This is a genomic window from Paenibacillus sp. VTT E-133291, from assembly GCF_002264395.1.
Classification (GTDB): domain Bacteria; phylum Bacillota; class Bacilli; order Paenibacillales; family Paenibacillaceae; genus Paenibacillus_AQ; species Paenibacillus_AQ nitricinens.
In genome coordinates this window covers 115,344-202,654 of the sequence record NZ_NFVA01000002.1, presented here as the reverse complement: position 1 = coordinate 202,654, position 87,311 = coordinate 115,344, and the positions used below count along the sequence as shown (strand labels likewise).

General features: G+C 42.9%; 83 protein-coding genes and 1 pseudogene. 19 read left to right on the top strand and 65 right to left on the bottom strand.

Features of this window, described 5'->3' with window-relative positions; translation table 11 throughout:
* Both CA598_RS02070 and CA598_RS02065 read right to left on the bottom strand, forming a co-directional pair.
* On the bottom strand, positions 1 to 2,378 hold a 2,378-nt coding region (locus tag CA598_RS02070), incomplete at its 3' end, for a WD40/YVTN/BNR-like repeat-containing protein (protein ID WP_373455805.1).
* Positions 2,379 to 2,729: 351 nt separating this feature from the next.
* Positions 2,730 to 3,971 (bottom strand): purple acid phosphatase family protein, encoded by a 1,242-nt coding sequence (locus CA598_RS02065; protein ID WP_094875152.1) that lies wholly within the window; start codon positions 3,969 to 3,971, stop codon positions 2,730 to 2,732.
* A gap of 219 nt (positions 3,972 to 4,190) precedes the next feature.
* On the opposite strand from CA598_RS02065, the gene CA598_RS02060 reads away from it, so the two are divergent.
* Genes CA598_RS02060 through CA598_RS02050 form a run of 3 tightly spaced genes read left to right on the top strand, consistent with a single transcriptional unit; the run spans position 4,191 to position 7,536 of the window.
* Positions 4,191 to 4,904 carry a polyphosphate polymerase domain-containing protein gene (locus tag CA598_RS02060; protein ID WP_094874549.1) on the top strand — a complete coding sequence of 238 codons (714 nt, stop codon included), beginning with the start codon at positions 4,191 to 4,193 and terminating at the stop codon, positions 4,902 to 4,904.
* Positions 4,905 to 4,906: 2 nt separating this feature from the next.
* Positions 4,907 to 5,635 carry a DUF4956 domain-containing protein gene (locus CA598_RS02055; protein WP_094874550.1) on the top strand — a complete coding sequence of 243 codons (729 nt, stop codon included), beginning with the start codon at positions 4,907 to 4,909 and terminating at the stop codon, positions 5,633 to 5,635.
* Between the two features lie 32 nt (positions 5,636 to 5,667).
* Positions 5,668 to 7,536 carry a CotH kinase family protein gene (locus CA598_RS02050; RefSeq protein WP_094875151.1) on the top strand — a complete coding sequence of 623 codons (1,869 nt, stop codon included), beginning with the start codon at positions 5,668 to 5,670 and terminating at the stop codon, positions 7,534 to 7,536.
* A 209-nt stretch (positions 7,537 to 7,745) separates the two neighbouring features.
* On the opposite strand, the gene CA598_RS02045 is transcribed toward CA598_RS02050, so the two are convergent.
* The 10 genes from CA598_RS02045 to CA598_RS02000 all read right to left on the bottom strand — a co-directional run bounded on the left by CA598_RS02045 (position 7,746) and on the right by CA598_RS02000 (position 21,169).
* Positions 7,746 to 8,387: a DUF1775 domain-containing protein gene (locus CA598_RS02045; RefSeq protein ID WP_094875150.1), complete on the bottom strand. Its 642-nt coding sequence runs from the start codon at positions 8,385 to 8,387 to the stop codon at positions 7,746 to 7,748.
* A 50-nt stretch (positions 8,388 to 8,437) separates the two neighbouring features.
* Positions 8,438 to 9,103: a response regulator gene (locus CA598_RS02040; RefSeq protein WP_094874553.1), complete on the bottom strand. Its 666-nt coding sequence runs from the start codon at positions 9,101 to 9,103 to the stop codon at positions 8,438 to 8,440.
* A complete protein-coding gene (locus CA598_RS02035; RefSeq protein WP_094875149.1) occupies positions 9,100 to 9,918 on the bottom strand; it encodes a sensor histidine kinase in 819 nt (272 codons plus the stop codon). The genes CA598_RS02040 and CA598_RS02035 overlap by 4 nt, the downstream gene beginning before the upstream one ends.
* Before the next feature lie 245 nt (positions 9,919 to 10,163).
* Positions 10,164 to 11,117, bottom strand: coding sequence for a hypothetical protein (locus CA598_RS02030; RefSeq protein ID WP_094875148.1), 954 nt, complete (start codon positions 11,115 to 11,117; stop codon positions 10,164 to 10,166).
* Between the two features lie 20 nt (positions 11,118 to 11,137).
* Positions 11,138 to 12,058: a cysteine synthase A gene (gene cysK / locus CA598_RS02025; RefSeq protein WP_094875162.1), complete on the bottom strand. Its 921-nt coding sequence runs from the start codon at positions 12,056 to 12,058 to the stop codon at positions 11,138 to 11,140.
* A 153-nt stretch (positions 12,059 to 12,211) separates the two neighbouring features.
* Entirely contained in the window at positions 12,212 to 16,084 is a 3,873-nt protein-coding gene (locus CA598_RS02020) for a galactose-binding domain-containing protein (protein WP_094875147.1), read from the bottom strand.
* Positions 16,085 to 16,450: 366 nt separating this feature from the next.
* Positions 16,451 to 18,145 carry a methyl-accepting chemotaxis protein gene (locus tag CA598_RS02015; protein ID WP_094875146.1) on the bottom strand — a complete coding sequence of 565 codons (1,695 nt, stop codon included), beginning with the start codon at positions 18,143 to 18,145 and terminating at the stop codon, positions 16,451 to 16,453.
* 161 nt (positions 18,146 to 18,306) lie between these two features.
* Positions 18,307 to 19,005 (bottom strand): Crp/Fnr family transcriptional regulator, encoded by a 699-nt coding sequence (locus CA598_RS02010; protein WP_094874559.1) that lies wholly within the window; start codon positions 19,003 to 19,005, stop codon positions 18,307 to 18,309.
* A gap of 103 nt (positions 19,006 to 19,108) precedes the next feature.
* Positions 19,109 to 19,633, bottom strand: a complete 525-nt coding sequence (locus tag CA598_RS02005) for a hypothetical protein (protein WP_094875145.1) — start codon at positions 19,631 to 19,633, stop codon at positions 19,109 to 19,111.
* A gap of 24 nt (positions 19,634 to 19,657) precedes the next feature.
* A complete protein-coding gene (locus tag CA598_RS02000) occupies positions 19,658 to 21,169 on the bottom strand; it encodes a DUF4153 domain-containing protein (protein WP_094875144.1) in 1,512 nt (503 codons plus the stop codon).
* Between the two features lie 111 nt (positions 21,170 to 21,280).
* Here CA598_RS02000 and CA598_RS01995 point away from each other — a divergent pair, with 111 nt between their 5' ends.
* Complete coding sequence (locus tag CA598_RS01995; protein WP_094875143.1) at positions 21,281 to 22,975, top strand: ABC transporter substrate-binding protein; 1,695 nt, start codon at positions 21,281 to 21,283, stop codon at positions 22,973 to 22,975.
* A gap of 28 nt (positions 22,976 to 23,003) precedes the next feature.
* Here the strand turns inward: CA598_RS01995 and CA598_RS01990 are convergent, their stop codons facing one another.
* The 6 genes from CA598_RS01990 to CA598_RS01965 all read right to left on the bottom strand — a co-directional run bounded on the left by CA598_RS01990 (position 23,004) and on the right by CA598_RS01965 (position 27,910).
* On the bottom strand, positions 23,004 to 23,474 hold the full coding sequence (locus CA598_RS01990; protein WP_094875142.1) for a DinB family protein: 471 nt from the start codon (positions 23,472 to 23,474) through the stop codon (positions 23,004 to 23,006).
* A gap of 14 nt (positions 23,475 to 23,488) precedes the next feature.
* The gene (locus tag CA598_RS01985) at positions 23,489 to 23,932 is read right to left on the bottom strand and encodes a GNAT family N-acetyltransferase (protein WP_094874564.1); all 444 of its coding nucleotides are present in this window, start codon (positions 23,930 to 23,932) and stop codon (positions 23,489 to 23,491) included.
* A 51-nt stretch (positions 23,933 to 23,983) separates the two neighbouring features.
* Entirely contained in the window at positions 23,984 to 24,430 is a 447-nt protein-coding gene (locus CA598_RS01980) for a hypothetical protein (protein ID WP_094875141.1), read from the bottom strand.
* Positions 24,423 to 25,652, bottom strand: a complete 1,230-nt coding sequence (locus tag CA598_RS01975; RefSeq protein WP_094874566.1) for a sensor histidine kinase — start codon at positions 25,650 to 25,652, stop codon at positions 24,423 to 24,425. Before CA598_RS01975 ends, CA598_RS01980 begins: the two co-directional genes overlap by 8 nt.
* Positions 25,653 to 25,906: 254 nt before the next feature.
* Positions 25,907 to 27,325 carry an NAD-dependent malic enzyme gene (locus tag CA598_RS01970; RefSeq protein ID WP_076298432.1) on the bottom strand — a complete coding sequence of 473 codons (1,419 nt, stop codon included), beginning with the start codon at positions 27,323 to 27,325 and terminating at the stop codon, positions 25,907 to 25,909.
* A gap of 84 nt (positions 27,326 to 27,409) precedes the next feature.
* On the bottom strand, positions 27,410 to 27,910 hold the full coding sequence (locus tag CA598_RS01965) for a GNAT family N-acetyltransferase (RefSeq protein WP_094875140.1): 501 nt from the start codon (positions 27,908 to 27,910) through the stop codon (positions 27,410 to 27,412).
* Positions 27,911 to 28,134: 224 nt separating this feature from the next.
* Here CA598_RS01965 and CA598_RS01960 point away from each other — a divergent pair, with 224 nt between their 5' ends.
* Positions 28,135 to 29,130: an acrylyl-CoA reductase family protein gene (locus CA598_RS01960; RefSeq protein ID WP_094875139.1), complete on the top strand. Its 996-nt coding sequence runs from the start codon at positions 28,135 to 28,137 to the stop codon at positions 29,128 to 29,130.
* 318 nt (positions 29,131 to 29,448) lie between these two features.
* Here the strand turns inward: CA598_RS01960 and CA598_RS32835 are convergent.
* Positions 29,449 to 30,036: pseudogene (locus tag CA598_RS32835) on the bottom strand (cupin domain-containing protein); the annotation flags it as partial.
* 172 nt (positions 30,037 to 30,208) lie between these two features.
* Between CA598_RS32835 and CA598_RS01950 the strand changes: the two are divergent.
* Complete coding sequence (locus CA598_RS01950) at positions 30,209 to 31,066, top strand: alpha/beta hydrolase (RefSeq protein WP_094875137.1); 858 nt, start codon at positions 30,209 to 30,211, stop codon at positions 31,064 to 31,066.
* A 280-nt stretch (positions 31,067 to 31,346) separates the two neighbouring features.
* Here the strand turns inward: CA598_RS01950 and CA598_RS01945 are convergent, their stop codons facing one another.
* Positions 31,347 to 31,844 (bottom strand): hypothetical protein, encoded by a 498-nt coding sequence (locus CA598_RS01945; RefSeq protein WP_094875136.1) that lies wholly within the window; start codon positions 31,842 to 31,844, stop codon positions 31,347 to 31,349.
* Positions 31,845 to 32,024: 180 nt separating this feature from the next.
* Here CA598_RS01945 and CA598_RS01940 point away from each other — a divergent pair, with 180 nt between their 5' ends.
* A complete protein-coding gene (locus tag CA598_RS01940; RefSeq protein WP_094870118.1) occupies positions 32,025 to 32,294 on the top strand; it encodes an excalibur calcium-binding domain-containing protein in 270 nt (89 codons plus the stop codon).
* Between the two features lie 25 nt (positions 32,295 to 32,319).
* Here the strand turns inward: CA598_RS01940 and CA598_RS01935 are convergent, their stop codons facing one another.
* The 5 genes from CA598_RS01935 to CA598_RS01915 all read right to left on the bottom strand — a co-directional run bounded on the left by CA598_RS01935 (position 32,320) and on the right by CA598_RS01915 (position 37,236).
* Positions 32,320 to 33,066 (bottom strand): ABC transporter permease, encoded by a 747-nt coding sequence (locus CA598_RS01935; protein WP_094875135.1) that lies wholly within the window; start codon positions 33,064 to 33,066, stop codon positions 32,320 to 32,322.
* Positions 33,063 to 33,812 (bottom strand): ABC transporter ATP-binding protein, encoded by a 750-nt coding sequence (locus CA598_RS01930; protein ID WP_256990314.1) that lies wholly within the window; start codon positions 33,810 to 33,812, stop codon positions 33,063 to 33,065. Before CA598_RS01930 ends, CA598_RS01935 begins: the two co-directional genes overlap by 4 nt.
* 129 nt (positions 33,813 to 33,941) lie before the next feature.
* A complete protein-coding gene (locus CA598_RS01925; RefSeq protein ID WP_094875133.1) occupies positions 33,942 to 35,567 on the bottom strand; it encodes a glycoside hydrolase family 9 protein in 1,626 nt (541 codons plus the stop codon).
* Between the two features lie 155 nt (positions 35,568 to 35,722).
* Complete coding sequence (locus CA598_RS01920; RefSeq protein WP_094875132.1) at positions 35,723 to 36,472, bottom strand: GTP pyrophosphokinase; 750 nt, start codon at positions 36,470 to 36,472, stop codon at positions 35,723 to 35,725.
* A 185-nt stretch (positions 36,473 to 36,657) separates the two neighbouring features.
* A complete protein-coding gene (locus CA598_RS01915) occupies positions 36,658 to 37,236 on the bottom strand; it encodes an LOG family protein (RefSeq protein ID WP_094875131.1) in 579 nt (192 codons plus the stop codon).
* Between the two features lie 97 nt (positions 37,237 to 37,333).
* On the opposite strand from CA598_RS01915, the gene CA598_RS01910 reads away from it, so the two are divergent.
* Positions 37,334 to 37,651: a MazG nucleotide pyrophosphohydrolase domain-containing protein gene (locus CA598_RS01910; RefSeq protein ID WP_094870124.1), complete on the top strand. Its 318-nt coding sequence runs from the start codon at positions 37,334 to 37,336 to the stop codon at positions 37,649 to 37,651.
* 105 nt (positions 37,652 to 37,756) lie between these two features.
* Here the strand turns inward: CA598_RS01910 and CA598_RS01905 are convergent, their stop codons facing one another.
* Both CA598_RS01905 and lepB read right to left on the bottom strand, forming a co-directional pair.
* Positions 37,757 to 38,794, bottom strand: coding sequence for an HD-GYP domain-containing protein (locus tag CA598_RS01905; protein WP_094870125.1), 1,038 nt, complete (start codon positions 38,792 to 38,794; stop codon positions 37,757 to 37,759).
* Positions 38,795 to 38,920: 126 nt separating this feature from the next.
* On the bottom strand, positions 38,921 to 39,418 hold the full coding sequence (gene lepB / locus CA598_RS01900; RefSeq protein WP_094875130.1) for a signal peptidase I: 498 nt from the start codon (positions 39,416 to 39,418) through the stop codon (positions 38,921 to 38,923).
* Between the two features lie 169 nt (positions 39,419 to 39,587).
* On the opposite strand from lepB, the gene CA598_RS01895 reads away from it, so the two are divergent.
* Positions 39,588 to 40,565, top strand: a complete 978-nt coding sequence (locus tag CA598_RS01895) for an alpha/beta hydrolase (protein ID WP_094875129.1) — start codon at positions 39,588 to 39,590, stop codon at positions 40,563 to 40,565.
* 141 nt (positions 40,566 to 40,706) lie between these two features.
* Here CA598_RS01895 and CA598_RS01890 read toward each other — a convergent pair whose 3' ends face one another.
* Complete coding sequence (locus CA598_RS01890) at positions 40,707 to 41,102, bottom strand: DUF4265 domain-containing protein (protein ID WP_094870128.1); 396 nt, start codon at positions 41,100 to 41,102, stop codon at positions 40,707 to 40,709.
* Between the two features lie 368 nt (positions 41,103 to 41,470).
* A complete protein-coding gene (locus CA598_RS01880; protein WP_094875127.1) occupies positions 41,471 to 42,328 on the bottom strand; it encodes an SDR family oxidoreductase in 858 nt (285 codons plus the stop codon).
* Between the two features lie 195 nt (positions 42,329 to 42,523).
* Here CA598_RS01880 and CA598_RS01875 point away from each other — a divergent pair, with 195 nt between their 5' ends.
* Positions 42,524 to 43,300 (top strand): hypothetical protein, encoded by a 777-nt coding sequence (locus CA598_RS01875; protein ID WP_094875126.1) that lies wholly within the window; start codon positions 42,524 to 42,526, stop codon positions 43,298 to 43,300.
* Between the two features lie 18 nt (positions 43,301 to 43,318).
* On the opposite strand, the gene CA598_RS01870 is transcribed toward CA598_RS01875, so the two are convergent.
* The 12 genes from CA598_RS01870 to CA598_RS01815 form a co-directional block, all read right to left on the bottom strand.
* Positions 43,319 to 44,110 carry a lipid II flippase Amj family protein gene (locus CA598_RS01870; RefSeq protein ID WP_094870132.1) on the bottom strand — a complete coding sequence of 264 codons (792 nt, stop codon included), beginning with the start codon at positions 44,108 to 44,110 and terminating at the stop codon, positions 43,319 to 43,321.
* Between the two features lie 24 nt (positions 44,111 to 44,134).
* Entirely contained in the window at positions 44,135 to 44,545 is a 411-nt protein-coding gene (locus CA598_RS01865; protein ID WP_256990311.1) for a ribosomal maturation YjgA family protein, read from the bottom strand.
* Between the two features lie 9 nt (positions 44,546 to 44,554).
* The gene (locus CA598_RS01860) at positions 44,555 to 44,980 is read right to left on the bottom strand and encodes a hypothetical protein (RefSeq protein WP_094875124.1); all 426 of its coding nucleotides are present in this window, start codon (positions 44,978 to 44,980) and stop codon (positions 44,555 to 44,557) included.
* Positions 44,977 to 45,564: a histidine phosphatase family protein gene (locus CA598_RS01855; protein ID WP_094875123.1), complete on the bottom strand. Its 588-nt coding sequence runs from the start codon at positions 45,562 to 45,564 to the stop codon at positions 44,977 to 44,979. Before CA598_RS01855 ends, CA598_RS01860 begins: the two co-directional genes overlap by 4 nt.
* Before the next feature lie 18 nt (positions 45,565 to 45,582).
* Positions 45,583 to 46,056 (bottom strand): NUDIX domain-containing protein, encoded by a 474-nt coding sequence (locus CA598_RS01850; protein ID WP_094870182.1) that lies wholly within the window; start codon positions 46,054 to 46,056, stop codon positions 45,583 to 45,585.
* Positions 46,057 to 46,266: 210 nt separating this feature from the next.
* Positions 46,267 to 46,413, bottom strand: coding sequence for a hypothetical protein (locus tag CA598_RS32095; RefSeq protein WP_156113097.1), 147 nt, complete (start codon positions 46,411 to 46,413; stop codon positions 46,267 to 46,269).
* Between the two features lie 226 nt (positions 46,414 to 46,639).
* A complete protein-coding gene (locus CA598_RS01840) occupies positions 46,640 to 47,206 on the bottom strand; it encodes a putative ABC transporter permease (protein ID WP_256990310.1) in 567 nt (188 codons plus the stop codon).
* 163 nt (positions 47,207 to 47,369) lie between these two features.
* Entirely contained in the window at positions 47,370 to 47,558 is a 189-nt protein-coding gene (locus CA598_RS01835) for a hypothetical protein (RefSeq protein ID WP_094870136.1), read from the bottom strand.
* 177 nt (positions 47,559 to 47,735) lie between these two features.
* Positions 47,736 to 47,915, bottom strand: coding sequence for a hypothetical protein (locus CA598_RS01830; RefSeq protein ID WP_042126589.1), 180 nt, complete (start codon positions 47,913 to 47,915; stop codon positions 47,736 to 47,738).
* A 91-nt stretch (positions 47,916 to 48,006) separates the two neighbouring features.
* The gene (locus CA598_RS01825; RefSeq protein WP_094870137.1) at positions 48,007 to 48,693 is read right to left on the bottom strand and encodes an LrgB family protein; all 687 of its coding nucleotides are present in this window, start codon (positions 48,691 to 48,693) and stop codon (positions 48,007 to 48,009) included.
* Positions 48,693 to 49,103, bottom strand: a complete 411-nt coding sequence (locus CA598_RS01820; protein ID WP_094870138.1) for a CidA/LrgA family holin-like protein — start codon at positions 49,101 to 49,103, stop codon at positions 48,693 to 48,695. Before CA598_RS01820 ends, CA598_RS01825 begins: the two co-directional genes overlap by 1 nt.
* A gap of 209 nt (positions 49,104 to 49,312) precedes the next feature.
* A complete protein-coding gene (locus CA598_RS01815; RefSeq protein ID WP_094875121.1) occupies positions 49,313 to 49,987 on the bottom strand; it encodes an NAD(P)H-dependent oxidoreductase in 675 nt (224 codons plus the stop codon).
* Positions 49,988 to 50,138: 151 nt separating this feature from the next.
* On the opposite strand from CA598_RS01815, the gene CA598_RS01810 reads away from it, so the two are divergent.
* On the top strand, positions 50,139 to 50,531 hold the full coding sequence (locus CA598_RS01810) for a winged helix-turn-helix transcriptional regulator (protein ID WP_094870140.1): 393 nt from the start codon (positions 50,139 to 50,141) through the stop codon (positions 50,529 to 50,531).
* Between the two features lie 16 nt (positions 50,532 to 50,547).
* On the opposite strand, the gene CA598_RS01805 is transcribed toward CA598_RS01810, so the two are convergent.
* The 10 genes from CA598_RS01805 to CA598_RS01760 form a co-directional block, all read right to left on the bottom strand.
* Complete coding sequence (locus CA598_RS01805) at positions 50,548 to 50,919, bottom strand: YkvA family protein (RefSeq protein WP_094875120.1); 372 nt, start codon at positions 50,917 to 50,919, stop codon at positions 50,548 to 50,550.
* Positions 50,920 to 51,030: 111 nt separating this feature from the next.
* Positions 51,031 to 51,669 (bottom strand): Vat family streptogramin A O-acetyltransferase, encoded by a 639-nt coding sequence (locus CA598_RS01800; RefSeq protein WP_094875119.1) that lies wholly within the window; start codon positions 51,667 to 51,669, stop codon positions 51,031 to 51,033.
* A 119-nt stretch (positions 51,670 to 51,788) separates the two neighbouring features.
* Positions 51,789 to 53,063 (bottom strand): L-rhamnose isomerase, encoded by a 1,275-nt coding sequence (gene rhaA, locus CA598_RS01795; RefSeq protein WP_094875118.1) that lies wholly within the window; start codon positions 53,061 to 53,063, stop codon positions 51,789 to 51,791.
* 198 nt (positions 53,064 to 53,261) lie between these two features.
* Positions 53,262 to 54,749 carry a rhamnulokinase gene (rhaB, locus tag CA598_RS01790; RefSeq protein WP_094875117.1) on the bottom strand — a complete coding sequence of 496 codons (1,488 nt, stop codon included), beginning with the start codon at positions 54,747 to 54,749 and terminating at the stop codon, positions 53,262 to 53,264.
* Between the two features lie 27 nt (positions 54,750 to 54,776).
* Positions 54,777 to 55,505: a LutC/YkgG family protein gene (locus CA598_RS01785; protein WP_094875116.1), complete on the bottom strand. Its 729-nt coding sequence runs from the start codon at positions 55,503 to 55,505 to the stop codon at positions 54,777 to 54,779.
* Positions 55,498 to 57,051: a LutB/LldF family L-lactate oxidation iron-sulfur protein gene (locus CA598_RS01780; RefSeq protein ID WP_094875115.1), complete on the bottom strand. Its 1,554-nt coding sequence runs from the start codon at positions 57,049 to 57,051 to the stop codon at positions 55,498 to 55,500. Before CA598_RS01780 ends, CA598_RS01785 begins: the two co-directional genes overlap by 8 nt.
* Positions 57,048 to 57,776, bottom strand: coding sequence for a (Fe-S)-binding protein (locus CA598_RS01775; RefSeq protein ID WP_094870147.1), 729 nt, complete (start codon positions 57,774 to 57,776; stop codon positions 57,048 to 57,050). Before CA598_RS01775 ends, CA598_RS01780 begins: the two co-directional genes overlap by 4 nt.
* Before the next feature lie 26 nt (positions 57,777 to 57,802).
* On the bottom strand, positions 57,803 to 58,561 hold the full coding sequence (locus CA598_RS01770; RefSeq protein ID WP_094870148.1) for a DeoR/GlpR family DNA-binding transcription regulator: 759 nt from the start codon (positions 58,559 to 58,561) through the stop codon (positions 57,803 to 57,805).
* A gap of 40 nt (positions 58,562 to 58,601) precedes the next feature.
* Entirely contained in the window at positions 58,602 to 60,671 is a 2,070-nt protein-coding gene (locus CA598_RS01765) for a bifunctional aldolase/short-chain dehydrogenase (RefSeq protein WP_094875114.1), read from the bottom strand.
* A gap of 233 nt (positions 60,672 to 60,904) precedes the next feature.
* Positions 60,905 to 61,405 (bottom strand): GNAT family N-acetyltransferase, encoded by a 501-nt coding sequence (locus tag CA598_RS01760; RefSeq protein WP_094875113.1) that lies wholly within the window; start codon positions 61,403 to 61,405, stop codon positions 60,905 to 60,907.
* A 435-nt stretch (positions 61,406 to 61,840) separates the two neighbouring features.
* Between CA598_RS01760 and CA598_RS01755 the strand changes: the two genes are divergently transcribed.
* The 3 genes from CA598_RS01755 to CA598_RS01745 all read left to right on the top strand — a co-directional run bounded on the left by CA598_RS01755 (position 61,841) and on the right by CA598_RS01745 (position 64,810).
* Entirely contained in the window at positions 61,841 to 62,749 is a 909-nt protein-coding gene (locus CA598_RS01755; protein ID WP_094875112.1) for an alpha/beta fold hydrolase, read from the top strand.
* A gap of 50 nt (positions 62,750 to 62,799) precedes the next feature.
* Complete coding sequence (locus CA598_RS01750; RefSeq protein ID WP_094875111.1) at positions 62,800 to 63,645, top strand: sugar phosphate isomerase/epimerase family protein; 846 nt, start codon at positions 62,800 to 62,802, stop codon at positions 63,643 to 63,645.
* A gap of 118 nt (positions 63,646 to 63,763) precedes the next feature.
* Entirely contained in the window at positions 63,764 to 64,810 is a 1,047-nt protein-coding gene (locus tag CA598_RS01745) for a glycosyltransferase family 4 protein (protein WP_094875110.1), read from the top strand.
* A gap of 12 nt (positions 64,811 to 64,822) precedes the next feature.
* Here CA598_RS01745 and CA598_RS01740 read toward each other — a convergent pair whose 3' ends face one another.
* Entirely contained in the window at positions 64,823 to 65,617 is a 795-nt protein-coding gene (locus CA598_RS01740) for an AraC family transcriptional regulator (protein WP_094870154.1), read from the bottom strand.
* Between the two features lie 135 nt (positions 65,618 to 65,752).
* Here CA598_RS01740 and CA598_RS01735 point away from each other — a divergent pair, with 135 nt between their 5' ends.
* Positions 65,753 to 67,096 carry a glycoside hydrolase family 30 protein gene (locus CA598_RS01735; protein WP_094870155.1) on the top strand — a complete coding sequence of 448 codons (1,344 nt, stop codon included), beginning with the start codon at positions 65,753 to 65,755 and terminating at the stop codon, positions 67,094 to 67,096.
* A 90-nt stretch (positions 67,097 to 67,186) separates the two neighbouring features.
* Here CA598_RS01735 and CA598_RS01730 read toward each other — a convergent pair whose 3' ends face one another.
* The 4 genes from CA598_RS01730 to CA598_RS01715 all read right to left on the bottom strand — a co-directional run bounded on the left by CA598_RS01730 (position 67,187) and on the right by CA598_RS01715 (position 72,387).
* Positions 67,187 to 68,791 carry an extracellular solute-binding protein gene (locus CA598_RS01730; RefSeq protein ID WP_094875109.1) on the bottom strand — a complete coding sequence of 535 codons (1,605 nt, stop codon included), beginning with the start codon at positions 68,789 to 68,791 and terminating at the stop codon, positions 67,187 to 67,189.
* 45 nt (positions 68,792 to 68,836) lie between these two features.
* Positions 68,837 to 69,760: a carbohydrate ABC transporter permease gene (locus tag CA598_RS01725; protein WP_042187073.1), complete on the bottom strand. Its 924-nt coding sequence runs from the start codon at positions 69,758 to 69,760 to the stop codon at positions 68,837 to 68,839.
* Positions 69,761 to 69,777: 17 nt separating this feature from the next.
* Positions 69,778 to 70,701 (bottom strand): ABC transporter permease, encoded by a 924-nt coding sequence (locus CA598_RS01720; RefSeq protein ID WP_094870157.1) that lies wholly within the window; start codon positions 70,699 to 70,701, stop codon positions 69,778 to 69,780.
* 81 nt (positions 70,702 to 70,782) lie between these two features.
* Entirely contained in the window at positions 70,783 to 72,387 is a 1,605-nt protein-coding gene (locus CA598_RS01715) for an extracellular solute-binding protein (protein ID WP_094870158.1), read from the bottom strand.
* A 248-nt stretch (positions 72,388 to 72,635) separates the two neighbouring features.
* Between CA598_RS01715 and CA598_RS01710 the strand changes: the two genes are divergently transcribed.
* A complete protein-coding gene (locus CA598_RS01710; RefSeq protein ID WP_094875108.1) occupies positions 72,636 to 74,357 on the top strand; it encodes a sensor histidine kinase in 1,722 nt (573 codons plus the stop codon).
* Between the two features lie 14 nt (positions 74,358 to 74,371).
* On the top strand, positions 74,372 to 75,982 hold the full coding sequence (locus tag CA598_RS01705; RefSeq protein WP_094875107.1) for a response regulator transcription factor: 1,611 nt from the start codon (positions 74,372 to 74,374) through the stop codon (positions 75,980 to 75,982).
* A gap of 88 nt (positions 75,983 to 76,070) precedes the next feature.
* On the opposite strand, the gene CA598_RS01700 is transcribed toward CA598_RS01705, so the two are convergent.
* Complete coding sequence (locus CA598_RS01700; RefSeq protein ID WP_094875106.1) at positions 76,071 to 77,165, bottom strand: glycosyltransferase family 2 protein; 1,095 nt, start codon at positions 77,163 to 77,165, stop codon at positions 76,071 to 76,073.
* A gap of 220 nt (positions 77,166 to 77,385) precedes the next feature.
* Here CA598_RS01700 and CA598_RS01695 point away from each other — a divergent pair, with 220 nt between their 5' ends.
* Together CA598_RS01695 and thiD are read left to right on the top strand one after the other, a co-directional pair.
* Entirely contained in the window at positions 77,386 to 78,273 is an 888-nt protein-coding gene (locus CA598_RS01695; RefSeq protein ID WP_094875105.1) for a DUF4850 domain-containing protein, read from the top strand.
* A gap of 130 nt (positions 78,274 to 78,403) precedes the next feature.
* Complete coding sequence (gene thiD / locus CA598_RS01690) at positions 78,404 to 79,216, top strand: bifunctional hydroxymethylpyrimidine kinase/phosphomethylpyrimidine kinase (RefSeq protein WP_042126537.1); 813 nt, start codon at positions 78,404 to 78,406, stop codon at positions 79,214 to 79,216.
* A gap of 89 nt (positions 79,217 to 79,305) precedes the next feature.
* On the opposite strand, the gene CA598_RS01685 is transcribed toward thiD, so the two are convergent.
* The 8 genes from CA598_RS01685 to CA598_RS01650 form a co-directional block, all read right to left on the bottom strand.
* Entirely contained in the window at positions 79,306 to 79,680 is a 375-nt protein-coding gene (locus CA598_RS01685; protein ID WP_094875104.1) for a DoxX family protein, read from the bottom strand.
* A gap of 246 nt (positions 79,681 to 79,926) precedes the next feature.
* Positions 79,927 to 80,358: an RrF2 family transcriptional regulator gene (locus CA598_RS01680; RefSeq protein ID WP_094875103.1), complete on the bottom strand. Its 432-nt coding sequence runs from the start codon at positions 80,356 to 80,358 to the stop codon at positions 79,927 to 79,929.
* Positions 80,359 to 80,485: 127 nt separating this feature from the next.
* Positions 80,486 to 80,914, bottom strand: coding sequence for a hypothetical protein (locus CA598_RS01675; protein ID WP_094875102.1), 429 nt, complete (start codon positions 80,912 to 80,914; stop codon positions 80,486 to 80,488).
* Between the two features lie 122 nt (positions 80,915 to 81,036).
* Positions 81,037 to 82,380 (bottom strand): glycoside hydrolase family 30 protein, encoded by a 1,344-nt coding sequence (locus CA598_RS01670; protein ID WP_094875101.1) that lies wholly within the window; start codon positions 82,378 to 82,380, stop codon positions 81,037 to 81,039.
* Positions 82,381 to 82,466: 86 nt separating this feature from the next.
* On the bottom strand, positions 82,467 to 84,104 hold the full coding sequence (locus tag CA598_RS01665; RefSeq protein ID WP_094875100.1) for a type 2 periplasmic-binding domain-containing protein: 1,638 nt from the start codon (positions 84,102 to 84,104) through the stop codon (positions 82,467 to 82,469).
* 117 nt (positions 84,105 to 84,221) lie between these two features.
* Complete coding sequence (locus CA598_RS01660) at positions 84,222 to 85,109, bottom strand: carbohydrate ABC transporter permease (RefSeq protein WP_094870168.1); 888 nt, start codon at positions 85,107 to 85,109, stop codon at positions 84,222 to 84,224.
* Positions 85,110 to 85,123: 14 nt separating this feature from the next.
* Complete coding sequence (locus CA598_RS01655) at positions 85,124 to 86,065, bottom strand: ABC transporter permease (protein WP_094870184.1); 942 nt, start codon at positions 86,063 to 86,065, stop codon at positions 85,124 to 85,126.
* 178 nt (positions 86,066 to 86,243) lie between these two features.
* Positions 86,244 to 87,254, bottom strand: a complete 1,011-nt coding sequence (locus CA598_RS01650; RefSeq protein WP_094870169.1) for a LacI family DNA-binding transcriptional regulator — start codon at positions 87,252 to 87,254, stop codon at positions 86,244 to 86,246.
* Positions 87,255 to 87,311: the final 57 nt, after the last annotated feature.

Here is an 87,311-nt window from a genome sequence, read left to right as displayed (position 1 = left end):
GTCATGGTTAGTGCTACATCTGCTTGATTCACTGTTTTCTTATCAAAGCTTGCGGTTGTTGGAGTAATGGTTGAGCCTGTAGCTGGTGGATTGACAGGGTCAGCATACAAAGTGCCTCGGCCATTCGTTCCAAGATATACACGTCCGTAAATTCTTGGGTCACCAGTAATCGCCATATTAATCTTGGCGTATTGGTGGGCACCGTCATTAATACGAACCCAAGTTGCGCCAACATCATCAGAACGGAAGACACCCCGCACGCCATCAATCTTCGCTACCGTGTACAGTGCCATGTAAGTTTGACCCGGAGCAGCCATTCCATAACCAATGAGATCAGCTTCTTGTACGTTGCTTAACTTTGTGAAGCTCGCACCAGAGTTCGTGGAGTGCCACAAACCATACTTATTCTCAGTCGTATTTCCTCCAGCAAACCAGAGGTCACCTTCAATACCGGGAACGGCCTTCATACTGATCTGAGCTTCATTCGGCTGTAATCCAGCTACATTATTCGTTGGGAATCCTGAAGCTGAAGTGGCAGTAAATGTAACTCCGCCATCCACACTAACATAGAAGACCCCAGCAAAAAATCCATAAAATTTGCTAGCATTCACTCGGTCAGATGCTACTTTTGCTCCTGCAGGTAATCCTGTGCTAGCTGTCCAAGAATTCCCTGAAGTTTTGGAGTAGTACACACCAATATCCGAGGTGCTCCACAGTATGGAGTTCCCACTTGCAGACACTGCAACTTGTCCATGCCCTACTGTTGTTTTGGTCCCATTTGAAGGTTCGGAATTTGGCATATACCAGTTCACTCCACCATCGTTAGAGATACCAATGGATTTCATACTTGGTGTCTTCTCTTTATCTGCGCTGCCTACCCGTACCATAATAGACGGACTCAACTCAGCATAATCAATGCTCATTGTTGTTGCCCATGAAGGACTGGTCTGGAATTTAGTTGGAGCTACCGACAAATCCTCATGACGGAAACCAGAAACGTCACCAAGTGCAGTGATTAAATGGGAGGTTCCCGTTGGCGGGCTTATCAGTCCGAGCACAGCCGTTTCCTCCACACCCTTTGCCATAACAGAGATATTCACCTTGCCTCCGGTATCCCATGAGGTCAAATTGTTCGAGCCATAAATGGTAGCCCCCGTACCATACATCATCCGGTTAGAGTTGAATGGGTCAATCTCCAGATCGCCCATCATCCAGCCGAGCTTCGGTGAAGGATCAAGCGAGGTCGAAGTCGTTCCATGATCGAGCCAAGGTGCTGCTGTGATATCCATACTGAACTTATAAGTTCGTTCTGGATAATTGCCCCAGTCCCAAATCCGGCTCCATGTTGCACCACCGTTCGTACTGCGGAAAATCACTTCATCAGGCCACCAAGCGTTTAAACTGGATACCATAACTGTGTTAGGATTTTGAGCATCCAAAGCTAAACCACCGAAGCCATACCAATTATCCGTTCCGGTTGAAGGACTGATATTCGTCCAAGCACCGCTTGTTTTATTGTATTTCCAAACCTCACCTTTACTTCCGTCATAAGGACCTACACCATTGCTATAAGTAATATATAGATCGCCTGTAGATGAAAGCACGCCATGATGTGGCAAGTAGCCCGTAGGTTGTCCTGCCAGAGCTGTCCAAGTCACGCCTCCATCTGTACTGCGATAAACGCTGCTTGCTGTGTCGGCAACCCCTACATATATCGTTTGAGTCGCATTGCCAAGTGTTCCTGTGCTTTTATCAAACGTGATCCAGGATAAGCCAACGAGATCATTTCCATAATCCAGTGTCGGATTCTGAATATATGTTCCTACATTCGTAAAAGAGGTTACCTTCGCCCAAGTCACACCGGAGTCCGTACTTTTCCATAGTCCATTACCACTTCTGGCTCCGAAGAATAAAATATTATTCTTATTCGGGTCGATGACGAGGCGTTCACCCGCAGAGCGGCCCGGCATATTGCCACCTACCTTAAAAGGCAGTGGAGTGGTTTGCCAAGTGTTTCCCCGGTCACTAGAGCGCATGATCTGACCGTTATTATCCCAGGAGTTAGTATAAGTGCCTGTTGCCATATAGACTTTGTTTGGATCAATAGGATCTGTAGCAAGGGCATCCACGCCATTCTTATTCCAATCCACCCAGCCTACGGAGTCACTAATTGAAGTCCAACTAGAGGTAGCCTGATTCCAGCGATAGGCACCCCCGATATCTGTTCTGGCATAAATTAAATTGGGTTCAGACTGATTAAAAATAATACCGGGCACAAAGCCCCCGCCTGCTCCCGTTACAACACTTTTCCAGGTATACGGTTCACTTGAAGCTGCATGGGTAGTAGCTGGGAATGCAGAGAATAAAGAGCCTACCATCGCGCCAAGCAGGACTAATAGTCCTGTTTTTCGGATACGGTTACGAATCACGTTTTACGCCTCCTACAATTTTATTGGTTTGCTTTTTCTTTTCTCCTACTCTTAATCCCCCGCTTCACCCCTCCCCCTAAACATGAATTTCTAAAAATACTGATAACGCTTTCATTATAATGTCAATCTTTTTCATTATCGAGAGAAAATGGTTATCTCTTTATGAAGTTTGTCACTAAAAATCGTACCATTTTCACACCATAGCTTACATTTCACAAAAAAACAGACGCCACCTTATAAGATGACATCTGTTTCTCGATGGTTTACTTTATTGATTTGTTGCGCAAAAGCTATTACTACTTAATGCGTAAGCACAAATTCATCCAGCATTTTTCCATCCACATCATAAGCTTGATAAGTTAAACTATCCTTGGTAACACTAATCCCTGCGAACATTTGCTTGTAGTTTTGAAAATGTACCGCATGATAGAACTGATCCTCTTTTTTCTCGTTAAATTTCCTTCCGGAGGCATTGGTCACCACATATACAGTCCCTCGGTAAGCCCCTTTAGGAATCTCGCCTTCTGGAACGATTGTTCCGCCTCGCAACGGGTAGGATCTGGAGTACTCATGATTATGACCCTGCAGTACCAAATCAACCTCATATTTATCAAAAATACCTGTCCAATCTTCTACTTTCTTATACGAATTCCCCCCGTAAGCCGGGCGGTGCATAGTGACTATCTTCCACTTCTTATCTGTTTTCTTTAAATCTTCTTTGAGCCACTCTGTTTGTTTTTTAATATTACTCTCTGTATTCAATACTGTGATATGCACAGGTCCGTAATCGAACGAATACGAGGTGCCTGCAATGGAGCCTTTTGCCCCGTTATCTGGCAGGTTGAAATGTGAAATATAATACTTCGCGTCATCATCCACCTCATCATGATTGCCTGTGACTGGCATTAACGGGATCCCTGAAATCCAGCCCTGAATATTGCTAAAAAACTCATCCCAGCCCGCCGAATCCTCCGGGTTCTCCGTCAGATCCCCGTTATGTACAATAAACTTGGCTTCTGGAAATGTCTGAAAAGCCTTATTCATTGTCTTCCCCCACCGTTTAAAATCCTCCGCAGACTCTCCTTGGGAATCTGTAACGTTGATAAACGTAACACTATCGAGTCCTGTCTCTTCTGTGGTGAATTCTGCAACTGTACTCCATTCCCCCTCAATACCACTGCCCACCCTGTAAGAATATAACGTCCCAGGCTCAAGTCCGGTTACCTCAGCTTTATGAACACCTCTGGTACCCTTATCTGTTTTTATAGAACTGCTATCTGCTTCTACCCTTAATACATCCGAATTTGCAAAAGAGGCGACCTGTCCCTTTACGAACTCCAAAATTCCTGCGGCATTGGAATCATTAGTATACCAAGTAAACGCACGGCTCGTGCCCGCATCTCCCTTAAAGGTGGTGATCAGATCAAACGGGGTTGATGATTTCGCGGAACTCCCGGATTTGGACCACTCCATCCCAACAGCCACCAAGAGTAATACAATCACTAAGATCCCTAGGATGATGGCGAATTTATAGTCTTTCATCACGGTTCCTCCTTAAGTCCACTCTCTAGTCTTCTAACTAAGATAGCCTTCCAGAAAGTCAGAAGTCAAATTCATAGATCCATACTTTTGTTAACGCAGTGTAAAACATTCAGCTAACATTCAGTCTATTTTAAGTTAAACATAAGGTCTGTCTCCTAGAATTAGTTGTGCAAGAAGGTTAGCCAACAACAGAGATAGAGATAGAAACGAGGTGGGAAAATGAGTAACAAGCTGCAATTCCGGCATGAGCTAAAGTTCTTTATTAACTATCATCAATACCTTATATTGCGCCAGCGATTACAGAGCTTGATTGATACAGACCAACACGCCAATGAGAGTGGCGAATATCATATTCGCAGTTTGTATTTTGACGACATCAACAATACAGCGCTTGCCGACAAACTTGGTGGTCTCAGAGAACGCGCCAAATATCGGATTAGAATTTACAACATTCAGGACCATATCATTCACTTTGAGAAAAAAATAAAAATGGACGATTACATCGCCAAAATCAAAGAGCCGCTGACCCGTCAAATGTACGACGAGATCATGGCAGGCAACTATGAGGTCCTAAATGTCCCAGACAGTCCACTGTTCATGGAATTATACAATCAAATGCGCCATAACCTGCTTCGGCCGAAGGTTATCGTGGATTATGTTCGCGAGCCCTATGTTTGCCATAACGGCAATGTACGGATTACGTTCGATAAGGATTTACGTACCGGTCTGCATTCGACGGATATTTTTGATAAAGATCTGCATCCGATTCGGGCAATGGATGAGAACTTCATTATTTTCGAAGTGAAATTCGATGAGTACATTCCGGAATACATTAAAATCGCGCTGCAGTTAGAGGGGCTGAACAGACAGTCCGCTTCAAAATATGTGATCTGCCGCAAATTTCTAAAAACCAACACTTGGGAGGATTATTGATTATGAATGCATCACTTGCATCGCTAGCAGCAACTGCAACCTCAGATACAACCACAAATACTTTTTCAGATATTATTAAAAATTCGGTGATGGACAACTTTGTATCCGATATTAGCATCTCGAAAATGCTCATCACGCTGGGTGTAGCTTTTCTGATCGGCTACTTCATCTATCTGCTCTACAAACGTGTATTTAGCGGAGTATTGTACTCCAAAAGCTTCAATGTCTCCCTAATGGGCATGACCATGATTACAGCCACTGTTATCATTGCCATCAACTCTAACCTTGTGCTGTCCCTCGGTATGGTCGGTGCCTTGTCCATCGTTCGTTTCAGAACGCCGATCAAAGATCCGACAGATCTGATCTTCTTATTCTGGGCCGCTGTCGCAGGGATCGTAACTGGCGCAGGATTCTTCACTTTAGCTATTGTTGGTTCGATCATCATCGGTCTAATTCTATTTCTGTTCATCAAACATTCTGCTATCGAAACACCCTACTTACTGGTCATTAACTGTGATAGTGATGAAAGTGAACGTGAAGTTCACAGCCATATCACCAAATCTGTGAAGCGCTACAACGTGAAGCAAAAAACCGTATCCGCAAACAATATTGAATTGACACTGGAGCTTCGTTTGGATGATAAAGTAGGCGGCTTTGTCAACACTGTCTCCGATCTTAAAGGTGTCAAAAATGCACTCCTGATCAGCTATAGCGGCGACTATGTATCTTAATTATTACAACAAGATGAAGGACGGTGCCACAGATGAAAACCAGAGGTAAATCAATCCTGCTGAGTTTTTGCTGCCTGCTGCTGGTCATCGCCGTAGTTGGTTGCCAGAACACAAGTCCATCTGCAACAAATAACAATGCGTCAGATACGCAGGAGAAGGTGATTTCAAGCGATGAGAAAAGTTTAGACGATCAGATTTTTCCAAAAGACAAGGTCGTCGATGTCAAAATCACTCTGGACCTGGATGATTTTCAGGATATGCTGGATAATGCCAGCGCGGAAGAATATAAAGCCGCATCCGTGGAGTACAATGGCATTAAATTTGATAACGTGGCCGTACGGACCAAAGGAAATCTTAGTCTCAGAAGTGTAGTGCAAATGACAGACTCTGATCGCTACAGCTTCAAAATATCTTTTGATGAGTATGTGAACCAGAATCTGTTTGGCATTACAAAGATCAACCTGAATAATAATTACAGCGATGCTTCTTATATGCGTGAGTTTCTAACCTATGAGCTCGCTGAAAGTGTCGGACTCCCAACACCGAAATATTCCTTCGTCAATGTATATGTCAACGATGAACTAAAGGGCTTCTATCTCGCGGTGGAACAGATCGGTGATGCTTATCTGGAACGCAATTTTGGCAACGCTTATGGAGCACTTTATAAAGGCGTTATGACTGGCCAGGGCAGTGATTTGACTTGGCTTGGCGATGATCCATCGCTATATACCGGACTAGAAATGAAATCGGATAAATCCAACGATGATATTCTCATCGACATGCTGGATGAGCTTAATAACGGCAATGATTATGAAAAATACATCGACGTAGAGGAATCCTTGAAGTATATCGCTCTAAATGCGGTAACGGCTAATATGGACAGCTATTTAGGTGGTAATAAGCAAAATTATTACCTGTATGAAGATGATGGAGTCTTCTCCATACTGCCATGGGATTATAATATGGCCTTTGGGGGTATGGGTAGTGCAGATGTGCTGATTGACGAGCCCACTCAAGGCACATTGGCAGAACGTCCGCTGATTGCGAAGCTGCTTGCTAACGACGAATACAAAGCGAAATATCACGAGATTGTCAGCGAGATGATTAATGGCTATCTAGCAGGCGACACTTTCCAAACTCGGATGGATCAGCTGGACATGATGATTTCCAGCTATGTCAAAGCGGATCCATCTGCTTTCTATACCTTTGAGCAATATGAAGAAGGGATTAAGTCTGTTAAGACCTTCATGTCGAACATGGCAAAAAATATCCAACAGCAGCTCGACGGCACCATCCCTTCCTCCGGTGACGGATCGGGAAGCGGTATGGGTGGTGGTATGGGCGGCGGTGGCTTTGGTGGCGGTGCTAGGAATGGCGCAGCACCGGAAGCCGCTGGTACTAACGGGGACAGTGCTGCTGCTGGAACAGACGCTACTGCACAGAGTGCCGAAAGTGGGCTAGCACCTGCGGATGGGCAGGCTCCCCAAGGTGGCACAGGTGGCGAACCTGGTGCCATGGGCGGACCTGCTATCCCTGAAGGCGGCAATGGTCCTGGCAGTAATTCACAAGCAGCGGCTGGTGGGCAGACCAATCAAGCTGACCAAACCGCTACTAACGGGCAGGCTCCCCAAGGTGGACAAGACAACACCAATGGGCAAGCTGTCCAAGGTGGATTTAACGGAGGTGCAGGCGGTGAGCCAGGTGCCATGGGCGGACCTGGATTCCCTGAAGGCGGCGGCATGGGCGGTGGCGGCTTTGGTGGCGGCATACCTGGAGGTATGGGCGGTGGTGCTGTCCAACAAAAAGGCAGTACGAGTGAAGCCATCACAACTGGCGTCGCAATCCTTCTCTTGCTGCTGACCGCAGTTTTTGTAACCTTTTATAAGCGGAAACGTCTGTAGTTCAGTAAAGTTATCCTTATTATCCAATCATTCATACAAGAAGCCTCCGTCGTTTAATCGCGGAGGCTTCTTGTATGATCCCATATCATTTGTGAGCTCCACACAAAAAAACCGTGAACCGTTTCATACTTCACTACGAAACGGTTCACAGTTATAAGTTCAATCTTCTTTTTCATCCTACTCTGATCACGGAATACAACGATTCCACCTTACTCTTTCCGACCACGCAATATGCTTATGGCCGCTATCAAAAAGGCAAGTAAAGATATCCCGACTGCGATATAGACCATTGGATTGACACTGGTTGAGTTGTTCTCACTTTCCATGATGGCATTATGCTCTTCCATGCTCATACCGTTGTCACTGGAACCATGAGAATGCTCACTACCACCGGAGGCTTGTACAATCGTAGTAATAGAATGCGGATTCTCTGTTCCAGCCTCACCGGACCATTGCACCAAGCTTCCATCGGCATAGTGCTGATAAGCATTCCATGCGATGTCGCCAGCGGCATCAGGGTTCTTCGCCGTGAAGTAGAATCGTTGGAATTGTCCTGCTTTAATTCCTTCTCCGTTAGCGATCCAGCTAACTTTGTTCCCGTCAATAGTAACATCCCAGCCTGGTGTAGCTTCATATTGCTTAAACTCGGCACCTGCCGGAATTCGTAGATCCACTTGTACAGTTGCCACTTCTTTTTCTGAAGGGACTTTAAGTGTGTAAGTCTCCCAAGCTCCAGTACTGGATTGTGCTGGGGCCACGGTTACGTGTGCGCTAGCTACAGCTGCAAACAATAGTAGCGTTGCAGCCGCTGGTGCGAATAGTGTCATTATTTTACGAGATAATCTGTTCATGGTTAGCCTCTTCTCATCCATAATTATATAACTTCATCCTTAACTTCTTGCTATACATCTTTAGAAAAATCCCGTTTACGTGAAGCAAGCCCTTGCTCCAAGGCATAGCGCGTTAGCTGTGTACGGTTTTGTAGTTGAAGCTTTTGGAGAATGTTCTTCAGATGATTTTTTACGGTATGCTCCGAAATCCCCAAGCTTAAGGCAATCTCCTTGTTCTTCGATCCAGAAGACACACAGCTCAAAATTTCTTTCTCCCTTGCCGTCAATGACTCCCCTTCATCCGTTACAGCAGGTACGGTGAACTCTTTCAAGATTTGAAAAGCCAGCTCCCGACTTAGGGGCGCTTCTTCATTAACAATGGCCTGCAAATATTGAATCCAGGTGGAAGGTGCCAGATTCTTTAGCAAATACCCCTGTGCACCTTGCTTCAGCGCTTCGAGGAGATGGGAAATTTCGTCCGATACCGTAACGATAACGATTTTGACATAGGGATATTCCTGCTTGATCCGGCGAGTAGTCTCCAAACCGTCCATCACAGGCATCTGAATGTCGATTAGAATGAGATCAGGCATCCATTGTGCTGTAAAAGCGATTGCCTCAGCGCCACTCTCCACTACACCAATGACCTCAAAACTGTCATCCATGGACAAAATCTCACACATAGCCTCACGTGCATGCGCATGATCATCCACAACTAAAACCCGGTATCGGCTCATAGACTGACTTCCCCTTTCATAATTTCAACCTGGGTGCCTGTGTCACCAGAAATCAGCCTAAGCTTCCAGCCCATCCCCTCAACACGTTCCTTCATGATCTGAAGTCCATAGCTGCCACTCACTTCAAATGGATCATGCTCAAATCCCTCTCCATTGTCTGCAACAACTACTCTCCAGCGCTTCTCATCGCCAGCTCCAGTAATTGAAACCAGCCCCGCTCGTGTATGCTTGCGAACATTAATGATCGCTTCGCGGATACAGGATAACAATTCTGATTTTTCTGAAGGGAAGAGCGCATCATCTTGCAGGCTCCAATCGAGAGAGGCTTCGATCATAATCTCATTTGCCATCTGGGCTAACTGATCTTTTACCGACTGTTCCAATGAAAAAGAACTCTGTTCAGAGACCGGTATCTTCAGATTAGCGATGGCCTGCCGCACATAACGATTCACCTCATGGACCGTCTTTTTGATCTGATCCACACTTTCCTCACTGACTCCACCATTCTTGCGGCTTGCTTCTAGCCGGTCGATTTTGACAGATAAGAGGAATAAAGATTGCGCCATCCCATCATGCAGTTCCTTGGCTAGTCCTTCCCGAGCCTTCATTGCGTCTTTTAGCGCACGTTCCTGCTCCAGCTCCCGCTGATTTCGCTCCATAAGAGAAAACAAAGGAAGTAGCAATACAAGACTGACCAAAAACACAAGAACCGGCGTCAAATAGTTCCCCAAGTCCATTGAAATATAAGGCATTAGAAACTGATGGCGTACGACTTCCCAGATCCCTACCATTAGCGTTGGCAGTAACAGGATCATGTACTTTATTCGTGTATACGTTGCCGTCCCCTCCTGCACATCTTATGAATAACATTATCACCGTCTTATCTTAGCCACATGACTCGATCGGGCTATATTGACCTATTAATGTTACAAATTTAAGTATTTTAAAAGATGAATGCCGACATTTATACTATTATAAGCAAGCTTTCTTATATTGTAGCAAAAAAAAGATACATCTTACGATGCACCTAACCATTTCTACGTTTACAGTGAATTCCTATCTATATCGGCGAAGTATACCGTCCATATTGGATGTCCATTTCCTTAAATGAATCTCCTTCTTTGTGCAAGAAAAATGTATTGACTCCCTCTGCCCCCCACCAGTTCATACCGACTAGCGGACCCTCAGAGGTTTCAGCAGCAAAAAGAATGGAGAACATTTCAGGCCTGACCTCTCCGCCATCATCCACCCGCCAAACTGAATATTCATCGCCTTGAATCACCGACGGATAGTCCATGAAGGTAAATTCATCTTTTTCTTTCCAGACAAGACTAAATAACATCTCCTGATCCAACCTTACAAATTGAACGAGATACAGCTGCCGATTTGCAGATAGGTCTGCCAGCTTCCATATTTTCTGAATTTCACGTTTTTTCGTATCTACAATACGCTCTCGAACACTTACTTCCACAGTAGACAAAGCTTCTTGACCCTCTAAAGTTTCAACCGGCAAAAGCGCATCAACCTTAAAGTCTATTTGATCCGTCAAATAGTAGGTTTCATCCGGGGTCGCACTTTCCTCTTCCACCGTATAAAGATAACCCGCCAGATTCTCAAAATTATGCGCCATCTCCCGGCCATTACTGTTCTCTGTTCCATCCTGCCATTTATTAAATTTAACCTTTAATACATTCCCCTGATCACCAATAGCCTCATTTAATTGTGCCATCTCCTGGTCCAGCCCTTTTTCGTGCCCGGTGACTAGCATATTCCGCCCCTCTGCATCCGCAAAGCCAAAATTCCCTCTCAGCTTCTTGGTATCTAGATAAGCTTCTGTCTGCTGTATGCTTGGCGTTGGCTCTTCGCTAGGAGGAAGCGCTGGAGAAGGCGATACAGTTTCCGCACTTTGTTCCGGTGTAGAGTCTAAATGATCCTCATTACTCGTCAACGAGCTGTTTCCAGAACAACCCACCAACATAAGAACAATTAAGAAACTTATCATGACCTTATTCATTCTTATTCCTCCAAACGAAGTTAGAATATTCCCATGCTCAGGTAACGTTCCCCTGCATCAGGCGCAATACATAGCACTCGCTTGCCGGGTCCGAGGCACCGTGCTTCCTGCAATGCAGTCCATACTGCGGCACCACCTGATGGACCGAGCAGAATCCCTTCCAGTGCAGCCAGCGTTCTCAACGTTTGCAATGCATCTTCATCCGAAACTTGAACGATTTCATCGTAGATCTTCGTATTCAGAATGGCGGGTACAAAGCCCGGACTGGTTCCAACCAGTTTATGCGGTCCGGGCTTTCCCCCGGATAACACTGGCGAGCCTTGCGGCTCAACAACAAGAATGCGAATATCAGGAAGCTGCTCACGCAATACTTCTCCAGTTCCTGTAATCGTGCCTCCTGTCCCTGACGATGCAACGAACACGTCCAGCTTTCCTTCCATTTGCTCCATAATTTCAAGCGCTGTCGTTGTCCGGTGAATGTCAGGGTTCGCTTTATTCTCGAATTGCTGTGGAATAAAGCTATTCGCCACTTCTTTCCCCAGCTCGATTGCTTTCGCTATAGCCCCCGGCATCCGCTCCGCTGCAGGTGTCAGGACCACTTCAGCACCATAAGCCTTTAGAATATTGATTCGTTCCTTCGTCATATTATCAGGCATGACAAGAATCGCTTTATAACCTTTTGCAGCGGCATTCATAGCCAATCCAATGCCTGTATTTCCACTTGTCGGCTCTATAATAGTCCCTCCGGGTTTCAGTAGCCCAGCTAGTTCTGCTTGCAGAATCAGATTATAAGCGGCTCTGTCCTTTACACTGCCACTGGGATTGAAGCATTCCAGCTTTACATATAGTTCTGCATCTTGGGGTGTGGTCAACCGATTTAGTCGCACAACCGGTGTATTCCCAATCAGCTCAGTGATATTGTTAACAACAAGGGATGTCATTCCTAGAGCCTCCTTCAATTCTTTTCCTTCCATTATTGTAACTTGAGCGGCACCTCCTGTCGATTCAGACCTCCCGTTCCTCTAACCTGAAACAGCCGCCTCCGCATTATAAGCGGAGACGGCTGTTCATTACTGGCATGGTATCAATGATTGTTAAGGATTCACGTTAATCGTAAAAGTAGATGTATTATTCTTAATATTCGTTACCGTGTTCGTAATCTTCAGATTGTTGAAGGTTGCTGAGCCTCTGGCTGGACCTTGACCTGCCTCAGCTGCTTCATTCACCCAGATGCCCACCCCGGATTTACTATCAAAAGCATCGCCGCTCTTCTGCGCACCGGTAATTGTAACATTATTAAAGATGGTATCTGTTACTGGGAATTGTGGAGTGGAACCTACATAGTTGGTCTGGAACATGATGCCATGATAGGTTGGATCAATGATATCCACATCATTGACTCGGATACCTTGGAACACCTTGGATGCCGAGAATACCCAGATCGCCGGGAAAGTCTGCGCGCCCCAGAAATGCCCACCTGCACGAACAATAGAAATATTCTCAAAATTCGTAGTAGGTGAAGCTCCGAACCCGTTCATCGGATATCCAAAGTCTAACGAGCTGATCGTAATTCCAGAGTAGCAAAGTGTATCTGCAATATAAATGTTACGGAAGGTATTTGCGTATCCACCATAGACAGCTACACCAGCAGCACGCCAAGTCAAAATGGAAGTGAGGTTCTCATAGATATTGTCTTTCATATCTGCACCGCCGGAATCAATCGCCGAGAACAACGCAAAGCTATCATCACCTGTTGCCCGTGCTTCAATATTAGATACAAGGTTGTTCGTGCTTCCATTCGTCATATTAATGCCGTCCGCGAAGGTGTTACGGATACGCGAGTTTTTAATCACCATGTTATCCGTATTGGCACCCCAGTACATACATACCTGATGTTCAGTCCAGATGTTATCGATCGTAATGTTCGCCACATTGGAGAAATCAAATACTTTACCAGGACCGTCGATACGTGAAGTATAGTTCCCGAAATAAGCGAAATTTGCAAAGGTAGACCCATTTGCTGTATCACTGGCTCGGAATCCGACATCAGTATTCTCTTGGGTGGTTGGAGCTATAAATCTTGTATACCAAGGGCCAGCACCGATTACCTTCACTGCCTTGCCGTAGACCTGAAACTTGCTAGAGGTCTGATAGTTGCCGGCTGGCAAATACACCCCAACGAGATTTCCTGTGGTATCCATGCGTACTTTATCTAGCGCATTTTGGACATCCTGATGCGTAAAACCTGCAGGAACAGTATATTTAGCCGGATCTGGATTAGCAATCGGTGAAACCTGCTCTAGACTGATGAAGTCAATGGCGTATTGAGAAGTGTTCGCTGTATCTTTTTGTAACCGGATCGTACTTCCTGCCGGAATCGTGCTATCAAACATAATGTTTGCTTCATCATAAATATGCCGCGGTGAACCTGCGCTTGGCGAATTGCCAGGACTTGTCTCAGAACCGTACAACCATGCATATTTAGAGGTTAAGTTAATTGCCTTGTTAAAGACACCATTCACATAGATGTTAAGCGTAGCATTTGTGCCATCACCACTCGCTGAATCAGGAATCGAGAAACGAGTAACCAGCGTGTTCGTGCTGGCTTTTGTCGTGAATTCAACATAGCTACCTGTGGTGTTCAGAGTAACTGCTCTTCTGCCTGAAGCCTCACCTGCCAGATCACCAATGGTCCGATTAGCTGAAAGCTTCACGGCCCCACCACCAATAACACCATCCTCAGCCTCATACATGTCGTAAGGCATGTTCGCACCTCGACCGATGAATAGAGACTGCGTCTGAATATTATTAGCCCGTTTCACAGGCAGCTCATTAGCATCTACTGCAATTTCACTCTTCACAGTATATTTTCCATTTCCTGCTGTCCAATTGCCAAGAGCGACAGGCGCTGTGGTTACGCCACTTGCGATCACACCGCTATAGGTGCCTGTAAGAGTCTTAACTACCGCATTAGTTGTAGCATCTAAAACCGTCAGAGTTATGTTATGCGCCCCGCTCGCGGAAGCTGCTGTACCTTGATTCTTAATGGCAACTGAGAAGCTTACAACGTTGCCGGCTGCTGGATTTCCAGGTGTCCAGCTGACGGAGGAAGCCACCAGATCAGAACTGGATACAGGTGCAATAATAAGGGAAGTCGGGCTAGTGAAGCTATTATTTCCCTCATTTGATTCAATCACTGTATTATTCTCATCGACCTTTGCACTTAAGGAGTAGGTAGCTGCGTCTTTTGCGCCCATATTCAGAGACACATTCGTTGATGCGCCAGCAGCTAGAGTTCCCACGGGGCTAGTGCCTACAAGTGTTGTGCCCAAGTAAAAATTCACAATAGTTGCGGTAGAAGCAAGGGTGCCGATATTCTTAACTGTTGCGTTTAGAATAATGGCATCCGTCTCTACTGGAGCTGCTGGTGTCCATGTAAGAGCTGTGACCGTTAAATCTGGATTTGCAGATGGTGTACCCATCACTTGAAATTCAGCAATTTGTCCAGCACTTGAACCAGAGTTAGTGGTGATCTTCAGCTGCAATTCACTAACCGTAGCCGTTACCGGAATCGTCACTGTATTGCCGGTTGCTGGGTTAAAGGTATACACGGTCGCAGGTACAAGGCTAGTAAAAGCCGTTGTATTCTGATTATGCCCAAGCACTTGAATGGTCTGGGTACGTGTCGACCAGGCTGATGCAGGATTCAGCTTGAGTACAACCGATGTAATATCGGCATTGCTGCCCAAATTAACCGTTAAGGTATTCGGATAACTTCCCCCTGCCCCTTCCCAATAAGTGGTTACATCACCGTCATTCGCATTGGTCTGCACAAAGGTAAAGACCGAGGAGGACGCTGTTATTCCTTTGTTCAACGCCAGATTAGAACCCGTCCCAGGCGTTGGGGTTGCTGTTGGTGTTGCCGTCGGTGTTGCTGTCGGCGTTGGCGTTGCTGTCGGTGTCGGTGTCGGTGTTGGTGTTGCTGTCGGTGCTGTGGTTGGTGTTGGTGTTGGTGCTGTTGTTGGGGCTGCTGTCGGTGCTGAAGATGGAGTAAGGATCAGGTTGTCCAGATTCACATTTCCAGTATCACCAGCATCATATTTATAAGTAATTGTGTTAGCGCCAGCATTCAAGGCCAGCGTTTCAATCTTTGTGGACCATGTGTTCCAGTTGGCTAGATTAATAAGCGAAATTTGCTTTATTTTCGTCCCATTTACATAAATGCTAATTGTTTTTGTGCTGCCTGAAGCATTTGCATATTTCAATGCAGCATCATAGTTTCCAGCAGAGGCTACATTGACACTAAATGCAGTCGTCGCTCCTTGCACTAGATAACCATCTACAAAACCGGTTCCGGTATAACCAGTATGGTCTGTATTAACTTTTGCTCCCCCGGATAAAGAGGCGTTTTCTGCTTCATATCCTGTCGTTGGAAGTGTTGTAGTGCTGCCATAAATCTCAAATTCCGATAACTGGGCTGCTGACCATCCTGTATTTGCGGTGAACTCCAATTTAACATATCTGGCGCTTGCAGCCGTAAAGTTAATGGTTACAGTATTAGATCCGCTTGCAGGATTAAATGTATAATTGGCTGAGGCAGCTAAGGTAGTGTACGTTGAGTCATCTGAGCTCCCTTGCACCGACAAGGTTTGGGTTCTTGCTTCCCAGTTCGTCGGTAGTTTTAGAACGACCTGATTGACGCTGTTTACGTCACCTAAGTCCACTTTAATCCATTGCGGGAATGCGTTGCTTGCACTTTCCCAATACGTTCCTTGGTTTCCATCATTAGCATTAGCTGCTACGTATACATCACCAAATGAGCTTGAAGTAATCGTCTTCCCTTGGGCTAAATTCCCCGCCGCTAAACTCACCGAGGGATATAACGCTAATTGACCTACAAATAAAATGACAATTAAAAAATACATCACTGCTGACTTACCCATAATTTTTTTAGAAGCTGCTATCATTAGAGAACCACCTCCCAAAGATTTTGTGAAGCTATGCAGCTATTAAGAATACGCTTTCAAAATAGTATTGTTATAGACATTCGCCTCCTAAAACTGATCTGATAGTGTTCCGACGAAACTTAACAATCACTCTCTATTATTAGCTGCCAGTCATCCTCCTGTATCCTTGACTCTCACTTTAACAAGTCTCTGAGATGTATCAAGTGATTGACCATAAATAACTAATAATGGTAATAATATAAGTTATAGGTAGATATCCGTCGATGGCGATTTCTATGCTTTCTATGTGGGATATTACGTTCAACAAAACAAAAGCCTCAGAGAAAACAGCGGGGATGAAATCCCTTAGCTCTCTGAAGCTTCGTGTTATACATTAAATCTAGCTACCAAACCCTGCAGTCCACGCGCCATCGTACTTAAATTATTTGCTGAAGAAGCAATTTGTTCGACCGAAGCCATTTGCTCTTGCGAGGCTGCTGATACATGCTGTGTACTCGCTGCAGTTGTTTCTGAGATCTGCGTGACGCTGCGAATCGATTCCACGATCTCATCCGATGCCGCCGTAATCTCCTCCACCGCACCAGATACGTCCTGAACCTGTTCAGCTAGTGAATCTATAGATACGCGAATCTCACTAAAGGAACGACCCGCTTCCTCAATAATTTCCGTACCTCCCTTTACTTCACTCATACTGCTCCTCATGACTTTCATGGCATCATCTGCTTCACTTTGAATCCCACTCGCCATTTCTGCAATTTGATTGGCGGATTCTGCGGATTGCTCCGCAAGCTTTCGAACCTGGTCAGCAACTACAGCGAAACCTCTACCCTGCTCACCAGCGCGCGCCGCCTCAATGGTCGCGTTTAAGGCCAGCATATTCGTCTGCGATGCGATTCCTTTTATGACGCCTACAATAGTGCTGATCTGCTGAGATCGATTCACAAAGCCTTGGACTTGCTGGGATAAGGACTGAATGGAACAATTAATCGATTCCATCTGCTGTCCTGCAGCCTGAATGGATTCATCTCCAGCGATGGCAAACGCTGCGGAACGATGGGAGGCTTCGGATATATCCTGCACGCTGGCAGCAATTTGTCCGATTCCTAGCGATATTTCCGAGATTGTAATCGTATTAGTCTGTAAATCATTCATCTGTTTAGCGGTTCCCGAGGCCACTTCACCCATAATATCCGATATTCGTTCTGTAGCACCTGCCGTCACTCCACTATCTGAAGTAAGCTTAGAAGAGGAATCTGCTAAACGATTGGCTGATAGCTTGACCTGTTCAATCATCGTGCTCAGATTATCTGTCATTTTATTAAAATTAGAAGCCAGCTCACCAATCTCATCCTTAGAACGGACGCTCAGCTTACGAGTAAGATCGGCATCCCCATCGGCAATCTCCTTCAGCTGTGTGTTCACATCACGAAGCGGTTTAATAATTCTCCCAGAGATTAAGAGGGCAAGGATGACGGCGAGAATGACTGACAAACCGGTCACACCCAGGCTAGTAATCAAGGCGTTGTTGCGATGCGAATCTGCTTGACTCTGCCCATTCTGAATTTCCTCCATGAGCATATTCTGAAACACAATCTGAGATTCGACCATAGCATCTAGAGATAGATTCGTGAACTTCTTCTGCGCTTCAGGGAAATTACCCTCCTTGGCTAAGGCAAACGCTTCCTTCAATACTAGTAAATAATCATTCCATTTAGTCTTTAGTTCTGTTACACCTGTTAGTTCAGCTTCGCTTAATTTCGCACTCTCCAGCGCTGTAATCGCATTCTCAATCAATGGAAGCATTTCTTCATACTGAGACAAATAGGACTTTCGTTCCTCCTCTGTGTTGCTCATCACATAACGGGCACCCAGTTCGTCTGCTGTACGAATCTTATCCGTTAAGTCTTGAACTAATGACAGCTTGTCCCAGTTATGATTGACCTGATCTGTCAGTAAGGTAACCTTACCTTGAAACAAAGTGTTTCCGGCTATAGCGACTAAAAAGACTACAATTACCGCAGCAAAGCCTAGGACTATTTTTCCACGAATACTTTTCGTCATCGTATTTCCTCATCTCTATGTATGTATATCTACTTGGTACTTTTATCCTACTATCATTTTCTTAAGGCACTCTGAATTTGAACTGAATATTTGCTTAAAAAAAACAAAAAGACCCCTACTTCCGGCCCAGGCAGGAACTAATGGTCTTCAGAGATCTTTTTTTATTCGTATAAATTTCCATTTGCCAGCTCAGCGAGCTTGGATTCATCAAGCACACTTAAGCGTCCTCGATTTCTTGTAATAATTCCTTCATCAATAAAACGACGTACGATTCGATTCAAATGCCGATAGCTTGTACCAAGCAGTTCTGCTGTTTCTATAAGGCTGGAGGTTCTAATCTCCTCCACTCGTCGGTCTCCGTTTTTATCAGCGAATAAAGACATCAAATAACTGGCAAAGCGATTCTCCACCGGATACAACAGGTTAAGTGCGGAGGCTTGGCCGAGCGTATGCAATTTATGACTAAGTTCTCCTACTAGAAAACGGAGCAACGCTGTATTTTCCTCAAGCTCTCTCAGCAGTAATCTTCTCCCCGCAAAAAGAATCAAGCTCTCACCCACAGACTCCACTTGATTCTTAACAGGAAAGCGATGAAGCAGCTCCACATCCCCTATGACTGATATAGGATTTGTAAACCGCACCAGCATAGACTTGCCGTTTGGCAGCAGCGTCTGAATTTTGAGCTTGCCCTCGACTAATATGAACATTCCATCCAATTGATCTCCAACCAAACATAGCTTTTCTTCATCCGTATAACGTCTCAATTCCATTTTGTAAGTTACTAGCGGACTAAATATTCCATCCAGACCGTTCTTCACTGCCAAGGCACGGACTGCCTCACGGTCATTTATCGTCTGCATGTTGTGCCCCCTCAAGTGTTTGCTCAAACTCAAATAAGTGTAATTTAGAATACCCCACAAAAAAAGGACATATGTCCTTTTTAAAGATATATCCTAAAACACCTCACATCACAACAGAGTCCACACTATATCGGATCATATTCACTTTGTGATCTTGTAACCAAAATTCTAAACTCCGATAATTGATTTTATCCACATACCCGATAATATCAGCCCCTTGTTCCCCTCTTTTATAATAAGAAGAGCCGTAAGCTTCAATCACAGCATCAGCAGAAGATCCCACATGAATCCCTCTGCTAGTGCTCATCTTCTGATCGGAATAGACGCTGATTAGAATGATTTGGTGATCACCACGCGCAGTAGCTACTGTTGTCTCGTTATCCAAATTATAATATTGATACCGTTCAATGTCATCACGTGGTTTAGGCACCTGATTGAGTGATTCGAGGCTCTGAAGCAGCTGAATATCTCCCAGTCGCTCCTGTTCTAGATTACTGCTGGATACACGAGAGTAATGACTTTGCCTTGGTGCATTATATAAATAGATATGATAAATCCCATAACTTAAACCTACCACAATAAAAATGATAATAAATGACCAACCTTTACTAAATGGCTTCTTCCTCATTGTCCTCACACCTTTTTCTAACCTTTACTGTGCAAAATATTTCTCCAGCTCGCGCTGTGCCCGATATTCTGGAAAATTAAAAGACTGCCAATTGCGCTCTCGTTGTGCTCCGTTCCACCATTCGTTTTTCAAAAATTGATCCAGCATCCCGTCTTCCTTCCGGCTGAACTTAATCAGAGAAGGGATGACCTCCGGTGATAGACCGACCAAATAATCTGCGTCCAGCTTACCACTTACCTCATAACGCTCCATATTCTTATTAGCAATAATGACATCCATCCCGATATAGTTCATTACCACATAAGAGGCCAGACCTAGCACAATATAACATTTAGCCAGCGGCAAACGTGGAACGGCTATCCGCACAGCGGCAAGAATCAACAGCAATCCCATAAAAATCATAAATGCATGAACCAGGAATCGAATCGTAGTATAACCATACGCCTCTTCATACAGCGTTAATCTACTAAAAGCGGAATACAACATGACTGTGGAACAGCCGACCAAGATATACAGCAGAATATTAATGACTTTTTGGAGCAGCCCGCCCCGCTTTTCTTCCGATCCCACAGCCAGTAATAAAATCACAAAATTAATCGTGGTCACCATCATTAGTTCGAAAAATCCACTGCGAGCGTAATCAGCATAGGAACTCCCCTCTGGCACCATCCCTTCCCAAGCTCCAAACAAGTAAGAAAATTGGACGATTACGAACAGTACATATACCGTGTTAATAGCTATAAGAATTGTCGTCATAATTACTGGATCAATCTTAAAGGCGACAGGTGCCAGCGCAGGACCATACTCCTTTGGCTGCACATTCCAGTCATAGATCTTCGAGTCCACAAAACCCCACACTAAACCGAAAAAACCCATACCCAACAGCAGTATCCACAGCGTCCGCACAATAATTTCACCAAATGAAATTCGATCCAGCATATTTGGCAGCCAAATGAGCACATGATGAAACACACCATCGGCCGAGGCCAGCAGGGTAATCACAACAAGCAATATCGGTAAAGAGATCGCAAGTCCTGTGAACACTTTCCCCAGCACTTGCTTGCGTTCATCCTTCACCTTACTATCACTGTTACTTTTAATGTCCTTGAACACCGTACCCCAGTGACGAAAATTCTGTGGAAGCAAATGCTCGAGCGTATCCCAAAGTATTTTGAACTGACTCCAAGAGGGGCGTTTATCACTTAGTAAATAAGTCATATGTAATAAAATGAGCACTGGAATTACTAAAAGGTTGAGCCCAAAGTAGAATAGATTATGAAATAACACATAGGTCAACGAGAGTAGGAAAATCGCTCCGAACCAGAAGTAACTTATTTTAGTGAGTTTACGCAGCTTAGCCTTAGCGTAATAAAGCATATACGCATAAAATAGACACACAAAGATAGGATAAGAAACACCCGGCAAATTTCCATAGAACAACAACTGATGAACAATCGCCAGAAAGAAGGCAACAATTAAAGCGGCAAGTGATCGATTAAGATTAGGCTTAGGCTTAAGCTCCGTTTCATCGGTCATGGTAAACACCCCCATATTTTTACTTTCTTATCCTTATTTTAAATGATAAAATAAGAAAAAAAAGAGAAAGAATTTTTTAATAATTTCCTATTTTACGAAGGGATCTAAACCATGAAGCTGCATAGCCAATATTTAAAACTACACTCTCAGTTTGGGGGAGCGACAGAAATCTCAGTTACGATGGATGAACTAGCATTGACCTTCGGATGTACACATCGTAATGCCATGCACATTGTAAATAAAATGATACAGCTCGAATGGGTGCAATGGATACCAAAGCGTGGGCGCGGAAGTCGTTCTTTGTTACAGTTCCTTGTCCCTTCTGAAGAAATTGCACTTCAATCTATGATGCAGGCCATCAGCCGTAAAGATGTTCACAAAGCCATTGAAGGCATCAAAACCCATGCCAGCTCTTCCTCGCTGCAGGATACCTTACAAGGTTGGCTGCTGACCTATTTTGGTCATCATTCCGAAATCCGTAGTGACAAACAGATTGATACCTTGCGGCTTCCCATCACCCAGCAGCTACATACCTTCGACCCGCTTCATATGAATCTATTGGCAGAGTCCTTTGTTTCCAGTCATGTCTTCGACGGATTAGTGAGACGCAGCGGAGAGCGGGATAAGATTGTACCAAGTCTTGCTCATGCCTGGGAAGTGGATGAGAGCCGTACGATTTGGACTTTTTTTCTACGCAAAGAAGTGTTATTCCATCATGGAAAAGTACTGACTGCAAAAGATGTAGTCTATTCCTTGGGACGGCTGATGCAAACCTCAAAGCGGACACTCTATAGTTATATTTTCAAAGAAATCCAGCAAGTTACCGCGCTAAATCCATCCACCGTTCAAATCACGCTTAAACAGCCCAATGAGCTATTTCTCCCTTTCTTGTGTACGAGTAGAGCGGCAATTGTTCCGCGTGATTTAGAAGGCATGGACGAACCTAGTTTTGGCCGTAGACCGGTGGGGACAGGACCATTTAAGGTTGTGGACATGAATGAGGACACTTGTGTACTGGAGGTTTTTCCTTATTACTTTCAAGGACGAGCTCATTTAGATCGAGTCGAAATAATGTATGTTCCGTGGGATACTGAGTCTGGTTCCTCCGATACTAGCTCAGCTTTTCATGTGATTCAGAATCCTTCATCCACCAATTCTTCTTCTTGGAGCCGGATTCATTCAGAGTCCTACATTCGTAAATTTGTTACCTGCAACACGCAAAAAAAAGGACCGCTTAGCGACCCCCTTCTTCGGGCAAAGATCGTATCCTGTTTAAAAGATGATTCAGTGTCTGTATCGCATAAGTCGATGGAAGACCATGAGGTCACTTTGCAAATAACTACCATTCCGCAATATGCTAACGATGCTGATTGTATTGCTACTAAACTAGAGCATCAAGGTTATCCCTGTACGGTTGTTTCCGTGTCTCCAGAAGAGTTTAAAGGCCCGGTTCGGCTGGAATCTGACCTGATTGTTTTCTCTTTATTTCGTGATGAGGATGAACAGCTTCGTTTATTTGATTTATACCTCACGCTCTCTCAACATATAGAACCACATACCCGTGCAGATATTGAAGGCTGGCTCTATACCATTGCAAGAGAACCCAATCCTGAAGCTAGATCTGAGAGCTTTAGGATTATCGAGAACCGTCTTCTTGAGGAGCATCATCTACACATCTTGTATGAAAAACCCACCCAAACTGCTTATCTCCCCTCTGTCCGAGGCGTAAGCTTTAATAGTCAGGGCTGGGTTGATCTTCGACATGTATGGTTCCCGCCGCTGCTCTCCAGCTGCAGCACTACATGATATACGCCATATTCCTTTAATTCCCGAATCATCGGAGCCCTTTTCCAATCAAATTAGCAGAAATTGGCTCCCTCCCGATTTCTCTTGCCCAGACGGACAACTGTCCGACATGATGAATCTCATGAGCGATCACATGACGCATCACTTCACCCCAAGTATCAGTCACGACCCGGCCATCCGCCAAGTGATCCTCAAAAATTTTTTGCTCCAAGCCCGCATGCCAAGAAAGTACAAAGGGTTCTACATCGGCCCGGAATTTCGCATCCAGTTCTCTTACCTGCTGCAAAGACTTGTAATGCTCGAATTCCTCCTGAAAATCCGGTTTACCTTGCAATACTTGAATCCAGCTCCACTCTACATCAATAATGTGAAAGAGAGTCTTCAATATGCTGCCTACGCCACCCGTACGTGCCCCAAGTAGCTCTTCCTCAGAAATACTCTCACACCACTCGTACCATTGTTCACGAACCATCCAGTTATATTTAAAGAATGTTTGCAAATCAAGACCTCCTTTTAATGAGAGCTTAGATGTTTCCGGTAACCTTCCACCTTCTCATCTCTATATCCTAACGACTCATAAAAAATATGCGCTTCCTTACGCTTCTCTCCAGAAACTAAAATGATATAGAAACAATCTTTCCCACGGGCCATTTCTTCAATGGCGATCATCAATTTTTTACCAACACCTTGACGACGAGCCCGCGAGGAAACGACCACATTTTCAATCACCATAAACGGTTTACAATCCCCTATTAGGTCATGACAGAGAATCCCCATCACAGACCCCATCAACTCCCCATCCACAAAAGCGCCCAACAATATGTATCGATGATCTGCCTTAATCACTTTAAATACTTCTTCGAATTTGTTATGATCCGATGGTTGATCCATCAGCTCCTGATATAAATCACCAAGTTCATGAAGAGACTCCACTTCTATTTCTTTAATAACGACCATGAATGTTCAACCTGCTTTCTTTAATTCAAGAAATTTTTCATATATGCACCACTATTTACGAACCTTCAGTTCAAATTCATCCTTCTGCCCATCCCACTCTACAACAACCCTAATAATCGAGTCCTCGCGTTCAAACGCCCCGCTTCCAGCTCTTTCGGACTTCAACTCACTTTTTCTTACTCCCTTAACATCTTCTAAGGTTTTACTTCCTCCACCTGATGTTCCCTTGAAGCTATATTTAAAAGAACTGATCTTATCAAGATCGGTAAGTTCACCTTTATACTTAAGCTCGAAGGTTGAATCAAACCAGGTTTCATACTCTGACCTTACGCCCTTTTTATCGATGAACTTCTCAGTCGCCTTTTGAACATATTCTGCCGACCAAACGTCTCCTTCACCTGAGAAGGTATAATTATGCTTATAGGTAGTTGTATTGCAGGCAGCAAGAAGAACTATGATTATTCCAGACAGCATCAGTGCGGATAGCTTCCTAATCATTAAAGATCCCTCCCGGTTCTGATAAAAAGCGAATCGTAACGGTTGTCCCCTTACCTTTAGAGCTATTATAATAAATTTCCCCGCCATATTTTTCTACAATATTAAAGCAAATCATTAACCCTAAACCGGTTCCATTACTTTTTAAGGAATAAAAAGGTGTGCCCAGCGACTTAACCTCAGCCTCGGACATCCCACTTCCTTCATCGGTGATCATGATCTCGATAAAATTATTATTTCTATTTGCTATGACGGAGACTGATTTCCCTACATCCGAGGCTTCCAGCGCATTTTTTATAATATTAATGAGTAACTGCTTAAACTCAATTTTATTAATGGAAATATAACAGCCTTCCTCTACCTTTATATCGATTTGGTTATCAGATAACATGGCATAGGAATGAAGCAGACCCGTAACACTTTGAAGGACATCCTTCACATCTACTTTCTCTAGTCTTTGATCTCCATTTGGTTTGGATAGGGTTAGAAATTGAGAGATAATCTGTTCTACTGTGTTTAATTCATCAATCATTAAGTTGAACTTACTTTTTTTAGAACCATCAAATGAATCGTCCTCTTTGAACAATTGCAAAAAACCTCTAACCACGGTTATTGGATTTCGAATTTCATGTGCAACAGCAGCTGTTAATTGTCCTACCATCTTTAACCGCTCGGATTGCTGTAATTGTTCATAATACAGTTGCTGCTTTTTCATCCGTTTAAATGATAAATGGAAAATGAAAAATAATAATGCTTGAACAGCTATTATATTTATAATGTTGCCAATAATGTCATGATGTAAATAAGTATATAATTCACCTTTATCAATAAAAATGACATAACTAAAAGTAATTACCATCAATATTCCATTTATAATAAAGGAAAAGTAGAACAATTTTAAATCGAAAAATAGAATAGAAAGTGCAGGAATAAGGCAAATCAAAATATAGGTGGTCCAAGTTTGTGGATATAAAAAGAAAAGCGTATAGAAGTAAGCAAATCCAAAAAGAATGATGATCTTTCTAAAAGTATATGTCTCATACTTAGGATAGATCCATAAACTAATGGATAGAATCATCACGCACAAAAAATGTACAATGTATCCAAAATTAATTCCATTCAACTCTGTTGTAGACAGTATTAATCCAGATATCATAAGGGTAATGTTTAATAACATTACAATGTAATAGATTTTTCGATTCACCTGACTGTAAAACTCTTTCATGAATTCACCACTTCTATATTAATTTAACCCTTTTTTAAATACTACCCTCTCTAGAGGCAAAATTTAAGGGCACCCAATTGGATGCCCTTTCTACATCTCATACATTATTGTAATTATATCAGCCACTTTACTAAAATGGGAATAAATACTTTTAGCCCTAATTATGATACGCCACAGCCTCTCAGATATGTGTCAATCTATAAAAAATAGACTGCTCTCTCACTAAGCAAAGCAGTCCATTTATAGTATCGCTTTTATTCCATATCCTTATCAATATCCTTAGGGATCCGGCGGGCTACATCCGTTGCAATAGCTGCATGGATCACTGCCAGACGCACTAACTCTACCACTTTTTCGTTAAAAATACTTGGAATTACGTATTGCTCATTAACCTCATCCGGATGAACGACTGAAGCAATCGCTTTTGCCGCGGCTAGCTTCATTTCAAGGTTCACTGTTTTTGCTCTGCAATCCAGGGCGCCACGGAAGATCCCCGGAAAACACAGCACATTGTTGATCTGATTCGGATAGTCACTTCTACCTGTCGCTAATACGCGAACAAAAGGCTCGGCCAATTCTGGTTCAATCTCCGGTGTCGGATTAGCCATTGCAAACACAATGTTATCGCTGGCCATACTCTTGAGATGATCGACCGATAGAATCCCGCCACGCGACACCCCAATAAAGACATCTGCTCCCTGCATAACCTCCGTCAGTCCACCTTCAATACCTTCCGGATTAGTTGCATCAGCAAGCTTCCGCCATTCCTGATTATCATACTGAAGATCTTTTCTAAGAACACCTTCACGATCTACCGCGTAGATTTTGCGAGCACCTGCCGCCAGAAGCATATTACAGATGGACACACCAGCCGCACCTATACCCACAACGACAATTCTAACATCTTCGATAGATTTATTTACTACTTTAAGCGCATTCAAAAGACCTGCCAAAACTACAACAGATGTACCGTGCTGATCATCATGAAATACCGGAATATCCAGCTCTTCGGCAAGCCGACGTTCAATCTCGAAACAACGCGGAGAACTGATATCTTCTAAGTTGATACCCCCAAATCCAGGAGATACTGCTTTAACGATATTAATGATTTCATCTGAATCTTTAGTATTTAAGCAGAGTGGAAAAGCATCGATGTTCGCCAATTGCTTAAACAGCATAGCCTTACCTTCCATAACAGGCATAGCCGCCTCCGGTCCGATATCTCCTAGTCCAAGTACAGCCGTTCCGTCTGTAACAACGGCTACAGTATTCCGCTTCATCGTCAACGAATAGGCTTTGTTTGGATCTTCGGCAATCGCCGTACACACTCGGGCAACTCCCGGAGTATACACCAGCGATAAATCCTCCCGATTTTTGATAGGCATTTTTGGTGTGATTTCAATTTTTCCGCCAAGATGAGCAAGAAAAGTTCGATCTGATACATTAATTACTTTGACTCCTGGCATCTTCGATAGTATAGACATCATTTCTCCATTCGAGGCATCTTGCACGTTTATTGTTATATCTCGAGTTGTTACATCCTTACCTGCACGAATCACGTCAATAGCGACGATATCTCCGCCTGCAGTGGCAATTCCTGAAGCAACATCACCAAAAGAAGCAACCGATTTCCGAATTTCGAGCCTGACAATCATCGTTGTTGCAATAGCCATGAATTAGCCTCTCTTTCTTCAACCCTAAGATTTCAAATACACTATACTATACCATTTAAACAAACTTTCTTCCTATTGAATAGATCACCTTAGTATTTTTCTTAATATAGTATTTCCTTCGGCACCAGGACCAAATACATCAGGGATCGTAGCAACGGGCACAAAGCCATTTTTACCGTAAAAAGCAATCACATCAAAATCTTCTGCATAGGTCAGCATAAGTAAACAGTAAGCTCCTCTACTCTTAACAACCTTTTCTACATGCTGAAGTAAAATACCTCCTATTCCTTTTCTACGATGTTCTTTACTTACTCCAATGTCTAAAACTTCAGCTCTTGCGCCAAGCGCGGGAATACCAATCGGTGCCTCCTCATGCAGAACGGCAACAATACCAAAAGCATCGCATTGTTCATTCTCATGATAGGCATAAAACAACGCCCCTCGCTGAAAATGTGATTGTATGCGACGTCTCAACCACTGCTCATGGTTACGATTGTTTCTATCCAGATGGATATGTTCAACCTCTGCTAAGAGATCCAAGTACGGCTCGATCTCATGTTCACGAATTAATTTTATAATAGACATTCAACAATTCTCCCTCAAAAACAAGTTATGTATCAGCAGTCTGAACTTAACATGTCCACTGCACAAATAACATGGAGAGTTTGATTATAATGTTGCAATACACATTTAAAAAGTCCTTCACGGAGTCTCACTTGCGTTATATCATAGACAATGACAAGTTAATTGGGCAGAATAAATATTATATAAATGCCTCACCTATAACGTAGTTGAAGGAGCTTACACTTATGACAGAATCATTTCAAGCCTTGGTTGTCGACAAAACAGATTCATCGTTCTCCGTCGCTGTTAATCCAGTTACCTTAGACGATTTACCCGCTGGAGAAGTCTTAATAAAGGTTGCATACTCCAGTGTGAACTATAAAGACGGATTAGCCAGTATCCCTAACGGGAAAATTGTAAGATCCTACCCTTTTATTCCAGGCATCGACTTATCCGGTATTGTGGTCTCTTCCACAGACGAGCGGTTTCATGAAGGACAGCAAGTTATCGCTACAGGGTATGGTATGGGTGTATCTCATTTTGGAGGATTTAGCGAATATACACGAATTCCTGCTGCTTGGATCACCCCAATTCCGGTAGGACTTACACTAAGAGAAGCTATGATTTATGGTACAGCTGGACTAACTGCAGCCTTGTCCATTCAAGCTCTGGAAGACAATGACTTAGCACCAGACAAAGGCAAAGTACTGGTAACGGGAGCGACAGGTGGTGTGGGTGGATCGGCTATCGCTATGCTTAGCACAAAAGGCTATAGCGTAGTGGCCAGCACTGGTAATAAAGAAGCTAACGAATATTTGAAAACTCTTGGCGCGGGAGAAGTCATTTCACGCGAAGATGTTACAGGCGGATCTAGCAAACCATTAGAGAAACAACTATGGCAAGGTGCCGTAGATTCCGTTGGCGGAAACTCACTTGCGTCGATTTTGAGTAAAATCTCCTACAGAGGTTCTGTTGCTGCAAGCGGCCTGACCGGTGGCACTTCTGTTCCAACTACTGTCCTTCCCTTTATTCTTCGGGGGGTTAACCTGCTCGGTATTGATTCCGTAGAGTGTCCTGCTGAGCTACGCGAAAAGGTGTGGGCCCGGATGGCGACTGATTTAAAGCCTGCACAGCTTGAGAACCTTGTAGATCGTGAAGTAACCTTAAATGAACTGCCACAAGCATTGGAAGATATTCTGCAAGGAAACACACGCGGCAGAGTGCTTGTCCGTTTATCTTAAACCCTAACAAGTAAACCTCCCGGGAGATTTAATCTCGGGAGGTTTTTGTAGTTACTCTTGATTATTTGAATATTGATAATTCGGCTGTTGTTGTACATAAGGCTGTTGGCGATAGTGCTGTTCATAGCCTTGAGTGTAGTATCCTTGCATTGGATAAGGCTGATACGTGAACGCTTGTGTAGCTTGGGGCATTTGTGAAGCTATAGGGATCGGTTGAGCTTGCATTTGAGCGTATGGTTGCATGTTTGGATGCATGTTCGGTTGCATGTTAGGTTTCATATTTGCATGCATATTCATACTTGGTGCCATATTTGGTTTCATATTCGGAGCCATATTTGGAGCCATATTACTTACTCCCTTTACTTTATCTTCCTCACAGCAGTCGGCAGGTGGGCCGATAAAGGTTCCAGGTTTAATAGGCGCTAAGGCTTCCTTTACTAAGGCTTCATTCAAACAGTAAGTATGAGCTAATACATTCGCAGGTGTTTTGCTCAGGATATCCGAGCCTAAGATGACCTCTGGAATAGGCGCATCAAAAATCGCAAGCAAATGTGTATTATCGACGGTTGCCACCTCATAATGCCACCAGCCTTGCGGCACGTTCGCCACTTGACCTGGACATATTGGGAAATGAAGAAGTTCATTTGTAAACGGATTGAGTATAGACACTACTGCTGACCCACAGATACAATAGACAAGCTCTGCCGCATTTTGATGATAATGAGGCTCTACCACATTCGATTTACTGAGGAAAATATCAAGGAGTGAAATATTCTCCAATGTGTTTAGTTGTTTAATCGACAGCATGTTAATGAAATTGTTGGCATCCTTTTTAAAGAGAGTATTAGTGTTCACATCGAAAGTAAATTGTGTATCAGGGGACGTATAATCCATGTATGAAGTCACTGTTTATTCCTACCCTTCTGTTCCCGTAAATTTTTGATTTCCTAGAACAACATATGCGTTAGCCTATGCCTAGGTGCCGGAGATTCAGTGACTCCAATAAAAATTCATCTTTCCCTGTTAAACGGGGCATCCTCTATAATGTTAAATTCTCACACTATACAGGAGGCAAAGTATGAAATCGATTCACACTAAAATAGTATTAGCGTTATGTATCTCTATCTTCACTATTATGGGGTTGCAGCCTTTGAATCAGCACTCCACGGTTGCGGCCGCTAACCACAAATCCTCTACCAAACAGACTCCATTAACCTTTGTTCTGATTCATGGGTCTTGGGCTACAGCAGGTTTTTGGGATGAAACAGCCGCCGAGCTTCGTAAGTTAGGGCATACCGTCTACACACCGGAATATGCGGGACATGGCGCGGATAAGAATAATAATGTAACACATGAGCAAATCACAAAGTCCGTTGTCGACTATATCAAACAAAAAGACTTGAAGGATTTTATTCTGCTTGGACATAGCTTTGGTGGATCAGTCATTCAAACAGTTTCCCAGCAAGTACCTGATCGGATCAAACGGATCGTGTTCTTTGATGCCTTCGCGCCGCTTGACGGGCAAAGTGTGGCAGATCAATTTCCTGCTGAGTCACTTAAATCCTTTGAACAGCTAAGAGACGCTTCCGGTAATAATACCATCACGCTCCCTTTCCCGCTTTTCCGGGATACCTTCGTCAACACTGCCAGTCTTGCAGAGGCACAAGCCTTTTATAAACAAGCTCCGCCTGAACCAGCTACTCCACTATTTGAAAAGCTGGATCTCAAGAAATTCTACAGTCTCCAAATCCCTAAAAGTTATCTTTATCTGACGGAAGACACGGCTATCCCACAAGGCCCATATGGGTTTCACCCGACTCAGTCCAGTCATTTGGGCGTTTTCCGCTTCATCGAAGGCAAAGGTGATCATATGACCACTGTCCGAACCGAGCCAAAAATGATGGCGGAATTGATGGTTAAGGCAGGTAGAGACTAGAGACATTATGGTGAGCAAATTAGCGAAGCTATCGGACTCAGATGCAGCTATTCACCCAAAACTGCTCCAATAATGCGGAATTGAAGGGGAATAAGAGCTATACGGTCCGCAATGTTCGAGTGAAGAGATACTTTTTGAGTTGGCCGTCAGCGTACGCTGATTTCTTATGATGAGACATGCGTGCAGTTGATCGCTAGTGCTACAAATCTTATAAAAAAGAGCAAGCGTAAGGGAATCTTCCCTACTACGCTTGCTCTTTTTACAATTCTCCGCATGACATTTAAGGATTCGGCTTCACTCCGGTAATCACCCAGCTATTATGATCTTTAACAAGTGAGATCGTCAGTAGCATGGATGGTTCTGGACCATTTGAGGTTGCGGTATCTATACGCATTTCTATGACCTCTGAATTTGGGTTAATTACTGTTTCTTTAGTAACCTCGTACTTTGTAATCCACGGACTGGATACGCCCGTTACCCAATTCAGTTCAACAAACTGCGGATACATAACCTTTTTGAGCTCCTTGGAAAAGATCGAATATTGAATTGACGCATTCCGGTGCTGCAAACCGAACCCGTAGAGCTCAGCAGCTTGAAATGCAGAAGGCAATATAATTCGTTTAGACTCCGGGGCTGGCAAAGGCATGGCTGAGAGCAGCTTTCCATTAGACTGGATCACCGTTCCGTTGTTATCAGGCGCACCTATCGCGATTCCCGGCAGAAGCAACAGCCCTGCGATTAGGGTGGCTGCCAATTTCTTTGTGCTAATTAGAATCACCTCATAGAAAGCTTTTTCACCTCATGTAAATTGAATTCTAATTATTCCCCGTCGTCGCTGATAATTATGTATGTTAGGACTACCTGTCTAGATTTTTCATAATATACCCCCCTGTGCAATAAACTGGTAATATAAAAAGAGAGGTTATTTTAATAACTAAACTTTAGAGGAGATGTCCCCATGAAAAAACACTTAAGGCTCTGTCTATCGGCAGGTCTGCTGCTCGCTCTAGCCATCGGTACCGTAAGTACAGCAAGTGCTGAATCCAAGGTGAAAACCTATAAAAACTGTACAGAGCTAAATAAAGTTTACAAAGGTGGCGTCGCCATTTCCAGCTCAACCAAGAACAAAGGTGGAAAAACGAAATATAAACCTTTTGTATCTAAGGCGCTCTATGAAGCCAACAAAAAAAGCGACCGTGACAAAGACGGAATCGCTTGTGAGAAATAAGATTTACCCCTGACTCCTGCTCCATCTATTGTCTAAGCCGTTGATCAGGCGTGAAAAAGAGTCGGTAGCTCAGTACACTTAGCAGTATACTTGTTATGGCCGCAGAGGCGGTGAATGAGAACACAATCAGAATTTGATAGCGAACAGCGATTACTGGATCAGCGCCTGCTATAATCATACCCGTCATCATGCCTGGAAGCTGAACAAGTCCTACAGTCTTCATTCCGTCGATGGTAGGGATCATGCTGAATTTCACAGATCTTTTTCTAACTTCATGGATCGCTTGTGGAACCGTTGCACCGAGTGACAGCAGGGTCTCGATTTCCCCTTTGCTCTGCTGTATTTCGTGCTTGATATGGTTAATGAACAAACCGGAGACAACCATAGCGCTACCAATGGTCATGCCACTAATGGGAATGATATATTGCGGAGTTGCTTCAATAATATGTAAGCCGAGTAGAATCCCCATCATTAGGAGCTCCATAGTAGCGATCGCAAGTCCAATTCTCCAAACTAATCCATGCAGCCCTTTGCCTCTTTTCGCTGCATTCCATGCGGCTACACTTATCATGAAGATTATAATCAAAACAACATAGATCATCTGATCGGTTTTAAAAATAAATTGCAGTACATATCCGACCGCAAGTAATTGAATCGCCGACCTTATCGTGCCTACAATAATATCTTTTTCTAGTCCGAGCTTTTGCCATACCGATACCAACATGGTCCCTAGCACAAACAGAAGCGTAAAACTCAGTGCAGTATAACTCATATGAATGACGCTCCTTCTAACGGCCGAATAAACCTTTTTGCCAAGTCTTCCGCAGATTCAGCAAAAAAAGATTCACTCAAGTGTTGTTCAAGCTTACCTTTCCCCATAAACCATGTGGTAGTACTTATTCGGCTAGCCTGCTTAAGGTCATGGGTCACCCAAATCATTGAAGTCCCTTCTTCTTTATGCCACTGTTCTAGTAAGTCCTCGACCCTTTGAGTACTGTCAATGTCAAGTGATGCAGTAATTTCATCGAGCAGTAGAACATTAGGCCGCAACAGCAATGACCGAATCAAAGAAATCCGCTGCTTTTCACCACCTGAGCAATCTGCTGCTTTTTTACTTAAATCCAATTGCTCCAGCCCTAGTTGTTCCAATAGCCGCTGTACTAATTTAAGGTCATAGGGTCTGTCATGCAGCTTGCTGACGGTTCTAAGGTTATCCTCCACATTGCCAGGCAACATAACCGCTTGTTGTGCCACAAACCCGATTTTCATTCTCCACAGCCTTGAATCCATATTTTTGAATGAAGAGCCCTTGACAAGCATATCCCCTTCATCTGGAGCATCCAGCAGAGCCATTATTCTAAGTAGTGTGCTTTTACCTTGACCCGAGGCACCAATCAGAGCAATTCGGTCCGATTCAGATATTTCAGCAGAGATGTCCGAGAATAGATATTTCGAAGCTTGTTCACTGCTTTTCCAGTTCAATTTTGCAAGTTTTTGAATTTCAAAAATACTGTTCAATGCCATGCCATACCTCCTATTGCCAAACGAAAAAATATCATACCATTTCGTATTATAGCATTTTAGCTGCATAAAAAAAGAGAAAGGCATCTCCCCCATGAGACACGCCTTTCCCTAATATTAATTAATTTATTGATTAAATCGAGCCGTAACGAACACTGCTGGGGAATTCCAATAGATCGTTACCTCATTCGTAGAATAACTAAGCTCATGATCTGCAAAGCACTGAGCAGCAGGTTTCCCTTGTAAATGCTCTACAACATATTCATCATGAAGCCCACGATCTGGCCCCCCAGATACAAGGCCCGGCACAGGATCAGTAACATGGTCACCAACAGATGGACGATGATGCGGATGCATCACTGGATGATCGCCAAATCCGGTAACATAACTGATATCCAGTACGTTACGCCCCATCAGATAGTGCAAATGATCTAGCGCACAGTCCGCAAAGCTCATATCGTCACTAAAATATTCAGCCACAACTAGCAGCATAGCATTGTTCATTACGAGCATGTTGCTTCCCCAAATATAGTCGTCCTCTTTTAAGGAGATCCTATAACCATCCCCACGACTCTGTTCCACTAACCGATCCGCTTCTGCTAGAAGTCCTTCTCTTAAGGAAGCATATAAAGCACGGTCTGACAGATCTTCACCATTTAACAGATAGGCAAGTGTGCCATAGCCCCCCATATCCGCCCAGCCTAGACTGTATTTTGGAAAAGATAATTCCACCAGCTGCATAACAGCATGATGGTATTCTTCTTTCCCCGTCGTACGATAGAGCTCCGCAGCTGCCCAATACCGCTCATCCTTGTCGTTCCCATCTCCATATTCCCCGGTGCTGATTTCTGGCGGATTTATAAACCCTGGTGCATCTGGATGTTGAACAAGCCATTCCCAAGCTAATGTTGCGGCATCCAGACATTTCTTCGCATAGGCTGAGTCAAAGGGCTCATATATCCGTGCTGCCATGGCCATGACTCCAGCAAAATCGCCAGTGGCGGTGGATGACACCGGTGAGAAATATAGATCTGCTGTATCAGCCTCTGGCATTACATCCAAGCCGGGAAAGCTCAGTGTAGTCAGTTTATGATACACTCCACCTGTTCTATAGTCTTGCATTTTGAACAACCAATCCAGCTCCACTTTGCATTCCAGCAGTACATCTGGAGTTATCCCCCTACTTTCAGGAATCGGGATAGCGCTTACAAAAGCAGAAGGATATAACTCATACGCTAGGAATAGATCAGCGATGGCCTTGGCTCCAGGTCCGCTGTATTTGCCATAATCACCTGCATCATGCCAGCCCCCAGAACAATCTAGCCTACGCTCCGTTTCACCATACACAATACCCTCTGCTGTATGACATGCCTTATGCTTCCATTCGCCAGCATACTCTTCAGTTAACTCAACCCCGCAACGATAATAATAAAAGGCCTTCAGCAAGCCCTGTTGAAGCTCGTGATAAGGTTTATCTGAAATAATAAATGATGCCGAAGCTATCCCCTCACCTTGCACAATCCGGTATCTGCCCACTGCATGAACCTCAGAAAAATCACCTGTATGTACAGTTACTCCGCTTGCCTCATCAAATCTGGGAGCACCTGTCTGCCCTTCAAATACAACATTTCCATGATCAACATCAACAACCTGAAAGTCATGTTCTGCACCAGTAAACACTGCAATCTTTTCTCCACCCACCGGATATCCGATTTGATTTACAGTGATGGTTCGGAGTCTACGCTCACTCATCTTCATTCTCCTTCATATCAATTTGATGAAGCCAATGATTACAAGTCTCTCTTTCAAGTTGAGAATACTCTATTCTAGTTGTACGTGGCAATGATAACTACAATAAAAAAACCTAGAGTTAACCAGAAACGGTAACTCTAGGTGATGTGATCAGCTTATTTGTCTCCAAGCAGCTTAATAAAGTTAGCCGGAAGTGTGAATTGCTGATTGTGAATCACTATACGGCGAAGCTCCTCAAAGGAACTAAGATCATCATCTTCATCGTCGTCTTTGATTTCTTTAATGTCCCGATGCAGTCGCTCCATTTGCAGATCAAGTGCATGAGCGGCATCCGCTGCATTTTTCAATTCACGCGTCATACTCTCTGGTACTGACTTATTATATTTATAGAAAATTTTATGTTCGAGACTTGCCCAGAAATCCATGGCAATGGTACGAATTTGTACCTCAACGCACACTAACTCCTGACGATCTGACATAAACACAGGTACCTGAATCAGCAAATGTAAACTTTGATATCCGTTAGGCTTGGGGTTCTTAATATAATCCTTCACTTCAAGAACCGTTAAGTCGTCCTGCTTCTGAAGCATTTCACTTACATGATAAATATCTGAGATAAAAGAGCAGGTAATTCGTAGACCTGCAATGTCTTTAATACAATTTCTCACAGAATCTAGAGATAAATCTCCATTTTTACGGAGCATTTTGTTCATAATACTCTCGGGAGACTTGATTCTCGATTTAGTATGTTCAATAGGACTGTAATCGTGAAGAGACTGAAACTCCTGTTTGAGGATCTCAATCTTCGTCTCCATCTCATCAAGTGCAAATTTATAAATCAACATAAATCGGGTGATCTCGTGCTTAAGCTTCTTAAATTGTTCGATTTGATTCTCGGGGGTCATTATCCATTTCTCCTCTTGTAGCTTTTCTCTATATTTATCATAGCCAATCCACTAGTGAAATTCAAATTCAGCAAATCCCATATTTCAAATGGGGTATTCACCTACCCATATTCTACCACAACAAATGATTAGCAGAAAAAGAGCTCCCTCTCGGCAGCCCATTCATCTGTTACAGTAACTGTTCTCTAGTTAAGCTGTTTCCACTTTTGTTCCAACGTTTGAGGGACATAGCTTTCTAGTTTTTTTAATAGTTCCGAGGGTTCTTGGTCTATATTTAACAAGCTAAGATGTGAAGCGTTAGAAAATCCCTCGTTAATGCTGTGTTGAATCAGATTCATCAGAGGATCAAAATAATTCCTGATATTTAAAACCCCTACCGGTTTCTTATGTATACCGATTTGTGACCAGCACAAAACCTCAAACAGCTCTTCATACGTCCCAAAACCGCCGGGTAAAGCAATAAAGCCATCTGCCAGCTCCCCCATTTTTGCTTTTCGTCCATGCATATCGTCCACTTCTATCAGCTGTGTTAATTCTCTATGTACCATCTCTCCATTAAACAATCCCCTAGGCATAACTCCGATCACCTCACCTCCACCGTTCAAGACAGCATTAGCGACTTCACCCATTAATCCAATTCTTGACCCCCCGTAAATTAAGCGATAATCGTTCATAGCCATATGGTTACCAAGTTCAACAGCTTTAGCTTTATATTCCTCATGCACCCCTAAATTCGACCCTGCAAAAACACAAATTGATTTCAAATCCTCATCTCCAAACTATATATTGATAATATCCGACATCTAATATACTATATGTTGGAGAATAAATCATATAAAAGATTAAGGAGTGCTACATAATATGGAGATCAATGAAGTGCAGAAATGGATTAAAAGTTATTATGGACAAAGAGGCTGGACCGATTATGGTCCTTTTATACGGGTTGGATTTCTTATGGAAGAGACCGGTGAGGTTGCACGGGCAGTACGCTCCTATGAAATCGGAAGAGATCGCCCAGATGAATCTACCCCTCCACCAGAGCAACTGAAACACGACTTGATTGAGGAAATTGGTGATGTGCTAGGAAATATAGCCTTGTTAGCCGATTTGTATGGTATCACTTTAGAAGAGGCATTTACTGCACATAAGGAAAAATTAGTTAAACGCTTTAATTCCTAAGGAGAAGTAGGAAAAGGGCTACAATCGGCATTTAAAAAAGGCTACCCCACGATCTTAGTGATCGAGTGGATAGCCTTCCCTTTATTTTCGTAACGAAAATATTTATTAAATAAATACTTCCTCAACGGTCAAATTTCGCTCCTTGGATAAATCCCTAAACGTAGATTCATCTACTTTCACTAACGGTTTAAAAATATCCAAAGGATTGTTCATAATAATCGTACCTTGCTCTCCGTTGCTAAGCTGAACACTTTTACCTACAAAGTTCGGCAGTAAATGTCCAATCAAAGCTTGTACCGCATTTCCATTCAGCTTTCCAAAGCCCAGCTCATGCACCTTGCGCAGAACAGTTATCAGCCCTTGTTTGGGTTGATTCACTCTTGCAGAGGTCATCCCAACATAGGCATTAGCAACAGCCACAATCAGTGTATACGGGTGCAGGTCCGCCTTACGAAGCATATTAGGATAACCGGTCCCATCCTCGAATTCATGATGCTGAAGCGCCACCAGAGCGGTCTTCTCGTCATTCATAGATTTAAGAATAATATCGTATCCATACGAAGTGTGACGCTTTAGTTCTTCAGTTTCTTCGGGGGTTAAGATCCCCGTCTTATTTAAGATAGAGGGGTCGATCTGACTTTTTCCTATGTCGTGTAAATACCCTGCCCGGCTAATCTCGTAGCGTTCTTCTTTGGTATAACCTAACCAAGTCGCTATGTAAAAGGATAGCAGTCCGACCTGTAATGAATGATTGTATGTACCAACGTCTTCCCGTTCAAGGAGCAGCAATAAGGAAACTACATCCTTATGTTCATCCATTTTTTCCAGCAAGGGCTGCAACGTAAGATCTACATCTGACTGCGTGAAACTGCCCTTGCTGAGTGCCTCTAGAAAAATAGATTCATAGTTTTGGATCGCTAGATCAAAGTTTCCATTTAGGCTTTGTTCCAGATTCGTTCCCTCATTATCCATCGCAATGCTGCGAGGTTCAATATCAACATAATCGATACGATGTCTCATCAGGAGGGTGATTTCTTCTTGGTAAACAATTGTCCCTTTTGGGAGCACGTGTAAACCAACACTATTAAAAGTGTCCAACATAAGACAATCGCCATGTTTGAGATCCGTGACATGAGCTTTCAAAATTCTGCACCCTTCCTATCAATAGGTATATTTTACCTTAAGGATAGCTAAATTATTCCAAAGTCACAATATGGTTAAAGTCTCATTAACACTCACAATTAGTTCAAAAGACCCCCGCTACATCACCTAAAAAGGAATACTAAAGTCCGCTATCACTTTTCCGATCAACTGATCCTTCGCTACAAAAGGAGTAGCCCAGAGATGAGCATCATTGCTTATATTCCGGTTATCTCCGAGAAAAAAGTAATGATCCGCCGGAACTGTAACGGGCCCAAAAGTATAGTCCATCCGCTCATTAAGATAGGGTTCATTGATCTCCGTTCCATTTCTGTAAAGCGCTCCATCTTTAATTTCAATGGTATCACCTGGCAACCCTATCAACCGCTTTACATATCTTTTATGCTCATCACCCGCTACCGGGGGCGTAAACACGACGATATCTCCATGATCGAGTGTCGTCATCCATAACATTTTTTCCACGATTAGACGGTCATTAATTTCAATTGTAGGAATCATAGAGCCAGTAGGAACCCTCATGGCTTCAGCAACATAAGTTCTTACAAACAAAGATAGGACCACTGCAATAGCAACACTTGGCAAATATTGTTTGATAAATTTCAACATAATTGCTCACCTCATATTCATTTTATAGACACTTTGATCGGTGCAGAAGCTTTTTACGCTCGTTCATATTCAGTTCATATTGTCGTCATGTAGGGTTCACCTTCATGGGGTAAGCTTCCTTTAGCAACTCATTAAGATAGCTAGAATAAACCGATTAGAACAGGAGAAGATGCAAGTGAAACCAGAAGAAGAGGTTATTAAAAAAAAGATGAATAAACCGCTTAAAATTATACTTATATCCTTAGGGGCTTTAGCTACTGCAATAGTACTTTTTCTAGTGACTGTTTTTGTAGCTAATATTTTCTTAAATAAATCGGACCAAGCTAAAATAAAACCCTATGGTCAGTCTGTAAGCGTCGATGGTAAAAAAATGAATGTTTTGATTCAAGGAAATGGCGAAGAGACAGTCGTGCTCTTACCTGGTTATGGAACGGTGGCACCGGGACTTGATTTTAAGCTGTTAATAGATGAACTATCCCCATTTTACAAAGTTGTCGCGATTGAGCCTTTCGGTTATGGATTAAGTGATAGAACTGAAAAAGAACGAACCACGGAAAATATTGTAAGTGAAATTCATGAAGCTGTAAAACAACTTAATATTGACCGTTATATTCTAATGGCACACTCTATTTCCGGTATGTACAGTTTGAATTATGTGAACAAATATCCAAACGAAGTGAGTGCATTTGTCGGGATTGATAACAGTATTGCAACGGAAGACAGAATAGATGTTAAAATACCAACAGGAAAATTAAAACTACTTAGATCATCGGGCTTGGGCAGATTGGTATTGAAATCTAGTGGAAATCCCTATGCTGGATTGCCGTTTGATGAAGAAACTAAAGAACAATTGAGATTGTTTACGCTTAGAAACACTTATAATTACACTCACTTAAATGAAATGGGACATATGGCTACTAATTATAAAGGGGCTCTAAATTCAACTTTTCCAAAAGATCTTCCTCTTTTGCTCTTTGTACAAGGGGATGATACTCTCTTAAAAGATTGGATATCATTGCATGAAGAGCAGGTCAAAAATTCCAAGCAAGGAAAATTGGTAAAACTTGATGCAGGTCATTATCTGCACCATACCAAATCAAAAGAAATCGCAGAAAATTTCAAGACATTTATGAAAGAAATAAAATAATATAGATTGTATCGCTCAGATTGTCTAAACCGCGTTTCACCTATTCTCCGTGCTGCTGCATCATGTGCAAGCTTCCTTGCATTTCATGCCGCAGCATTTTTTTCTTACTCATACTTCATTAATATTTACGTACCCACACTTCTAAAACCGCTCAATAATGCGATTCATTTCCCCATCCACATCGATCAATGTATTCTTAGGAATATGAATGACCAACAAACCGCCAAAGATCTGTTCACATTTCCCATCATTCTCTGTGATCCGTTGTTTAAAAGCAGAAATGGCTGTTGAATCAACAGCCTCTTTACTGAGGAGCCAAGCGTACCTTTTGAAATGAGATTTCTGTACCGTTTCCTGATAGTAATAGATCCCTAGTTCTTCTTTCACCCGTATAATATCACCCATTGTAACACTTGGATTAAAAATTGGAGTCTCTTCGATGCGGTATTTATCTTTACCCACTGGAGTAACATCAAGGATTTCAATTTCACGGCCTGCTGGATCGAAGCAAATATGTAGTCCCGACGAATCTAGCATCGACACACCTCAATTCTATTCAAAATCTGATCTTGATGATTCTAAATAACGCAAAACACAATAAATACATTAAGCTTGTAATCCCGAACAACCTGAAGATTCCCGGCGTTAAAAACATATATATACTGTATGGAAAACTCCAAATAAAGGCGAGAAGCATGAGAGGACTTCTATCTAAAGAGATACCTATCGCAAGTAATCCGGCAGGCAACACCAGCATTACCATACTTATTATAATACTGGATTGATTCGTAACCTCAGCATACGGATTAATGAATATAAATATAAACCATAAAAAAACGGTCATCAAACTGGATACATATCCAATAAGTTTAATGATTGTTAAGTTTATGGATTGCTCCATTCCATCACCTCAATTCTTTCGCAATCATTCTCTCCAGCCATTTCCACGGGAGCAGCGTTTTGCCTAAGATCAAGATCCGGGTGCCTTTGCCGATAGGATACCGAAGCCTTGGTGACTTCATTTCAGTAATTCGACCGATGAGATCTGCCACTTGCTTTGGATCAGGTGCAGTTTCAGCGGTATGCTTGGAATATCGTAGCACAGCATCCAGACGATCTCTATAAGGAGAATCCTCGGCTGGACGAATTTGTTCCATTCCTTTTCCCCAAATCGGAGTACGGAATGAGCCAGGTTCAATTAATACTACACGTATTCCATAAGGAGACATTTCATGACGCAGACTTTCACTGAATCCTTCTACTGCAAATTTGGAAGCTGCATATGGAGCATACCCCGGAAACCCGGACAACCCGCTTATACTCCCCACGTTAATAATCGTACCACTTTTCTGTTCTCGCATAACTGGCAGCACAGCCTTTGTCACCGCGACTAATCCGAAAAAATTCGTCTCCATTTGCTGGCGCCATTCCTCCATACGTAGCTCTTCTATGAAGCCACCTATAGCAAAGCCTGCATTATTTACCAAAACATCAATTCTTCCGAATGTTTCGTGTACTGAGGATATAGTCGCCTGTATAGACTCACTATCGGTAACATCCATAGTCATAAAATGAAGCTGCTTTAAGAGTCCTGCTTGCTCTGCCTGCTGCTCAAGCGCGCCTTTACGACTCAAATCGCGCATGGTTGCTACAACTTTGAATCCCTGTCCAGCCAGTTTCAAGGCTGTGAGCAGTCCAAATCCACTAGAGGTTCCGGTTATTAAGGCCACTCGATCATGCATTCGATCTAGATGTGAATTCATCTTTGACTCTCCTTATGTTTCATTATTCCAAAAAGCAAACAAATGTTCTTTTTCAGATTGACTATCCATTAATTTCAAGTTATAGTAAGTGTATCATTTATATTTCTGCGAGAGAAGCACCTCGCAAGATAGGCATTCATGCCTATCTTGGAGGTGCTTTTTTGCGCGCATAGACTAATTAAGGAGCTGAAATGAATGTTTATTCACAATTTTAGTTATTTAAAGCGGTTTGTCCAATTCATTCTAGTAGTAGCCCTCCTCAACATCAACCTAACATTAGCTTCAGCAGGTACAGATTGGGAGTCAGCCTTAGATGACATTAACGGTCTCCATGCTAATTATACCTCACTTCAAGTAGCCCTCAAGTCCTATAGCTCAAAAATTCAAATGTTACGTAAGCAGAATAATGAAACACTGAAATCTATTCATTCTGTCATAGAGTCAACAGATAAGGTTCTGCTGAGTCGTTTATCATCTGAAGCTACGTCAGCTCAGAAGAAACATGCTCCCCTGCTGGAACAATACAGCACTCTCAGTAAGCAGTCTACCGCAGCCAAGAAAGCTAAGGATTTTAAGACAGCCACTCTCCTGGATCTAAGACGCAATAAGCTCAAAGCTGCGGTAACACTCGCTCGCACTGAAATGAAGGCGAAGACAGACGCATTGGCAACTGCCCGCAAGCAAACCGCTGCCAAGATCAAGCCTGTCAAAGATGCTCTGGCCCCGATCACAGCTTTGAAGAAGCAAATCACCGCCGAGAACAAGAATATCGCTATAGCACAGAAAGTTCGTTCAGAAGCAGATAAACAATATAAATCGGCTGTAAAACAAGGGGATGCGATTACGGCAGCAATAAAAATGAAAGCATCCTTTGAGCAAATGAAACGAATTCATGACATGCATCAAAATATTTACAGCTGGGAGCAGAAGATCTCCCTAGCTCTACGATCTGCAGAGTCTAAGCTTCCATAATGATTCGCTCCCACCGGCTCATATCAGCTTCACTAATATACTGATTAGTTGGGCTGCGGGCACAATCAGGAGCTGAGCAAATATAGTACCTAGAAATCGTGAACCCATCAATACCACATATATTTTTCCTAGCTGATCACGGTATTCTACATTTTCAGTGGCTTTATGGGTAATAAGACCAAGCTGTGGGTCGATAAATATGGTCAGCAGTATAGTCGCCATTCCATTAATCAATCCAGAGGCTTGAGAAGCAGTCGTGCTATATTGAGGCATTAGATGAGCAGCATACAAAGATGAAATGACCCCTACGGTGTAAAAGGCTGTAACAAAAACATTCATAACAATAAAACGTTTAGGAATCCCCAAGTATCTGAAGTTATATAGATTCACTTTTGGTTTTCTTATGTATTTTCTAGTATTTTTTAACTGCCCGATCGTTACGCTCGTAAGCAGCTTGGGAATAGAACCTTCAATTTCAAGCTTTGAGATGATTCTCCCAAACAAGCCTACGAAGGTTGGAAAAATAGCAATGGCTATTAATGTCCCTAATGAAGAAGCTAATAATATAATTCTCAGGTAATTAAGTAGTGGGAAATCAGAATGTATTTTGGCATAATCTACGAATTTAGCCGTCAGTGGAGCTTGAATCATGTTTGCAGTTCTTGACACGAGAACAATAATGCCTGTCAAAGACAAAGCAATAGCTATCTTGTTCAGCTTCACCCCGGCGTATCTTACCGAATAAGATAACGTTTCTGCTGTATGAATAATCATTGTAAGCAAGCATACTACAATCAAGCTATTTACCATTTGTAGGTTCATCTCCATTGAGAACTATTTATCTATTCGGTGCAGTTTTGAGCGAAAGTATTGATCCAGTCCGTAAGAAAGCGTAATTCCAACGGTATATCGTACAAGGTCAATCCATAGGAATCCCTTTCCGAGAATCAACCCACCGGGTACGGTAGCACGGATGTTGCTGATCCACTCTGCTTGATACAGTTGGCTAAATTCTATGCCGAAGCTAAACATCAGGCTCCACATAAAAGCGATCCACAGCTTCCGGTTCACTAGCAGAACGCGAAACATAAAGTAAACCATACTGCCCCACAGCGCGTCTCCAAAATGTCTCGTTACAAACAAGGGTAGCTGTTCCGAGAATGCTCTAGAGCATAACCCCAGTACAATAACAATTAGGCAGATGCATCCATAAATAACACTTTCTTTTAAAGCCTTGACTCTCATTTCCATCCTCTATCCTGCGTCTGACTTGAAGTTTATGCTTGCTATAATATTTATCATCACGATATAAAACGGATAAATAATCATGGCCCCTATTATGATTAACCCTGTTACTGGTACTGGTTTATCCGCAGCTTCTGTAATCGGGAACCATGCTGCGAATAAATTAATGAACAGAATCAAATATGGATACCACAGGATCGTAGTGAAATACTTGGATTTTTTACCTTTCAAATATTTTTTTGTCAGCCAAACAAACCCAATAGAACAAAATATAAATAACACAAATATGAAGATAAGCTCTAAGTTATTTACTTTATCCAGCTCCAAGCCAGAAATTCTACTAATACGATAAATATTCACTAGTAGCTCTATTACGACAAACAACATAAAGGCATAAAGTACGCTTAACGAATTAAGCTTAATAAAATATTTCATTTACTCAGTACTTCGGGGTTCCACATTCGTTCCACACTAGTAAGCTCTAATTCATCAAATTCCAGCCTATAAATATCCGGTTTCGAAGTCTGCTCAAAGAACTCATAACCATAATCTTTATTGAAGTAATTCAGGATAATGGTCATGATATTCCCGTGGGTACCTAGTGCAATTTTGCCGCCTTTATTTTGCTGGATCAATTGCTTCATGATGGGGATCGCACGCTCTTGCGCTTCCTGAGTACTCTCTCCATTCGGCATTTTATATTCTAAGTCTGTGAATGATGTCCGGATCGCCTGAAGAAATTCTTGTTCACTGATCTCGATCTCCATGCTTGCTATGGCTCTTTCTCTAAATTCCTCATACAACTCAATTTCTTGCTCCGAAGCTTCAGCCAAATATTTAATGGTATCTATCGCTCGTCTATAAGGACTGGAGACAAAATGTGTGATCTCTTCCTCCGCCAACAGTTCTTTAATTCTAAATGCGTCCTCATGACCTTTATCAGATAATCCTCGTTCTCTCTCATCCCCAAGCACAAAAGGTGATACGGCGTGTCTAATCATATAAATAAAAGTCTTCATGAATTACTCCTCTCCAGCTCATTCAAATATCGTCTTTGTCACTTCGCGGTCTTTCTTGAAAATCTCCACTGGATAGGGAATGGCCATCTCGGGCAGCTCACTCTCTTTAAAGAATTTAAATTCTTCGACTTCTCCATCCATTGCTCTCAGCGTTCCACGGATGATAGAACACTCAAATACGATGACTGTATATTCCACCTGATCTCCATTGTTATATTCGTATCTATATTTCCCTCCGCCAAAAACCCCAAGAATGGTAGTAGGATGCACCATTAATCCAGTCTCTTCATATACTTCTCTGCGCAAAGTTCTTCCCGGTCGTTCGCCTGGCTCGATGGCGCCTGCTGGCAATCCCCACAAGGACTCTTCAGGTTTTCGAATAAACAGAATTTCATCTTCTTTATTTCTTATTACTGCAGCTACGGAAGGCATCATTAATAACTCTGAACCCACTTTTCCTCGGATCTCCTGATAATACTCAGACATCGGCACGTTATTCATCCACCCTCTCACACTGTTTTATAGAACATCATCCATTTTCCTCCGGCTTCCCAAAAATCCACATTATGTATATATTAGACATCTCTGTGATGGAATCCTTTAGATTCGGCAATATGCTTAGCGCAGAACAAAAAAAAGCTTCCGAACGGCTCAATACTTTCTGAGGTCCGGAAGCAGTTACAATGAGGTGAGACTTTGAGCTTAATGTTTCCCTTTGTAGCCGGCAAGCTGTACGATCATGATGACAAGAACAAGCAATGAAATGAGCTGGTCAATACTCATCTGCGTCCGCCTCCAATCCCAAATGAAGGATGGCTCTTCGGACGGCATTTCCTCTCCCAAGGACACTGCTTCGTTCCCCTTATACACACTATGTAACATGAGTTCCAATTATTACTTCCACATCATCTAGTTGATCTTCGCCGAACACTTTAAAGCCATTTTTGGACAAGACGTCCTTCCTCATACCACTTCAAGAAATGAGCATCCAGACACGGCACATCACCATTATACAAAACTGATATGTTTGTGCTTCATATACAAAAGAATGCTTATGTTGTTCATATAGACATCATTAATCTTGATATTGGGGGGTCTTCTCACTTCTATACCGACTCCAGCAAGTCCACAATAAATCAGCCATAAGATAGAGTCCCACGAAAGGATAAATAATTCCCCAAACGTTATGGACTTGTGAATATAAAAGCTCCATGAACGGCTGAATCCCAAATACACAAGCTACCGATAGCGCCCACCAATATAGGGAGAATCGAAGGCAAATATGCCCTTGCAGTTGATAAGACATCCCTGAGTAATCCCACCATTGCTTTTGAAAGACAGTCTTCAGCAACCAACCACTTACATATTCAACAGCTGAAGGAACGACTAACGCAAGCAGGAGGAAAATTGGGAAAGGCAGGGTTAAGTCTCTGGCAAACAGTAGAAGCAGTGGTGCAAATCCATACATTGGTTTAAAAGGACCTTTTAGAAAGCCTTCTTTGCGAAAGCTTCCATTACTATATAAGTTATATGTACCCTCCAATACCCAGCCTAAAAAAGAGTAGATCATAAAATAAAAGAAATATTGGCCCGCCACTGCCATCGCAGGTTCTCCGCTTGAAGAAAATATAGAAGTCATCATGCTTATACACCGCTCCTAGTTGTCATTATTTTCTTAAATATCCATCCGGCCCTATTATGCCTTAATCCTTCAGGAGATATGCGCAACAAAAAAGACATAACCCATAGGTTATGCCTTCATTACAAAATATAAGGAGTAAAGTGGATTCTCTAGCCTTCCACGCTTATGGTTTAAGTTGTTCTTCAGGATTCTGAGCCGGGATCAGCGACTGATCGTCGTATTGTTTCTTTAACGTATCCATTGTAAGCTCACTTCTTACGCCAAAGTTTGAACCATATTTTTTCTCAGAGTTACCTGCTAGAGCCTCGCCACGTTTTTGCCGATATCGGCTGTTCTCGTTCCGACTACGCATTTCATTTCCTCCCTGCAACAAGAATGGCTGAGATCTGTGGAATTAGCGAAAAGCAACGACGAACTTGGATAAAATACTCTGATGAGGTTGTACTTGATTCCATTATACAATAATTACTAAAACGATCTCAAGAAAAAACAGACTGTCCGATGAAGGACAGCCTGTCTTCCGAATCATTTAGTCTAAATCGTTAGGAAGCGGATCAGGATGAGAGGACTCTGCAGGCTTGGCTACCCAATCGTCTGCTTCTGGCTCGATGTCCACGCCATTCTCCATCTTCTTAATTTCAGCTAATGAATCGCCGTCTTTATTTTCCTTGTTGCGGATTTCCGCTTCATCTTGAGAATAATCTGACATGTGAAATCCTCCTCAGGTGCTTTGCTTTATTTGTTCCTTAGTTATAGTTACCCGATGGAGTGTTTTGCAAACATAGTTATGATGATTGAATTTAAGGGTACATGATCCAAGCTACCACCGGACCGATACATGAACCGACAATAGCACAGACGGTCATCGCTACGGAGCTCATTGAAACTGACTGTTCTCCATATTCCAGTGCCTTTGCAGTTCCAAGTGCATGAGAACCCGTTCCTAACCCGATCCCAATCCCAACTTCGCTTCGAATCTTAAACAGCTTAATAATGAGAGGACCGCCAATCGCACCTGTAAATCCGGCAATCATTACAAATACGGAGGTTAGCGAGGAGTCCCCGCCTAAACCATTCGAGATCTGTATCGCTACAGGTGTGGTGATCGACTTTGGCAATATGGACAAAACATATATTTTAGAGAATCCTAGCCCTGCCGCCAAAAGCAAACCACTAAACATCCCTATTAACAAACCTACAATAGCGCCCCCTAGGATCGCCGGAAAATTCTCAACTAACACATTACGTTGTTTATATAATGGATAGGCTAGCGCCACTACAGCAGGTCCCAGTAGCTGATTAATCCACTGACCGCCTATCATATATGTATCATACGGAATATGAAAGTATAGAAGTAGTGCTACAACAAGGGCTGTGGCTGTTAGCGCGGGAATAAGAACAGGAAACCGAAAACGTCTATATACCACGGACATCAATAAATAAATTGCAACATTAAGCAGGACAATTCCTGTCGCGATAAAAAACATTATATTTCCTTCCCCTTTTCGCTTAAGCTCTTGCTGTTCCAGCCCGCCTTACTCTTGTCTTTCAAGGTTGAAAGCCATTGACTGGTATGTGCTGCGACTGCAATAGTGAGCACGCTGCTAACGATAAGAATCAAGATTAACAGCAAACCTCTCCCACTAAAAATATCCATATGCTTCACGATCCCAGCCGTCGCTGGAATAAAAAATAACGGAAGATAAGCTAATATTGTTGTTGCACCCTCTTCAATCCACTTCACTGGTACAACCTTGAATAGCAATAAAACAAAGAGCAGAAGTAATCCGACGATACTCCCAGAAACAGGAAGATGCAGCTGCTTTTGCAGGAAGTCTCCAGCCAAGTAGAACAAATAAAGCAGGAACACTTGGATAATTATGCGAATGATTTTCATGATGCAGGATCCCTTCATTATTAAATTAACTCGATAAAGCTTAAAATGGGTCACCTCAATAAGAGTATCAGAGTTTTCATGAAAATTTCAATTACTTTTCGAATCTTGTAAGAATTAAACAAAAATAACCTGTATGATCTCCGGAACGCCGGAGACTTTACAGGTTAGTTATTTTCGTTATGCTGCTCTAAATTGAAATCCCAGCTTATTTAAACCCACTGAATGACTTGCTCTGCGCTTTGTCGTGTTTTTCCACGCGGTTCATTCAAACGATATCCAAAGGCTACCATGCAGGAGATTCCAAAATGTTCGGCCTCCATAATCCCCTCTTCGGTAAGAATCTGCTCTAGCTTCGCCTTATCGAAACCTTCCATTGGGCAAGAATCGATTCCGATTAAAGCGGCTGATGTCATCATATTACCAAGGGCTATATAAGTCTGCCGGCAGCTCCATTCGAACATTGCCCGCTCATTCTCCATCAATCCGAAATCAACCTTCAGGAACTTATCGTACATATTACCTTTCCCTTCCATCACTTCTGGAGGCAGCGCCTGGACATGCTCCATCATCCCTCTAATATAGTCGGAATCAGCAGACATATCTTTAGGAAGACGGGAGAGAATCAATACAAAGTGACTTGCAGTTGGCAATTGCTTTTGTGCTCCCCAGGCATGAGTTCGTAATTTCTCGCGTATTTCCGGACTTTGTACTACGACAAAACGCCAAGGCTCAAATCCGAATGAACTTGGTGACAGACGTCCTGTTTCCAGAATAAACTGAAAGTCTGACTCACTAATTTTCTTATGACTATCAAATTCTTTAGTTGCATGTCTGAATTGGTAGGCAGACAGGATTTCATTTTTGTTTAATGATAAAGTACCCATATTTAACACTCCTTTTGTTTGCTTAGAACCAACGACCCATTTGACTGTTTGCCGTTCTCATGCATAATATTAGAATATATATCACTTCTTTAAAAGTACGCACATTAATGTTATGTAGTATACAAAATGATACTGTGGGAGTTGAACGGCTATGCGTGATCGAAAAGGTGGATTCGGAGATCACCCAGAAAGCAATAAGGAAGCTTGCCCTGTGGAATTTACGCTCGATGTTATAGGAGGAAAATGGAAGGGGATCCTCATCTATCACTTGATGGATGGAACGAAACGCTTTAACGAATTTCGACGGATATGCCCAGGAATCACTCAACGCATGTTAACCTTGCAGCTTAGAGAGCTGGAAGAAGATGGAGTTGTTCACCGTGAGGTCTACCATCAGGTTCCCCCGAAAGTCGAATACTCGTTAACTGAATTTGGCAAGACGCTGACCCCTATTATTAAACTCATGAAAGACTGGGGAGAGGTTTACAAAACAAAACAGCTTTCCGCAGAAAGCTGTCCAGAAGGTATGGATATTACGGTGTAGCTCAAAGCTGCACCTTCTATTTTTCAAAAAATGCTTCAGCCTTTTCCTTATGTTCATCCTTAACCTGACCTGAGATCGCTTTGATTCCTGCTGCAATAATTGCAGCATCATCCGTAAATCCAAGTCCGAGAATCGCATCCGGTATCGCATCAATCGGGGAGATGAAATAAGCCAACGCTCCGAAGGCAATTCCTTTTGCCCATAAAGGGGTCTTTGCGTCGACTGCGCAATAATACATCGCAATAGCATCTTTAGTAAATGGGATCTTGCCTGCGAACTTTTTAGTTTTTGTCCAAAAATTCCGCGTCACCATCTCCTCGTTCTCTTTACTGTATGGAAACTTCTCTGCTGTGAGTTCCGTGGTGATCTTATCATCATCTTTCTTCATTAGAATTTCCCTCCGCAAGGTTCATATGAAGTTCATACAGTCAGTATGCCCTCAGCTATTATTTATATCTTTAAGATAAACTATAGCTCGTTCTATGAAACTTACACAATATCATTTAATTTCTTTGATTTTATTCAAATCACTGCTGCATAACGCTTCAAGATTCTTAAAGATTCGCTCGGCATCCCAATCCCACCACTTAAGCGCTTCTAAATATTCGATCAGTTCGTCATCAAAACGTTGTCTAATTACTTTACATGGATTTCCTCCAGCGACACTATAAGCCGGGATATCTTTCACAACTGTTGAATTGGCCGCGATGACGGCTCCATTTCCAATATGTATACCCGGCATAACCGTAACATTCTGTCCAATCCACACATCGTTGCCGATCACCGTATCTCCCTTTATGGGTAGATCTGATAGTTCTGGAACCGCATGCTCCCAGCCATTAGACATGATATTAAAAGGGTAGGTCGTAACGGAATTCATTCGATGGTTCGCACCATTCATGATAAATTCAATACCTGTAGCAATCGCGCAGAATTTCCCAATAATAAGCTTATCCCCAATAAAATCATAGTGATGAGTCACATGCTCCTCAAACTTTTCCGCACCGTCTATATCATCATAATACGTATAATCGCCAACCGTAATATTGTTTCTTGTAATCACATTTTTGATATAACAGATGCTTTTGATCTGTTCATTCGGATAGAGCGCATTCGGATCGGGTCCATATTTCTCCATAATAAAGCCTCTCTCTCTTTTTTTGATAAAACATACCAGAGATCAAAGATCTTTTCAAATAAGTACGAATCATGAACATAAAAAGCGGCTACCGTGTGGTAACCGCCATTACAAGTACTTTATCGCTTTGATAAAACATCTACTTCGTATTGCTTCACATCGCTCAGCCAGCTTTCTCGGACAGGCACACCATTCGTCGCACAATAATAATCCCAAATAGCTCCGAATGGATAAGATTTCAATTCCTCTACCAGTGCAAGTCTAGTAGTATAATCTCCATCCAGTTCAATTTGCTTCAATAGCTCTATCGGTTCCAGCATCGCACGTAGCAGGGCTTTGATTGTGTTACGTGTTCCGATCACCCAAGCGGCAATGTGATTAATACTTCCGTCAAAGAAATCAAGTCCAATATGAGTTCTTTCTAGGAATTGACCTCTAACTAGTTCACGAGCAATCTCCAGCAGTTCATCATCCATAGTTACCACATGATCACTGTCCCAGCGTACTGGACGGCTAACATGCAGCAACAATTGATCACCAAACATCAGCCAAGAGGATAATTTATTCGAGATAGTCTCGGTTGGGTGGAAATGCCCAGCATCGAAGCATACCGCTTTGCCCCGGCTTAGTGCATAACCCATATAAAATTCATGCGAACCTACCACATAACTTTCCGAGCCAATTCCGAACAGCTTACTTTCTACAGCATCAATGTTATATTGCTGATCGATCTCCTCGCTGAAGATCTCGTCCAGTGATTGCTGAAGTCGCACTCTCGGTGACAGACGGTCGATCGGTGTATCTTTATATCCATCTGGAACCCAGAAGTTGGTTACACAAGGCTGACCCAGTGCCTGACCGAAAGATTCGGAGATTCGGCGTGAAGCCTTGCAATGAGCAATCCAGAAGTTGCGGATTTCAGGATCCGAGTGACTTAGTGTGAAGCCATCATTAGCTTTTTCATGAGAGAAGCAAGTGGGATTGAAATCTAATCCTAGTCCCTGCTCCTTAGCCCATTTCACCCATCTTTCAAAATGCTTAGGCTCTAACGCATCAAGATCTACTGTTTCTTCCGTATCGGCATAAATAGCATGTAAATTAACTTTATGACGTCCTGGGATAAGTGCTAGTGCTTGCTCCAAATCACGGCGCAGTTCCTCCGGATTTCTAGCTCGCCCCGGGTAACTGCCCGTGACCGCGATCCCGCCACTTAGTTCCTCTTCCTTATTCAGGAAGCCCTTTACATCGTCTCCTTGCCAGCAGTGCAATGAAATTTTGATTGCTGCAAGCTGCTCTAATACTTTATCTACGTCAATGCCGTGCAGTTCGTAGAGCTTTTTCGCCTCATTATAGCTCGTCTGAATGCTCCTTAAGCTTTCTGTATTCTGCTCCATGCTTGAGCCTCCTGTTATTGTCTTTGTGATTTCATTTAGGGGGATTTTTGCTCCACTTTGGCACGTTTTCCGCTTTTTGCGCCCGATGAGAGGGATTTATACCCCTTTTTCACTCACTTTCCGCTTTTCACTCCCAATGTGGGGTATTTTCGCCCTTCTCCGCTCACCCGCAGCTATTTCACCAAATCAAAGTTACTCTTAAACGACCTGCAGCCGAGCAAACTCAGCCAATGCCGCGGTTTTTAGGGAAGCCTCCATCTCATGTGGAATGTAGATTGTTACATCAAATGAACGATATATAATTTCTCTTGCTTCTTTAATGTTTGCGACCGTACCCACGCTGATCATTTGCATAACTACATTACCTAATGCGGTGGATTCCGTTGGACCAGCGTAAATCTCCATCGCTAGCAAATCCGCCGCAACTTGGCATAGCAAACCATTATTCGCCCCTCCGCCTACAATGTGCAGACGCTCCCACTTCTCGCCGGTTAATAGCTGAAGATCCTGAACATAGAAATAGTAAGAAAGAGCAAGACTGTCAAACACACATCTGGCAATCTCCCCTGGTGTCTTTGGTACCAACTGTCCGACTTCCGCACAATTGCCCTGTATCTCGCTGATCATGTTGGATGGATTCATGAATCGTTCATCATTGCAGTAGATGATGGATCTAAAAGGAATCTCTTGCTCTGCCAGCTCCACCAGTTCGCCGAAGCTGTATTGACCACCATATTCCTCACGAACCTTTTGGATCAGCCACATCCCCATAATGTTCTTAAGAAAACGGAACGATCCGAAGGCTCCCCATTCATTTGTATAATTGCGCTCCATCGCTTCTGGACTTGTGATAGCTGAAGCTCGTTCCACCCCGATGAGTGACCAAGTACCACTACTGAGAAATCCCCATTTGTCGCTACTTGCAGGAACGCCTAGTACAGCTGATGCTGTATCATGAGTGGCAACTGCTATGAACTTACAATCTGGAAGATCACCGCGTGCCGCCAGGTCATCAGTCAATCCGCCAATTTGTTCCCCAGGTTCCGTTAAGGGGGGAAATTGCTCTTTTGAAAGACCAAGCAGTGCCAGTAAATCAGTATCATAATCCCGAGTTTGCAGATTCAGCAGTCCCGTGGTTGAAGCATTCGTGACTTCACTAATTCTGCGTCCCGTAAGCCGATAATAGAGATAATCAGGGACCAGCAGGATTGAATGTGCTGCTTCAAGATCTGCCTGATCATGCACAAACAGCTGGTACAACGTATTAATCGGGAGAACTTGTATCCCCGTCTTGCCGTAAACGCTTACAGTTGATATATTACGATGTAGGCTTTGTACCGCTCTATCTGTTCTGGAATCACGATAAGAAAAAACTTCATGAATTCGTGTACCCTTCTGATCCAGAAGTACGTAATCCACGGCCCAAGTGTCAATTCCGACGGTACACTGCTCAATTCCTTTTGACTTCGCCTTCTGCAAGCCTTTTACTATTTCAGCAAATAAATAATCGACGTCCCAATAAAGATTACCATTCTTCTCAGAGAACCCATTACTAAAACGGTGGATTTCTGTTAATGATAAGTTTCCTTCCGGTTCTTGCAAGGTTCCGCAAACGACTCTCCCACTAGAGGCTCCAATATCAATAGCAATATGATTCTGACCCTGTTTATGCGCCCCAGCATTCATTCTTAAACAACACTCCTTATCTCCTCATCAACCTACCAGCAAGGCGAATACGATTCCCGGGCCATGCACACCTATCGTCAGATCATTCTCAATATCCGCTGAACGGCTGGGTCCAGAGATAAAGTGAATACCTGCGGGGAGACCCGATTGTCCCGCTTCATCAAAATCAATAAGCACCTCACCCAGACGAGTCTTCAGCCGTTCGAGCGGAATGATGGCAATTAATGCGGTGGGCAAAAGGCTGACAGAGCGCCCTTTATCCGCAGAAGATAACACTGTAATTGAGCCTGTATAAGCAACTGCATAATCCGCGAGCACAATCCCAATATCAGCTTCCGCCGCCCTAGCTTTCCATGCTTCTTGCATATCCGTATTCCAGACAGATACCCGCGTATTTTCAAGCTCCTCTTCTAATCGAAGTGCCGCAAGCTCAGCTGCATTTTGCCGAAGAATATAACGGGCGAGCATCTCACTCGCTTTATTGACGATAAAAGCTTTAGCTTCATCCATCGTTGCCACGCGAAACACATGTCCACCTGCACTTTGAAAATTCGCAGTAAATTGATCGATGCGTTCTTCTGGACTCCACTGGAATTCTTGCCAATAATCTGGAGCGCCGCGAAAAGGATGTGCAGGAGCCGTAGTCGTTCTTGGATGCTTCAAGCGACGAGCGATATCGTTCATGAATACCTGCTGTTTCTCACGAGAATCATGGTCCATACGCTCCAGCCATTCTATGTGCGTTTCTTCAGTCATATCCGGGCTCTCCTTTCAGCTCTTCACGCTTTCGCTTCGCTAATAAATCTTCCATCCGTTTCTGTATCGACGGGTCCATCTCGCGAATATTATTGTCTAACTCCTCCTGCAGCCCTTTCCAGCTCTCGCGGAAGGATTCATCCGCCAGCTTCGGAGCGATCCGATAGTTATTCCAGCCTTTCAGCGGCCCAAACTTAGACGGAATTCCGCCGTCTCTCACAAGCAGCTTTTGTCCGATTCTGCCTACTTTCATCACATTACTGAATCGCTGTGACTTCGCCATAATCGCACCAAAGCCTTTCATGCCAAGACCTTCCGCTTTGTCTCCGTAACCTCGCTCTACCTTACGCCGACGTAAATAGATAAGCATATCATGCAGAGGGATTTTGACTGGACAAGCTTCATAACACGCACCGCACAGACTTGATGCACCCGCGATATCATCCCATTGATCTACATTTTTGTTCAGCGCTGGGGTCAACACCGCTCCGATCGGTCCACTATAAGTCCCACCATAGGCATGACCGCCAATATGACGGTAGACAGGGCAGGCATTCAGACAGGCTCCACAGCGGATGCAGTTCAGTAGCTCCTGAAATTCTGGATCGCCTAGCTGCTCAGATCGACCATTATCAAGGATAATAATATGCTGCTCTTCCGGCCCGTCCCCGTCATCCTTCCTACGGGGTCCCGAAATACCGGACATATACACTGTTAGCTTCTGGCCAGTTGCTGAACGAGGCAATAACGTAGCCATCACCTCAAGGTCGCTCCAGGAAGGAATAATCCGCTCCATCCCCATCAAAGTGATTTGCGTCTTCGGCAAGGTGGTGACCATACGAGCATTGCCCTCATTCTCGAATAGCACCATGGAACCTGTCTCTGCAATCGCAAAATTGCATCCCGTCATCCCAATATCCGCTTCGAGGAACTTCTCCCGTAGCTTGCGCCGTACAAATCCTGCAAGGATTGTAGTCTCAGGCAAAAGCTCCTCCCCTGCCTCCTTGGACAACAGTTCAGCAATCTGATAGCGGTTTTTATGGATGGCTGGGATAATGATATGAGACGGGGTTTCTCCGGCAAGCTGGATAATATATTCGCCAAGATCTGTCTCAATCGTCTCCACGTCAATGGATTCAAGCGCCGTATTCAAATGCAGCTCCTCAGTCACCATCGATTTTGATTTGACCACGGAAGCCGCTTGTTTCCGCTGCGCAATCTCTAAAGCAATCTTCACTGCCTCTTCACCCGTTGCCGCAAAATGAATATGCGTGCCATTCGCTCTTGCATTGTCCGCAAATAGATTTAAGTAATAATCCAGATGAGCGATTGTATGCAGGCGAATTTGTCGCCCACGTTCGCGCCATTCTTCCCAGTGCCCATGATCGTTCGCCGCTTTCTGTTTCCCGTCACGCAGTCTTTCCGTAGTAAAGCGAACCGCCTTGCGTAAAAAATCATTATTCAGCGCCAAATCTGCACGCTGTTTTACCGTAGCTGGCTTCACCTTATTCGATTCCGATTTAGTCTGAGCGGCATTCTGACTCATTGTCCACTCACCCCCTCATACAGTAGCTCTGCTAAATGCATGACTCGGACCGGTTTGTGGCGATAACGCAAATTCCCAGCAATGTTCATGAGACAGCCCATATCCAGACCTGTTAAGACTTCGGCTTCCGACTCCAGCACATGATCTGACTTCTCGGTAACCATCGCCCCGGAGATATCAGACATCTTCACGGCAAAGGTTCCGCCAAACCCACAACAGTCCTCAGCAAAAGGTAGTGGTACTAGCTCCATCGCCTTCACATTCTGCATAAGTAACATAGGCTCATCACGAATCCCCAGAATCCGAGTGCCATGACAGGAAGGATGATAGGTAACTTTATGCGGAAATACTGCCCCTAGATCCGTGACGTCAAGCACCTGTACCATAAACTGGCTGAACTCATAGGATTTACGCTGCAAATTCTGCGCCTTGACCAAATTAACCGGATCATCCTGAAACAGTTTCGGGTAATGATGAAGCATCCCGGTGCAAGACCCGGAAGGAGCAATGACAAAGTCACTGTCTTCGAAAGCCTGCAAAATCGTAAGCGCAGCTTGACGTGCCTCATTCCAATAGCCACTATTGTACGCAGGCTGTCCGCAGCAGGTCTGCACTTCGGGAAAATCCAGCTGCACGCCATATCTGGCTAGCAGACGTGCCATTGCTTCTCCGACCTTTGGGTACACAGCATCACTGATGCAAGTAATAAACATCGATACCTTCATGTCTTCACCTCCTGCAACACTATTATCTACACGGTTGTTATTGCGATGTTCAGCTCCTGTAGCTGCTTTAGCTGTTCTGTGGCAGGGCTGTAATCCGTTATTACAACATCCAGTTCACTAGTCGTGGCAACATGTGTGAACGCTTGAATTCCGAATTTGCTGGAGTCACAAAGTAGGATCACCTGCTCCGCAATAGAAATCATCTTTCGCTTTACCATCGCTTGCAGCTCATTCGATTCACTGGCGCCGCGTTCGAGATGAAATCCTTTGCAGGAAAAAAACATTTTATCCACGTGATACAACTCAAGCGAACGCTCGGCTAAATGACCAACAAAGGACATCGATCTGCGGCTCAGCTGACCGCCAGTTGAGATCACATCTATTCGTTCCTTCCCACTTAACTCCGCAGCTACCTTAATAGAATTAGTCAGTACAGTTAGTGGCATATCCGGCAAATGTGAGGCCATATACCATGCAGTTGTGCTAGCATCCAGCAAAATTCGATCTCCCGGCTTTATCATCAGCACTGCTTCACGAGCAATCTGCTGCTTCTCCGCTGCGTTCATAATTTCACGTTCAGCATAGGGCGTCTCTGGCTGACGATCACGCAGACTGACTGCACCGCCGTGCGAGCGTAGCAGCCTCCCCGCCTTTTCCAAGCGATCAAGATCACGGCGGATGGTCTCCTCCGTCACTTGGCATAATGTACTCAGTTCCGAGACACGAATGCTGCCACGTTCATTCACTAGTTCTACGATTCTTTCATATCTGTCTGCAATCAGCATGGCTTCCCTCCGTTATATCTATCTATATTCCATCTTCCACTTATCTAGTAAAAGCTGCCGGCACTCCACCATCAATCGTCAGCATGCAGCCCGTCGTCTTCTCTGACTTGGATGAAGCGAAAAAGGCAACGCCTTCAGCAATATCACGAGGATAAATATTTACAAGCAGTGTTGTACGTTTACGATAATGTTCCTCTAGTTGATCCGGTTCAATCCCGTAAGCAGCCGCCCGTTCATTCCGCCAGTTCGAATTCCAAATCGCTGAGCCTTGTAGAATGGCATCCGGCAAAATGGTATTGGCGCGAATACCGAACTCTCCACCTTCAGCTGCAATACAGCGAGCCAAATGTGCTTCTAGTGCTTTGGCAGAACTGTAAGCCGATACGCTCTTTCCAGCAAATATGGAGTTCTTAGAACCAATAAATACCATGCTACCGCCGATTTTTTGCTCCTTCATCACCTTGAAGGCTTCGCGTGCAACGAGGAAATAACCAGTTCCTAGCACGGAAATGTTCAAGTTCCACTCTTTTAATGAAGTCTCATCAAAAGGACTGGAAGTCGCAAGCCCAGCATTGTTAACAATAATATCTACTCCGCCATAAATAAGTGCTGTTTCCGCATAAGCTGCGGTAACTTGCTCCTCCTGCGTTACATCCATTTTAACAGCGAACGCACGATTCTCACCGTATTTATCGTTAATCTCCTCGGCAATTTTCTGAGCACCCTCCAGATTGAGATCTGCCAGCACAACATGCGCCCCTTCGGACACTAGACGACGAGCAGTTTCGCTCCCGATTCCTCCAGCTCCACCAGTAATAAACGCAACCTTACGCGAGAATTCTGCTTCTGCTGGTGCCAGCGATAATTTATATAATTCCAAAGGCCAATATTCCACATTGTATGATTCGTTCTCACTTAGAGAGACGAAATCTCCCAGTGCGGTAGCTCCGCGCATAACAGCAATCGCCCGGTGATACAAGGCACCGCTAATTTTGGAGTTGCTCCAGCTTTTGCCCGTATTAATCATTCCCACTCCGGGAATCAGAATCACACGCGGTGCGGCTTCGAACATTACATCTCCCTCATGCTTATTGCGATCGAAGTACGCTTTATACTGCTCTTTGTATGTGATAATCGCTTCGTTCAGCTTCGTCTTCAAACCATCAATATCACTGGCATTTGGTTCCCAATTCACAAATAGTGGCAGCATTTTGGTATGTACCAAATGATCCGGACAGGCTGCACCTACACTGGATAATTTCTCCGAGTTAACTCCACCTACAAAACGCAGGACATCCTCTGCATCATCGAAGGTCAGTATCATTTTACGTTCATCACTAACTGCGCCTCTGATCAACGGCATTACAGCCGCCGCGACAGCCCGCCGCTCTTTTTCCGGAAGCGCTTCCGCTTTGCGGCCCCCGAACAGGTTCTCATCTTCAATTCTATCTTCGATGTAACGCTCAGCTTCATTTATGATAGAGATCGTCTTAGCGTAACAAGCTTCCGGCGTATCTCCCCAAGTTACCAGACCATGCTTCTCCATCAACACCAATTCTGCTTGTGGATTAGCAAGTACGCCCTCAGCAATCATTTTGGATAAAGTGAAACCTGGACGGATGTAAGGCACCCATACGAAACGGTCTCCATAAATTTCCCGCGCAATATCCTTACCGTTATGAGCACAGCATAAGCTGATAATCGCATCTGGATGCGTATGATCTACATGTTTGAATGGTAAAAAAGCATGAAGCAGCGTCTCAATAGAAGCACGTGGATGCTTAGGATCAATCATACAGTTCGCGAGGTAGGCCACCATTTCCTCATCAGGCATTTCCTCCCGCTCGAACAAAGGAGCAATATCCTGAAGCCGCAATCCTGTAAAATTCCCTGCTTTCATTGTAGCTAGGTCAGATCCGCTACCTTTTACCCACATGACCTCAACCTCACGACCACGGAAATCTATTTCTATCGTTTTGCTAGAGGTATTCCCTCCTCCAAAATTGCAGACCCTGCGGTCTTCGCCCAGCAGATTGGAGCGGAACACTAATGCATCCAATCCCCCGTTTATTTCCGTTTCCCGAGATGAATCCCATAAGTTTTGTACCATTTGCGAATACCTCCGTTTTTGAATGTTTATTTTTTTGTTTATTTTTCTTTGTTTTGATTTTAATCTATTTGTTTGTGTTTGAATAGAGCGTTTTCAACAAAATTTAAAATTTATTTCACATTTTAGACGAATCTCCATGGCGTGCACTGCAAGTTTTTTTGTAAAAGACAAAAAAGAGCTGCCCATTAGCAACTCCATCAGCAACTCCTTATCCCGCTATTCATCACGCCAGCTTATAGACTAACCCAGTAGTTACATTTTCCATCCTCAATGCCGGTTAATATTCCTTTATTCGCTTCAATAACCTTTCTCGAAGATACGTTGTTCGGCTCACAAGTCAGCATGACCTCATTAATCCCCCTATCCGCAGCTCTTTTTAGCAGCTCTGCTAACATCATTGTGCCATAACCCTTTCCTCGTTCACTCGGTCTGATGCTATACCCGATATGTCCACCTGACTTTCTTAATTGATCATTTAAGGCATGTCTTAGTTTGCCAACACCAACAGGATAAGAGTCAATCACTAACCAATAGTTGGTTTGTGGGACATAGTTTGGTAGAAGATTATCACCTCGTGAAAGAGCTATCCGCCCCCTGATGAAATCAGGAAATTCACTGTAAACCATATCAAAACCATTGTTAACGAAACCATTCTCTCCCGGACCGATCTCCGCAATCATCTCAAAAATATCACGATCATCTGATAAACTCGCTTCCTTTAGTTCAATTAGCATCCTTAGCGCCCCCTCGAACATCATAAATAACTTTCCATATCCTAAAATTTACCGCAAAAGAGAACCTTCCGCATTATTTAATTGCATATTCTACAACTAAAAATTAATTTCAACGTTCGCGCCTAGTGGTAAGTGTACTTTGTGCAACTAATCCCCTCCAATCTAGCAATATCCGCTAATTTCCAGAGATATAGTTGTACAGAGTGCATCTATATCGCTTTTATGCGCGTAAAGTGGCTATTTAGTTGTACGAAATGCACGTATCAGGCTTCGGGATGGATGTTAGCATCAAAAATCAAAAATTCTGTGTGCCGACTCACCTCCCACCTTCTTTTTCACAGTAATGTTTCTATTTCTTTCTCCCCCTTGCGAACTCTCGTAGTATACTAATTGGAATAAGATATATATTCTTTATTTTGGATATGGAGGTCTGTGATGGTAAATAGCTTTAAGAATACCAAGGCGCAAGAACGAGTGTGGCAATCCTATCAGCAGCTTGTTGAGCAGTGGCCCACTCCACTTGAGGAAATCGATATTCCTACCTCATATGGACTGACACATTGCATCCTTGCTGGTCAAAAGATTAATCCACCTTTACTCCTGTTCCATGGTGTTGGCGATAACTCGGCGGTCATGTGGATCTTAAACATCGAGGAATTATCGAAGCATTTTTATTGCATTGCTATTGATACTTTAGGCGGACCTGGTAAAAGCATACCTAATGAGCATTTTAACAAACAGAATTTTGAGCAAGTGGCATGGATTAACGAAATAGCGACACATCTGAGGGTTGAAGTCTTTAATCTCGCGGGTGTGTCCAATGGCGCCTATATTGCTTTTAATTATGCGACCAAGCAACCGGACAAAGTGAACCGTGTCGTTTGTTTGGAGGGTGGAATGGTTAATGCACCGATTAAAGCCATGATCCAAACCTTAATGATGATGTTCCCGGAGATTCTGATTCCAACGGATCGCAATTTACTGAAAGTTCTGAAGAAGTTAAGCGCCCCTAACTCCCCTTTATTTGACAACCATCCAGTATTAGCTGCTCATCTGATCCTTTTAATGCGCACTCATAATCAGCAAGCTATGTTTGTGCATAAGCTTCATCCGTATGATCAAAACGCCGCAGTCGCAGTTAGAGACAAGCTCTATTTTCTAGTTGGAGAACACGCGCTAAAGCAATCGAAGGATTTCATAAATATTTTAGAAGCTGGAAAGTTCTATTACCAAGTCATCCCCCATGCGGGACACGGCATTAATCACGAGCAACCGGATAGAATAAACACTGAGATCATCAATTTCCTGACAAACGATAAGGATAAATCACTTGCATCCAGATGAAAGCGCTACTATTATGTTTGTAATTACACATACCTATCTTAGATAAGGAGATGATTACCATCAGATACGGAACATTAGCGCATACATTTGGTTGTTTACCCCTCAAATCGTTGACAGCAACGCTTCAGAATTATGATATCGATTTTGTTCAACTTGCTTTATCCAAAGCTATTCAGGACATCAACACCTCCACAGGTAAATTAAGTCCAGGCCTCGCAAACTATATTGGTGAACAATTTGAAAGAGCAGGTATACGTATCGGCGCGTTAGGCTGTTACATCAATCCCATTCATCCAGATCCTGTTATCCGGAGATTAGAAATAGATCGCTTCAAAGAACATCTTCGGTATGCCCGCCAATTCGGCGCCCCAATGGTGGCTACGGAGACGGGCGCTCTGACTACTTTCCAAGCACAAGACCCGCTCCATTACGAAGATATCGGCTGGGATATTTTAAGGGAAACTGTACAAGAGCTTGCGGAGGAAGCTGAAAAATGGGGTGTTTTTCTGGGATTGGAGGGTGTCTGCACACATACTCTTTCTACACCAGACAAGATGCGCCGCATCTTAGATGAAATTCCCTCAGGCAATATTGGTGTAGTCTTGGATCCATGCAATTTTATTGGTGACGCTGTAGATATGCAGGATCAAATTGTTGATGACGCCTTCAGGTTGTTCGGGGATCGGATCATTTTGGCGCATTTAAAAGACATCTATCAAGATGGAGAGAGAACTTACCACGGTAAGGCTGGTGGAGGGCATTTCCATACTGAAGCTTTCCTGAGCAAACTCCAGCAATTTAAGCCCATGATCGACGTATCTTTAGAAGATATAACGAACCTCGAGATTAATGAGACCGTTGCTTTACTAAAGAATATCGCTCTTATGGAAAAATAATGATTTTTAAACTAGATAAATGGTACCTTTCTAAGCGAGTTGAATAAAATAAGAAACAGAACGATTGAGTAACTTCGTTTGACGATTAAGCCCTAACTTGGAAGGGACGGGATTACCGATGAGATTCACATTCCCTATTCTGACCTTATCACATGGTGGAGCTCAACGCATGCTGGTAGAACTCACCAATGGGCTGACAGCTATGGGGCATCAGGTTACTATCCTCATGCCTGTGGATGGTGTTGTTTCCTATGATGTCCGCTCCACCTTAATCCGCTCCACACATATGTCGCCTAAAGAACAGGACTATCCCCCAGGCGATGTTATTGTTTCTAATTTCCATACAACAGTCCCTACCTCTCAAGCAGCTAGCAATCAAGGAAAAGGAATTCATGTAAGATTATCATTATGTTATGAACCCCCCTTTTTACCAGATAGCTCGCTGTCTTTCCCTTCTTATCATGTCACAGAGCATCTAATTGTTTTATCGCATTGGCAGCAGGATCTGATTCGTTTAAATCATGGGATCACAGGAAAAATCGTGCCCATTGGCATTAGCTCATCCTTCAAGAATATGAATATCCGTTACAGTCTTCAGGAGCCTTTAAACATAACAGCAATATTAAGAAAAGCAGAACGTGGTTTCTCATGGCACCGTGAGCAAGACTATCTTATAGAGCAACTGGATCATGTGAAAAATCAATGTCCCCATGTAAATATTAACTTTATCAGTCCGCCCGACGAGTTCAATACTTCAGAAGTTCTCCAAAGAATGAAAGCTACTGGCAAATATCGATTCTTCACGCCAGCGAATGATGAAGAGCTCTGTTACCATTACAACGGTGCAGATATCTTTGTTAGTTCTAGTATTTTTGATACGGGTTCTTTGCCGGGGCTTGAAGCCATGCGGTGTGGCGTAGCACTGGTCTGTGTTTATTCAGGTGGAAATATGGAATACGCAAATCACGAGAAGAACTGCCTGCTCTCCTATCGGTACGAGAATCGGCTTGGTGAAGATGTCATCCGCCTAATCCGAGACCCAAACTTAAGAACTAAATTGGCCGCACAAGGTGAAAGATCTTCCCACAAATGGACATGGGCAAATAGTGTCAGGTTATTTGAGCAAGCGGTTAGGGACTTCTTGTTAAAAACTAGACGATCTTAAAAATAGTGAAGGCTACTCTCTCTTACGATAGTTGCCTGGGGAGACGCCATAACGTTCCCGAAATACCCTGTGGAAATAGGTGTAGCTTCCAAACCCCGTCTCCTCTGCTATTCGCTCTAAGGTATAATTGGTGTTGTCCATTAATCGAAGAGCCATAGCAAGCCGAATTTGCCCAGCATATTGCATAATAGAGTAGCCGAATTGAATTTTGAATACATGTACGGCCCTCGTTACACTAATTCCTGCATGGGCAGCTACATCCTTTAATCTGATCTCTGATGTAGCATGCTCCTCTACATAACTCTTCATCTTAAGCCCGTGTAGCAGTGAGGCTGATGATGATGCAGGTGCTTCTTCCATAGCCCGATCTAACAGCAGGCATAGCGCTTTAAACAGCGCCTCAAGTATTTCAGGGCTCCCCCCATCTAATCTTCTATTCTCCAGATCAAGCTGTTGCCATATACTTTGCAGTTTGCCGTCATCCGCAATTCTAACCTTCTTCGGTCTTTCGCGCAGGTTCCACCACTGATCCACCCATTCCCCTGTACACATTACAAAATAGTCCACACTATGTCCCAGCTTACTCTTCTTTTCGCCGATTCTCAGATCATATATATCTTGAGGCTTAAATAATAACAGATCACCAGGCACCACGGTTACCATGTCTCCATCGATCAGTACTTCACACTCTCCTTCTGCTTGCAGCCTTATGATATAGGTATCCAGCCCACTGCGATATAATTGCCGAAAAGGCTGAGTATGGCGAATAAAGCCGCATAGGCTTATTTGGACACTATTAGTTTCCATAGCATTCACTCCTCTTCCCTAAGTAGTCGATGACCAGATTGTTGAGGTTCTTAGCCATATTGTTTCTTCAAAGAACAGTGAATCTCCTTCTATAATAAAGACAGAATTTATATGTACAGGAGGTTACCAACCACTATGAGTAAAATTGTTCGCGTCATTCAAACAGCAAAAGAAACTACCGACCGACTAACAGAAAAAGACCCTCTGATCTTCCTCCCCGATACGTCAGGCGTCGAATCAGAGCTCATCAATATTTATGATGATTTGGAGTATCAGGAAATGGAAGGTTTCGGTGGTGCACTTACCGAGGCTTCTGCTGTTACCATCGCTAAACTAAGTGAAGCTAAACAGAAAGAAATCATCGACGCTTATTTTGATCCTAAGGATGGTATTGGATTTACCCTTTGCCGTTCGCATATCCAAAGCTGTGACTTCTCACTGGGCAACTACGCGTATGTAGAAGAAGGCGATGCAGAGCTCCGTTCGTTCGATATTTCCAGAGATCAAGAGTCAATTATCCCCCTAATCAAAAATGCTGCAGCAGCTGTTGGCGAAGATTTCCGTTTGTTCTCTTCTCCTTGGAGTCCACCAGCTTTTATGAAAACGAACGGTCAAATGAACGGTGGTGGAGCTCTTAAGCCTGAATACCGTGAGGCTTGGGCCAACATGTTCGTAAAATATATTCAGGCTTACGCTGCGGAAGGCATCGATATTTGGGCCGTTAGTGTTCAGAACGAAGCAAAGGCTGTACAAATATGGGATTCTTGCCTTTATACTGCCGAAGAAGAAAAAGATTTTGTTCGTGATTACTTGGGACCAGCCTTGGAACAAGCCGGTTTGGCTCATGTAAAGGTTATGATCTGGGATCATAACAAGGAGCGCGTGTATGACCGTGCCAAGGTTGCCTTTGAAGATCAAGAAGCTTCCAAATACATTTGGGGAATTTGCTTCCACTGGTACTCCGGCGATCACTTCGAAGCCCTATCGGCCGTTCATGATCGCTTCCCAGACAAGAAGTTGTTCTTCAGCGAAGGCTGCCAAGAAGGTGGCGTTCATCTCGGCTCATGGAACACAGGCGAACGTTACGGCCATGATATCATTGGCAATCTGAACAATTGGATGTCATGCTGGACAGACTGGAATATTGTGTTGGACGAGCAAGGTGGACCTAACCATGTGGGTAACTTCTGCGATGCTCCAATTATCGGGGATACGAAAAACGATGAAATAATATTTGAGAGCTCCTTCTATTACATCGGACATTTCAGTAAATATATTCGCCCAGGTGCTAAACGAATTGGACATTCCAAATATACAGATAAGCTTGAAACTACAGCTTTCCGTAATCCAGATGGTACTATTGCTGTTATCGTTATGAACCGCACGGAACAAGAGCTTCCTTTCAGCCTGCGCTTCCATAACAGCTTGGCTGAGAACATGATACCGGCTCATGCTATTCAAACCCTGCTCATTAAATAGAAATTTCGAAAGCTAAAAACACAGCATGTCTCTGAGGGATTGGAGACTTGCTGTGTTTTGTTTTAGTCGAAATAGACCTTGGAAAGGTTCTTATTCTACATTCACATAACGACTGTAAGCATCGGTACGAATTTTAACCAGCTTCTCCAGTCCCATTCCCCGCAGCTGTTTCACATAATCAGCCCAGCCCTCGTCAATTTTACCTGTAATTATAAACTGAGCACGCATTGTATTGACGTAACTATCGATGTCCGTAGTCAAAGCCGGTAGCATCTGAAACTCTTCAGCGGTGTACATTACATCAGGGAAAGGCGGCGTTGTATAATCACTTCCCAGCTTGTCGAGCTGCAGCTTCAGTCCATCTCCGGTTTTTGGGTTAAGCAAGATGGATTTCTCAAACACTGGACTGACATATTTCGGCCCGAAATCCCGGAGTGATTGATCCCAATACCAGGCATCAGCACTGGTACCCATCGGTGGGTCCATTAATGTATAGGAACCATTGACATTTTTCTCAATAACGGTGTCTATCGCTCCCCAGAAATTTTGAATGCTTGCTTCATTGGTATAGAACTGGTCAGCCCAGCGGGCAGCAATCTCTGGATATTTACAAGAAGTAGAAATAAGCAGCTCGTTGCGCTCCAGATTCATTCCATGCGGATTTCCTATGGTATAGCGCTTACCCTCCGGTCCTGCAATCGGGGGAATCGTGATATATTGATCACTCCATTTACCAAACACGGCATCTGGCGTCCACTGATACGAGAATCCTACAATAGGAGCATCCGGATTAAGAAACTTGGCTGATCTCATCGTTTCATCTTGGGTGAATAACTCTTTATCAAGCAACCCGTCAACAAATAATTTATGCTCCCATTTGAGCCCTTCTTTGTATGCCTCTGAAACAGGGTAATATACAGCATTTCCGTCTTGGACAACCATAAAGTTATTGTTCAGATCCGTAATTCCAAAGGGACTGATGAGATCATTACTTACTTCAATAACAGGTATCTCATCCAGTCTTCCATTCCCATTAGGGTCACGTTCTTTAAAAGCTTTTAGCACGTTGTATAGATCATCAATCGTACCCGGAACCTTCAATCCCAATTTATCCAGCCAGGTTTTGTTAATCACGGGTTGGCGCGAGCTTTTAGGGCGTAAAGGTAATCTTGCAGGCAAAGAGTAGATTTTCCCATCCGGAAAAGTACTGATTTTTTTCAATTCAGGTTCTTCCTGCATGGCTGCTTTGAGGTTAGGCATATACATTTCGATATAGTCATCAAGCGGCCTGAATAAGCTTAAATTATTGACGATATCTGAATCTCCGAAGGTCTCACTCCCTAAAATGATATCTGGAAGTGTCCCGCTTGCCAGCAAAATAGACTTACGTTCACTCCAATCATTAGCAGACATCACCTGCCATTCGATTTTGACATTCGTATTTTTTTCCAAATCCTTCAGCCATTGATTCTGGATAAAGTTATCTCCCATGCTTCCCCACCGAACCGTTAGAACCTTCAGCGTCATGGGCTTATCCACGATTGGCAAACCTTCTTTATGAAATTGACCCGGATCAGATTCAACAGAGTTTACCCCTTTATCCCCTTTACAGGCTGAAAGGCCAGCAAGTAATGTTGTCACTAAAAGAATGACGGTGATTGTTCTATTGATACTGTTTTTGGGTTGCTTTTTCATTACGGTCTTGCTCCCTCACAAATGTTAGTAGAAAAGCAGAAGAGCTTATTCCTTCACTGCGCCGATCATTACCCCTTGATTAAAGTATTTTTGCACAAATGGGTATACACACATAATTGGAACAGTTGCCACGATAATAACTGAATACCGCATCATATTAGCGAGCCGTAACGCGATTTGTGCGGCTTCTCCGGTCCCCATACCAGACTGCATCTGATTGGTAATCAGAATATTTCGCAGGATCAGCTGCAAAGGATACATATTAGGATTCTTCAAATAAATCAAGGCATTAAAATATGAATTCCAATACCCTACAGCGATCCATAAACCTAACACTGCAATAATAGCCTTCGACAACGGTAGAACGATCTGTGCAAAATAACGGAGATTTCCACAACCATCAATCTGCGCTGCTTCCCATAAATCGCCCGGAATACTAGTCTGGAAAAAAGTTCGTGCCACTATGATATTAAAAACTCCAACTGCGAAAGGCAGTACCATCACCAAGAAAGTATCATAGAGATGGAAATCACGAACCGTTAAAAAAGTAGGAATCAAACCCCCGTTAAAGAACATTGTAAAGATGAAAAACAGCGAAATATATTTCCGCCCCACAAGGTCCTTTCTTGACAACGCATAGGCTGCTGAGATATTAACTACTAAACCGATTGCAGTCCCAACCACCGTGTACAGGATGGTATTCCAATATCCGATCCAAATATTCTCATGACGAAGCAGCTCTTTATAACCATCAAAAGTAAACCCTTTAGGAAATAGCCAAACTTGACCTCCTGCCACCGCGGAAGGATCACTGAACGAAGCAATGACGATAAAATACAGCGGATAGATCAGGATGATTAGAAAAATTGCCGATATTACGTACATCACAATTTCCATTATAGTATCTGATGAGCGATTCTTCTTTATTTTTCCTACATTTCCTTTTGTCGCTGTCTCTAAACCTCCCATTTCAATGCTCCTCCCTTCTACCACAAGCTATTTTCGCTTAATTTTTTAGAAATCTGATTGACCATGATCAATAAAATAAAATTAATGACCGTGTTGAACAGGTTGATCGCCGACGAAAAGCTATACTGACTGCTGAGCAGACCAATTTTGTAGACATATGTAGACAGAATTTCACTTGAAGTGATGTTCAAGTCATTTTGCATCAGATACACCTTTTCAAATCCAACCCCAAGCAGCCCCCCGACCCGCAGGATAAGCAATGTTATCGCTGTTGGCATCAGCATCGGAATATCGATGTAACGAATTTTATGCATCCGACTTGCGCCGTCCACGGTTGCAGCCTCGTACAAACTAGGATCAACAGCAGAGAGAGCAGCGATAAAGATAATACTGTCCCAGCCGACATGCTGCCACACATCCGACCAGACGTACACACTGCTGAATAATCCGGCAGAGCCCATCAGATCAGGAGCTTCTTTCCCAAAAAGACTATATATATTGCCCAGTAGTCCGGTGCTAGGTGAGAACAGAATCATCATTAGGCCCACCATAACTACGGTTGAGATAAAGTGAGGCATATAGGACACCGTCTGAAAAAAACGTCTGAAACGGTTTGGTCTCATCTGGTTAACCATCAGCGCAAGTATAATCGGAATCGGAAACGTAATCAGACTGTACACACTGATGATTAGTGTATTTTTAATCGTTGCTGAAAATTGATAGGAATTAAAAAACTTCTCGAAGTATTTGAATCCGGCCCATGGACTTCCGCCAATTCCTAATGCCGGGCTATAATCCTTAAAGGCAATGAGCACCCCATACATGGGTTTATATGCGAACAATAACGTAAGGACTACTGCAGGAAAAAGCAACGTATACAGACCCCAGTTTTGTTTGATTTGTCCGAGTTTCCTACTCAAATGAATTGGATTAGATTTCATAACATCCCCTCCTTATTAAAAATAGAGAATGCTACCCCACAGATTTATGTAGGGCAGCACCTTTTTCGAAAGACGAATAGGTTATTTTACACTCATATAACGACTGTAAGCATCTGTGCGAATTTTAACTAATTTTTCAAGCCCCATTTTATTAAGCTGTTTGACATAATCATCCCAGCCTTCGTCAATTCCGCCTTTGCTAATAAATTGAGCGCGCATTGTATTCACATAACCGTCTATATCCGTGGTCAAGGTTGGCAGCTCCTCGAACTCATCGGAGGTATACATAACGTTAGGGAAAGGTTCTGTTACATATTCACTGCCCAGCTTATCCAGCTGAAGCTTCAGTCCATCTCCACTTTCAGGATTAAGGACAATTTTCTGTTCAAAGGATGGGCTCACATATTTGGGTCCGAAATCTCGAAGAGACTGATCCCAGTACCAGGCATCTGCGCTGGTTCCAGCAGGTGGATCCATCAATGTATAGGTGCTGTCATCATTCTTTTTAATTACAGTTCCAATCGCACCCCAAAAATTCTGAATGCTCGCTTCGTTCGTGTAGAACTGATCTGCCCAACGTGCAGCAACCTCTGGATACTTACTAGACGTAGTAATCAGCAGTTCATTACGGTTAAGATTCATCCCAATAGGATTCCCGATGGTATAACGCTTACCATCCGGTCCGGCAATCGGTGGAATCGTCACATATTGATCGCTCCATTTACCAAACACAGCGTCCGGGGTCCACTGGTAAGTAAAGCCCACAATCGGAGCATCCGGATTTTGGAACTTCGCCGATCTCATCGTATCATCCTGAGTGAATACTTCTTTATCTAACAAACCTTCCGCATACAATTTATTTTCCCATTTGAGTCCTTCTTTGAACGCCTCCGAAACAGGGAAATAGATCGCTTTTCCGTCCTTGATAATCATATTGTTGTTATTCAAGTCGGCAATTCCGAAAGGACTGATCAAGTCATTCCCAATTTCAATAAAAGGAATCTCATCTTTTTTGCCATTTCCGTTTGGATCTTGTTCCTTGAAAGCTTTAAGTACGTTGTATAACTCATCAATCGTTTCAGGAGTCTTCAGACCCAATTTATCGAGCCAAGTTTTGTTAATCACAGGCTGACGAGAGCTTTTAGGACGCGATGGAAGTCTTGTTGGCAGTGAATAGATTTTCCCGTCAGGAAAAGTGCTGATTTTTTTCAACTCAGGCGTTTCTTCCATGGCCGCTTTAAGATTTGGCATATTTTTTTCAATATAATCATCTAACGGCCGGAAAAAGCTTAGATTATTAACGATATCGGAATCTCCGAAGGTTTGATTTCCGAGGATAATATCTGGAAGTGTACCGCTAGCCAGCAGAATGGACTTCTGTTCGGCCCAATCATTGGAGGACATCACTTGCCATTCGATTTTGACATTTGTATTTTTTTCAAGATCCTTCAGCCATTGATTCTGCGTAAACGTGTCTCCCATGCTTCCCCAACGTACGGTCAGCACCTTAAGTGTTACAGGCTCATTAACAATTGGCAGACCTTCTTTGTTGTAACTGCTCGTCTCACTAGTTGCAGCATTATTCCCGTCTTTTCCGCCGCAGCCAGCAATACCAAATACCATAGCAGCCGCCAGCAGACCCACAGTCCATTTCTTTGCCGTCTTTTGCTTACTGTCTTGGCTCATCCTCTTAATCCCCCATTTCAATTAATCAAAGTTCATCGGAATAGCTTAATCATAGCTTCTTATTTTTTCGTATTCCGGACTCTTTAAGACGGTTATCCAGACCTTTGAATTCGCTTACAAAATCAAATATCCTCGCTTGAAGAGACTTAATAACAGTATCCCGACTTCTGTATGTGCTTTCCGGACTTTGCGGTAAATCGCTAGTGAGTTCTCCTGTATTTTTCCTGCAGAGGTCTTATAATGATTTTATGAACAAAAAAACAGCGGAACACAAAACCTACCCCATTCGTCATTATATAAAAGTCATGATGGCGGTCTCGTTCACAGTCCTCATTCTGGATTTAGCGATCAGCATTACTTCCATTTCTATCGTTAAGCAGCAGTCCACTCGAAATTTACAGGATACTGCGGCACTCTACATTAATCGCATCAATCATGATTTTGCCTACATTAATCACTATATGGGCTGGACGCTTGGGAACGATGAGAGCTTGCTTGCGATGAATACTTACGGGGTCAACAGTATCGAGTTCTTGAAAGCAAATGATAATCTGCATAAACGCTTTACCGAGCTGCAAAAAAACTACGGACATGAGTACAACTTTTTTTACTATTTGAAAAATGAGAACTACTTTTTAAATTGTGCACCGATCAGTGTGACCTATACAGATTACAGGCAGCTCAAAACGAAGATTATTTCTTATATTGATGATAAGGAGATGTATGAGAAGTTTTATTCCAAATGGACGCCAATCCTTGTTAACAACCATTACTACGTGATTAATATCGTTCCCTATTACAATCGTTATTTAATTGGACTGATCTCCGCCGATAATTTGATCCGCCCTCTACGCCAAATTAATCTGGGTGCTAATGGTTATGTTTCTCTAGTAGATGAGAATGAACAGCCTTTATCAAGTCCCATATCGAACAGCGGAAAGCTGATAACGGAAAAGGGAGGCTTCTCTAATCTTTTGCAATCGCGTACAACCATCAACAGCGCCTTCTCGGACACCACTTTCAGCACCAAAATGGTCATAAAATATGGCATATTCGAAAAAATCATCATTGCTCAGCTGCTTATAATGTTACTCTTCTTCATTGTGACGTCCACTTTATGCATCGTTCTGCTGTTTTTCAAGAAAAGAGTACTAGGCCCGATTCAAAGCTTCTCTGAGAACCTTGCTTCAATTAATGAGGCTGGGCAACCCGCAGATTTCAAAAGCAGTGAGATTATAGAGCTGGAACAAGCAAACACACAGTTCAAAGATTTAGTTGAACAAATCAAAACCTTCAAAATCACTATGTACGAGCAGGAACTGGAGAAGCAGCGGATACAACTGGATTATATGAAGCTACAGATCAAGCCCCACTTTTTCTTGAATTGCCTGACTAGCATCTATAGCATGGCCCAAATTGAAATGTATAAAGAAATTGAGAATATGACGTTGTCTACGTCGAAATATTTCCGTTATATTTTTCAAAATGGTGAGAATTTTGTCCGGCTGGAGGATGAAATCGAGCATGTCCGAACCTATCTGGAGATTCAAAAGCAACGTTATCAGGATGCATTTATTTACACTATTGAGCAAGAGGATCAGGCAAGCTGTGTAGAAATTCCGCCATTAGTGCTGCAAACCTTCATTGAAAATTCTATTAAATATGCGATTTCACGAGAACATGTAGTAGAGATCAGGCTTACAGTCCAGCGACTACGGATTGAAGAGGAAGATATGCTCGTTATCCAGCTCACCGACACCGGTCCCGGTTTTCCACCGCAAGTGTTAGAGAAGCTTAATCTTGGTGAGCCCTTGGATCAAAGCAACGGTATGCAGATCGGCATTATGAATACGCTTAAACGACTGGAATATCTCTATTTAAAAAGAGCAACAATCACCTTTTCCAATTTGGAGAGCGGCGGCGCTAGTGTAATCTTATCTCTTCCGGAGCTTCCTAAAAAATCTAAATGAATGGAGAGCTAACTATGAATGTACTGCTTGTTGATGATGATTTTTATGTTATCGCTGCATTGCAAAAGAGAATTGATTGGGAATCGTTACACATTGATACGGTCTATACAGCAAATAATGTCGCTCAGGCACGTGAAATAATAGAAAAGCATTCTATTCAAATTCTGATTTCGGATATTGAAATGCCTCAGGGTAGCGGATTGGAATTACTGGCATGGATTCGCGAAGGGAATTATAGTATTCAGACTATACTTCTTACTAATTATGCCGATTTCAACTATGCGCAGAAAGCGATTGAATTGCAAAGCTTTGAATATTTTCTAAAGCCCATCGAATTTGATAAGCTGATGCTGATTATCCACAAGGCTGTCACACAGGCAAAAGAGCAGCAAAGAAATGAAAAAGCCATTCAAGGCGGTTACTTTTGGCAAAAAAACCAGGCGAAGATTCTCGAACATTTTTGGCGTAAGCTGGTTAGTGGAAGCACATCATTTCCGATTAAATTAGCGGACATCACCCTTGCCATTGAGGAACAGAACCTTTCCTATCAAATGAGCGACACTCTGCAGCCTTTAATCTTCAACCTATTTCCATACAACGGTAGTATGGGAAAAGAAGAGAAGGATCTTTTTGATTTTGCCCTGCTGAACGTATTATACGAATTGTTACGGAGTCCTTGCTTTACCATCGAGAGCATTCTGGAATATAAAGATTATAATTGGATCGCTTTATTAAAATGGAACCAGACACCAGACACGCCCTTGCTTGAAGAATTATGCTCTTCCTTTATTCAAAAGGCGATTCCATATTTAAAATGCGACGTCTGCTGCAATATTGGTTTATCCGATAAACTGACTCATGTGGGAAATGTTCTGAAACAATCGCTTCGCATGGATGAGGAAATTACGAGATGCAGAAATCAGACTTTTTTAGTGGAAGCCTACCTCTATCAAAATAAAACAGGCTATACACCACCGGATCTTGCCTATTTGGAAGAGCTCCTGAACCAGAATCAATTCACTACTTTTCTTGAGGAAGTTACGAAATCTCTAAGGGTTATGCTTAACAATAGAACACTGGAGACCTCTGTCCTTAGCTTGTTCCGCTTAGATATTGTTCAGCTGGTCTATTCATTTCTCAACCTCAAAGGGATACGGTCACACAAACTTTACTCCGGCAAAACTAACGATAAATTATCCTTGCACTCTCTGAACTCGATTGAGGATATGGAAGAATATCTTAAATATCTAGTGACTACAGCCATGAAATACCGTGAGTTTGCCGCACAGACCAAATCCGTCGCAGAGGAAATCAAACAATACATTCATTCGCATTACGGTGACGATCTATCGCGAAATGATTTGGCCGAAATTGTCTACCTCAATCCTGATTATCTGGCAAGAATATTCAAACGAGAAACTGGTGTTTCATTAGGCAGCTACGTCATCCAAGTCAGAATCGCGGCTGCAAAGCATCTTTTGGAATCCACAAATATGTCTGTTTATACTGTCGCAAACAAGGTTGGCTATAACAACTACTCCTACTTCTCTAAGCTGTTTAAGCAAGAGGTCGGAATCCCTCCCAACGATTACAAAAAAGAACAACAATATAATCCAGCATATTAAAAAGAGGGATTATGCCACCGGCGTTGTACGCATACATCTGAACAGCAAAACCCCCAATGTCATAATCATGACTTTGGGGGCTCTTTGGTTAAGCTTGAGACGCTACATATTTGTCACCCAGCAGATTTTTGAAATACGTGCGATTATATAACATGCTAGGATGGGATGGGTAAAAGCTCAGCGCCGTTTCATTATGCTGGTTTGCTAACTCATGTTGGCCGAGCCGATCGTAACAGAGAGCCAATTGAAGATGCGGGAGCCAGGTATAAAAGATCCCATTCTTCATCCCCATCGAATCAACATCCCGCGGCAGCTGTATCGCAAGCTCATACCAGTATGCCGCGGGTTGCAATTGACTTTTTTCCAGAAGAAAGGCTCCAATTCGGCAGCAGAACTCTGAACGTGGCTTATCGTATTGTAAGGTTCTGCATAACGCTTCAAATGAACCCTCTTTATCCCCCAGCCGTTCCCGGCATTCGGCAAGCCTTAGGCAAGCTTGGAAATTATCTTCTATCCAGCCTTGCCCACCTGCCAAAAACATCTCATAATATTTACAAGCCTCTTCATTCAAGGCGTGGTCTCGTAATTCATTTGCATAGTAATACTGGTCTCTCGGAGAGAACAGTTCACCTTCAGCCACTCTTTTTTGATAAATCCGCAAGTTACGGTCCGTATATTCCTTATCTTTCTCATGAGTAATACAGACATCACTACAGAATGAAGGACCACTTACCTCTAGATATTCATGTACTGGGCCAATCCACTGAAAATTACAGCTGCGGCGAACAAGCCGGTTCCGACGCAAGCTAGCTGTGACATTTCCCGCCTCGTCAAAAGCCAGATTATACTGCATATTTACGCTGTGGATATGTTTTGGCAGAATCTCTTTTAGCTTTTTAAACAATATCTGATCCGCTTCCTTTATATAATCATCCGCATCGAGCCATAAAATGTACTCCTGAGTTGCTTTACTGAAAGCAAAATTTCGTGCGGCACTAAAATTATCAATCCATTCGAAATCATAAATTACAGCTCCGAAGGACATTGCAATCTCTTTCGTCTTATCCGTTGAGCCGGTATCCACGATAACCACTTCATCTACAAGACTTGCAATGCTAGACAAACATTTATGCAGGCTTTTTTCTTCATTTCGTACAATCATACATAAACTAATCGTGACCATACTCGCCCTCCTATAAGCTTTGTTAAAATTACTTTCTATATTGATATGCAGGGTTGGTGAAATGGAATCCTTCACTAACCCGACCGATAATGAAGAACTTCCGAAATATAAAGGTTATATATATTATGAGACTTATACTTTCTAATTTTCATAAGAAACTTCCCACTCCATTCTGATGTCTATATAAGATATAAGTAAGTTCAAAGGAGGTACAGCATATATGAAATCAAAACGAAGAAGCGTTAGAAACGGCTCGATCTTAACTTCAATAGTATGTGTCGTAATGGCACTAGTACTGCTGATTGGCTATAAAGGCCTCAACTGGGGAAAGTCCACCCCTCCACCTACATCCACCAACGCACCAACTAATCTTGCAGCAAATAACGAATCAGAACCCAGGTTCACTCAAGAAGTGCTTGAATTTCCTAACAGCGATCTCAACAATGGACCGGTTCTCATTCCACTGCACACCACGCTGGCACAGTTAAATATCGATAGCGGTGACGAAACCGTAAATACAGTGGTTCCTCCCATTCCTGAAATGACCTTTGCCTTATCTCAAGAAATGAAAAATCAAGTTGAAGCAACGCTTGTCTATAGACCTGATATCGGTGGGGGTTATGTTATACTTGCACCTGCTGGATGGCTAGCCACCGCTGTTGTTGGTGCTAATGGTTCGTATGGGGTTACCTTTCAAGATCCAAACAATCCAGAACAAAACATGAACTATTCAGATACGGCTTGGAGCTGCACAGGCTGTGCTATCACTTCAATCGGGGCCTATTTCCCGGACAAAGCCGAATGGGCTGACGCGATGGGATTTACAATTTATAATCCCCTTAAGTTCAGCGAACGGCATATTTTAGGTGCTGCAGGAGCTGAAGCAAGAACCGTCAGATATACGCTGTCAGCAGACTCAAATGGCTATCAGGACGAGGGAGCTGCCTATTACGATGAAGGAGAATGGGGTTATTTATTCCGTAGCATTAAAATACATCTATCACAAATAACCCAGCAGCAGGAAGTAGTGGAAACCCTCATGAAGTTTTTTACAGATAATCATGGCCCCCTCTTTATTGCTGACCCCAATAGAGAGAAGTCGGACTAAGCGTGGGAATTTTTAGAAGAAGGTATTTTCAACCTCTACTCTTGCTTTTTAAAAGACGGATGTGCTAATTTTTGTTATAATCATTGCAGTGCGTTGTTTTTGAATTCAGTTATATAAAGGGGACGTTACCATGACTCAAATTATTAAAACACTAACTATTGCAGGCAGCGACTCCAGTGGTGGTGCAGGGATCCAAGCGGATTTAAAAACCTTTGAAGAATATGGAACCTACGGCTTCAGTGCCTTAACCACTATCGTTACCATGGACCCTGACAATGGATGGCACCACAATGTGTATCCAATTGATGCATCCATTGTTGCTGAGCAGCTAAAAACTATTTTCGCAGGCGGTCCAGTTAATGCCATGAAGACGGGTATGCTGGGAAGTGTTGAAATTGTGCGTGTTGCTGAGCAAGCGATCAAAGAAAATCTACAGACCAATGTAGTGATTGATCCGGTCATGGTCTGCAAGGGTGAAGATGAAGTCTTGAACCCAGACAGCGCAGAAGCTATTCGCGATTTACTGCTGCCATTAGCCACCGTGGTTACACCAAATCTGTTTGAAGCTGGCGTTCTTTCAGGTCTTGGCAAACTTTCTACCCTAGAGGATATGAAAGAAGCTGCTCGTCTGATTCATAAGCTTGGTGCACGTAATGTCGTGGTTAAAGGCGGCAAAGCACTCGGCGGCGACCAAGCAATTGATGTCTTCTTCGACGGTTCTGAGTACACCGTATTTCAAACAGCCAAAATCGAGCCTGCTCACAATCATGGGGCTGGATGTACCTTTGCCGCTGCCATTACAGGCGGTTTAGCTAACGGTCTATCCGTTCATGAAGCTGTAGCAAAAGCTAAGGATTTCGTCTCCGCAGCCATTCGTAATGGCTTTGCGTTCAATGAATATGTAGGTCCTGTATTTCATGGTGGCTATCGTTTAGAACGTTAAACCCCTAAGCTAAAGATCCAAAAACATAAATGGCAGTCCAGATGCTGAAATTCAGCTCTGAACTGCCATTTTTATTTTGCGAGTATAAATTAATTAAACCCTGGAAAATCAGCTAAATCAGAGAAGCGAATGAAAAATACGATAACAGCTAATACACCGAGCAGGATAATTGGAAACGTATGTTTAAACGAATCCTGTTCACGAATATGAACCAGAACTCCGCCAATGGCCGTAACACCAAGTAAAAGCGCACCTGCCGCTGCCCAGCTAGGCTCCCAGTAGCCAACAACCAAAGCTGCTGCGGCGACAAGCTCAACGAGTCCTGTTATTACGCGAAACCACTGTGGTAACCGCCATTTTTTAAAGTTATCCACGTGCATCGATGAACCCGCTACCTTTCCCAACCCTGCCATAACAAAAGCAAGTACCAACAAGCTTTGCAATACGATGGATACAATATTCATGATCATCACTCCCAATACCTTTATTTGCAACTAAGACAAGCACATATTAAAGTAAAAGAACTCCTTGCTAAAAGACAGTGGATACTTTCAATAATCCTCTTCGTTCACTCCCCCTTGTTACTATATGTGCTCACCTCAAGCACAATACCTCTAAAAATAAAGTTACAGTGGAAACTGCAACTCTGATAAGCACATTATAGTAGCCGGAGAAACCCTTGACTAGCACTTTTTTTATACCTTAAATCCTTAAGAAAAGAAATCTACCCGTTCCATCACATTAGTAATCGTATATTGACGTAAATACTCAATGGTTCGTTGTTCGGTCTCTTGGAGAATTCTCTCTAGTTCGACATCGAGCAAAGCACTTGCTCCACACGCCAGATCCACTTCTGGCTCCTCAATCGTACTACTTACTGCCTCATAAATTTCGCCCAGTGTAATCTCATCCGCAGATTTTCGGAGAACGTACCCACCCTCACGTCCACCTTTGGACTCTACGATTCCCGCAGTTGCCAATGACTGCATCACTCTACGCATAAAGGTCGCGTGTGAATTGACTTGGCTTGCAATCATTGCACTTGATAAAATGCTTCCGCTTTTAGCCAGCCAAACAATCGAATGTACTGCTATTTTAAAACGGGGAGGTCCGATGTTCACTCCGCGATTAGCTGTACTCATGCCCCATCTCCCCTTTCAACTGCAATTATATAAAGCACATTATAGAGTAAAACAAGGGGTGGAGCAAACCAAAAAGGACACATCCCGAGGGAATATGCCCTGTAATATTTGGCGTTTCTATGATTTATTATTCAAAATCCGTAAATCGAAAACTTTGCTTATGCTTACGTTTATTATGATCATTCCACGAGAGAACGACTTCCAACTCTTTAGCCCCATTTTTTATAAAAAAAAGACTAAAGTTCACCGTCTCATTGGGTCTCATATCATCGCTGAATGGATCTATTAAGATGATTTGCTCCTGATTAGGATCCTGCACGGGTCGGTACAACTCAAACGTTACATCTTTGGCATCTTCACTTAAGTTAGTGACTAATAGCTCGTAGCTCTTATATTTTTCCGGTTGTGGCGAAGGCAGTTTACTTTTATGAAGCTCCATCGCCCATTTGGGTGTTTCACGCTTTGCAGGCAACACATTTTTAACAGCAAAAATACTAGAGCCACCAGTAATCATCAAACACAGAACTAGCAGCGTTAGCACAAACTTTCTATTCAATGCTCATGTCTCCTCGCTATAGGGATACATTTAAGATTCACGAACACTGATTTTTTATGCGTATTTTCGCAAAAAAAAGCGCCCGAAGCGAGATTCGAGCACTTTAGAGATACATTTTTCAATTATTTTATTAAAATAGATAAGGCGCTTTTAGAAGCCAAACGGAACGATAGATCATCCTTGCCCTGCAATTTCACAGCTACATTCTCGTCCTTTTCACTATCGTTGAACAGAACAACCGCTATAGAATCATCTGTATTCTTAAAAGCTACGGAACGGATCACTTCTTGATTAGAGGAAGCGTCAATACGTACAGCCTTCGGACGAATAAATTTGCTGAAATGTGCAAGTGCATAGTAGTCGAGCGTATACGTAAGTTCTTTAGTCTCTTGGTTGACCGTTACAATACCCCGACAAGTGCTTTTGCCAAAGCCCGGCACCGTTGGACCGTTCTTCTCATCTAAGGCCATATTCCACAAGACGAAGGATTTACTATGATTTCTGAGAATATCAATTCCTGTTCTCATAACATTCGAGAAAGCTTGTTCAAACGGAGGAATCCATTCCCCACCGGAACCTTCTGTGAAATGCACTTCTTTATCCGCGAAAGCTTTCAGAACCTCTGACTGTGCTGACGCATTCCCTCCATACCAGTGCCAGGCAACACCGTCCACTTCATCTTTCGCATAATCGAGCACTGTGAGTGGATAATCCGGACGATCCCAGTTGTGATCATAGCAGAGAATTTTTGTATGGATGTTGTGTTTCACAAAGCTAGGCTTCAGATAATTTTTAATGAAATCTCTTTGCGCCTCAGGCAGCATTAACATACTTGGATAGTGATTGGGTTCAAAAAGAGGCTCGTTCTGCGGGGTTACCGCATAAGTTGGCAGACCGTGCTCTTCAAAAGCTTGAATGTATCGTACAAAATAATCGGCATAAGCCTGGTAATGTTCATGTTTAAGTTCACCGGCGATCATAGATCCGCTAGTCTTCATCCAGCCTGGTGCACTCCAAGGTGAAGCCATCAGCTTGATCTCAGGATTAAGTTCCAGCGCTCGTTGTAACAAAGGGATAATATCAGCTTCATCATGTGCGATGGAGAAATGAGTTAATTCTGTGTCGGTTTCCTGAGCAGGCATATCGTCATAGCTATAAATATCTCTAGCATAATCGGATGCGCCCATTGGATTTCTTAATACAGACAAGCCAATTCCATCTTGGGAATCAAAAAGCTTGCTCATGACCTCTTTTTTCTGTTCATTGTCAAGGACTTGGTTAATCAAATATGCGGATGAATCCGTAAAGGATGCCCCAAAGCCATCCATTTCCTGAAAGGTTTGATTCTCGTCAAGGTTTACAGTAGTAACAGACTCATCTGAAGCGATCGGAGTCAATTGCTCTAGCGTCTGCTCTATGAACAATTCATTTTCCCCTGTAGATTGGTAAATTTTAAGCTTTGTCATGTTGTTTCCCTCCACTTTTCTATATATCTTATTTGGGTTCTGTAATGAAGAGGCCCCATTAAAGGGGCCATGATCCACAATCCTGCTTATTTAAGACCTAGTTTTTCTTTGTTGTTCTTCATTTTTTCAGAACGAACTTCTACGATCTTATCCCAGTTGTTTTCGTTCAAGAAGGTTTTGTAAGCAGCCAAAGTACTTTCAAAAGTTGCTTCATCCTTTGAACGAATCAAACTTACAAGCGTAGTATTCCAAGTAGCATCAATTGCAGTTAGACTGCGCGCTTCAGGCGTTCCTTGAGCAGGGTTAATATTTTCTAGAATGAAGTGAGGTTTCATCTTTCCTTTGCCCCATTCTTGCATTTGTTTGATCGACTCTGCGAATGCATCATTACTCAATGCTTTATCACGGTCATGTCCGAAGAACATAAATTCGCCCATCCGGTAATCTTTTTTAAATTTATCTGCATTATTCAATTGAAGATCTTTGATTTCAGGCAAGAATTCAATTTTACCAGCATCGTTAACTTTATAGGTCTCTCCTTCAATACCGTAGTTCATAAGCTTCTGTCCTTCTTCACTTAGCAAATACGTGTAGACTTGAATGGCTTTAGCAGGGTCTTTAGCCTTTTTAGTAATGAAACTGATCATCCAGCCTGTAATTCCTGATTGATTTAATGTTGGTTCATGACCAACCGTGCTTTGCGGTCCATCAATAGCGATATATTCTTTTCCTGGATTTCCAGTCATGAAGATTTGCAGGTTACCACTTTGTTGAGGCGTTCCATCAAGTAGCAATGTAGCGTATTTGCCTGATTTTAATTTTTCTTCAAAGCCTGTGCCGTCATCAGCAAAACTGTCATCACTGATGTCACCATTTCTGTAGACTTCATTTAACGTCTTCAACCAAGTCAAGTAATCCTCATCCAGGTTACGGTTGTAGAATTCACCATTTTCAGTTTCCAGCGGTACACCGATAAAGTCCTGTAGTACATCTCCCAAAGAACCCGTACCTGTACCAATGGAGTTAAAACCAAAAGGAATCATTGCTGGAAACTGCTTTTTGATTTGTTGCATAACGCTCTTGAATTCTTCTGGAGTACCCATCGTTGGTTTTCCAATGGCTTCATAAACATCCTTACGGATGATAAATGCCGTTTTTGCAGGAATGTTACCGCTGTCATAATCGTTCTGAGTATTTGAATAGTTAGGATAGCCATAAGTCTTGCCATCTGCTTGCTGGAACCAATTCATAGTATCTTTTTCTGCAACTTTATTGAAATAAGGATCATATTTATCCGCCAGATCATTCAAAGGCAGCGCCCATGTGGAGGCTTTTTGTACCACCGGAGAGTTAGAATCAAATACAGTCAGCAAGTCCGGCATTTCGCCACCGGCAAAAATAGTATTTAACTTCGTGTCGTCCCCAGTAATAAATTTAATATTGATGTTTAAATCCTCTTTAATTTTCTTTGTAACAAGATCCTTACCGAAATCAGTATTCCACCAGTCTGCATTCACGTACCAAGTAAGATCTGTAATCTCTTTTTTTGTATCCAGCTTCCATGCCGGTGTTTGCGGATCTATCGTATAGCGACCTTCAATGGAGCTCAATTCTTTGCTGGAGTTATCAGAACTCCCCTTCGATCCACAACCCGTAAATACCAGTACAACAGCCATAAGCGCTGTACAAAGCTTGAGTCCTTTTTTCCCAAATGCTTTATTCATCCTTGTTTCCCCCTAAAAAGTTTTGTAAGTAACGGAAGTGCAGATCTGATTGGGCTAGCTACACTTCCGATGGACACTTCGTACACCAATGCGTTCTATGAAATCCCTCCTAACTTTCTATTCTTTCACCGCCCCCATCATCATTCCCGAAATAAAGTACCTCTGTAATATTGGATACATCACAACAATCGGCAAAGTTGTAATGACAATTGTTGCTAGTTGAACCCCTTTAGTCGTAGTTTCGATAATGGCAGATCCACCGACATTTTGCATGGATTGCGTTTGCGACTGCACGATAATTTCATAGAGTTTCATTTGCAGCGGATAGAGTGCTTGATCGGTAATATATAACTTGGTGGTCATGAAGTCATTCCATTGCCCTACCCCGTTGAATAACGCAATCGTAGCCATAGCTGGCATGGAAAGAGGGATAAAGATTTTCAGGAAAATACGCCAGTCACCTGCACCATCGATTTTGGCTGACTCTTCAAGTGAATCCGGAACGTTTCTGAAGAAATTCATTAAAATAACTACATCATAGTAACTGAACAAGGCCGGGATAATATAAACCCAAAAGCTATTCAATAGACCCAGTGACTTAATCAATAAATACGTGGGGATCATACCACCCGAGAAGAACATGGTGATTACACCCATGGCAACGTACAGCTTGCGGCCACGTATGTATTTTTTACTCAAACCATAACCAATCATCGCGCAAAAGAATACGTGGGTAATGACACCGATGAAAGTTTTGGCAAGCGAGACCAGGAACGCTAGTCCAATCGTCTCATCTTTTAATACAGCCCGATAATTTTCTAAGGAGAACTCCGGAGACCAAAATATAAATCCGCCTTCCGCGAGCGCCTTGCCTGAACTTAAAGATGAGATGACCACATTCCATAAAGGTACAACGATAATTACAGTACAAATACAGAGTAAAATAATATTTATGGTATTAAAGATTCGACTGTCGAGATCTTCTTTAGCTACCGTACGATTCACAGAAATGCCTCCTTCTACAGAACGGATTGATTATCATTTAATTTGCTGGATACTTTGTTGGCACTAATCAATAGGATAACTGATACGATGGAGACACCTAAACCAACAGCGGTTGCATAAGAGAAGTCACCTTGCGTCATACCCATACGATACACATAAGAATTGATTACTTCTGCTTTTTCACGGTTCTGTGAATTCATCAAGACCAAGGTTTGATCTAAATTCGATCCTAATAAACCGCTTACAGTCAGAATCAGATTTAAACTGATAATCGGTTTCATGTTAGGGAGGGTAATATTCCAAATTTGTCTCATACGACTGGCCCCATCTATTTTTGCAGCTTCATAATAAGTAGGGTCAATTTTCGACATGATCGCTAGGTATAAAATCGTTCCCCAGCCCGCCTCTTTCCAAATATCCGATAACGTTGCAATCCACCAATACTTGTTCGCATCAAGCAAGATATTTACCGGTTTCGAAATGATTCCCAAATTGAGCAGGATTTCATTAATCATACCGGAGGAAGAGAACCAAGCAATCAGCATCCCGCCCAGAACAATCCAGGACAAAAAGTGAGGTAAATAAGAGATCGTTTGTACTATTTTTTTGAAACGTCCACCGCTTAATTCATAAATCATGACGGATAAAATAATAGGAATAACAAATCCTATGGCTAATTTCAGAAAGCTGATCCCTAATGTATTGACTACAGCGTCCCAAAAGTATTTATCTGATAAAATAATTCTAAAATTATCGAGCCCTACCCATGGGGCCGAATCGAGCGTATCAATTACGGTGTAGCTTTTAAAAGCAATTGTTAATCCATAAATCGGAATAAAACAAAAGATAATCATAAAAATAATTCCTGGAATGATCATGGACTGGATTTCCCATTGTCTCTTATAATCAATCACGAACTCTTTGACCCTCTGTCCCATAGGCTTCTTACTGTTCATTGGATTCTTCCCGTTCACTGGCACTACGGCTAATTTATCCACGTTTTTCTTCTCCCCTCCAAATCATGATCCCCAAAACAATAAAAACGTTTTTATTTCTTTTTAAAAAAAACCTCCTAAAAGCAATAAAATTATAAAAAAATGATCGGATACTATCTTGTTGCCCTTCTTGAAAGCGTTAGTACCGATCAATCTTCACTTGAGTAGAACCACGTACAATTAGCTCACCCGGCAATTTCATCATTTCGCCCTGTTCCTTCTTCTGAATCATGCGAACCAGGTGATTTATGGATAGAATACCTTGTCTGGCAATTTGATTTCTTACCGTCGTTAATGGCGGTGAGAAATACTGCGCGATATCAATATCATCAAACCCCATTACACTTATATCCAACGGGACTTCATATCCATGCGATTTCAAAGCTTGAATACATCCAATGGCGCTCAAATCATTCCCTGCTAAAAAAGCATCAGGCATTTTTTCAGGACTTAAATGAACTAGAGACTTTATAGCGTTATAGGTGCTCTCTTCCTCAAAATATCCTTGTATAATATACTCTTCGTTCGTCGGAAGCTGATATTGACGCAAGGCGGCCAAGTATCCTTCTTTCCGCTGAACACTGTCATACATCTCATCTACACCAGATATGTAAGCAATTTTCTTGTGTCCCAGACTGATTAAATATTTAGTTGCTTCGTAAGCAGATTCAAACGAATTAAAAATCACACTTCCCATCGTTTCATTCTGAAGTGGTCGATCCAGAAACACAGCCTTGATCTTGTCTTTCACCATTGCAGCAATTTCTTCTTCATCTATTCTCAGCTCTTCGTAGATAATGACACCATCCACACGTCGGCCTAGAATATTGCTCATAATGACTTGTTTATCCTTTGTAACAAATACATTTAATCCATAACCTAACCGATCACATTCACGAGACATGGACTCCACCAGCTTATAGAAGTACGGGCCTGCTACACTTGTCGTGAAAAAACCTAGCATTTTAGTTTTTCCGTTCCTTAGGAGCTTGCCATTTAGGTTTGGAACATAATTTAATTGCTTCGCGATCTTAAGCACATGTGATTTGGTCTCCGGATTTAATACATCAACGTCATTTAGTGCGTTAGAAACTGTAGAAATGGACACTCCAGCCTCTCTTGCAACGTCTTTGATGGTTACCTTTTCCATAATGATTCAATCTTCCTTTACAAATAAAAACGTTTTTATAGATTTAAATTATCATAA

What these genes read in the sequence shown, in the direction of transcription:
- CA598_RS01840 (WP_256990310.1), bottom strand. Translation starts at nt 47,206, where the DNA reads ATGATGACTTCTATATTTTCTTCAAGCGGAGAACCTGCGATGGCAGTG.
- CA598_RS01985 (WP_094874564.1), bottom strand. Translation starts at nt 23,932, where the DNA reads ATGGTCGTTATTAAAGAAATAGAAGTGGAGTCTCTTCATGAACTTGGT.
- CA598_RS01920 (WP_094875132.1), bottom strand. Translation starts at nt 36,472, where the DNA reads ATGACCCCCGAGAATCAAATCGAACAATTTAAGAAGCTTAAGCACGAG.
- CA598_RS01665 (WP_094875100.1), bottom strand. Translation starts at nt 84,104, where the DNA reads ATGAATAAAGCATTTGGGAAAAAAGGACTCAAGCTTTGTACAGCGCTT.
- CA598_RS01960 (WP_094875139.1), top strand. Translation starts at nt 28,135, where the DNA reads ATGACAGAATCATTTCAAGCCTTGGTTGTCGACAAAACAGATTCATCG.
- CA598_RS01780 (WP_094875115.1), bottom strand. Translation starts at nt 57,051, where the DNA reads ATGAGTCAGAATGCCGCTCAGACTAAATCGGAATCGAATAAGGTGAAG.
- CA598_RS01760 (WP_094875113.1), bottom strand. Translation starts at nt 61,405, where the DNA reads ATGCTAATTGAACTAAAGGAAGCGAGTTTATCAGATGATCGTGATATT.
- CA598_RS02015 (WP_094875146.1), bottom strand. Translation starts at nt 18,145, where the DNA reads ATGACGAAAAGTATTCGTGGAAAAATAGTCCTAGGCTTTGCTGCGGTA.
- CA598_RS01880 (WP_094875127.1), bottom strand. Translation starts at nt 42,328, where the DNA reads ATGAATTCACATCTAGATCGAATGCATGATCGAGTGGCCTTAATAACC.
- CA598_RS01745 (WP_094875110.1), top strand. Translation starts at nt 63,764, where the DNA reads ATGAGATTCACATTCCCTATTCTGACCTTATCACATGGTGGAGCTCAA.
- CA598_RS01965 (WP_094875140.1), bottom strand. Translation starts at nt 27,910, where the DNA reads ATGTCTATTATAAAATTAATTCGTGAACATGAGATCGAGCCGTACTTG.
- CA598_RS01680 (WP_094875103.1), bottom strand. Translation starts at nt 80,358, where the DNA reads ATGAGTACAGCTAATCGCGGAGTGAACATCGGACCTCCCCGTTTTAAA.
- CA598_RS01805 (WP_094875120.1), bottom strand. Translation starts at nt 50,919, where the DNA reads ATGAAGAAAGATGATGATAAGATCACCACGGAACTCACAGCAGAGAAG.
- CA598_RS02060 (WP_094874549.1), top strand. Translation starts at nt 4,191, where the DNA reads ATGAGTAACAAGCTGCAATTCCGGCATGAGCTAAAGTTCTTTATTAAC.
- CA598_RS01820 (WP_094870138.1), bottom strand. Translation starts at nt 49,103, where the DNA reads ATGAAAATCATTCGCATAATTATCCAAGTGTTCCTGCTTTATTTGTTC.
- CA598_RS02045 (WP_094875150.1), bottom strand. Translation starts at nt 8,387, where the DNA reads ATGAACAGATTATCTCGTAAAATAATGACACTATTCGCACCAGCGGCT.
- CA598_RS01670 (WP_094875101.1), bottom strand. Translation starts at nt 82,380, where the DNA reads ATGACAAAGCTTAAAATTTACCAATCTACAGGGGAAAATGAATTGTTC.
- CA598_RS01810 (WP_094870140.1), top strand. Translation starts at nt 50,139, where the DNA reads ATGCGTGATCGAAAAGGTGGATTCGGAGATCACCCAGAAAGCAATAAG.
- CA598_RS01825 (WP_094870137.1), bottom strand. Translation starts at nt 48,693, where the DNA reads ATGTTTTTTATCGCGACAGGAATTGTCCTGCTTAATGTTGCAATTTAT.
- CA598_RS02030 (WP_094875148.1), bottom strand. Translation starts at nt 11,117, where the DNA reads ATGAATAAGGTCATGATAAGTTTCTTAATTGTTCTTATGTTGGTGGGT.
- CA598_RS01750 (WP_094875111.1), top strand. Translation starts at nt 62,800, where the DNA reads ATGATTACCATCAGATACGGAACATTAGCGCATACATTTGGTTGTTTA.
- CA598_RS01970 (WP_076298432.1), bottom strand. Translation starts at nt 27,325, where the DNA reads ATGGCTATTGCAACAACGATGATTGTCAGGCTCGAAATTCGGAAATCG.
- CA598_RS01785 (WP_094875116.1), bottom strand. Translation starts at nt 55,505, where the DNA reads ATGACTGAAGAAACGCACATAGAATGGCTGGAGCGTATGGACCATGAT.
- CA598_RS01890 (WP_094870128.1), bottom strand. Translation starts at nt 41,102, where the DNA reads ATGCTAGATTCGTCGGGACTACATATTTGCTTCGATCCAGCAGGCCGT.
- CA598_RS02010 (WP_094874559.1), bottom strand. Translation starts at nt 19,005, where the DNA reads ATGCAGACGATAAATGACCGTGAGGCAGTCCGTGCCTTGGCAGTGAAG.
- thiD (WP_042126537.1), top strand. Translation starts at nt 78,404, where the DNA reads ATGACTCAAATTATTAAAACACTAACTATTGCAGGCAGCGACTCCAGT.
- CA598_RS01940 (WP_094870118.1), top strand. Translation starts at nt 32,025, where the DNA reads ATGAAAAAACACTTAAGGCTCTGTCTATCGGCAGGTCTGCTGCTCGCT.
- CA598_RS01935 (WP_094875135.1), bottom strand. Translation starts at nt 33,066, where the DNA reads ATGAGTTATACTGCACTGAGTTTTACGCTTCTGTTTGTGCTAGGGACC.
- CA598_RS01655 (WP_094870184.1), bottom strand. Translation starts at nt 86,065, where the DNA reads ATGAACAGTAAGAAGCCTATGGGACAGAGGGTCAAAGAGTTCGTGATT.
- CA598_RS01895 (WP_094875129.1), top strand. Translation starts at nt 39,588, where the DNA reads ATGCAAGTGAAACCAGAAGAAGAGGTTATTAAAAAAAAGATGAATAAA.
- CA598_RS01860 (WP_094875124.1), bottom strand. Translation starts at nt 44,980, where the DNA reads ATGAAATATTTTATTAAGCTTAATTCGTTAAGCGTACTTTATGCCTTT.
- CA598_RS01835 (WP_094870136.1), bottom strand. Translation starts at nt 47,558, where the DNA reads ATGCGTAGTCGGAACGAGAACAGCCGATATCGGCAAAAACGTGGCGAG.
- CA598_RS01730 (WP_094875109.1), bottom strand. Translation starts at nt 68,791, where the DNA reads ATGAAAAAGCAACCCAAAAACAGTATCAATAGAACAATCACCGTCATT.
- CA598_RS02065 (WP_094875152.1), bottom strand. Translation starts at nt 3,971, where the DNA reads ATGAAAGACTATAAATTCGCCATCATCCTAGGGATCTTAGTGATTGTA.
- CA598_RS01720 (WP_094870157.1), bottom strand. Translation starts at nt 70,701, where the DNA reads ATGAAATCTAATCCAATTCATTTGAGTAGGAAACTCGGACAAATCAAA.
- CA598_RS01650 (WP_094870169.1), bottom strand. Translation starts at nt 87,254, where the DNA reads ATGGAAAAGGTAACCATCAAAGACGTTGCAAGAGAGGCTGGAGTGTCC.
- rhaB (WP_094875117.1), bottom strand. Translation starts at nt 54,749, where the DNA reads ATGAATGCTGGGGCGCATAAACAGGGTCAGAATCATATTGCTATTGAT.
- CA598_RS01725 (WP_042187073.1), bottom strand. Translation starts at nt 69,760, where the DNA reads ATGGGAGGTTTAGAGACAGCGACAAAAGGAAATGTAGGAAAAATAAAG.
- cysK (WP_094875162.1), bottom strand. Translation starts at nt 12,058, where the DNA reads ATGACATCCCTTGTTGTTAACAATATCACTGAGCTGATTGGGAATACA.
- CA598_RS01865 (WP_256990311.1), bottom strand. Translation starts at nt 44,545, where the DNA reads ATGAGAGTCAAGGCTTTAAAAGAAAGTGTTATTTATGGATGCATCTGC.
- CA598_RS01735 (WP_094870155.1), top strand. Translation starts at nt 65,753, where the DNA reads ATGAGTAAAATTGTTCGCGTCATTCAAACAGCAAAAGAAACTACCGAC.
- CA598_RS02035 (WP_094875149.1), bottom strand. Translation starts at nt 9,918, where the DNA reads ATGATCCTGTTACTGCCAACGCTAATGGTAGGGATCTGGGAAGTCGTA.
- CA598_RS01705 (WP_094875107.1), top strand. Translation starts at nt 74,372, where the DNA reads ATGAATGTACTGCTTGTTGATGATGATTTTTATGTTATCGCTGCATTG.
- CA598_RS02040 (WP_094874553.1), bottom strand. Translation starts at nt 9,103, where the DNA reads ATGAGCCGATACCGGGTTTTAGTTGTGGATGATCATGCGCATGCACGT.
- CA598_RS01740 (WP_094870154.1), bottom strand. Translation starts at nt 65,617, where the DNA reads ATGGAAACTAATAGTGTCCAAATAAGCCTATGCGGCTTTATTCGCCAT.
- CA598_RS02055 (WP_094874550.1), top strand. Translation starts at nt 4,907, where the DNA reads ATGAATGCATCACTTGCATCGCTAGCAGCAACTGCAACCTCAGATACA.
- CA598_RS01815 (WP_094875121.1), bottom strand. Translation starts at nt 49,987, where the DNA reads ATGGGTACTTTATCATTAAACAAAAATGAAATCCTGTCTGCCTACCAA.
- CA598_RS01710 (WP_094875108.1), top strand. Translation starts at nt 72,636, where the DNA reads ATGAACAAAAAAACAGCGGAACACAAAACCTACCCCATTCGTCATTAT.
- CA598_RS01925 (WP_094875133.1), bottom strand. Translation starts at nt 35,567, where the DNA reads ATGAGTGAGCGTAGACTCCGAACCATCACTGTAAATCAAATCGGATAT.
- CA598_RS01700 (WP_094875106.1), bottom strand. Translation starts at nt 77,165, where the DNA reads ATGGTCACGATTAGTTTATGTATGATTGTACGAAATGAAGAAAAAAGC.
- rhaA (WP_094875118.1), bottom strand. Translation starts at nt 53,063, where the DNA reads ATGGAGCAGAATACAGAAAGCTTAAGGAGCATTCAGACGAGCTATAAT.
- CA598_RS01870 (WP_094870132.1), bottom strand. Translation starts at nt 44,110, where the DNA reads ATGGTAAATAGCTTGATTGTAGTATGCTTGCTTACAATGATTATTCAT.
- lepB (WP_094875130.1), bottom strand. Translation starts at nt 39,418, where the DNA reads ATGTTGAAATTTATCAAACAATATTTGCCAAGTGTTGCTATTGCAGTG.
- CA598_RS02000 (WP_094875144.1), bottom strand. Translation starts at nt 21,169, where the DNA reads ATGACCGATGAAACGGAGCTTAAGCCTAAGCCTAATCTTAATCGATCA.
- CA598_RS01775 (WP_094870147.1), bottom strand. Translation starts at nt 57,776, where the DNA reads ATGAAGGTATCGATGTTTATTACTTGCATCAGTGATGCTGTGTACCCA.
- CA598_RS01995 (WP_094875143.1), top strand. Translation starts at nt 21,281, where the DNA reads ATGAAGCTGCATAGCCAATATTTAAAACTACACTCTCAGTTTGGGGGA.
- CA598_RS01875 (WP_094875126.1), top strand. Translation starts at nt 42,524, where the DNA reads ATGTTTATTCACAATTTTAGTTATTTAAAGCGGTTTGTCCAATTCATT.
- CA598_RS01980 (WP_094875141.1), bottom strand. Translation starts at nt 24,430, where the DNA reads ATGATTAGGAAGCTATCCGCACTGATGCTGTCTGGAATAATCATAGTT.
- CA598_RS02050 (WP_094875151.1), top strand. Translation starts at nt 5,668, where the DNA reads ATGAAAACCAGAGGTAAATCAATCCTGCTGAGTTTTTGCTGCCTGCTG.
- CA598_RS01975 (WP_094874566.1), bottom strand. Translation starts at nt 25,652, where the DNA reads ATGAAAGAGTTTTACAGTCAGGTGAATCGAAAAATCTATTACATTGTA.
- CA598_RS01755 (WP_094875112.1), top strand. Translation starts at nt 61,841, where the DNA reads ATGGTAAATAGCTTTAAGAATACCAAGGCGCAAGAACGAGTGTGGCAA.
- CA598_RS01950 (WP_094875137.1), top strand. Translation starts at nt 30,209, where the DNA reads ATGAAATCGATTCACACTAAAATAGTATTAGCGTTATGTATCTCTATC.
- CA598_RS02020 (WP_094875147.1), bottom strand. Translation starts at nt 16,084, where the DNA reads ATGATAGCAGCTTCTAAAAAAATTATGGGTAAGTCAGCAGTGATGTAT.
- CA598_RS01770 (WP_094870148.1), bottom strand. Translation starts at nt 58,561, where the DNA reads ATGCTGATTGCAGACAGATATGAAAGAATCGTAGAACTAGTGAATGAA.
- CA598_RS01830 (WP_042126589.1), bottom strand. Translation starts at nt 47,915, where the DNA reads ATGTCAGATTATTCTCAAGATGAAGCGGAAATCCGCAACAAGGAAAAT.
- CA598_RS01695 (WP_094875105.1), top strand. Translation starts at nt 77,386, where the DNA reads ATGAAATCAAAACGAAGAAGCGTTAGAAACGGCTCGATCTTAACTTCA.
- CA598_RS01855 (WP_094875123.1), bottom strand. Translation starts at nt 45,564, where the DNA reads ATGAAGACTTTTATTTATATGATTAGACACGCCGTATCACCTTTTGTG.
- CA598_RS01800 (WP_094875119.1), bottom strand. Translation starts at nt 51,669, where the DNA reads ATGGAGAAATATGGACCCGATCCGAATGCGCTCTATCCGAATGAACAG.
- CA598_RS01715 (WP_094870158.1), bottom strand. Translation starts at nt 72,387, where the DNA reads ATGAGCCAAGACAGTAAGCAAAAGACGGCAAAGAAATGGACTGTGGGT.
- CA598_RS01910 (WP_094870124.1), top strand. Translation starts at nt 37,334, where the DNA reads ATGGAGATCAATGAAGTGCAGAAATGGATTAAAAGTTATTATGGACAA.
- CA598_RS02005 (WP_094875145.1), bottom strand. Translation starts at nt 19,633, where the DNA reads ATGAGGAAGAAGCCATTTAGTAAAGGTTGGTCATTTATTATCATTTTT.
- CA598_RS01685 (WP_094875104.1), bottom strand. Translation starts at nt 79,680, where the DNA reads ATGAATATTGTATCCATCGTATTGCAAAGCTTGTTGGTACTTGCTTTT.
- CA598_RS01765 (WP_094875114.1), bottom strand. Translation starts at nt 60,671, where the DNA reads ATGGTACAAAACTTATGGGATTCATCTCGGGAAACGGAAATAAACGGG.